The following is a 115,343-nucleotide window of genomic DNA, read 5'->3' as shown; positions in this document are numbered from 1 at the left end:
CCCTGCGCTATCGCCGCACAAACATGGACGTGCCGATATCGATCGGGGTGCTGCTGGCGACCGCCCTGTCCTTCTACGAAACGCTGACCGGGGGCGAGCACGCCTATTTCGAGAGTGCGGTCATGCTGCTGTTCTTCCTGCTTGCGGGGCGGGCGCTCGATGCGACCATGCGCAACCGCACGCGCGCCGGGATCGGGGCGTTGCTGAGCCGCATGGGCAAGAGCGCGCAGGTTCTGAAGGCCGATGGCACGACCGAGCGCCGCGCGGCCAGCGAACTTGAGCCGGGCATGGTCATGCTGGTCGCCGCAGGCGAAGCGCTGGCCGCCGATGGCGAGGTGATCGAGGGCACCGGCGCGCTCGACAACGCCATGCTGACGGGTGAGAGCACGCCAGTCGCCGTGGGTGTGGGCGACACGGTGCACGCCGGAGCGATCAATCTCACATCGCCGCTGCAGGTCAGCGTGACCGCAGTCGAAGGCGACACGGCGCTCGCGGAAATCGCGCGTCTGATGGACGAGGCGGGCCAATCGCGCAGCAGCTATGTCCGTATCGCCGACCGTGTCTCGCGCGCCTACGCACCGGCAGTTCACAGCCTTGCCGCACTTGCGTTTGCAGGCTGGATGATCGCAGGCGCGGGCTGGCACCAATCGCTCGTCATCGCGATCGCGGTGCTGATCATCACCTGCCCCTGCGCCATCGGGCTAGCCGTGCCCGCCGCCCAGGTCGTCGCTTCGGGTGCGCTCATCCGCCGGGGCCTGCTGGTCAAGGATGGCAGCGCGCTGGAACGCCTTGCCGAAGTCGACACCGCATTGTTCGACAAGACCGGCACGCTGACGCTGGGCGAACCGCGCGCCGAAATCGACGGGCTTCCCGAAGATGCCCGCCCTGTCGCGCTCGCCCTCGCCCAGTCGAGCCGCCATCCCTTGAGCCGCGGCCTGGCCGCAAGCCTCGCAGGAGCCGGTGTTACTCCGGCGCAGGTCGATTCCATCCGCGAAACCAGCGGCGAGGGCCTGCGCGGCCTGTGGTACGGTGACACCGTAGCGCTGGAGCGCGCAGCCACCGCAACGGACACGCTCGCCACACAGCTGCGCATCGGCTCGCAAACCTGGATCATCGGATTTTCGGACCCCCTGCGCCGTGACGCTGCCGAGACGCTTCGCGCGCTCGAAGGCCAGGGCGTAGCGGCGCGCGTGCTTTCGGGCGACCGTGCACCGGCGGTCGAGGCGGCCTGCCGCACCCTCGCCATCCCCGGCGAAGGCGATGCAAGCCCGGCGACAAAACTGGCCCGGCTCGAAGCACTGAAGGCCGCCGGTCACAAGCCGCTCATGGTCGGCGACGGTCTGAACGACGGGCCCGCACTCGCCGCTGCCCACGCATCGATTGCCCCCGGCACGGCCAGCGACGCGAGCCAGCAGGCGGCCGATGCCGTCTTCGTGGGCGAGGCGCTTGCCCCCGTATCGCTTGCCATTCGCATTGCCCGCAAGACCATGGCGATTGTTCGGCAAAACTTCGGTTTCGCGGTCATCTACAACGTCTGCGCCGTGCCGCTCGCGCTGGCCGGCATGGTCACGCCGCTGATCGCTGCCGTCGCCATGTCTCTGAGCTCGCTGGTGGTGGTCGCCAATTCGCTGCGCCTTGCCCGGGCTGCGCGATGAGCGGGCTCGCCTTCCTCATCCCCATCGCGCTCGGCATGGGCGCTTTCGGGCTGGCGGTGTTCTTCTGGGCGATGCGCAGCGGACAGTTCGAGGATCTCGACGGGGCCGCCCAGCGCATCCTGATCGACGATGACGAGGACGAGCCGGCATGAGCGCCGCACACATTGCCCTTGCCGCGCTCCTGCCGATGATCGTGGGGCCTCTGCCGACAGCGGGGACGAGCGTCACGGCCCTGCTGTGCGGGCCGGATGGCGTGACCCGCACGATCACCATCGATCTGCCCCGGAAGGACGACGCGCCTGCCGAGCCTTGCCGCACGAAAGGCTGCCACGCCGGCAATTGCCGCAAACGCTTTGATCCAGCGCAAGGACGCCCCTCGCCCGCCGATGCATGACGCTGGCCATGTGGCCCTATCATCCCGACCTGCTCGCAACCCCGGTCCCGCGGTACACGAGCTTTCCGACCGCCGCCGAGTTCGGCGACCTGACCCCCGCGCGCTATTTCGAGGCGATGGATTCGGTGGAGGGCGACGTATCGCTCTACCTCCACATTCCGTTCTGCGAGAAGATCTGCTTCTACTGCGGCTGCAACACGGGACGCGCCAACCGGCGCCAGCGGCTCGATTCCTACCTTGCCGCCCTGCACCGCGAGATCGAACTGGTCGGCGGCCTCTTGCCAGCAGGCGCGCGCATTCGCCGCATTGCCTTTGGCGGCGGGAGCCCCAACGCGATTTCGCCAGTCGACTTCGTCCGGCTGGTCGATGCGCTGACAGTCCATTTCGACCTCGTCGACCCGGAATTCTCCATCGAGCTCGATCCGCGCACGATGGACGAGGATTGGGCCCAGGCCATCGCGGCCGTCGGCATCACCCGCGCCAGCCTCGGCGTCCAGACCTTTGCCGAACACTGTCAAAAGGCGATCGGGCGTGAGCAGGGGGAGGACCTGATCGTCCGGACGGTCGATTGGCTGCGCGGTTCGGGCGTCACCTCGCTCAACTTCGACCTGATGTACGGTCTTCCCGGTCAAACGCGAGCCGACCTGCGCGACACGCTGCAGCGCACACGGGTGCTGGGCGCGGACCGGATCGCGCTGTTCGGCTACGCGCATGTCCCGCATATCGTGCCGCGCCAGCGCGCGATCGACGACAGCGCCTTGCCCGGACAGGACGAGCGCTTCGCCATGGCATCCTTCGGCTACAGCTATCTTGTCACCCATGGCTATGCGCCCGTGGGTTTCGACCATTTTGCCAAGCCCGGGGGCGACCCGCTGGCCAAGGCCGCGCTCGCCGGCACGCTAAGACGCAATTTCCAGGGATTCACCGACGACCAGAGCCCGGTCCTGCTGGGCCTTGGGGCATCGGCCATCAGCAGCTTTCCCGGCCTCCTTGCACAAAACGAGAAGAACTCGGGCCGCTACCGCATGCTGGCATCGCAAGGCCTGTCCCCCGTGAATCGCGGGATCGCGCGCACACCGGACGATCGCTACCGCGGCGCGGTGATCGAGCGGCTGCTGTGCGATGGACGCGCACGGGTTGGCGGGAAACTGCTTGCGAGCGTGAAGCCGCGCCTTGCGCCGTTCCTCGAACGGGGGCTGGCCTCGCTCGATGAGGAATGGCTCACGGTCCTGCCAGAAGGCCTGCCCTATGCGCGCACCATTGCCGCGCTGTTCGATCCCTACCGCACGCAATCGGCGCGCCGGTTCAGTTCGGCGGTCTGAATTAAAGAAGACAGGCTGGAGCGGGTGAAGGGAATCGAACCCTCGTCGTCAGCTTGGGAAGCTGCTGCTCTACCATTGAGCTACACCCGCCTGCACATCGATCGCGCGCCATTGTCCGGCGCGGCGATCTTCGCTGTCCCTTACGCGGTCCGGCTGCGCGGTCAACCGGGAGAATGGGGCCTATGGGCCTGCGACCAATGTCGGGCAGCCAATACGCCGCTTCGCTGCTAGGTTCGCCGTATGGCGAATGAACTCAGCCAGATCCGCGCCTTTCTCGCCGCCTCCGCGCCCTTCGACCGGCTCGGCGAGGACGAGGTGGCGCGCGCTGCGCGGCAGGTGACGGTGCGCTATGCGCGCGCAGGCGAGACCATACTCGAGGCCGGCACACGCAACGAGCAGCTGTTCGTGCTGCGCAGCGGCGCAGTCGAGCTCCGGCTGGCGGGCGAGGAACTGACCATGCGCCTCGGCCAGGGGGGCTGCTTTGCCTATCCCTCGCTGCTGCGCGGCGGCGAAGTGCGCAACACGACGCGCGCGCTCGAGGACACACTGCTGTACTGCCTACCCGCTGAAGAATTCCATCGCTTGCGCGAAGCCTGCCCGGCGGTCGCGGACTATTTCAACGAGAGCGAGAACGAACGCATTCGCAGCGCCGTACGCGACCTGCGGGCGAACCGGTCGAGCGCGCTGCAGCACGCCACCATCGATGCCCTGCTTACGCACAAGCAACCGGTGTCCTGCGGCCCCGACCTCAGCGTCGCGGAAGCGGCAGCGCTTATGAGCGCGCGCGACGTGAGCACGCTGGCGGTGTGCGACGAGGGCCGGCTCGTGGGCATCTTCACCGATAAGGACCTGCGCACGCGAGTGGTGGCCGCGCAGCGTCCCTTCGACACGCCAATCGCCGAGGTCATGACGAGCGACCCGCGCACCCTTCCCACGCAGGCCACCGCGGCAGAGGCGATGGCGCTGATGGCTGCAGGCGGGTTCCGGCATATCCCTGTCCGCGGAGGCGCCGGCGAGCTGGTGGCCATCCTCAGCGCGACCGATATCCTCGCCCACCTTGGCGACAGCGCTATCGATACCGGCATGCTTGTCGCCAAGGCCGCGACGCCCGAAGCGCTGATTGCCGCAGCACAGCAGATTCCGGAGGGGCTTGCACGAATGGAAGCCGGGGGCTTTCATGCCGAACATGTCATGCGGTTCACCTCGGCACTGGGCGAAGCGGTTCACCGCAGGGCGGCCGAACTCGCCGAGACGGAATTTGGCCCGCCGCCCGTCCCCTACACGCTGGTCGCCTTCGGCTCGCTCGCGCGCGGCGAACAGCTGGTCGGCTCCGATCAGGATAACGGGCTCGTCATCGACGACAGCGTCGATGACGAAGGACGGGCCTATTTCGAGCGGCTCGGCACCCGCATCTCGGACCTGCTCGACCAGTGCGGCTTCGTCTATTGCAAGGGCGGGATCATGGCCAAGAACCCCGAGCAGCGCCTGACGCTTGGCGAATGGCGCGATCGTTATGCGCGCTGGATCGCCAATCCGGACGAGGACCGCGTCCTTCGCGCGACGATCTATTTCGACATGCGCCCGCTCCATGGCGACGCCGCGCTGGTCGGCACGCTCCACAAGGAGGTGGTCGAACGCACGCAGGCCTCGGGCCTGTTCGTGAGCTTCCTTGCCCGCGATGCGCAGCGCAGCAAGGTCCCGCTGGGTTTCTTTCGCAACCTCGTGCTCGAAAAATCGGAGAGCGGCCGCAAGGTGTTCGACGCCAAGGCACAGGCCATCCTGCCGGTCATCGACATCGCTCGTACCTTCGCGCTGTCCGAAGGGCTCGGCGCGATCGGAACCACCGAGCGGCTGGAGGCGCTGGCGGAAGCAGGCCGCATGGCGCGCGGCGACGCCGAGAGTCTCAAGGACGCCTTCCTGCTCGTCAACGAACTGCGCATCGCACATCATGCGGCGCAGGTGCGCCGGGGTGAAGAGCCCGATAATGCCCTTGCCCCCTCCGCCCTTTCCCCATTGGAACGGGACTATCTGAAGGACGCCTTCCAGGTGATTGCCGCCGGTCTCGACTCGCTCAAACGCAATCTGGCGGGCGGCCTTGCGTGAGCGCATCCGCAGCTGGCGGTTCGGGCGGCGGATCGCTGCACTTGCAGCGAGCGATAACCCGTTGCTGCGCGACTATGCAGCGTGTCGCTGGCCATCGCCCCGCACCCCCCTTCATGAAGCGAAGCTGCTGGCGCTCGACTTCGAGCTCGATGGTCTCGGGCGCACGGCGCATCTGTTGCAGGCAGGATGGGTGCCCTTCGACCGCTCGGGCATCGCGCTAGGTAGGGCAGAAGCTGCCGACATCCGCAGCGCGCGCCGCCTCAAGGATGAAGCGGTGGTCGTCCACGGCATTGGCGAAGAACGCGCGCGCGGCGGCGAGCCCCTGGAGAGCGTTCTTGCCAAACTGGTGCCTACGCTCGGCGGAAGGATCCTCGTGGCCCACGGCGCCCAGATCGAGCGCGAGGCGATCGAGCGGACGACGCAGGCGCTCTACGGGGAAGCCCTGCCCGTTCGCGCGATCTGCACACTGGCGCTCGAACGGCGACTGAACCCGAACCTCGTCGGCAGCGATGCCTACCGGCTTGCTTCTTGCCGCAAGCGTTACAACCTGCCCCCTTACGAGCAGCACGATGCCTTCTCCGACGCGCTGGCCGCCGCCGAGCTCCTGCTCGCCCAGCTCACCCGCATGCCCGGCGACGTCCGCCTCGGCGCGCTGGAGTGTTGAAGACACCCATTAGACTTATGTCGCTCTCGCGGCCTCGGCGTTAACCCCATAGCCTTCCAGGGATGCTCCCGGAATTGCCGGGATCGCCGTGAAAAAACCAAAGAGGGGGAGGCCATGACCGAAGACACCGATACGCACGAAACGAGCGAGGCGGAGGGCGCTTACTGGCGCGACAACATCCGCTTGCTGGTGACCTTGATGGCGATCTGGTTCGCCTGCTCCTTCGGGGCTGGGATCCTGTTCCGCGAGTGGCTCGACCAGTTCATGCTCGGCGGATACCCGCTCGGTTTCTGGTTCGCCCAGCAAGGCTCGATCTACATCTTCATCGCACTCATCGTCTTCTACGTCGTCCGTATGAAGACGCTCGAGCGCAAGTACGATCTCGACGACTGAGGAGGCGATCATGGACACTCAGACTCTGATCTACATTTTCGTCGGCCTCAGCTTCGCGCTGTATATCGGCATCGCGATCTGGTCGCGGGCCGGTTCGACGAAGGAGTTCTACGTTGCCGGCGGCGGGGTTAACCCGGTCGTGAACGGCATGGCGACCGCGGCCGACTGGATGAGCGCGGCAAGCTTCATCTCGATGGCGGGCCTCATCGCCTTCCTCGGCTATGACGCGTCCGTCTATCTGATGGGCTGGACCGGCGGCTACGTGCTGCTGGCACTGCTTCTGGCGCCCTATCTGCGCAAGTTCGGACAGTTCACCGTGCCCGATTTCATCGGCACGCGGTACTATTCGAAAGCCGCGCGCGTGGTGGCGGTGATCTGCCTGATCTTCATCAGCTTCACCTATATCGCCGGCCAGATGCGCGGCGTGGGGATCGTGTTCTCGCGCTTCCTCGACGTGCCGATCTTCTGGGGCGTCATCATCGGCATGGGCATCGTCTTCATCTACGCCGTGCTCGGCGGGATGAAGGGCATCACCTACACGCAGGTCGCGCAATACTGCGTGCTGATCTTCGCCTACATGGTGCCGGCCTTCTTCCTGAGCTTCATGATCACCGGCAACCCGATCCCGCAGATCGGCCTGGGCAGCCAGGTCAACGACGGATCCGGACTCTACGTGCTGCAGAAGCTGAACCTGGTGCTGAGCGACTTGGGGTTCGGGCAATATACCGACGGGTCGAAAAGCATGATCGACGTGTTCTGCATCACGCTTGCGCTGATGGTGGGCACGGCGGGTCTGCCGCATGTGATCGTGCGCTTCTTCACCGTTCCCAAGGCGTCGGACGCACGCAAGTCGGCCGGCTGGGCGCTGGTGTTCATCGCCCTGCTCTACACCACGGCTCCGGCAGTCGGCGCCTTCGCCCGGATCAACTTCATCGATACGGTGAACGAGACGAGCTACGTCGAGGCCCCGGGCTGGTTCAAGAACTGGGAGCGCAATGACCTCATCGCCTTCCAGGACAAGAACGGCGACGGCGTCATGCAATACCGCAGCGGGAACGCCTTCGAAGGCGCGCCCGAGTTTGCCGAAGGGACCGGTGCATCTGGCGAGCGTGTCGTGACCAACACGCCGGTCGCCGACAGCGAGAACGAGGTCTATGTCGACCGCGACATCATGGTCCTCGCCAATCCGGAGATCGGCAACCTGCCGGGCTGGGTGATCGCGCTGGTGGCTGCCGGTGGCCTGGCAGCTGCACTGTCCACGGCGGCGGGCCTGTTGCTGGTGATCTCCAGCTCGGTCAGCCACGATCTGCTCAAGTCCACCTTCAAGCCGGACATTTCGGAGAAGGGCGAGCTGATGGCAGCGCGTGTCGCGGCCACGGCGGCGATCGTGGTGGCCGGTTACCTCGGCATCTATCCTCCCGGGTGGGTGGCGCAGGTGGTCGCCTTCGCCTTCGGCCTTGCCGCGGCCAGCCTGTTCCCCGCCATCTTCATGGGTATCTTCTCGAAGCGCATGAACAAGGAAGGGGCGATCGCAGGGATGGTCTCAGGCCTAGCCTTCACCTTCGGCTACATCTTCTACTTCAAGCTGGCGAACCCGGCGGCGAACGTAGCGGAGAACTGGCTGTTCGGTGTTTCGCCCGAAGGCATCGGCGTGGTCGGCATGGTGCTGAACTTCGCGGTCGCCATCGCGGTCTCGAAGGTTACGGCAAGCCCGCCGGTCGAGATCAAGAAGCTGGTGGATTCGATCCGCGTCCCGCGCGGAGCCGGAGACGCCCATGCCCACTGAGCTCGCATAGGGTTCACCCCAGGAAGGGCGGCGCATTCGTGCGCCGCCCTTTTTCTTGCGCGCGGCGAAACGCGCGATAGGCTGACAGGCGGAGGGAGTTGGCCATGCTGTTCGGCGCAGCCGTAGTCACAGCGACGCTGTACCTGGCGCTGCTGTTCTGGATTGCCACGCGGCAAGATCGCCTCGTGGGCGCAGGGCACCGCGAGTCGAAGCAGCGCCGCGATTGGGTCTATGGGCTCAGCCTTGCGGTCTATTGCACCAGCTGGACGTTTTTTGGCGGGGTCGGATCGGCAGCGAGCGCCGGCTGGCATTACCTGCCGATCTACCTTGGCCCCGTTCTCGTTTTCACGATCGGCTTTGGCCTGGTGCGGCGGATCCTCGCGCAGGCAAAAGCGCAGCACTCCACCTCCATCGCCGACTTCCTTTCTGCGCGGTACGGAAAGAGCGCCTCGGTCGCAGCCCTCGTTACCCTTATCGCAACGATCGGATCGCTGCCCTACATGGCGCTGCAGCTTCAATCGGTCGGCAGTTCGCTGCTCGCGCTCGACCCGGACCTGCGCGCAAGCGTGTCGGCAGACGAGCTCGTCTTGCTGGTCGCCGCGAGCATGGCGCTGTTTGCGATCCTGTTCGGGTCCCGCCGCGGCGACCGGGCGGGCGAGAACGCCGGGCTCGTGCTTACAATCGCGGTCGAATCGGTCGTTAAGCTGCTGGCCCTGCTGGCTGTCGCGGCATTTGCACTCGTGCTGCTGGCTGGACTGCCCTCCTCCGGGACCGCTGCAGTCTCGCCCTTCTCGCCAGCTCAATTCGATGCCCGCTTTGCCGTGCTCACTCTGATAGCGGCCTGTGCCGCGCTGTGTCTGCCGCGCCAGTTCCACATGAGCTTTGTCGAAGCGCAGACCGACCGCGCCAGTGCGACCATGCAGTGGGTCTTTCCCGGCTATCTGATCCTTACCTCGCTCGTCATCGTGCCGATCGTGCTCGCCGGCCTCGCCGTCCTGCCGGAAGGCACGCCCGGCGATACGATCGTGATGGCGTTGCCTATCGCCCAGGGCAACGCGGGGCTGGCGCTGTTCGTCTTCATCGGCGGATTTGCCGCTTCGACCGGCATGATCGTTGTCGCCAGTGTCGCATTGTCGACCATGATCACCAACGACCTTGTCTCACCACTGGTCTTCCGCCGCGAGCTCACCGGCGAGGCGGACCGGACCCGGCTCGGGTTGCGGCTGCTGATGATCCGGCGGCTGGTCATCGCCGCCCTCCTGTTCGCCGCTTACCTCTTCTACCTGGGCTTCGGAGCCACTGCGAACCTTGCTGGCCTGGGCACACTTGCCTTTGCCGCCATGGCGCAATTCGCACCCGGGCTGGTCCTCGGCATGATCACGCGACACGGTAACCGCATCGGCATGATCTGCGGGCTGGTGGCCGGTTTTGCCTGCTGGCTCGCCCTCCTCATCGTGCCGCCGCTGACTGGCCTGCCGCCGATTTTCGCGATCCACCCCGACCCGCTCGTCTCTGGTGTCCTGCTGAGCCTCGGCGCGAACGTCTTTGCCTATTGGGGCGGTTCCTCGCTCGGGCGCGAAACGCTGGTTGATGCAGCGCAGGCGGCGGCTTTCGTCGGCACGCCAGCTCCCGGCGCGCGGCCGGCCTTCGCCACTGCCAAACGGATCGCCGACGTCCGCCTGCTGCTCGCCCAGTTCATCGGCAAGCGCCGTGCGGCAGAAGCCATCGGGCCGGAACACCGTGACGGCGAGACTGCCGATCCACAGGTACTTTCCAAAGCCGAGAGGCTGATTGCGGGCGTCGTTGGAACCTCTTCGGCGCGCATGCTGGTGTCGAGCTGGTCGCAAGGCGATCCGGTGCCGCTGGAAGAAGTCGTCGCCATGTTCGACGAGACGAACCGGCGCCTCACTTTCAGCGGCGATCTCCTCCAGCTGGCCATCGAGAACATCGACCAGGGAGTTGCACTGGTCGATGCCGACATGAAGCTGGTTGCGTGGAACACGCCCTACCAGCAGATGTTCGCCCTGCCCGACACGCTGGCCAATGTCGGCACCCCGATCGCCGACCTGATCCGCTACAATCTGGAACAGGGCGGCGTAGCCGAGGCCGAGATCGAGGAGCAGGTCGAGCGGCGACTGGAGCACATGCGCGCTGGCCGCACGCATCGGATGGAGCGCGAACAGCATGATGGGCGGATCATGCGCATCATCGGCAATCCGGCGCCCGGCGGCGGCTATGTGACGAGTTACAGCGACATCACCGCCGACAGGCGCGCGGAGCAGGCGCTCGAGATGAAGGTTGCCGAGCGCACGCAGCAGTTGAGCGAGGCGAACGCGAAGCTGGAGGCGGCGACCCGCTCCAAGACCCGCTTCCTCGCGGCGGCCAGCCACGACCTGATCCAGCCGCTCAACGCCGCGCGCCTGTTTGCCTCCGCGCTCGGCGAGGAAGTGAGCGGTCGGGAGCCGCTCGAGCGCCTGGTGCACGATCTCGACGGCTCGATCACTTCGGCGGACCGGCTGATCCGCGCCTTGCTCGACATCTCGAAGCTTGACGGAGGTGGAATCGAACCGCGGCCCGAACCAGTCGCCCTCGACGAGATATTCGACGAGATCATGCGCGAATTTGCGGTGCAGGCCGAACAGAAGGGACTGGCGCTGCGGCGCGTGCACACCAGCGTGTGGATCCGCACCGACCGCGCCATGCTCGCCAGTGTCGTGCGCAATCTCGTCAGCAACGCCATCCGCTACACGGAAAGCGGCGGCGTGTTGCTCGGTGTGCGCCGCGCGGGCGCCGAGATCGAGCTGTGCGTGTTCGACACCGGACCGGGCATCGCCGAGGACGAGATCGAGCGGCTGTTCGGCGAGTTCCAGCGCGGCCAGACCAGTGACCGCGAGGGCCTGGGTCTGGGTCTTGCGATCGTGCGGCGTATCACCGCGCTTTTGGGGGTGGAGGTCGTCACGCGATCGATCCTGGGCCGTGGCAGCCGCTTTTCCGTTCACCTCCCCGTGCTTCGCTGGGGCGCGCGGGCGCAGCCGGTCCCCACTCGGCAACGCCGCGCTTCGAGCATCGAGAACGCGCGCATCCTGGTGGTCGACAACGACCCGGCCGCGCTCACCGCGACGCGGGTGCTGCTCGAAAAATGGGGCCTCGACGTGACCTGCGCGGCGAGCCTTGCCGAAGCGCTGGCGCGCACCGGCACACCGCCCGATGTTGCAATCATGGATTTCCGGCTCGACGGGGAGGAGCGCGGCGACGGCGTTTACGAAGCGTTGTGCGAGGCCTGGGGCACCCGTCCTCCGGCGCTGCTCCTGACGGCCGAAGCAGGAGAGGAAACCGAGAAGGCGGCAGCGCGCATGGGCGCGAACCGCTTGCTCAAACCCTCGTCCCCGGCAGCGCTGCGCGCACTCATTTCCGATTGCGTGGCGCGCAGCGCTGCAGCGGATCAGCCCGCTGCGGGGTCCGCCACGTCCTGAGCGACGTCGAGCTTTCCGGCCAGCAACACCGCCTGCGTGCGGTTCACTACGCCAAGTTTGCGGAAGATCGCCGTGATATGCGCCTTCACGGTCGCCTCGCTGATGTCGAGCTCGTAGGCGACCTGCTTGTTGAGCAGGCCTTCGCTCAACTGACCCAGAATGCGGCGCTGGGCAGGCGTCAGGCTTGCGATCCGCGCGAGATCGTCATCGGTGGTGCCGTCGCTCTCGGGAAACCAGCCGTCTCCTTCGCGCACGCAGGCGAGCGCCTCGCGCATAAGCTCGAGGCTGGCAGACTTCGGTATGAAGGCCGCCGCGCCTAGCTGGCTGGCCGCATCGTAGACACGCGGCTCCTCGCTTGCCGACACGATGGCGACCGGCAACGCCGGGAAATCCTGGCGGAAGTCCATTAGCGCGCTGAGACCGTGCGAATCCTCCATATGCAGATCGAGCAGCAGCGCCTCGGCGCCGCGTTTGACTTCGGCCCTCGCCTCGGCGGCGCTGGATGCTTCGACAATCTCGGCATCCGGCCACACCTTGCCGACCGCGTGGCTCAGCGCCGTGCGGAAGAGCGGGTGGTCGTCGGCGATGATAATGCGCTCGGCCATATCGTCAACGGTTCTGCCGTCCTTCGATCAACCGATCAACCAGGCTTGGATCGGCAAGCGTCGAAGTATCGCCCAATGAGCCATAGTCGTTCTCCGCGATCTTGCGCAGGATGCGGCGCATGATCTTGCCCGAACGGGTCTTGGGCAGGCCGTCGGTGAACTGGATATGGTCGGGCGAGGCGATCGGCCCGATCTCCTGGCGGACATGGTTTCGCAGAGCCGTGTACAGCTCGTCCGATCCCTCTTCTCCGGCGTTCAGCGTCACATAGCAGTAGATGCCCTGGCCCTTGATATCGTGCGGATAGCCGACCACGGCCGCCTCCGCGACAATCGCATGGCTGACCAGCGCGCTTTCGACCTCGGCCGTTCCCATCCGGTGGCCGGAGACGTTGATGACATCGTCAACCCGGCCCGTAATCCAGTAGTAGCCGTCCTCGTCGCGGCGGCAGCCATCTCCGGTGAAGTACTTGCCCTGGTAGGTGCTGAAATAGGTCTGCTCGAAGCGCTCGTGGTCGCCGTAAACCGTGCGCGCCTGGCCGGGCCAGCTATGCGTGATGCACAGGTTCCCCTCGGTCGCTCCGTCGAGAACCGCGCCCTCGTTATCGACCAATTGAGGGCGGATCCCGAAGAAGGGCATGCCGGCACTGCCGGGCTTCATGTCGTGGGCGGAAGGAAGCGTGGTGATCATCACCCCGCCCGTCTCGGTCTGCCACCAGGTGTCGACGATCGGGCACCGCTTTTCGCCCACGACTTCGAAATACCAGCGCCAGGCTTCCGGGTTGATCGGCTCGCCGACCGTGCCGAGCAGGCGCAGCGACGAGCGATCGTGCCCGGTGACGAAATCATCGCCCTCGCGCATCAGCGCGCGGATGGCCGTGGGCGCGGTGTAGAGGATGTTGACCTTGTGCTTGGCGACAACATCCCAGAAGCGGCCATGGTCGGGATAATTGGGAACGCCCTCGAAGATGACCTGCGTCGCTCCGTTCAAAAGCGGACCGTAAGCGATGTAGCTGTGCCCGGTAATCCATCCGATGTCGGCGGTGCACCAAAACACCTCGCCTTCGCGATAATCGAAGACATAGGAGAACGTGGTCGCCGTCCACACGCCATAGCCGCCGGTCGTGTGCACGACGCCCTTCGGCTTGCCGGTCGATCCGCTGGTGTAAAGGATGAACAGCGGATCTTCCGCCTGCATCGTCTCGCACGGGCAATCCGCATCGCTGGCGACCTCGTGGTACCAGTGATCGCGTCCCTCGGTCATTGCGACGTCGGTACCGGTGTGACGTACCACCAGCATCCCCTTGATCGGCGTCTCGTGGTCGGGCTCGGCGAGCGCGGCGTCGACATTGGCCTTGAGCGGCACCCGCTTGCTCCCGCGAAGCCCCTCGTCGGCGGTGACCACGAAGCGGCTCGCACACCCTTCGATACGCCCCGCAAGCGCCTCGGGTGAGAAGCCGCCGAAGACGACAGAATGGATCGCGCCAAGTCGCGCGCAGGCCAGCATTGCGAGCACGCCTTCGACGATCATCGGCATGTAGATCGTTACCCGGTCGCCCTTGCGGACACCGATGGCCTTCAAGGCGTTCGCCATCTGGACGACCTCGGTCTGGAGCTCGGCGTAGGTCAGGCTGCGCCCCGCGCTGGCCGGATCGTCGGGCTCGAAGATCAGCGCGGTCGCATCCCCGCGTCCGGCCTCGACATGGCGGTCCACCGCGTTGTGGCACAGGTTGAGTGTACCATCGGCAAACCAGGCGATATCGACCGGATCATAGGACCACTCGCCACCTTTGCTCGGCGCGGATACCCAGTCGAGCCGCCCCGCCTGGTCGAGCCAAAAGCCGTCGGGATCCTCGACCGAACGCTGGTAGAGCTTCGCGTAGATTTCCGGCGTGCAATGGGTCTCGCGGGCCGTGTCGATGCGCTGGACGGTGCTGATCATGGGTCGTCTCCCTTTCGCGACTCCAGATAGCAGGGCGACCCCCGTCCGCGCTTTCAGACCAAGGTCTTACGACCATCCGCCCATACCCAAGGCCGGCGCTTGCCACGCATACTCCCGGGAAAAGGACGACGAGGGAGGTTGGAATGGCACAACGAGCAGCAAAGCGGACGGCGAAGGTCCTGCTTCTGGCAGGCACCTGCCTTGCCGCAGCACCGGCATCGGCGCAGGACGGGACGGTCGAGGAGCGGCTCGACCGGCTCGAAGCGCTGGTCATGCAGCTGGTCGACCGGATGGACGCGCAGCAAGGGCAAATGGACTCGCAGCAGGCCGAAACGCTCGCCGCGACGCAGCAGGCGCTGGCCGAAACCCGCGCGCTGCAAACGCGTCAGGCCGAATTGGCCGCACAGATCGACGAGCCCAAGAAGCAGGAAGACAAGGGCTTCCGGGTCGGCAACACCACGATCTCCTACGCCGGCTACGTCAAGTTTGACGCAATCTCGCAGCGGACCAGTGGTGGGCAGGTCGCAGGCGGCAGCATCGTGCGCGACTTCCTCATTCCCGGCGCCATTCCTGTCGGCGGACAGGCCTCGGCCTGGGACACCGATTTCAACGCGCGCCAGTCGCGCCTGATCTTCAAGACCGCAACCGATGTCGGCGCCGAGCATACGCTTAATTCGCAGATCGAGCTTGACTTCATGGTCACGCCGAACGGCGACGAGCGGATTTCCAACAGCTACCAGCCGCGCCTGAGGCAGGCCTTCATCACCTATGACAACTGGCTGTTCGGGCAGGCCTGGTCGACCTTCCAGAACGTCGGCGCGCTGCCCGACAGCCTGGACTTCATCGGCACGACGCCCGGCACGGTTTTCGTGCGCCAGCCGATGATCCGCTATACCAAGGACGGGCTGATGCTGGCCGCCGAGCAGCCCGAAACCACTGTAACCACGCCGACCGGGGCGCGCGTCCTCGGCGGCGACGATACGGTCCCCGACTTCGTGGCCCGCTACAACTGGTCGGGTGACTGGGGCAGCGTGACCGCCGCCGGCATCTTCCGGACGCTGCGCATCACCGACAATGATTTCGGCACCGGCAACGACAGCGCCTTCGGCTATGGCCTCAGCCTGTCCGGCAAGATTGCCGTATCCGAGCGTGACGACTTCCGTTTCATGGGCACGGTGGGCGACGGGCTCGGGCGCTACATCGGGCTCAACATTGTCAACGATGCCGCGCTCGATGCGAGCGGTAATCTCGATCCGATATTCACCTATTCGGGCTTTGCCGCATTCCGTCACATCTGGTCGGACCAGTTCCGCTCGACGCTGGCCGGCTCCTATTTCAAGGCCGACAACCCGGTCGCGCTCACGACCGGCGGCGTGACGGATGAAAGCTGGAACGTGTTTGCAAACCTGATCTACTCGCCGGTGCGTCCGGTCGATATCGGGATCGAGTACATGTACGCCAAGCGCATCCTGGAGAACGGCCTTTCGGGCAATCTCCAGAAGGTACAGGTCTCGGCGAAGTACTCGTTCTAGCCGCCGGTTGCCGCGTCAGCCCTGGCCGACGCGGCGCAGGTGGTAGGAATGATCGCCGAACTGCGCGTCGCAGGCGAGCAGGCGCTTGTGGTAGTGGCTGACGCTCAGCTCGTCGGTCATGCCAACCCCTCCGTGCGTCTGGATGGCGGCTTCGCCCACCGCCTTGCCAAGCTTGCCGGTCTGGCCCTTCAGGATCGCCAGGTCGCGCGGGCCTGCCTGCCCCGATTCCGCCAGCGCGGTTGTATAGATCAGCGTGGCGCGCGCCTTCGTGTAGGCGATCTTCATGTCCGCCAGGCGGTGCGCGACGGCCTGGAAGGTGGCGATCGGCACGCCGAACTGCTTGCGCGTCATCGCGTAGTCGGCCGTGATCGAAACCAGCGCGCCCATGGCGCCAACCGCTTCGGCGCACTGCACGATAACGGCCTTCGCAAGTATCGCGTCCATCGCATCGGCTGCGCCGACAAGCTCTTCGGCAGGCGTGCCATCGAACCGGATATTGGCAGCGCTGCGTCCGTCGACCGTGGTGTATTGGCGCGTATCGCACCCTTTGGTGCCCGCTTCGACGAGGAAGAAACCGAGCGGCCCGCCCTCGCCCTTGCGCGCGACCACGACGATGGCCGCGGCTTCGGCGCCGGCGTGCACCAGGCGCTTTTCGCCGCTTAGCGTGAAGCCGTCGCCCGATGGCGTTGCAACCATGCTGATAAGATCCCGCGCAGCGGTGCCGCGACCCTCTTCATAAGCGAAAGCGACCACGGCCTCGCCCGACATGGCTTTTTCGAGCCAGGCTGCGGCCGCGTCGCCATCGGCCTCGGCCAGGGCGGCTCCGGCCAGAAGGATCGCGCTGGCGTAGGGTTCGACCACGAGGTGCTTGCCGAAGAGTTCGGCAAAGGCGACGCAATCGGTCACCGATCCGCCCAGCCCGCCGCGTTCTTCGCTGAAGGGGAGCGCCAGAAGGCCGAATTCGGCGAACTGTTCCCAGGCGCTGGCCGACCATGGATCGTCCGACCGCACTAGCTTCTGGCGGGTATCGAAATCGTAGCTCTTCTCAAGGAACTTGCCCACGCCGTCGCGGAGCATCTCCTGCTCGTCGGTAAACCGGAAATCCATGCGCCTTAGCTCCCCACCGTCCGCGCGATCAGGTCGCGTTGCACTTCGTTCGAACCGGCGTAGATCGTCGTCGCGCGGCTGTTGAGGTAGAGCGGCATCGAGATGAGGTCGAACTCGCTGCCGAGCGGTTCGACATTCGAACCGACCCTGAGCGCTTCGAGCTGGCGCGCCATGCCGTCGACACCCGAAAGCTCCGCCATCATGGTCGAGGCGCGCTGGACGAGCTCGGAATTCATCGTCTTGTTCATCGACGGGAACGCCGGATCGTTGGCGATCTCGTGCCCGCTGATCGCAAGCTTTTCGAAATGGGCGAGCGAAGCGATATCGGCTTCCAGTTCGCCCATGTCGCGCTGGAACACGGGATCGTCCGCCAGCGTGCCGCCGAAGGGCGAGAGCGTTTCCGCTGCCGCCTGCCGCGCGCGTTCGCAATAGCGCATTAGCGTGGGGCTGGCCGCGTTGCCGCCGCCGCGCTCGTGCTTGAGCAGGTGCTTGGCAACGCTCCAGCCATCGTTTTCCGCGCCGACGCGGCCCGATTGCGGCACGCGGCAATCCTCGAAGAAGACCTCGCACTGCTCGGGGCAGCCATCGAGGCCGATAATCGGGCGAATCTCCATGCCCGGGTAATCGACCCGGTCGAGCAGCAGGAAGGTGATGCCCTGCTGCTTCTTGCCCTCGGTGCTTGTACGGACGAGCAAGAACATGCGGTTCGCGTGATGCGCGTAGGTGGTCCAGATCTTGGACCCGTTGATGATGTAATCATCGCCATCGGGCACGGCGCGGCAGCTGAGCGAGGCGAGGTCGGAACCGGAGTTGGGTTCGGAATAGCCCTGCGCCCAGAAATCGTCGCCGTTGAGGATGCCGGGCAGGTAGCGTTCCTTCTGTTCCTGCGTCCCGATATCGATCAGCAGCGGACCCACCATGCCAAGGCTCTGCGGCAGCAGCGGCGGGAGGTCCGCCTTGCGGTATTCCTCGGCGAAGATGAAGCGCTGCTCCACGCTCCAACCGGTGCCGCCGTATTCTTCCGGCCAGTGGGGCGCGACCCAGCCTTTCTCAAACAGGATCCGGTGCCATTCCTGGCATTCCTTGAACGGGGCAAAGACGCTGGTCGTCTTGCGGCCGGCTTCGCGGATGGCGGGCGTCGGAGCCGTGGCGAAGAATTCGGCCACCTCGGCGCGGAACGCCTCCAGCTCAGGTGCGAAATCGATGTTCATGGTGCGTCGTCTCTCCCTTGGAGGGCGACTATAGAAACGGCCGCTTGCGGGTCAAACGGATTGCGAAACGCAACTTGCCTCGGTGCCCGATCAATGTCTCTAGTGTTGGGTAACAAGAAGCGGGCGGCACAAAGCTGCACCGTTTGCCAATCGACATAGCCCCGGGAGAGGCGAGCACATGATGGAATTCCTGCGCAAGGCGCGGCGCGAGATCAGCTTCGTGAAGGACATTCGCCTTGTCCTGAAGACACTGAAGGAACTCACGCCGGAATCCACCGTGACGATTGCCGACGAAATCGAGGCCAGCGTCGATCGGGAGGGCGCCAAGCCCGCCTTCGTGTTCGAAGGGCAGGACCTCAGCTACGCCGATTTCGACAAGCGGGCGAACCGGATCGCGCACTGGGCGCTCTCGCAAGGGCTTCAGCCGGGCGACACGGTTGCGCTCATGCTGGAAAACTGCCCTGATTACCTTGCGACTTGGTTCGGCCTTTCGAAGGTCGGCGTGGTCAGCGCACTAATCAACACAAACCTTCAGGGCGAAGGGCTCGCACACTGCCTTTCGATCGTCGAAAGCAAGGCCATCATTGCCGGCGGGACGCAGGCCGAGCGGGTTGAAGAGGTCCTGACCGGCCTCACGGGTGACATTGCTCTGTGGGACTTCGACGGCAAGACCGGCCACGCGCTCGAAGAGGCGCTGGCCGCCCAATCGGACACACGCCCGCCGGCAGACGTGCGCGCGGGTCTGGACGGGCGGGCTACGGCGCTGTTCGTCTACACCTCGGGCACGACCGGCCTGCCCAAGGCGGCCCGGATCACCCAGATGCGCCTTCGCGGCATGGCCCGCTTTGCGCTGTTCCTGGGCAAGGTCTCGGCCAGGGACCGGGTGTACAACGCCCTGCCCCTCTACCACTCGACCGGCGGCCTTCTGGGCGCGGGCGGCGCGCTGATCTTCGGCGCAACTACCATCCTGCGCCGCAAGTTCTCCGCCTCGGGCTTCTGGGACGATGTAACGGACAACCGGGCCAACAAGTTCGTCTATATCGGCGAGCTGTGCCGTTACCTGCTCAACGCAAAGCCCCACCCCAAGGAGCGTGCGCACGAGCTGGAAGCGGGCTTTGGCAACGGCATGCGCGGCGAGGTGTGGGTTCCCTTTGTCGAACGCTTCGGCGTGCCGGCCATTCACGAGTTTTACGGCTCGACCGAAGGCAATGTCTCCTTCCTCAATTTCGACGGAACGATCGGCGCGATCGGGCGCATGCCCAAATGGCTGGAGAAGCGCATTCCCATCGCCTTCGTGAAGTTCGACGTCGACAAGGAGGAACCGATCCGCGGTGCGGACGGCTTCTGCATCCGCACCGACGATGACGAGGTGGGTGAAGCGCTGGGCAAGATCGAGGATGGCGGCGCATCGGAGTTTGCCGGCTATCACGACAAGAAGGCGACCGAGGCGAAAATCCTCACCGACGTGTTCGAAAAGGGCGACCGCTGGTTCCGCACTGGCGACCTGCTGCGGCGCGATTCCGATGGCTATGTCTATTTCGTCGACCGGATCGGCGACACCTTCCGCTGGAAGGGCGAGAACGTCGCCACCAATGAAGTCAGCGATGCGGTATCCAAATACGCAGGCGTGGGTCTAGCCAATGTCTACGGTGTCGAAGTCCCGGGCACCGACGGGCGCGCCGGCATGGTGGCGCTGACCGTGGACGACAGCTTCAAGGTGGATGGCCTTGCGACTCACCTGCACGATCATCTGCCGCCTTACGCTGTGCCGCTATTCCTGCGCGTCCAGTCCGAAGCCGATACGACCGGGACAATGAAGTTTCGCAAGGTCGATCTGGTCAAGGAAGGCTTCAATACTTCCCAGATCAGCGATCCGGTGTGGTTCCTCGATCCCGAGGCCGGGACCTACGTCCCGCTCGAGAAGAACCAGCTGGAGCGCCTCAACGCGGGCAGCTACCGCCTGTAGCGCCCGCTCAGGCGACGAGGTCGGCCAGCCCGCTCTCCTCCAGGAGCTCGCGTACTTCTGCCTTCGCATCGTCGGACAAGTCGGCGAACCGCTGGCGCAGGGCCTGCAGGCATTTCACTTGGTAGCCGAAGGTACCCTGTTCATAGGGCAGCCCGTCCACCTCCATGCGGAAGGTCTTCTCCCCAGCCTCGGCAGCGCGCGCGTTGGCAAGCAGGAACGGCGCATAGACCCGCCCCGCTTCTGCCAGCAGCGCGCGGACTACGGGCGGGTAGCCCGATTCCCATTCGCCCTCCACACCCGAACAATCGTCCACATGGGAAAGCCAGCGGTAGGTGTAGGGGAAATCCGCACGCATCATCGCCTGTGCGGTCGGATCGACGCCGAGCTGCGAGAGCTGGCCAAAAATGCCGAACTCGGCAAGCGAGGGCCGCGTGCCGAACAGCCAGTAGCGCGTGGTCACATGCTGTTCGAGCGCTACGAGGGCGCGCCGCGTGGAGGCTTCGATCAGGGCGAAGTTTTCGCGCGTGCAGCCGACCAGCGCCATGCGCCCGACCTGCCGTTCGCGAAAGGTGGAGGCAAAGCGGTCGATGGCGTCCAGCCCCCCACCCTGGAACAGGTCGAAGGCGAGCCAGCGGCTCATCTGCTCCTGGTCGATATCCTCCAGCCAGCGATAGCCGAACATGGCCTTCGTCAGCCATTCGTCGGCGAAATCTTCCAGCAGGTGCGCGATGAAGGCCTGCGCGGGGTCGGCGGGCACGATTGATCGGTCGCCATGCCGTTCCTCCAGGTCGTAGATCAGCGGCGTGGAATCGTTGGCGAAGGCCCCGTCAGGGTATTCGAGAACCGGGATCACCGGCGCCTTCACATGCTCAAGTGCCGCGCGCGAGCTGGCGCCGACCGACCAGACATGCGGGATCCGGCGATACCGCAGGATAGCCCGCATCTTCATCGAATAGGGAGAGGCCAGCGCCCCGTGGAGAGTGTACACCATGCGTCTCCTACATCATCCGCGAGCGTTCGATTGCGGTGCCACCGGGAGGGAGCGTGAACACCATACCGTCCTCGCCAACCACGATCGGTCCATTGTAGCGGCTTTCCGCATCACCGAGAAAGGCCGGGTAGAGGTATCGCATCGGCAGCGGCGGGACGAGATGCGAGAGGACGAGCATCCGCGCCTCCGCAGCGCTGGCGCTCTCGGCCGCCTCTTCGGGCGAGGCGTGATAATCCTGGATATCGTGGAAAATCTTGGCGGCGTTGGTCTGGCCCCGTGCCTCCATGGCCGCGCGCATCTCCTCGACCATGGCCGGCTGGAGCGCGTCGTGGACGAGGATGTCGACGTCCTTGCAGGCCGCTTCCAGATTGGCCGACCTCGCCGCATCCCCGCTGATGCAAAGCGAGCGGCCCTTGTAGTCGAAGCGGTAGCCGACTGCCGGCCGCACCGGGTCGTGGTCAACAGCGAACGCGGTGACGCTCAGCCCGTCCTTCTCGAACACCGTTGCGCTCGCCCCCTCGAACGTGAAGGGCTGCGCTTCTCCGCCGCCACCGCTGGCCGGGACCACGCCCTCTCCGTGATGCGCGATGCGATAGGTGTCGTCGGTCGCATAGGCCGCGTTGAAGCCTTCGACGATGGCCTCGACACCGGTCGGACCATAGACCGGCAATGGCGCGGTGGCGGTGCCGCGCGTCCAGTGGAACAGCATCAGCGGGCCGAGCCCGTCGATATGGTCGGAATGGAAGTGGGTGAGGAACAGCCCGTCGAGATCTCCCGAGCTGATCCCCATCGTGTTGATTACCTCGTTTCCGCCCTCGCCAATGTCGACGGCGAAGACCTGGTCGCCCGCGATGACGATGTTGCAGGGCCCGGCGCGCTCGAGGTTCGGCATGGGCGAGCCCGTTCCGCATAGCCCGAGGTGCAGGCCATCGCCGAAATCGCCCAATCGATCCACGCCGACAGCTTGCGCGACCGCGCGTTCGAACAGCGCGTTTCCGATTGGCTTCTGGAAGGCGAACAGCGCAAGCGCGCCGAGGCCCAGAACGATCAGAACACCCAGACCGACTCGCTTCATGATACTCCTCCCCTTATGCAGGGTGTCATGGTGCGCGGCGCTTGGGAACCGCGAGCGACCGGATCGGGCAAAGCCGCTCCTCCTTGCGGCCAACCGCGCAGGCAGGCGGTTTCACCTGAAACCGGTTGATTTAGGACCTTGCGCGGCTATGGCCCGTTGCCAAGGAAACGAGAGGATACTCCATGCGTCAGGTTGACCATTTCATCGTTGGCGGAGCCGCTGGCTCGGCCGCGCGCACCCACAAGATCTGGAACCCGTCCACGGGCGAAGTGCAGGCCGAAGTCGGCCTTGGCGATGCCGCCCTGCTCGAACAGGCGGTTGCCGCAGCCAAGAAGGTGCAGCCCGAATGGGCCGCGACCAACCCGCAGAAGCGCGCCCGCGTGATGTTCGAGTTCAAGCGCCTCGTCGAAGCGAACAAGCAGGAGCTGGCCGAGCTGCTCGCCAGCGAGCACGGCAAGGTCGTCGACGACGCGCATGGCGATGTGCAGCGCGGGCTCGAGGTTATCGAGTTCGCCTGCGGCATCCCGCAGGCGCTGAAGGGCGAGTACACGCAGGGCGCAGGCCCCGGCATCGACGTCTATTCGATGCGCCAGCCGCTCGGCATCGGTGCGGGGATTACGCCCTTCAACTTCCCGGCCATGATCCCGATGTGGATGTTCGGCATGGCAATCGCGGCCGGCAACGCCTTCATCCTCAAGCCGTCGGAACGCGATCCCAGCGTGCCGGTGCGTCTTGCCGAACTGTTCCTCGAAGCGGGCGCGCCCGAAGGGCTGCTGCAGGTCGTCCACGGCGACAAGGAAATGGTCGATGCGATCCTCGACCATGAGGACATCGCCGCTGTCAGCTTCGTCGGCTCCTCCGACATCGCGCATTACGTCTACAAGCGCGGCGTTGCCGCCGGTAAGCGCGTCCAGGCCATGGGCGGCGCGAAGAACCACGGCATAGTCATGCCCGATGCCGACCTCGACCAGGTCGTGAACGATCTTGCCGGCGCCGCTTTCGGCTCGGCCGGCGAGCGCTGCATGGCGCTTCCCGTGGTTGTGCCTGTCGGCGAAAAGACCGCCGACGACCTGCGCGAAAAGCTGATCCCCGCGATCAATGCGCTGCGCGTGGGCGTCTCCACCGACAAGGACGCGCATTACGGCCCCGTCGTCACGCCCGAGCACAAGGCGCGTGTCGAAGGCTGGATCGACACGGCGGAAAAGGAAGGCGCCGAAGTCGTTATCGACGGGCGCGGCTTCAGCCTGCAGGGCCATGAGAAAGGCTTCTTTGTCGGCCCGACACTGCTCGACCGCGTGACCACCGACATGGAAAGCTACAAGGAAGAAATTTTCGGCCCGGTCCTCCAGATCGTGCGCGCCGCAGACTTCGAGGAGGCCGTGCGCCTGCCGAGCGAGCACCAGTATGGCAACGGCGTCGCCATCTTCACACGTAACGGCCACGCCGCCCGCGAATTCGCGCACCGCGTGAACGTCGGCATGGTCGGCATCAACGTGCCGATCCCCGTGCCGGTGAGCTACCACAGCTTCGGCGGCTGGAAGCGCTCCGGCTTCGGCGACATCGACCAGTACGGCATGGAAGGCTTGCGCTTCTGGACCAAGGCGAAGAAGGTAACCCAGCGCTGGCCCGATGGCGGCGGCGACGGTTCCAACGCCTTCGTCATCCCGACGATGGGGTAAGGCGCAGCGGAAGGGGAGAGAATGCGATGCTGAAGAGAACCCATTTCCTCCCCCTCGCGCTGCTGGCCGGCCTTGGGCTGTCCGCCTGCTCGCCGAGTGGCGGGGAGGCTGAAGAGCCGACAAGCGAACCTACGATGATGCCGGTCGAACCGGATGGCGGGATTGGCGATGGCGCCGGCCCGCCCCCGTTTGCGACCGCCGATACGATCCCCGAAGCCTTCCTTGGCGTGTGGGACTATGTCGAAGGCACCTGCGCGCCCGAATCCGACCTTCGCGTGGAAATCACGCCCAAGGCGATGCAATTCTACGAAAGCTATGGCGAGGTTACCTCCATCGAAGTCGAGGGACCCGACCGGATCACCGTGACGCTCGCGATGGCAGGCGAAGGCGAGACTTGGGAGATGGAGCGTGTGTTCACCCTGTCGGACAATGGAGAGACGCTGACGCCCACGTTCCCGGACGACGACCGGTTCGAACCGATGCCGCTCAAGAAGTGCGAATAGGGAGAGAGAATATGCGCATCCTGATACTTGCCGCCAGCGTACTGCCGCTTGCCGCCTGCGCGGGCTATTCCGAACCGGGGGATACCGCCGCAAACGCATCGCCCGACGCTGCGCTCGCCCAGTGCGACCCGGCACCCGTGCAATACCATATCGGCCACGACGCGACCGAGGGGATGGGCGCGGCGATCCTCAAGGAAAGCGGCGCCGAGGTCCTGCGCTGGGGTCCGCCCAATTCGGCCTGGACGATGGACTACCGCGTCAACCGCGTGAACGTGCGCTATGACGAGGCAATGAAGATCGTCGAGATCACCTGCGGGTGAGCACCCGCCGCCACGCCTTCACCGGCTCTCCGTACGAAAAGCAGTTCGGCTTTGCCCGCGCGGTGCGCGAGGGTAACCGTATCGTCGTCGCCGGGACCGGTCCGGTCGAGGACGATGGCTCGTCAACCAAGGGCGATGCCGCCGCGCAGGCCGAACGCTGCTTCGTTCTGATCCTGCGCGCCATAGAGGAGCTTGGCGGCAGCGCGAAGGACGTGGTGCGCACCCGAATGCTGCTGACAGACTTCGAGGACCAGGACGCGGTTGGCGCGGTGCATGCGCGCTTTTTCGGCGAGGCCAGCCCTGCCGCAACAATGGCAGGCGTGGCCTGGCTCTGCCGCAAGGAATGGAAGGTCGAGATCGAGGCGGAAGCAATCGTTAGCAGCTGACCCTCGCTGCCCCTTCCCTAGCGTCACCAGCACGGCTAGAGCGCGCGACATGACTACGAATGCAGGACAATTCCAGCTCACTGAAGAACAGCTCGCGATCCAGGAGATGGCGCAGCGCTTCACCGCCGACAATATCACCCCCTTTGCGGGCGAATGGGACGAAAAATCGCACTTCCCCATCGACGTGATCAAGCAGAGCGCCGAGCTCGGCTTCGGCGCGATCTACGTGTCCGAAGAATCGGGCGGCATCGGCCTCGGACGCCTCGAGGCTGCGCTGATCATGGAAGCCATGGCCTATGGCTGCGCGGCCACCAGCTCGTTCATTTCGATCCACAACATGGCCGCATGGATGATCGACCGCTTCGCCGGCGAGCAGCTGAAGGCGAAATACCTTCCCGATCTCGTGACGATGGAAAAGGTCGCCAGCTATGCGCTGACCGAGCCCGGCAGCGGTTCGGACGCGGCGGGCCTCAAGACCACTGCCAAGCTAGATGGCGACCATTATGTTCTGAACGGCACCAAGCAGTTCATTTCCGGAAGTGGCTTCAACGACGTCTACGTCACCATGGTCCGCACCGGCGAGCACAAGACCAAGGGCATCACCTGCCTCGTCATCGACAAGGACACCCCCGGCGTCTCCTTCGGCAAGCCGGAAAAGAAGCTCGGCTGGAACGCCAGCCCGACCGCGCAGCTGATCTTCGAAGACGCGCGCGTGCCGGTATCGAACCGCGTCGGCCCCGAAGGCGACGGCTTCCGCTACGCCATGATGGGCCTCGACGGCGGGCGCCTGAACATCGGCGCCTGTTCGCTGGGCGGCGCGCAGCGCTGCCTCGACGAGGCGGTGAAGTACACCAAGGAGCGCCAGCAGTTCGGCCAGCCGATCGCCGATTTCCAGAACACCCAGTTCATGCTCGCCGACATGGCGACCGAGCTGGAGGCGGCGCGCGCGCTGCTTTACCTCGCAGCGGCCAAGGTCACCGACAACGCGCCCGACAAGAGCAAGTTCTCTGCCATGGCCAAACGGTTGGCGACCGACAGCGGCAGCAATGTGGTCAACAACGCGCTGCAGCTCTTCGGCGGCTACGGCTATCTGAAGGAATACCCGATCGAGCGCTTCTGGCGCGACCTTCGCGTCCACTCGATCCTCGAAGGGACCAACCAGGTGATGCGCATGATCGTGGGCCGGGAGATGCTCCGCCAATGACCGACGACATCCTGATCCACCGCCATGGCCGCGTCGGCCATATCTCGCTCAATCGTCCCAAGGCGCTGCATGCGCTGACGCTCGACATGTGCCACGCGATGAGTGCGGCGCTCACCGAATGGGCCGAGGACGAGGAAATCGAGGCCGTCATCCTCGACCATGCCGAAGGACGCGGTTTCTGTGCCGGGGGCGACATCAATCTGCTGCGCCATTCGGCCCTGAACGATGGGGGGACTAGCGGGCGCAAGTTCTTCCACGACGAGTACCAGCTCAACCACCAGATGATGACCTACGAAAAGCCGATCGTGGCTTTCATGGACGGCATCACCATGGGCGGCGGCGTGGGCATAGCGCTCCCATGTAAGTACCGCGTCGCGACCGAGAACACGCGTTTTGCCATGCCCGAAACCGGCATCGGCCTGTTCCCCGACGTGGGCGGCGGCTGGCATCTCTCGCGCCTCGGCGGGCGGCTCGGCCAGTTTCTCGCGCTCACCGGCGCGCGGCTCGACGGGGCGGAATGCTTGTGGGCCGGGATCGCCACACACTACCTGCCGTGCGAGATGATTGCCGACGCCAAGGCGCGCATCATCGAAAAGCCCACCCGCATCCCCGGCGTGCTGTCCGAAATGGTCGGCACCCCGCCCAAGGCGCGGATCGAGGGCAATGCGGACAAGATCCGCAAGCACTTCGCCTCCGATAGCTACGAGGACATCCTCGCCAGCCTCGAACAGGCGGCCGAGGACGGCGACGAATGGGCGATCAAGGAGCGTGACACGCTCGGCACCAAGAGCCCCCAGACTTGCAAGGTCGCGCTGCGCCAGCTGGCGACCAGCGAGGGCCTCGACAGCTTTGCCGACAACATGGTCATGGAATACCGCATCGCCAGCCGCGTGCTGACCCGCCCCGATTTTGCCGAGGGCGTGCGCGCGGTGATCGTGGACAAGACGAACGATCCCAAATGGGATCCGGCCACCCCCGAGGGCGTGAGCGAGGACCTGCTCGACCAGATCTTTGCCCCGCTGCCCGCCGATGAGGAATGGAAACCCCTATGAGCTTCGAAACGATAACCGTCGAACAGCGCGATGCCGTCACGCTGATCACCCTCAATCGCCCCAAGGCGCTGAACGCGCTCAACAGCAAGGTGCTGGAGGAGCTGATCGAGGCCTTTGCCGCCTACCAGGCCGACAGCAGCCAGCTGTGCGCCGTCCTCACCGGTTCGGGCGACAAGGCCTTTGCAGCCGGTGCCGACATCAAGGAAATGAGCGAGAAGGCGGCGGCCGACTTCTACCTCGATGATTTCTTCAGCCCGTGGACGAGCGAGATCGTCAAAAAGACCCGCAAGCCGTGGATCGCCGCGGTGAATGGCTTCGCACTGGGCGGCGGGTGCGAGCTTGCGATGATGGCAGACTTCATCATCGCCTCGGAGAACGCCAAGTTCGGCCAGCCCGAAATCAACCTCGGCGTCGCGCCCGGCATGGGCGGCAGCCAGCGCCTCACGAAGGCTATCGGCAAGTCGAAGGCCATGGAAATGTGCCTGACCGGCCGCATGATGGGCGCCGAGGAAGCCGAGCGCGCCAACCTCGTCGCACGCGTCGTGCCGCATGACACGCTGGTCGATGAAGCCATGAAGACCGCTGCGACCATCGCGAGCAAGCCTCCGATGGCCGCCATCGCGAACAAGGAAATGGTCAATGCTGCTTTCGAAACCAGCCTCGACCAGGGCCTGATCATCGAACGCCGCATCTTCCAGATCCTCACTGCGAGCGAGGACAAGAAGGAAGGCATGGCCGCCTTCGTCGAAAAGCGCGAAGGGACCTGGAAGGGGCGCTGATCACGTGGAGCTGCCCCCTCTCTTCCTCGAGAGCGTTGCGGGCGCCTTTGCTGTGTTTGGCATCCTGATGGGCTTCGCAACGCGGCTAGGAGTGATCTTGACCGCCAGCGTCGTCACAGTCTTCGTGTTCGTAGGAGTCCTCGTCCTGTCGTTCCTTTACGGACAGCCGGACGGGGTCCTCGTGATCCTCGCTGCCATGCTCAGCGCCTATTGCGGCCTTACTTATCTCGTCGGAGCCGCAGCTGCTCGCTTCCTGAAGAATCGGAGTAAGACATGAAAATCGCCTTCATCGGTCTCGGCAACATGGGCGGCGGGATGGCCGCGAACCTCGTCAAGGCGGGGCACGAGGTGAACGCCTTCGACCTCTCGCCCGACGCGCGCGGCTCGGCCGAAAGCGGCGGCTGCGACGCCTATGACGACGCCAAGCGCGCCTGCGAGGGCGTCGACGCGGTCGTCACCATGCTGCCCAACGGCGCCATCGTGAAATCGGTCTACGAAGGCGATGTGTTTGGCCACGCGCCCGAAGGGGCAATCCTGCTCGACTGTTCGACAATCGACGTCGCCACGGCCAAGGAACTGGCCCAAAGCGCAAACGCGAAGGGATACGACATGGTCGATGCGCCGGTTTCCGGCGGCATTGCGGCGGCGACGGGCGGTACGCTCACCTTCATGGTCGGCGGGACCGAGAAGGCCTTCGCCCGCGCCGAAGAAGTGCTGCAGGCGATGGGCAAGGCGGTGATCCACGCAGGTGACGCGGGCGCAGGCCAGACGGCCAAGATCTGCAACAACATGCTGCTCGCGATCAGCATGATCGGCACGGCGGAAGCGATGAACATGGCCGAAAAACTCGGCCTCGACCCGCAGAAGTTCTACGAGATTTCCAGCCAGTCCTCGGGCTATTGCTGGTCCTTGAACGCCTATACGCCCATGCCCGGTGTCGGCGTGCAGAGCCCGGCGGACAACGACTACAAGGGCGGTTTCGCGACCGCGCTGATGCTAAAGGACCTTCGCCTCGCGATGGAAGCGGCGGAAACCGCCGGCACCAAGACCCCGCTCGGCGCCCACGCGCGCGAGCTCTACGAAGCCTTCGCCGAGGAGAACGGCGGGCTCGATTTCTCGGCGATTATCAAGAGTCTGTAGGAAAAGGGTGGTACCGCAACCCTACCGAATTGGGCGACTGGCCGAAAGGCTCGAGGCAGTGCCGCGGTACCGGGTTCTAGGTAACCCGCAAATCCTTACCCGTCGCCTGACCAAATCTGGATAATTCGGGGATTATTGCCCGATCTCGTCGAGAATCCTGTCGAGCCAGGCACGCGGCGCCTGCCGCCTCCCGATGTCGGCGACGAATTCCTGCCCGCGCGCCACGCTGCGCAACCGGCTACCACGCAGCCAACGGTCAGCGCGGTCGTGATAGGTGAGGCCGCCGGGTTTCAGCCAGTCGGGCCTCTTCCAGAGCGATGGCGGTCCTTCCGGGACGGTCAGGCGCAGCGCATCGCTCGCCCGCGCCGCCTGCCGTCCTTCGCCTGCGTAAACAGCATCGTTGCTTGCATGCAGAGCCAACGCATGCGGGTGATCCGCGTCGAGCAGCACCTGAGGGATATTATCGGCCAGATGCGCGATCGTCTCGACCTTCAGATAGCCGAAGATGCGGTGGTGCGGCGCCTCGCCTTCTTCGCGGAACAACCCGAAGAACAGGAAGACATCACCGATCCCCACGCCCTGGTTCTCAAGATGCGTCTGCGCGGCGCCGCACTGGCCGAAGAGGCACGTGCCGTCCGCCCGGAACATGGGGTCGTGGTGGCACAGGTCGTTGGCGCCAAGCTTGCCGCGGCTCGCTCGGCCGGCGTGGTCGCCAAGGCCGAGATCGCCATAGGTCGTGCGCGAGGCAGCACCGGCCGGGATCGGCAGGCTCAACGGGCGTCCATCGACAATCGGCGACGGGCCGCCACCGGCTGCGCTGTCGAACCCCTTGCGAGAGAAGATAATCCGCATGACCGCCCGCCTGCACGAGACGCCAAACCGTGACAAGCGCCCCAATCGCGCCTATCTGCGCGGCCATGAGCAGCGAAAACAATGGCAAGGTGACGGCCCTCATCATGGCGGGCAAGCGGTCGGGCATCCACGATCCGCTCGCAGAGCGCGCCGGCGTGGCGCAGAAATGCGTCGTTCCCGTGGGCGGCATGCCCATGATCGAGCGTGTCGTGATGAATGTCGCGAAGAGCCCGCGTATCGGCGAAATCCGCGTCGTCGCGCACGAGCCGGAGGAGATCGCGGCGATTCCCTCGATTGCGAAACTGGTCGAGGAAGGCCGCCTTGTCTTCAAGCCGGGCGCCTTCAACCTGGTCGACAGCGTGTTCGCAGGGGCCGAGGGTTCGAGCTATCCCATCATGATCACCACGGCCGACAACTGCCTGTGGCTGCCGGAAGATTTCACCGAGTTTGCCGACAACGCCATCGCCAGCAAGGCGGGCGCTGCCGCGGCCCTTGCCCGAAAGGAAGACGTGATCGCCGCCGACCCGCAGGGCCAGGCCAAGTTCTACGAGTTTTCCGACGGCGGCTATTCCAACTGCAACGCCTACTGGATCGGCGATGCCAAGGCGCTTTCGGCGGCTGAAATCATGCGCGGTGGCGGCCAGTTCGTGAAGTTCCCGAGCCGTATCGCCAAGGCCTTCGGCGTGATGAACCTCATCCGCTTCTATCTCGGCTGGGGCACGAAGGAGAAGCTGTTCGCTCAGGTCTCGCGCCGTTTCGGCTTCGAGCTGAAACCGCTGGTGATGAGCAATGGATACTGCGCGATCGACGTCGACAACGAACGCACCTTCGAGGTGACGGAAAAGTTGCTGGCCAAGCGCCTCGCCACCGCCTGACACAAGGGCGTATGCCGTGAACCGCCTGATGCGCAATATCGGCTGGCTCCTGACGGGGCGCGGCGTCAACGCGGTGCTGAGCCTCGTCTACCTGGCGCTCGCCACGCGCACGCTCGGGCTCGACAACTTCGGCTATTTCGCGATCATTCTTGCGCTTGGCCAGACGGTTACGGGCCTTGCGAACTTCCAGACATGGCAGTTCGTCGTGCGCTGGGGCGCGGGCGACGAAGGCCCTGCCGACGCCACCGGCTTTGCCATCGCGCTCGACATGCTGTCGGTCGTGCTGGGGCTGGTGCTGGCCGCGGGCCTCGTGCTGAGCGCGCCCTACTGGCTGCCGCTTCCGCCCGAGCTTCTGCCTGTCGCCTTCGGCTACTGCGTAATCACCCTCATCTCCATCCGCACGACGCCGACCGGCCTCTTGCGCCTGCGCTTTGCCTATGCCCGCGCAACGGCGGCGGAGGCGGTGCAGCCCATCGTACGCGCAGTGGGGGCCGGCATTGCGGCGGTCGCCATGCCGACAGTCACCGGCTTCGTCCTTGCATGGGCCGCCGCCGAAGTCTTTGTCGCCGCCTCGCTGTGGATTGCGGCCGGGCGGATGGAAAAGATCGACTTCTCGCGAATTAGCCTGCGCCACATTCCCAGCGCCCATCCCGGCGCCTGGCGCTTCGTGTGGTCGACGAACATGACCGGCAGCCTCAACGTCGGGGCCAAGCAGGTGCTTATCCTGCTGGTGGGCGCAATCGGCGGCGAAACCGCAGCTGGCGGTTTCCGCGTTGCCAGCCAGCTTGGCCAGGCGCTGGTCAGCCTCGCACAGACGGTATCGAAAGCCATCTATCCCGAGCTGGTCCACGCGAAGGACACAGCCCACGACATGGCGCGCCGGATGGCGAACATCGCGCTTATTGCCGGCGTGCTCGCCGTTCTCATGACCCTGTTCTTCGGGCGTCCGGCCATCGCGCTGATCGCGGGGCCCGAGTTCCGCGTCTACTGGACCATGGTCATCCTCGCGATTGCCGGCGCGATCGAGCTGGTCGGGGCAAGCCTTGAAAGCCTGCTGGTCAGCGCCGGCCGCGCCGGAACCGCCTTTGTCATCCGTGCCGTCCCCACCCTCCTTGGCCTTGCCCTGCTCGACGTTGCCATGGGCTGGAACGGGACCAAGGGTGCCGCCTTCACCGTCCTTGGATCCTCGGCCCTGTCGGTGGTGGGCTTCTGGGTCGCGATCATTTCGCTTTCGCAGATCACGATCACGGTGAAGCCCAAGCCGGAGCTGCCGCCCAAGAGCTAGCGTATGCCGAGCGCTTCGGCCTGCATCCTGAGGCGCGGGGCTGCAGCAGGGTTCGCGGCGACCGCATCGGCGAGCGCCTTGCGCGCACGATCGGGCTGGCCGAGCGTCATGCGCGATCGCATCAGCATCACCCAGCCATCGACATTGCTTGGGTCGGCCACAAGCTTGCTTTCCAGGCTCGCGACCATGCCTTCGGCCATCTGGCGCTGCTCGCCGGGCGCCATCGAGGCAGCGGCGGCGACCTGTTCGGCCGATGGTCCCGGTATGGCGTCACCTGCCCCAAATGCGCCGCCCGGAGCGGCAGGCGCCTGCACGCTGCGCGCAGCCATTGCGCGCTCCAGCCGCGATGACACATCGATACCGTTTATCGTGGCTACCTGTTCGATGGTTCGCGCAAGGTCGCTCTCCCACGGCGCGCCGGGGGGCGTGTCTTCCATAAGATCGAGCCATGCGCCAAGCGCGCCGTCATGATCCCCGTCGAGATCGCGTTTCACAGCGAGGAAATAGCGGGCCCGCGGATCGGCCGGATCGAGCTCCACGGCCTTGCGAAACGCAGCGAGGGCGTCGGGCGGTAAGGGATCGCGCTGGCTGGCCATCACGAGCGCTTCGCCCAGCGCCGACCACAAGACGGCTTCCTCCGGGTCGAGGCGCGCCGCTTCGCGATAGGCCGCCGCAGCAGCAGTGAACTCGCCGCGTTCGAAACGCGCAAAGGCCAGTTCCTGCCAGGCAGCGACATCGGCCGGCTGCTCGCCCACCCGCTCTTCGAGAACCGCGATGGGATCAGCGGTCTCCCCTGCCGTTTCCTCCACCTCGCCATCCTGGAACGCGCGGTAGCCAAGCGCTGCTAGAACGGCAGCCAGGCCGAGGCCGAACAGGATTTTTCCGCCGCCAGGTCGCTTCGCGCTCGTGTCTTCGACCATCACCTTCTCCTCCCTGACTGCATGGCTATCGGCACGGATCGGGACTGGCAATTGCCTCTCGGCGCGTTTCGCCTATGATGCCCCTAGCGATAACAAGAACAATGGGTTCGCAAGCCTCCGGGGGGGGACTGCGGTTTGGCGGAGAAAGTTCGCGTTGCTATTGTCGGATCCGGCCCAGCCGGGCTGAGCGCTGCTGCCCATGCGGCAGCAAAGGGCATGAGCCATGTCCTCCTCGAGAAGACCGACCACCTTTCCGATACAATCTACAAGTACCAGAAGGGCAAGCATGTCATGGCGACGCCCTCCAACCTGGTGCTGCGCAGCGATCTCGATTTCGACGCCGGCAAGCGCGAGGCGATTCTCGAGACCTGGGACCGCCAGGTCGCCGAGGGCAAGGTCACCGTAAAGACCAACGCCGAAGTCACCGGTATTTCGGGGCAGGCCGGGTCTTTCACGCTGACCTTGAAGGATGGCTCCACAGTCGAGGCCGAATCGGTGGTTATGGCCATCGGCACGCAGGGCAATCCCAACCTCCTGAAACTGCCCGGCGCGGAGCTGCCCCACGTCCAGTACCAGCTCGACGATCCTACCGAATATGTGGACGAGCACATCACCGTCATCGGTTCGGGCGATGCGGGAATCGAGAACGCCCTCGGGCTCGCGGCCGATGAGGCGCAGGGCAACCGTGTCACCATCCTCAACCGCCGCGCCGATTTCGCGCGCGCTAAGGGGGCAAACGTCAAGCTTCTCGAAGAGGCCGAAGCGGACGGGCGGATTTCGGTGCGGCGCGAGACCAGTCCGGTCGAGATTCGCGACGGGGAGATTGTGCTGGAAACCCGCGACGGGCAGGAGACAATCCGCTGCGACCGGATCATCGCGCGCACCGGATCGCAGCCACCGCGCGCATTTGTCGAGGAATGCGGTGTCGAGTTCTCCAGCGAAGACCGCGCGGCCTTTCCCAAGCTCAGTCCGAGCTTCGAAACGACCCAGGCGGGAATCCATGTGATCGGTGCCCTGGCCGGTTATCCGCTGATCAAGCACTGCATGAACCAGGGCTATGACGTCATCGAATTCCTGGACGGCAATACCGAGCTCAAGCCCGCCGATGAGCCGATCCTGGCGGAAAAATTCGCAGGGTTGCCAGGCAACCGGTCGGTGGACGAATGGCTCCACACCTTCGCGAGCGAAGTCACGATCCTGCGCGAGTTGAGCCCGCTGCAGCTTCGCGAGCTGATGCTCGACAGCACGGTGCACGCCTTCGACCGCGGCGAGGAGATTTTTGCGCGCAACGAGCCCGGCTCCTCGATGTTCGCCATTGCCGAGGGATCGGTTCTGGTCGAGGTCGACGAACACGACAGCTCGGTGACCGTGCCGATCGAAACCGGTTCGATCTTCGGCGAAGTGGGCCTGATCTCCGGCCGCAAGCGCGGCTCGACCGTGCGCGCCGCTGAAAAAACGGTGGCGGTCGAATTCTCCCGGCTCGCGGCGCTCAAGCTCCTGGCGACGGCGCCATCGGCCAACCGGGCAGTGAACCGGATCTCGATCGAACGGCAGATCCTCCAGATTTTCGGTTCGGGGCTGGTCCCCCAGGACGTCGCGGAGCTGGTTGAATCCTCCGAAGTGGTCTCGGTACCGGCGGGCGAGGTCGTCATCGAGGAGGGGGCCGACGACAAGGACATCTTCATCGTGCGGGTCGGTTCGATGGTGGTGGAGAAGAACCTCGGCGGAAAGCCGGTGTTCCTGTCCTACCTACCCGCAGGCTCCTATTTCGGCGAGATGGCCGTCATCGACGGGTCGAAACGGACCGCGAGCGTGCGCGCCGCCATCAAGAGCGAAGTCATCCGGATACCCGGCGACGCGTTCAATCAGCTGCTCGATTCAAAGCCAGAGATCCGGGAAGACGCGCTGAAGGCCATGGCGGCCCGGCGCGAAATCAACGATTTCGTCGAAAGCCGCAAATCGAGCTTTGGCGGCGCGGTCGACATGTATTCCCAGACCGCCCAGTTCCTGGTTGACAACGGCCTTGGCGAGGCCACCGATGTCCTTCTGATCGACGAAAAGCTCTGCGTAGGCTGCGACAATTGCGAGAAGGCCTGCGCCGACAGCCACGATGGTCTGAGCCGCCTCGACCGCGAAGCGGGCAAGACCTACGCGCATCTCCACGTGCCCACCTCTTGCCGCCACTGCGAGCATCCACATTGCATGGCCGATTGCCCGCCGAATGCGATCAAGCGCGGCCCAGACGGCGAGGTCGTGATCGACGAGACCTGCATCGGCTGCGGCAACTGCCAGAGAAATTGCCCCTATGGCGTCATCCGGATGGACGCCAAGCCGCCGGAAAAGCCGGGCCTCTTCAGCTGGCTCCTGTTCGGCCGCGGACCGGGGCCGGGCGAAGCGAGCTATGCCTGGCGCAAGAGCAAGGCGGCAGAAGCAGGCGAAACGGCAAAGCTCGCCATCAAGTGTGACATGTGCAGCGGTATCGACGGCGGACCGGCCTGCGTGCGGGCGTGCCCTACGGGCGCCGCCATCCGCGTCAGTCCCGAGCGCTTCCTTACCGTTGCCCGTCTCGAAGAGGAGGTCGACTGATGGCCTCGCTCTTCTCGCACGATCAGGACGATGACTTCGCCGAGATCGAGGCCCGGCGCTCGGCCGACCATGAAGGCTTCCTTGCGCATCGCAGCTATTACTGGGCCAAGGCGGCCGCCGTCATCGGCCTGTTCGTGGTGGTGACCTACCTGCTCGTCGATGTCGAACCGCGGCATAATGGCGGGAGCTGGTATGGCTACACGCTGGGCACCATCGGCGCGGGTCTGATCGTCTGGCTGGCTTGGCTCGGCATTCGCAAACGCCGCGCCACTCCAGGCAGCTGGAGCCTGAAGGCCTGGACCAGCGCGCATGTCTATCTCGGTCTTTCGCTGACTGTCATCGGCACCATGCACACCGGCTTCCAGCTCGGCTGGAACGTCCATACGCTGGCCTGGGTGCTGATGATGCTGGTCATCATCTCGGGCGCCTATGGCATTACGGTCTATGCCACCCTGCCGCAGACCCTGTCCGAAAACCGTCGCGAGATGACCCGAGAGCAGATGCTCGAAAGCCTTGCGGCGATCGACAAGCAGCTTGAAACCGCCGCGCAGCCGCTGTCACGCGAGGACACCGATGTGGTGGTTGCCGCGCTGGAGCAGGACGTTTTCAAAACGGGGCTGATTGCACGTTTTCGCGGTCCCGGCGCGGGCGATGCCACGCGCCGCGCGCTCGCCCACATTTCGGCCAGCCGCGCCTATGACGCAGTCGGCGAGGACGCCGCCCAGCAGAAGGTGCGCTCGCTGCTCGGAAAACGAGCGGCCCAGATCGACCAAATCCGCCGCCAGATGCAGACCAAGGCCATGCTCGAAATCTGGCTCTACATCCACGTCCCCTTGACGATCGCCCTCTTGGCAGCGCTCTCCGCGCACATCGTCAGCGTGTTCTATTACTGGTGAGGAGCAAGACTTGACCTTCCTCATCCGCACGATCGATCACACCGCCACCGGGCGCGAAATCCTGCGCGAACGGTCCGTGGACGGCGACACGCTGACCATCGGCCGGGCCACCAGCAACGATATCGTCGTGCCCGATCTCGCGGTCGAACAGCACCATGTCAAAGTCGAGGAAACCGACCGCGGACGTCTCGAAATGAGCGCTGCGTCAAACCGCGATTTCACGTTCGATGGGTCGAAGCGCACGTCGGTCACCTTCGATCCGGCGAAGGGAGGCGCGCTGCTGCTCGGCGTCTACACCCTCGCCTTCTCACGCGAGAGCGACGGACAGGTCCTCGTAAGCGTCACGCGCGAAGAGAAGGAATTCGGAAACCGCGATGCCGTGCGCGGCTTCGACCTCGCCTCCGCCATGCCGAGCAAGCGGGTCGCGGCGTGGATCGGGGTGCTCGTCATACTCGGCGCGTTCCTCGTGGTCCCGATCTGGACCAACCTGACCCGCGAGGAGAAGCAGCCCGGTGCCTACGACGCAGACCAGGTCATGTGGGACGCGAGCTGGAGCACGGGCAAGCTCAGCAAGGCCCATCACGCTCTCGAACAGAATTGCGAGGCATGCCACGTCGAGCCCTTCGTGTCGGTTCGCGACGAGACCTGCCTGACGTGCCACAAGGATATCGGCGACCACGCCGGGCGTGATCGCCTCGCCATCTCGCGCGGCCCCTTCCCCACCGGCGATGCGCTGCTGTGGCAAGTCGCGGACGCCTTTGGCAAGGAAGGCCCGGAGGCTTGCACCACCTGCCACACCGAGCACGAAGGCGCTGGGCGCATGGAGCCAGCCGCGCAGCAATTCTGCTCCAGCTGCCATCTCGACATGGACACTCGCCTCACCGACACCGCGCTCGGCAACGCGCACGACTTTGGCACCCACCATCCCGAACTGCAGGCGCTGGTGCATCACACGCTTGGCGAAGGCGAGACGAAGAGAGTAACCCTCGACGGCAAGGCGCGCGAAGAGCACGGCCTGCGCTTCCCCCATGACATGCACCTGTCCAAGACCAACGGAGTCGCCCGGATGGCGGGTAACCTTCCCGATTACGGCGAAGCGCTGGTCTGTTCCGACTGCCACCGCCCGACCGACGACCGCAACGGCTTCCTGCCCGTTGAGATGGAGAGCGATTGCGAAAGCTGCCACAGCCTTGTCTACGACAAGGTCGGGTCGACCTTCCGCAGCCTGCGCCATGGCGACGTTGCCGCCATGCGGGCCGATCTGATCGCCATGGACCGCGCGCCGCGCTCGCCTATCACCAGCGGGCTAAGACGACCGGGCGAATTCAAGCGCGGCGGGCGCTATTTCCTCGAGTTCGGCAGGCCGACCCAGAACTACATCGGCATTACCCGCGCACTGTCGGAAGGCGGTGTTTGCGGCGAATGCCATGTGCCCACGACCGTTGGCGGGGAGGCCACGGTCATGCCGGTCTTCCAGCGCAGCAGCTATTTCCTCAACGGGCGCTTCGACCACGAGGCGCATGAGCAGGAAGACTGCACCAGCTGCCACGCCGCCGACACATCGAGCAGCGCGCGCGACGTCATCTTGCCGACGCTCGCCACCTGCCGCGAATGCCATCAGGGCGCCGAAGCGATCGAGGCCGACGTCCCCTCGACATGCGCGATGTGCCACAGCTACCATCCCCCGACCTTCCAGCGGCGTGAGGACGCCCCGGTCGAAGAACAGGCCGAGCGCGTCGTCCGCCTGTCGTCCCGGCGAAAGGGGACCGAATGACCGGCCGACAGGAGCCCAGAGGAGAGCCGCCTTGCTGATCGCCCAGATCACCGACATCCACATCGGCTTTGATCCCGATGCGCGTCCGGAAGAGCTCAACCGGATCCGTTTCCGGCAGGTTCTCGACCGTTTCGAGAAGGCGCCGCACACGCTCGATTTCCTGCTGCTATCGGGTGACCTTACCGATCACGGCGACCAGGATAGCTTCGAGAAGATCGCCGCCATCCTCTCCGATTTTCCCTGCCCTGTGCTTCCGCTGGTCGGGAATCACGACACCCGCGAAGAGCTGCGCAAGGCCTTTCCCGGCACGCCGGACGATGGGACGGGGTTCCTCCACTACGTTATCGAGCGCGATGGCCTGCGCATCATCTGCCTCGATACCTTCGAAGAAGGACGCCACGGCGGCGCCTTCTGCGAGCAGCGGCGCGACTGGCTGCGTGCGCAGCTTGAAGACGGTCAGGGGCGGCCCTGCGTTATCTTCATGCACCACCCACCCATTGTCAGCGGGATAGACTGGATGGATCCGGCCGCGGACGAACAGTGGATCACCCACTTTGCCGAAGCGGTAGAGGGTCACGAGAATGCGATCCGGGGCATCCACTGCGGGCACTTGCACCGGCGGGTAAGCGCATGCTTTCGCGGCATCCCGCTGGGCATCACGCCCTCGGTCGCACCGCTGGTGGCGCTCGACCTGCGCCCCGTCGATGAGAACCGGGCCGACAACCGTGCGCTTATCACGACCGAACCGCCCAGTTACGCGCTGCATTACTGGAACGGGCAGGACCTGATCACGCATTACGAGAGCTGCGGCGATTGGGACGTGCTGGCCTATTACGGGGAGCACCTGAAGCCCATGATCCGGGAAATGAAGCAAGAGCGCCGCTAGGGCCTAGTCACCGCCCATCGCCGCCCGGCTGCGGTCCAGCCAGGGGCCGCTACCCCCGACCCACGCGCTCATGTCCGGCTCGTCCGAGACCTTCCAGGGCACACCTGCGCGCGTGAGGAACAGCCTTTCCATTTCGGCGCGGTTGAAGGGCCGCGAACCGAGCCGGCCGAACACAGCCATCTGCCCGCCGGTCTCGTCCACCCCGCGATCCCGGTCGAGCCCCTTGCTGAGCGACAGGGCAGCGCCCTTGGTCTTGGCCCAGGCGATGAGTTCGGGCTTGGGCGCAGGGCTGAAGCCGTAGAAATTGGGCTGGCTGTCCGGCGTCGTCAGTTGCAGCACCTTGAGCCCGTTTCGTCCATCGGCGACATAGGCGAAGAGCGTCGCGTTGGTTGAGCCGACGATCACGTCCTCGGCATCGTTCAGAGCGCCATCGAGCGTCACGCGCTGGTAGACCTTTGGAGACAGCGGGCGGGTCACATCGAGGATCACCAGCCCGTCCTGCTTGGCCGCCACATAGGCATAGGTGCGCGCGACATAGACCCGCCGCGCATCGGCCAACGGCACGGTCGCCTGAGGCACGGCAACGGGCTCTCGCATATCGGTGACATCGAACAGCTTCACGCCGTCCGCGTCGGTGACCCAGAGGTAGCGGAACTGGATTGTCGAAGCGCGAGCATCGGCCAGCAGGCGCACCGACGTCAGCTGCGGATCCAGCGGATTGGCAAGGTCGATGGTGACGAGACCGGCCGTGGCCGTGACATAGGCGATGTCGCCGGCAAGCGTTATGTGCCGCGCGCCATCGAGCACGCCGTCGGGGTTCCACGCCTTGCTGCCATCGGCAAAGCGCGAGCGCTTCAGCTTGTTGTTGCGAAACTCGCCGTCGGCCATCGTCTCGACATTGACCAGCACGAGGCCTTCGACTGCATCGGTGATCACCGCGTAATCGTAGATCGGCTTCATCGGCTGTTCCTGGTTGACCTGCAGCAGGGTCATCGCCGTGCCGTCTTCGTTGAAGACCGGGTTCCCCTCGGCATCGTTCACCGGAGTCGCGGCCATGGCCTTGTTGCGGTCTGGCCGCACCGGCTGGTTGGTGGCGAGCGCCATGCAAGTGGCGTTCTTCGTCTTCACCCGCGTGTCGTGCCCCATGGCGCTGAAGGGAGCGGTGAGGATGCGTTCGGAGACGCCCTTGTTGGCAATCGATGCCACATCGTAGACGCGGAAGCCGCCTTTCCCTTCGGCGACGAACATGTATTCGCCGCGCAGCTGCAGGCAGCCGACGCCGTCGCGCGTGCCCTCGTGCACATTGGCGAACTGTTCGAAGGCCTTGGTCTCGCCGCTGACGTCCCCATCGAAGGTCTTGCCACGCACCCAGTCCTTGAGCTCACGGTCGTTGTCCTCGACGTGCATGCGCCAGTAGTCGGGGTAGGCGTAGCGGTGGAGGTAGCTGCCCAGCACCGCCTGCGGCTCGTCCCATTCGGTCACGCGCACCGCCTCGAAGCCAGTGTCGAGGCCGACCCAGGCGTTGAGGCCGACGAAGTTCACGAAATTGGTGCCGAGCAGCAGCAGCTGGCTCATGATCGCATTGTTGTCTTCCGCGGCCGAGAGATGGCAGTCGCTGCAAGTCTTGGTCTCGGTCAAGCGGACGGTGTGCGGGAAGTGCGGCGCGAAGGCCTGGCTCGAATAGCCGCTCGCCGCGACCGGCGGCTGCTGCACATAGATGCGTTCGCGGTTGATGTTGGTCGAAGACAGCACCAGCGCGCTGGTTGAACGGATCGGGGCGACCTGGTTGCCCTTGGTCGTCTGGTGGCGGCCGAGCTGGAACATCTGGTCGCGCGCGACCTGCGGATTGTAGGTGGCGAAATTGCGCGTTTCCTCGCTGCCGTAGTGGTGCGACTTGGTCTTCCAGTTGGCCTCGATCGGCAGGTGGCACCCGCCGCAGCTGGTGGTCCAGGAAAGGTGGCAGGTGAAGCAGGCCATTTCTTCCGTGCCATGCGCGCGGTCTTCGGGCGCGACCCCGGTGCCGAATTCGAACCGGCCGGTTTCGGCGCCCGTCCGGCTCATCAGCTTGGCGCGCGCCGACTTGGCGTTGAAATCGCGCGCTGTGGGATCGACGCTTTCGCGAGTCAGGCTGACTTCCCATTCGAGGTCGGGATCGACAATGGAACGCTGGATGAGCACTTGCCGGCCATCCTCGCCATAGGCCCACTCGAACCGGCGCTTGCCATCGGGATTGCGCAGCAGCGCCAGGTTGGTGCCCTTGGGCGGCGCAGCCGGGCCGCTGGTCCGCAGGGTGGGATAGGCATCCGCCGTGCCATGGCAGTCCTTGCAGCCGATCTCCACCGCGTTGGCGACCTCGGTGTAGATGAGGCCGTTGCCGTGGCTGTCCTGGCCGAAGTGGCAGTCGGCGCACTGGAGGCCCTTTTCGGCGTGGATGTCCATCATGTGGACCGTCTTGCCCGGGTTCACCCCGACCTCGACGAACTTGCCCTCACCCTCGCGCCGCCACTTCTCCGGATCGTCGTGCGGGACGATGTTGTTGTCCTTGTCGAGCAGGTTCCCCTCACGGTCGCGCTTCAGGATCGCACGGAAGTTCCAGCCGTGCCCGTGGTAATCGGCAAACTGCGTGTCGCTGAGATCGGGATTGAGATCGTAGACGTTGCGCAGGAAATCGAGGTCGGCCCACTTGCCCTTCGGCGCGGCCCCTTCCGGATTACGATCGAGGACGGCGCGGACCTCCTTTGCCGTGGGATACTTCTGCTCCTTGGGCCACATGTGCGGCGCATCGCTTTCGTAATCCCACATGGTGTAGCCGAGGTAGGAATTGAGGAAGATGTTGGGCTGGTGCATGTGGCAGTTCATGCACTGCGCGGTCGGGATCGACCGGGTGAAGCTGTGCCGGATCGGGTGGCCTTTTTCCTTCACTGGCTCGTCGTCCGAATGCCCGGGCTTCTTCACCGCCCCGTGACCGCTGCCATATCCCTCGCCGTCGCCGTGGCCGCCCTCGAGCAGCGAAGCGATGGTCGGGTCCACGGTCGCGCTTTGCCCGTCGCGTCCGTATTGTGCGTAGGTCAGCGAATGGCGCGGCTCGCGGTCGTTGGCGTAGACCACATGGCAGCCTGCGCAGCCCGAATGGCGATAATCGCCGGGCTGGTCGTTCGTGCCCATGAACCACATGAACGGGTCGTTGAGCCGGGTCTTGTGGATGTTGAGCACGGGGATCGCGACGCGGAGCCCCGTGCCCGGGCCCCTGTTCGATTGCTTGAGATCGGGCCGGCCCGGTTCTTCCAGCCGCTGGATGAGGCCGGTCGGGTTAGGGATGCCGACTTCGGGGAATTGCGATGCCACGTTGCGGCCGCCGCGTTCGAACACGCGGAAGACATCGGCCGGCGGGATCACATGCCAGGTCGGCATGGGGTAGAGCGCCTCGATCGCTCCGCGCGCCTTCTGGTTTTCGGTCAGCGTAGCGGGCGGTGCGCCGGGGCTCTCGATCTTCGCCGGTTTGCCGTCGCGGGTATAGGCTTCGCCTAGGATATACCTTTTGAAAGGCAGTATCCCGTTATTGTAGGCCGCCCCGCCCCACAGCATCGCCCCTGAAGCCATGATCGAACGCTCGGCCGCCTCGATCGTCTCGATATGGCATGCGCCGCAGGCCTCGCGCACCACGCGGTAATCGCTGGGGTTCACGAAGCGGATGAAGACCGGGTCTTCCTTGTTGAGCAGCGCATAGGACCGCTTGGGATTGGCCGAGGACGGCCAGTGCCAGCTCTTGGGATAGGTCGGCAGGACATGGGCCGCATCGCGCGCCGCGATGTAGGCCACATCGTCATGCGACAATTCGCTGTCGCCGAAGACATTGGGATTGCCTCCATGGCAGTCGACACAGCCAAGCCGGACGGCGGGCGTCTCGTGCATCGTCGGCTCGTCGGTGCGCACATGGCAGGAGAAACACCCAGCCGACTTCGCCGCCATCTGCTCTTCGGTCTGGATGCGCGGCGCGGGAGCGGCGGTAACGAGGCTGTAGTCGCGCTTGACCGGCTTTTCCTTTTCCGCCGCACGCAGGCCCATGGCCCCTGCCAGGAGCATCAGGCCGATCGCGAGGAAGAGGCGGGAGAGCGCGCGCATCAGTAGGTCAGGATCGCGTTGGCGAGCACCGAATAATAGGCGCCCGGATTGCCGAGGGAGGTGAACAGGTCGTCGAAGCCGTCACCCGATATGAGCGCGGCGGCGGACAGGCGGAACACGATGTTCTGCGTCGCCTTGGGCCGCCAGATCGCCGCGGCCGAAAGGTCCCAGCCGATCTCCTTGGGGATCGAGCCCTCGTTGCGCAGCGCCTGAAGCGTGGCGGTATTCTCGAACCATAAATGGTTCGCGTTGGCCGAAAGGCGGAATTCCGGGGTGATGTCGAAATCGGCACCCACCCCAAGCAGCATCAGGCCCGGATTGTTGAAATTCGACTGCCCCTGTTCCTTGGAGCTGCGCAGCGAATTGAGGATGCCGTTGCGTCCGTTGACGCTGATCGCGCGGCCGCCACCGGCAAAGGGAATGGTCTGGCGTATCCAGTAGCTGGTGTCCGCGCCGGCAAAGACCGGGTTCTCGAAAATCGCGTCGTAGCCGGTTTCCTTGTCGTCATACGGATCGCCGTCGCCGCTGGCGTAGGCGCCCGATATCCGGAAGCGGATCCAGTCCCGGTCATAGCTCGCCTCGAGCGCGGCGAAGAAGGCGCTGATGTCGGCGGGCCGGTCGGTAAAGAAGGAATTGCGGTCCTCGCCAAAGGCGTAATAGGCGCTGCCCGTCAGGTTGATCCGCCCGATCCGGCCATCAGCGTTGTAGCCGATGTAAAACGCATCGTACTCGCGCCCGCGCAGCGAGCCGAGCAAGGCCGGACGAACCGGGAAGCCGTTGTCGTCGATCTGGACGTCGTCGCTCTCGCGGTTGGCGTTCCACACGAAGGTCAGCTGGCTGGTCAGCGCTGGGATCAGGAAGTCCTGGCGGTAGGCGTTGACGTAGAACACGTAATCGTCGCGCGGGGTCTGAAGGATCGCGTTGAGCCCGCTGTTGGTGTCCTTCTCCAGCCGCCAGAAGCCGCCGAAATTGTACTGGAAGCGGTTGTTGTCGCGCGTACCGAAGAACCGCACCCCAAGCTGGTTGTCGTTGAACAGGAAGCCGCGGAAATCGGCCTGGAACGGCTGGATCCCGATGCGCACGCTGTCGAAATCGTAGCGGTCGGACACGTTGCGGAAGTGGTAGTCGAAGAAGGCTTCCTGCACGCCGACAAAGTGGTCGAAGCGGTGCGAGGGCTTGCTCGGTTCGACGAACAGAACGCGCCGCTCGGGCACGTCGACATAGTTGAGGTTCGCCGCCAGCGTGACACGGTATTCGACATCGGGCGGCTTGTAAGCGGTGCTCCCCTTGAGCAGCGCCGCGCCGACAATGAAGGTCTGCGACAGGACATAGCTCGCATCCTTGCCGAAAACGTCGAGGCTGTCGGGGCGCTCGGTGGTCTGCACGCCGACGGGGATCGGGAAGGTGCGCGGTTCGAACACCGTGTCGCTCACCGCATTGGCAATGAAGAACCAGTCGTCGCCGGTGATCGGCAGCCAGGGGACCTTGTCCGGATTGATCGGCCGGTCGCCTTTGTAGGTGTTCTGGTTGTAGGGGTCCCACCAGCGTTCCTTGACCACGCCAAGGCTTTCGATCAGCCGCCAGCGGTCCGGGATCGGGATCTGATCGACGGGAAAGGCTTCGGGCGGCGGGGCGCGCACCGCGCCCTCGTTTGTCTGCGAGACCTCGTCCGGCAAAGGTTCGGTGTAATCGGGGCGACGGCGGCCATCGATCACTTCGTTGTCGACGGCAGGCGGCTCGCCCGGTTCGGGATTGACGGTCGGCAACTCGCTGGCCGGTTCTTCCTGCGGCGGCAGTTCCTGCTGCGCTGCGACCACCAGCGCCAGCGGCATGAAAGCGCCCGCCAGCATCACAGCCCCTCGCAGACGTTCTGCGCCGGATCGTCGAGGAACGGCGCGAAGGGGCAATTCACGTAGCGCAGGCGCACATCGCGCCCGTTCACGTTGACCACGATCCGGTCTGCGCGGATTTCGACGCGCGCGTTGCCGATCCCGCCAACGCGCTGGCCCGCGTTGTGAAGACCGAGGAAGCTGACCATGTCGTCCTGGTCGATCCCGTCGCCCGACACCCCGATCCCGCCGACAAGCTCATTGCCGCGGTAGATCGGGACAGAGCCCGGGAAAATCTGGATGCCGTTGCCCACACGCTTCCCGCCGCCGGGTGCATCGGGCAGTTGCGTGCAGCCGCGCGGCGTGTCGGCGCTGCCCCCGCCCGAGATCACGAAGCCGAGGTGCTGGAAGAGGTTCGGGATGATGAGGTCGGTCTGCAGCCCGGTCATGAAGGGGCTGAACTGGCCCGGCCGTTCCACCGACAAGGGTCCCGCGATGGTGCCGACCTCGCCATCAGGGAAATAGGGCCGCGACAGGTTGCCACCCGACCGGTCGGCGAAGGCGAAGGTACCGGTCAGGGCGCTCCCATCGCCGAGGAAATCGCGCACCCGGGTTACGTAGCGGGCGATGGTGGGCCCCGCAGCCTGCATGTCCCCGGCCGCCACCGAATTGGAGAAGAACGCGGCTGTGCGCGCCTTCTGGAGCGAGACGTCCGTCCCGAAGATCGGGCCATCGGGCGACCGCACGATGCCGAGCACCGCGCCGTGCGTATCGACGAGGCTGATCGTCGCCTGCATCCGGCTGTCCAGGGGGCGGCGGATCTGGGCCCGCGCGCGGCTGAGTACGGTGAAGGCCTCTTCCAGCACGGCGCGCACTTCCGCGGCGCTCAGCGGAGCGCTGATGCTGGCGCCATCCGTGCCCCCGCGGATCGGGAAGCGCGGTGCCCCTGCCCCGTTGACCAGCACATAGGCATCCGGATTTGCGAACTCGCTCGATGTGCTGCGCCGGATACCCGAGGCATTCGTTCCGTAAGCCACGCCCGCGCGGATGGCCCCGTTGGTGTAGCCGAACACCGAAACGAGACCGCCGGCGGGGCCGTTCACGGCTCCGAAACTGGTCTGAAGAGGCCCGAGCTCGCTGGCGGCGGCGTCGCGATACCGCAGGCTGGTGCCGTCCACCGGTATCCGGTCGGCTTCGATCCAGCGCGGCGGGGTGAAATTCTGCGTACCCGCAAGGGCGGCGTATTCCTCGTCGTCCCGGTCGCGGTTGATCGTGTCCGGGTGGAAACCGTAGACGCCGTCGCCTGCAACACCGATGCCGCCGACGACCACCCCGTCCTTGTAGAGCGGGAAGCCTCCGGGATCGGCCGAAAGGCCAAGCGGCGAGCGTTGCGGTCCGATCATCCCGTCGCTCATCCGCGCCGACAGGTCCGAGCAGGGCAGCTGGCTGAACTGGACACCGAACAGCGGGCCGCTTTCCAGGCCCACGGTCGAGGCGGCTGGCGGGAAGTGTTCCTGAACGATCTGGCTGGCGGTTCGCGTGGAGAAAGCGTTGCCGCTGCTCGACAGATAGGCCCCGGTGATGGCCTTGGCGATCGCCGCCGCAACGGTGGGCACCTCGACACCTTGCAGGCCAACCTCGCTGCCCGATGGCGCAATTCCGTCGATGGTCCGGCGGCTAATCCGCGTCGTCGCAGGTGAGCCGGTCATTACGAAGACGCCGAGCACATTGCCCACCCGGTCCACGACCGCGATCGTGCCCGACAGGCCGCGCCCCTGCGCCTCCCCCACGGCCTGCGCGATGATCTGCTGGACATCGCCGACCGAGAGCGAGCGCTGGGCCGGATCGGCGAACAGGCGGCCGCCGGTGCTGGGCGGGGGCGTGCCGCCGCCCGAGCTTCCGCCTCCGCTGCTGCCCGTACCGCCGCCGGAACCGCCGCTAGAGGATCCCCCTCCGCCACCGCACGACACCAGCGCCAGCGCCAGCGCGCCGGCAAGGCAGGCCGAGGCGCGGCGGCGAGTCAGCGCAGCGCCCCGATGGCGGAAGTTGCCGTGCCGAGCGCGCTGCGGAAGGCAGCCGGCCGGTAGGTTTCGGGCGCAGCAACGGCGGCATAGGCGCGGTTGATATCACTGCGGATCCCGGCCGCCGCCCCTACCGTTACGCGGCCATCGCGAACCAGCGCGTTCAGCAGCGTGTCGACCGCCATCACGGCCTGGACCGATCCGGCGTAGTCGGTGAAGCGCGGGGCCGTGGCCTTGGAAGCGATCGTTGCAATCACCGCATAAGCATCCGCGCTCCCGAAGCTGCGCGCGGCCAGCGCGGATGACAGCGCCCGGGCCCGCGCGCGCAGGGCTTGTGCCGCTTGCTGGGCGCTGGCCCGATCGCGGCCCATTGCGCGGTGGAAGGCGACGCTTGCCGCGTTGAAGTCCTCTCCTGCGCCCGGGGCCAGCGCTCGGCTGACAGCCGAGAGCATGATGATATTCTCGTCGTTGAAGGGCGGGTTGCCGAAGGGAATGGGCCGCCCCGGATTGGTCTCGAAGGTCAGCCTGCGGTTAGGGCCGTCAGTGATCGCGCGGTGGCAGCTGTGGCAGTCGTAGAAATAGAATTCGGGGAACATCCCCTGCATGCCGAAGCGAGGCCGGGCAAAAAGATCGGTCGCGCGGGCCACGGCTTCGGCCTGGCCGACGGCCCACAGGCGCACGCTGTCGGTGCGGCGCTTGCGGCGGGCGTAGTCGGCGTCTTCGTCGTGATGCTGCTGGAGCGAGGAGAAGAGGTCGAGCTCAAAGGAAATGCGCGGATGGCCCGCCGCCATCATCGAATGCGTCACGAACTGTCCGGTCTTCGTGCTGCCGTAATGGCAGTCGAGGCAGATGTTGGCGCGTACTTGCGGGTTCTCCAGCGGGGTCAGCCCGGCGCGCAGGTTGGACGCGTGGCTGGCCGATTTTTCGTAATGGACCTGCAGCCAGCCTTCGGCGGCGCCATGACAGCTTTCGCAGCCAACGCCGTCGCTGGTGTGGAACCGCGCCCCGCGCCGTGATTGGGGCACGTAGGTCGCATGGCATCCGAGGCAAGCCGGCGCCGAGGTGGCCGCGCCGAGCCCCAGCGAGCGCGCAATCTGCTGGCCGCGCCGGCTGGAAAGGACCGAGTAGGCGCGGCTGTGCGCGCCGCTTGCCGAAGAGGGTTCCTGCCAGGTGGCGATTTCGTCCTGGCGCACGACCGCCCCATTGCCTTCCGAGCGCCCGTGGCAGGTCGAACCGGCGCAGGTCGCAACTCCTTCGAAGCGCGCGCCCGCGCCTTGAGCCTTGGCTGATGAGCTGCCGGTTTCGCTCATGGCAGACGCGCCGATCACGAAGGCGACCGCAAGGGCAAGCAGGCGGGTTAACCCGCCCTTGCGTGCGTGCCAGTCACGCTGGCTGCTTCCCATATGTCCTCCCCCAATCGGCCACGTCTCAGGCTATTTCCCGGATCATGACCCCAATGCCCCGTTACCGCGGGGCCACCGGTATTCTGTCAGCTCGCGAGCTTTTCGCTCATCAGGTCCAGCTGTCCCCCGCATCCCTGTTCCGCCAGCGCAACGGCCAGATCCTCGGCGTTGTTCGGCACGGGCGACAAGGTCACGAACTCGACCCGGCGCTTGCCGCCGCCGTCAGGGCCGGACAGATCGTAGGCGCTGCTTGGCGTAAGCGGCAGCTCGTCGGCGCCAAGCGATGCGGTCGCATCGCCTTCGTCGAAGGTCACATGGACATGGAAATCGGACGTGGCCGAGCCGAGCACCCAGGTTTCCTCGCCCTCGGTGTCCGCCCGCCAGAAGGTCACCGTCTCGCCGCCCGGCAGGCACATCTTGCTGTCTTGCGCGGTGACATCGACGTTCCACAGGTTCGGATTGCTCGCCGCAGTCGGTCCTGCACCGCGGACCGCCCCGGTGCGCACCCGTGCGCCCGATCCTTGGCGTGTCAGCATCGCAAAGGCGGTCCGTTTGCTGGCGCCGCGCGCTCCGACCCGGTGGGTCCCCGCCCCGCGGATCACCCGCGTCCCGCTGTCCGTAAGGACGGTTACGCTGTCCCCTTCCCTGAGCGTGATGCTCGAGGCATCGTTGAGCTTCTTGCCGACAGGGAAATCAGCCGCGGAAGGTCCGCTGGACTTGACCACCACGCCCGCAAGGACGGGCGCGCTCCCCATGAATCCGAATGCCGCGATCGCCATCGCCGCGCCCTTAACAACCGTCTTAACCGAGGACATAGGCCCCTCCATCACCCGAATTCTGAATCCGATATAGCAGATTTTCCAGCGCCTTGTCAGCCGGATGGCGGCTGATCACGTCGCGCACGATGTCCACAGCGGTAGCATTGCCAACCGCCGCAAGCTTGTATGCTCGCGCCAGCAGATCCCGATCCTCCTTGGGGAAATCGGGTGCCGGCTCCATCAGCTCGACTGGTTTTGCCCGTCCGCGCAGTATGACGCAGCCCATCGGCCGCCACCAGTCTAGCCCCGAACGATCGGCAAACTCGCGGCTCGCCATCACACTGGAATCGAGCGCCTTGTTTGCCGCCTCAAGCCGGGCTGCGGTGTTCATGCTGTCTCCAAGCGCGGTGTACTGGATGCGGTTGTCGCCGCCGAAATTGCCGACCACCGCTTCACCGAAATGCAGCCCGACGCGCGTTTTGCCGATCTTGGGCAGGTTCGGATCCATCGCCGCGACCTCTTCGCGGAACGCTTCGCCTGCCTGCCACAAGGCGTACCCGCAACTGGCAGCGCGTTCGCCATCATCCGGCCGCGCGATCGGAGCGCCCCAGAAAGCCACCACGGCATCGCCGACGAATTTGTCGATCACGCCGCCATGCTCGAGCACGACGTCGGAAAGCATGTCGAGATACCGGTTGAGCAGCTTGGCGACCATCTCCGGCGGGATCGCGTGGCTCATCTTGGTGAAACCCTCGAGATCGGAGAAAAGGACGTAGAGTTCCTTCTTCTCACCGTGGAGCGAGAGCAGCTGCGGGTGCTCGAGAATTTCCTCGGCCATTTCCCGGGGCAGGTATTTGCCCAGCGCGCCTTGCGCGAAATTGCGCTGCACCGCGCCGCTGGCCCTGGCCGCGGAAACGACAGCGGAAAAGGCGATAATCCACCCCAACAGCCATCCGGCAGCCGGCACGCCGAGCGTATCCACGCCTTGCCATTCCATCACGAAGGGCACGCCGATGAAGGTGGCGAATTGCGCGACGAGCAGGACGTAGATGCGCCAGCTGCCCCATTCCAGCAGACCCGTAAGGACTGCCGTCACGACCACGAGCATTGCCATGACCCACAGGGTCGGGTCAGCTACCCGGCCCCGCCGGTCTTCGTCGAGCATCTGCGCGATCATGTCGGCATGGACGCGCAGCCCCGGCGGGTTCTCGCCGATCACCGATGAGAAGGTCGTCTGGACGCGGTCGTAGTCGATGATGTCGCCACCGATGAGGACATAGCGCCCTTCGATCTGCTCTTGCAGCATGGCGCGCACCTCGGGGATCGCCATCAGGTCCGCGTCGAGGAAATTGTCGATCTGAAGGGTGACGTACATCGGCTCGCCTTCGAAGGCGGGGTGCCGATAGCGCAGCGTGCCCTCATAGCCGGGAAAGGTCTTTTCCTCTTCGCCTGCGTCGGCCAGCATCGCTCGGCCGAGAACCGGCGGCAGGCCGGGCTCGATGCTCGGCCAGCGCCGCGTCACGCCGTGCGTGTTATCGAGCCGGATACTGGCAGGCCGCGCGTTGCTGCCTTCGAGCTGGGCGAGGAACTCTTCGAGATAGACCTGTTGGTCGTAGACGATGTCGTTCTCGTTCGTCGCGAAATTGGCGTAGCCAACCGAAACAGGCGTCTCCATCGCGCGCAGTGTCTCGATCAGCTCGGCATCCTCGTCCTGCGGCTGGTCGAACAGGATATCGATCCCGATAGCCTTGGGCTCCATCTGGTCGATCACGCGCAGGGCCTCGGCAAGCATGCCCCGGTCGAGCGGGGAGCGCTTGCGTGCGGCGATCAGCGTCTGGTCATCATAGACGACCATGGTGATGCGATCGTCCTGCTCGATCCGCTCGGCCAGCAGCGAGCTGCGCAGATCGTAGAGCGCCCGCTCGGCATCGCCCGTGCCCGGCGTTTTCAAATCGACGTGTTCGGCGCCCTCGGTCCGGATGTCTTCCGGCACGAATTCGGCGGGGATATCCCAACTGAAGCGCGCGATGAGGACCGCGATCACGATGAGGACTGCAGTGAGCGCAAGACGACGCGGCCCGGCCTCGCGCACATTGCGCCAGCCGCGAATCAGCAGAGTGTCGTCCTTGCCTTCGCCCAATCCCGCCCCCTCCGCGGTGTATCGAGCGACCCGATTTTCGTCGTCTTATGCGTCGGTTCTAGAGCAGCGGCGCTTGGCCGCAACCCCGTTTACCTCGTCTCCCGCCTTAGCGGCCGCCCTGTTCGCTCATGGTCGGCTGGCCGGGAGGGACATCCTCTTCCTTCCACGCCAGCACCGGCTTCCTCGCCGCAAGCGTCTCGTCGAGGCGGCGGCGCGGAGCGTAATGCGGGGCGGTCTTGAGGCTTTCATCGCCCGCCTTGGCCCGTCCCGCCACGCTGCGCAGAGCGGTGATGAACTGGTCGAGCGCGGCCTTGCTCTCGGTCTCGGTCGGTTCGACCAGCATTGCGCCGTGCACCACCAGCGGGAAGTACATGGTCATCGGGTGGTAGCCTTCGTCGATCAGCCCCTTGGCAAGGTCGAGCGTCGAAAGCCCTTCTGCAAAACCCTTATCGCTGAACAGGGCTTCATGCATGCACGGGCCGCTGTGGCCGAAGGGCGCATCGAGCACGTCCTCGAGGCTACGCAGGACGTAGTTGGCGTTTAGCACGGCGTCTTCCGCGACCTGCTTGAGGCCGTCCGCGCCGTGGCTGAGGATATAGGCGAGCGCGCGGGTGAACATGCCCATCTGGCCGTGGAACGCCGTCATGCGCCCGAAGTGCTGGAGCGGTCCGCCGAAGTGTTCCTCGGCGAAGCTGACCGCGTCTTCTTCCTCGACAAGGTGGACCACCCCGTCCTCGGTCCGCGCCGTGTAGGGCAGCGGCCCGAAAGGCGCGAGCGCTTCGGACAGGACCACGGGGCCGGAACCCGGACCGCCGCCACCGTGCGGGGTGGAGAAGGTCTTGTGGAGGTTGATGTGCATCGCATCGACACCGAGGTCGCCGGGGCGGACCTTGCCGACGATGGCGTTAAAGTTCGCGCCGTCGCAATAGACGAAGCCGCCGGCCTCGTGGACCGCGTCGGATATCGCCTTCAGGTCGCGCTCGAACAGGCCGAGCGTCGAGGGGTTGGTGATCATCACGCCAGCAACATCGGGGCCGAGGCGGGCCTTCAGCGCGTCGAGATCGACGCGGCCATCCGAATTGGCGGGAATGTCCTCGATCTCGTAGCCGGCGAAGGCCGCGGTAGCCGGATTGGTGCCATGCGCGCTTTCGGGGACGAGGATGACCTTGCGCGCATCGCCGCGCGCCTCGAGCGCGGCGCGGATGCACAGGATGCCGCACAACTCGCCATGCGCGCCCGCCTTGGGGCTCATCGCGACGCTGTGCATGCCGGTCAGCTTGACCAGCCAGAAGGCGAGTTCGTTCACGACTTCCAGCGCGCCGCGCACCGTGTCGACCGGCTGCAGCGGGTGCACATCGGCAAAGCCGGGCATGCGCGCGACCTTCTCGTTGAGGCGCGGGTTGTGCTTCATGGTGCACGAGCCGAGCGGGAAGAGGCCGAGGTCGATCGCATAATTCTGACGGCTGAGGCGCGTGTAATGGCGCACCGTTTCCGGTTCGGTAAGGCCCGGAAGGCCGATCTCGTCCGTGCGTGAGAAGGCGCCGAGGCGGCTCGTAGTCTCGCTCATCGGCGTCGGCGGCGTGGGCTGTTCGACGCCCGCAAGGTCCAGCTTGCCTGCGAATTCGAAGTCCACGCCGGTCGTGTCGGTGGAACCGATCTCGAAGATCAGCGGCTCTTCGAGCATGAGCGCGCGGTTGCCGGTCGCCGTATCGGGACCGTGCATGGCGTTGTGGCCTTCGACGGGCGTGCCGGGCTTCCAGCCGGATGCGTTGGGCGCGTTCATGCCAGCACCTCCTCAAGCGCGGAGGCAAGGGTTTCGATGTCCTCCTCGGTGGTCGTTTCGGTCACGGCGACGAGCAGGCCGTTCGACAGCCCCTCGTTGCCAGGGAACAGGCGGCCGAGCGAGACGCCGGCCAGCACGTTCTGCTTCGTGAGGTCGCGCACGATCTGGCGTGCATCGCCGTCGAGCAGGACGGTAAACTCGTTGAAGAAGGCCTCGTTCAGCAGCTTCACGCCCGGCACCTTTGCAAGGCGATCGGCAGCGAGGCAGGCCAGGCGGTGGTTCTCCGTCGCGAGGGCGCGCAGGCCCTTTTCCCCGAGCAGCGTCATGTGGACGCTGAAGGCAAGCGCGCAGAGGCCCGAATTGGTGCAGATGTTCGAGGTCGCCTTCTCGCGGCGGATGTGCTGCTCGCGGGTGGAAAGCGTCAGCACGAAACCGCGCTTGCCCTCCGCGTCCACGGTTTCGCCGCACAGTCGGCCTGGCATCATGCGGACGTGCTTTTCATCGCGCACGGCGAAGAGCCCCAGGTACGGCCCGCCGAAATTGAGGCCCACGCCGATCGACTGGCCTTCGCCGACGACGATATCCGCGCCCAGTTCGCCCGGCGATTTGATCGCGCCCAGCGCCACGGGTTCGGTGTTCACCGCGATCAGCAGCGCGCCCTTCTCATGCGCGGCGTCCGCGATACGGGCGAGGTCGGGCAGGCGGCCGAGGATATCGGGATACTGGACGACGACGCAACTCGTGTCCTCGTCGATCCGGGCGATGAGGCCATCGTCATCGGGCGCCGGAGTCAGGCTGGGCGGAGCGCTGGCGATCTCGTCCTCGGTGAACTTGGCCATAGTCTTCACGACCTCGGCGTAGTGCGGGTGCAGCGCGCCCGAGAGCACGACCTTGCGCTTCTTCCCGCGCGCGACGCGGCTCGCCATCGCCACCGCTTCCCAGCAGGCGGTCGAGCCATCGTACATGCTCGCATTCGCCACCGCGCAGCCATAGAGCCGCGCGACTTGCGTCTGGAATTCGAACAGCATCTGCAGCGTGCCCTGCGCGATTTCCGGCTGGTAGGGCGTGTAGGCGGTCAGGAACTCGCCGCGCTGGATGATGTGGTCGACACTGGCCGGAACATGATGCTTGTAGGCCCCTGCGCCAAGGAAGAACGCCGCGTCTGCTGCCGCAAGGTTCTTCTTCGAGAGCCGCCGCATGTGCTTTTCGACCGCCATTTCGGATGCGTGCATCGGCAGGCCCTCGATCGGGCCGGAGAGCCGCGCTTCTTCGGGCACATCGACGAAGAGCGAGTCGATATCGGCAGCGCCGATCACGTCGAGCATCGCCGAACGGTCGGTATCGGTCAGGGGTAGGTAACGCATGTCAGTCCCTTATTGCCCGCCGCGCGGGCGTCAGCGGGTCAAAGCCCGTCGCAGAAGCTCTTGTAGGCGGCCGCGTCCATCAGACCTTCGAACTGCGACTTGTCGCCAATGGTCATCTTGAAGAACCAGCCGTTCTCTTCGGGCGAGGTGTTCACGAGCGCCGGATCATCTTCCAGCGCGTCGTTGGTTTCCATGATCTCGCCGCTGATCGGCGCGTAGACGTCGCTTGCCGCCTTGACGCTTTCGACGACAGCAGCGTCCTTGCCCTTGTCGATCACGGTGCCGACGTCGGGCAGCTCGACGAAGACGATATCGCCCAGCTGTTCCTGCGCGTAATCGGTGATGCCGACAGTGGCGAGGTCACCCTCGACGTCGATCCACTCGTGCTCATCGGTGAAGTAACGGGCCATATCGATCATTTCCCTCTGTGATAACGGTGGGGGACGAAGGGCAGCGATGCGACCTTCGCCGGCAGTCTCTTGTTACGAACCTCGACTTCGAGTTCGGTTCCCTCTTTGGCGAGGCCGGTGTCGACGTAACCCATCGCAATGGGCCGCTCGAGCGTGGGAGAAAAGCCGCCCGAGGTGATGCGGCCGACCTGCTTGTCGCCCGAATAGATGAGCGCGCCTTCGCGGGCGGGCATGCGGCCTTCGATGGCAAGACCGACACGCTTTTGCGCCGGGCCGTCCTCCAGCACCTTCATGACCTTCTCATGGCCCATCCAGCCGCCTTCCTCGCGGCGACGCTTGGTCAGCGCAAAGCCCAGGTCGGCGGAGACCGGATCGGTTTCGGTGGTGATGTCGTGGCCGTAGAGCGGCAGCCCCGCTTCGAGGCGCAGGCTGTCGCGCGCGCCAAGCCCGATGGGGCGGACTTCGATTTCCGCGCACAGGCGATCGGCGAGGCTTTCGGCGAATTCGGCAGGGACCGAGATCTCGAAGCCATCTTCACCGGTGTAGCCGGAGCGCGTGATGCGGAGCGGCCATTCGCCGAAATCGTGAGTGACGCTTTCCATGAAGACCATGTCGTCGATGACGTTGCGCATCACGCGGTTCAGCGCGGTGGCCGCGTTGGGCCCCTGAAGCGCGACCAGCGCATGCTCGTCCATGTGGGTGAGCGTGACGGCGTCGTCGAGATGCTCGCGCAAATGGGCGATGTCGTCCCACTTGGTCGCACCGTTGACGACGAGGTAGTAGGCGGGTTCGCCCCAATGGCCCTCGGTACCGGCTTCTTCGTCGCCGTCGATCCAGGGCGTGGCGTTGGTGACCATGAGGTCGTCGAGGATGCCGCCCTCTTCGTCGATCAGCAGCGAATAGCGAACCTTGCCGGGCTTCAGCGAAGCAATCGCGCCGGGCAGGAGCTTTTCCAGTTCCTCGGCCGCCGTTTCGCCCGTGACCATCAGCTGGCCCATATGGCTGACATCAAACAGGCCGGCCTGCGAACGGGTCCAGCCGTGTTCGGTCACGATGCCTTCGTACTGGATGGGCATGTGGTAGCCGGCAAAGGGCACCATGCGTGCGCCCTTCTTGCGGTGCCACGCATCGAGCGGCAGCGTTTCAATTTCGACAATCTGGTCTTCGGTATCGTCGCTCAAGTCCCGTCCTTCGCAAGCATGGGCGCGCCCCTTCCGGTGCGCGGTATGAACCCATGCCCCCTCTGTCGGGAAACCTGAGAGACTGACGCGCAGATGAGCGCGCTTACCCCTTCGGTGGCCACCCGAACCCGGGGGCGCTTTCCAGAGTGTCGATGGCCCGCACGGTCCGCTTAGCCTGAGAGTTTCCGGGGCGGTTGCTCCTTCGGCGCCGGATGGACGCCGCCACCCGGTCTCTCCCGTGCGCGCCTGCTGCAGAATCGCCCCTGCAGCCGACGGGAAATGCCCTGCGCGATTGTGCGCTTGCGGTCAATTCCCCGAAGGGAGGTTATTCGGCCGGATTGCCCGGTTTTTCCATGGCACGGCGCACCAGCGCGATTTCCTCTGGCGCAAAGCCGCCCTCATCGGGTGCCGTGCGATCAGGAACGGCTGTCACGAAATAGGCAAAGCCGTTGCCGGTTTCGGTATCGACCCAAAGCCCTGACCGCAGGCCATAGGCTTCGCCGGCATGGCCGGTGTAGACCGTTCCGTCACCGCTCAACACATCCTCGCATCCGGGGATGCCGGTCTGGATGACCTGCATGCCGAGACCATAGAAGCAGAAGAACTCCTGCCCCCTGTTGCGTCCATCGTATCCGGCAACGCGGATGTAGTCGGGCAGCTTGGCGAGGAAATCACTTCGCGCACCGCCCAGGACCTGCCCGATCTTCGCAAGGTCGACCATCCCGATCCGCAGCCCGCCTTGCGGCGAGAAAATCGAGGCGTTGGTGCCCGGCGCATAGCCATCGAGCGAACAGGCGACGCCGTCTGCAACCGGGAAGGCGCAATGGGGCGGACGGTCGGCGACATCGTCGCGCGCGACTTCGCCCGTGCTGCGGTAGAGCACCACCGCACGGCCGGTCTGTTTGGGCGAGCAGCCGATCCAGTTGAAGCAGGCTTCGATACCCAGCGGCGCGAAGACCGTGCGTTCGACCAGACGGTCATAGCGCTCGCCGCTCGCCGCTTCGAGCACGGTTGCCACGAGAGGGGAGCCGAGGTTCGCGTATTCGAACGGCGCTTCGCCCGGAGGCGCATCGGTGTACCAGGCGGCCGGGTCCGCCAGCTTTGCCTCAAGGCTCTCGCCAAGCGGGATGACGTAGCCTGCATCGTCGCGAAGGGCAGCGCGGTGCATGAGGATGTGCTTCAGTGTGACCGGCGCTTGCGGGAAAGCCGGGTGACGAACCTTCCAACCAAGATAGTTCGAGACATCCGTGTCGAGCTCCAGCTTGCCCTCCTCCACGAGGCGCAGGGCAGCAAGGGCCATGACCAGCTTCGAGATACTAGCCACACGCACCGGATCGTCGGCGTTGGTGGCTCGTCCGGTTTCGCGGTCGGCGACCCCTTCCACAGCCAGCGGCGTGACGCTTTCGCGATCGAAGGCCACCACGACGGCAGCCGGGCTAACGACGGGTATGGAGGGCGGGGGCTCAGGCATGCTGGCGCATCCGGCAAGCGCAAGGGCGGCGGCGAAGGGGGCAATACGCATGGCAGTGGGATGCCCGCCGCGCAGGCACCGTGTCAATCAACCCCAATTGAGCCAGATGAGATAGCAGGCCGAGAGCACAATCCACGCCCCGCCCGCCGTCTTCAGCCGCCGCGCGCCCAGCCACAGGGCAATCGGCCGCGCGAGGAAGGCGCCCAGCATCGCGCCGGGCGCGGCCAGGAGGATCACCTCCCATTGCACCGTGCCGGCTTCAACGTGCCAGACCAGCCCCGCGATGCAGCTGACGGCAGAGATCACGCAGGCGGTGCCCACGCACAGCACCATGGGGTAGTGGCGCAGGAACAGGTAGAAGGCGACCAGCTCGCCGATCCCCACCGAAAACAGCGCGGTGATCGCCCCGCCGGGAACCGCAATCAACAGCAACACGACAAGGTCGACGCGGGCCAGATGGTCCCGCTCGGGCGCGGCGCGGTTGATAGTCCAGGTCGCCGCGATGAGCGCGAGCCCCAGAACGATCGAGAACGTCTTGTAGCCCAGCAGCACCGCCTGCGCGTCGAACACGATAAGCCGCTGCGTCGCCAGCATGGCGGGTAGCGAGACGGCAAGGACGGCAAGGGACACGAGCCAGTAATCGCCACTGCGTGTGCGCGCTTCGAGATCGGCCGGGTCGTGCTGGTGGTAAAGCCGGTCGGTCCAGCGCAGCGCGCCGAGGCTCATGCCGAAGGCCTGGATGCCCATCGAGACGGCAACCACCTGCAACGGGTCGAGCGCCATGGTATCGAGTTCGCGCAGGGCGTTGAAGACCGGCACGAAGACCACGCCGCCGCCTGTCCCGCTGGCGTTGGCAATGATCGCGCCGACCACGCCGACCCCAGGCAGGAACCACAGCCGTTCAAGCAAGGCGCCGTCATGGGGTACCAGCCACCAGAGCGCCGCATAAGCAATGAGGAGCAGCGCCCCGCCCACCAGGGCAAGGCGCGAACTATGCGCCAGCGTCGGCTGGACGCGGTTCAGTCGAGATTGGGGCGCAGCCATCGTTCGGCGGTCGCCATATCGACCCCGCGCCGCCGCGCATAGTCTTCAAGCTGGTCGCGTCCGATGCGCGCGACGCCGAAGTATTCTGCTTCCGGATGCCCGAAATAAAAGCCGCTGACCGCCGCGGTGGGATACATCGCAAAGTTCTCAGTCAGGGTGAGACCGGCGTTCGTCGGCGCATCGAGCAAGTCGAACAGGATCGGCTTGAGGCTGTGATCGGGGCATGCCGGATAGCCGGGCGCCGGTCGAATACCGCGGTACTCCTCCTTGATCAGCGCCTCGTTGGTCAGCTGCTCCTGCGGCGCATACCCCCACAGATCGGTGCGCACGTGCTGGTGCAGACGCTCGGCAAAGGCTTCCGCAAAGCGGTCGGCCAACGCCTTCAGGAGGATGTCCGAATAGTCGTCCTTGTCCTCAAGGAAGGCCTTCGAATGCTCCTCGATCCCGTGAATTCCGACCGCGAAGCCGCCGATCCAGTCACCCGCCGGATCGATGAAATCGGCAAGGCACATATTCGCCCGGTCGCGCGATTTCTTCACCTGCTGGCGAAGGAAGGGCAGGACCGTGTGGGTCTCGCCCTCGGCATCATGGATCGTGACATCGTCGCCATCGCGCGCGCAGGGCCAGAAACCCGCAACACCGCGCGCCGTAAGCCATTTTTCGCCAATGATCCGGTCGAGCATGGCGTCCGCATCGGCCTTCAACTGGCGCGCGGTTTCGCCCACCACCTCGTCGTCGAGGATGCGCGGATAGGTCCCGTGCAGTTCCCAGGCGCGGAAGAACGGCGTCCAGTCGATATAATCGCGCAGGTCCGCCAGCGACCAGTCTTCGTAGACGTGGAGGCCCGGTTTCAGCGGCGGCGCGGCCTTGTCGGAGAGGTAGGCGTCGAAGAAGTTCGCCCGCGCTTCCTCGAGGCTGAGGAGCACGCTCTGCGCCTTCCCCTCGCGCGCCTCGCGCACTTTCACATATTCGCTCGCAGTGCTCTCGACGAATTCGTCGCGCTGGGTGTCGGACAGCAGGCGGCTCGCCACGCCGACCGCACGGCTTGCGTCGAGCACGTGGATCACCGGGCCATCGTAGGCCGGATCGATACGTAGCGCGGTGTGCACCTTGCTGGTCGTCGCGCCGCCGATCAGCAGCGGCATGGTCATGCCCGCCGTTTTCATTTCCTCGGCAACGGTGACCATCTCGTCGAGCGACGGGGTGATCAGGCCCGACAGGCCGATCATGTCGGCCTCGTTCTCGTTCGCCGCCTCGAGGATCTTGGACCAGGGGACCATCACGCCGAGGTCGACCACCTCGTAGCCGTTGCACTGCAGGACCACGCCGACGATGTTCTTGCCGATATCGTGCACATCGCCCTTCACCGTGGCCATGATGATCGTGCCCTTGGCCCTGGCGCCCTCTTCCTTTTCCGCCTCGATGAAGGGGATGAGATGGGCGACCGCCTTCTTCATCACGCGGGCGGATTTCACCACCTGCGGCAGGAACATCTTGCCGCTGCCGAACAGGTCACCGACCACGTTCATGCCATCCATCAGCGGCCCTTCGATGACTTCGATGGGGCGCGAGAAGGCCTGCCGCGCCTCTTCAGTATCGGCGACGACATGGGCATCGATGCCCTTCACCAGCGCGTGCTCCAGCCGCCGCTCGACCGGCCAGCCGCGCCATTCCTCGGCCGCCTTCTCGTCGGCAGCGGACTTGCCCTTGTAGCTTTCCGCTAGGTCGATCAGCCGCTCGGTCGCATCCGCGCGGCGCATCAGGATCACGTCTTCGCAGGCTTCGCGCAGCGCCGGGTCGATCGTGTCGTAGACGTCGAGCTGGCCTGCGTTGACGATCGCCATGTCGAGCCCTGCTGGGATCGCGTGGTAGAGGAATACCGAGTGCATCGCGCGGCGCACGGTTTCGTTGCCGCGGAAGCTGAACGACAGGTTCGACAAACCGCCGCTGGTCTTGGCGTAGGGGCAGGCCTGCTTGATTTCGCGCACCGCCTCGATGAAATCGAGCCCGTAGCGGTCATGCTCCTCGATCCCCGTCGCAACTGCGAAGATGTTGGGATCGAAGATGATGTCTTCGGGCGGGAAGCCGATACCGGTCAGCAGGGTGTAGGCGCGGGTGCAGATTTCGACCTTGCGCTCTTTCGTGTCGGCCTGACCGACCTCGTCGAAGGCCATGACTACGGCCGCCGCGCCATAATCCATGCATTTGCGGGCATGGGCGAGGAATTCCTCCTCCCCTTCCTTCATGCTGATCGAATTGACGATCGGCTTGCCCGATACGCATTTGAGACCCGCCTCGATCACCTCCCACTTGGAACTGTCGATCATAACCGGGACGCGCGCGATGTCCGGCTCGGCGGCGATCAGCTTGAGGAAGGTCGTCATCGCCTTCTCGGCGTCGAGCAGGCCTTCGTCCATGTTGACGTCGATCACCTGCGCGCCGTTTTCGACCTGCTGGCGCGCGACTTCCACGGCAGTGTCGTAATCGTCCGCCATGATCAGCTTCTTGAACCGGGCCGAACCGGTCACATTGGTGCGTTCGCCAATGTTTACGAAGCGGGCGGTCGTCAGGTCGTTCATGTCAGGCGAAAGGGGTCAGGCCGCGTGCCAGGACGACATCGTCGTAAAGCGTGCCGCCCACGTCGAACTTGCGGGTGCCGATCTGCTTGAAGCCCTGCTTGGTGTAGAACGCGATGGCGCGGCTGTTGTCTTCCTTCACGCCGAGCAGCAGCCGCTTGAAGCCATAAGCGCCGTCCACTGCGGCCTGGAAAAGGTCGCGGGCGATGCCGGTGCCGTGGAATTGCGAAAGGAGGTAGATCTTCTTCAATTCGATATCGCCGGTCTGGGCGGCATCGAGATCCGGCTTGGTCAGCAGGGCGTAGCCGATCGGCGCGCCGTTCAATTCCGCCAGCCAGGCCCGCGCCCCGCTCTCGATCAGCGCGGCGAGATGGCCCGCGTCGTGCTCCTTGACGCAATGCGCGACCAGAGCATCCCCTGAGATCGTACCAGCGAAGGTTTCCAAGAAGGTAGCGTTGGCAACAAGCGAGAGGCGGGCAGCGTCAGCGGCGGTGGCAGTCCGGATCTGGGCTTGGTCGGTCATGGGTTAACTCACGCAGCGATGGAGAAGGCTTCGAGACCGGCAAGGCGCATCTCGGGGGCGGGGTCGGGAAGGATGCGCGGGGCAAGACCGGCAACCGCTTCAGACATGGCGGCGATATGCGCCGGCGTCGAGCCGCAACAGCCGCCCAGCGCGTTCACGCGGCCGTTTTCCGCCCAGACACGCGTCAGGGCGGCGGTGGTTGCAGGTTGTTCGTCGTATTCGCCAAGGTCGTTGGGAAGCCCGGCGTTGGGATAGGCCAGCAGGTAGCTGTCGGCGATGTCGGAGAGGATCTGCACATGCGGGCGCAGCTGCTCGGCTCCGAAGCTGCAGTTGAGCCCGATGGTCAGCGGCCTTGCGTGCCGGACCGTATGCCAGAACGCCTCGACCGTGTGCCCCGACAGGTTGCGACCCGAAAGGTCGGTGAGGGTCAGCGAGATCATCAGAGGGATGTCGCGCTCCAGCTCGCGTTCGAGCTGCTTGACCGCCATGATCGCGGCCTTGCAATTAAGCGTGTCGAACACGGTTTCGACCAGGATGAAATCGGCCCCTCCCTCGATCAGGGCGCGGCACTGCTCGACATAGACATCGACGATCTCGTCGAAGGTCACTTCGCGAAAACCGGGGTCTTCCACATCGGGCGACAGCGACAGCGTCTTGTTGGTCGGACCGACCGCGCCGGCGACGAAGCGGGCAACGCCGTCATCGCGCGCATCGACGGCCTCACGGATGATCCGCGCGGCGGCCACATTCATCTCGTGGACCAGCCCCTCTGCGCCGTAATCCGCCTGGCTGATACGGTTGGCGTTGAAGGTGTTGGTCGCAAGGATATGCGCGCCGGCATCGATATAGCTGTCGCAGATCGCGCGGATGACCTGCGGCTGCGTCAGATTGACGAGGTCGTTGTTGCCCTTCTGGTCCTGCGGCAGGCCGGTATCCCCGGCGTAGTCTTCCGGCGCCAGCTTGGCGCGCTGGATCTCGGTCCCGTAGGGCCCGTCCTTGATCAGGATGCGCTCGGCGGCAGCCGCCTTGAACTCGTCACGCTTGGTCATGGGGTCCCCTTCGGACGCAGGCCCAGCATGTGGCAGATGGCGTAGCTCAGCTCGGCGCGGTTCAGCGTGTAAAAATGGAACTGGCGCACACCGCCCGCATAGAGGCGGCGGCACAATTCGGCGGCGATCGTGGCGCTGACCAGCTGGCGCGCCTCGGGACGGTCGTCGAGCCCGTCGAATAGCCCCTCCATCCAGTCGGGTATTGCCGTGCCGCACAGCGTGCTCATGCGCTGGACGGCGGCGAAACTCAGCACCGGCATGATGCCGGGTACGATCTCGCCCTTGATACCCGCAGCAGCCGCCTTGTCGCGAAACTCGAAGAAGCATTGCGGATCGAAGAAGAACTGCGTGATCGCCCGCGTCGCGCCGGCATCGAACTTGGCCTTGAGGTTGGCAATGTCCGCCTGTGCGTCGGGCGAATCCGGATGCACTTCCGGATAAGCGGCAACCGAAATCTCGAAATCGGCGACCTGCTTGAGGCCGGCAATCAGCTCGACCGCGTTGGCATAGCCGCCCGGATGCGGCGTGTAATGCGAATGTCCGTCGGGCGGATCGCCGCGCAGGGCGACGATGTGGCGAATGCCCTCTTCCCAATAGTGCCGGGCGACCTCGTCCACCTCTTCGCGCGTCGCTTCTACGCAGGTCAGGTGGGCCGCGGCCGGGATCCTGGCCTCGTTCTGGATGCGCACGACCTGGCTATGGGTCCGCTCGCGCGTCGATCCGCCAGCACCATAGGTCACGCTGGCAAAGCGCGGGCCGAGCGGGGCGAGCGTTTCGACGCTGTGCCACAGCGTTTCGTTCATCTTGGCGTTCTTCGGCGGAAAGAATTCGAAGCTCACCTCGATATCGCCGGGCAGGCCGGAGAAGAGCGGCGCATCCAATGCCCGCTGGGCTTCGCGCATCTGGTCGATCGTGGGGCTCACGAAACTGCCTTCCTGTCCTGTGCGCTGCGCTGCGCGATCCAAATCTTCACCACGAGCTCGCCGTCTTCCAGCGCGACCGGGACACCGGCTTCGAAGCCGTTTTCGGCCAGCAGCTGGGCCATCTGGTGGTCTTCGAAACCAAGGCGCGCATGGGCGTGGCGGTCGCGCAATTCCTCGCGCTGGTGGGCGGCGAAATCGACGATCGCAATGCGCCCGCCTTCGCGGGTCACGCGCGCAGCCTCGGCCAGCGCGGCCGAGGGGGCCTGCGCGAAATGCAGGACCTGGTGGAACAGCACAGTGTCGAAGCTCGCCGGCGCGAAGGGCAAGGAGGTGAAATCGCCCTGCACCAGCTCGACCCGCTCGGTCGGCAAATGCTGCAGCTTGGCGCGCGCGATGCGCAGCATGGCGAGGCTCTTGTCGAGTGCCACGATCCGCTCCGCGCGCTCGGCAAAGAGTTCTGCCATGCGGCCCGTCCCCGTGCCAATGTCCAGCAGGCGTCCCAGCGCTTCATCTCCAAGCGCCCGGGCCAGCGCTTTCTCCACCGCTTCATCGGACGAGTGGAGGCGCCGCAGCTCGTCCCAGTCGTGCGCGTGCTCGGAGAAATAGGCCTGCGCCTCGCTTTCGCGGTGCTGGCGTATCTCGGCCAGCTTGCGGCGATCCTGCTCGCATTCCTGCGCGAATTGCGGATCGGCGGCCTCGGCCTCGACCAGCAGGCCGGCAATCGAGGCGCTGAGCGGCGGAGCTTCGCTCGAATTGGCGCAGGCGCGCAGGAAGACCCAGCTTCCCTCGCGGCGGCGTTCGGCAAGGCCGGCATCGCACAGGATGCCGATATGGCGCGAAACGCGCGGCTGGCTCTGCCCGAGAACCTGCGCCACTTCGCCTACCGCAAGCTCCATCGATCCCAACAGCCGCATGATCCTGAGGCGGGTGGGGTCGGCAAGGGCGCGGAAGAGGCTCTCGGTGCGCATGATGACCTGAGGATATAAAGGTATTTTTATATCTGTAAATCGAAGCTCGCCTTGACCGGCCAATAGTGCCGCTTGCGCGACCAAAATTCCGATCCAAACCCAATCTTTACCAATGGGCGGGAAACTGGCGCGGTCATGGCCCGCCTTCCATCCGATCATGCAGCCGAACGCGAGCGGTTCGTCGAGGACCTGCTCGCCATCATGACGCAGGAAGAGAAGATCGGTCAACTGGTCCTCCAGCCCTCGCCCGACGCCGGTGATAGCGGCGATGTCCGCCATATCCGGGACCAGTTGCGGCGCGGCCAGCTCTGCGGCCTCCTGGAGAACGGATCGCCGGGTGACCTCGCCAATTTGCAGCGGATAGCGATCGAGGAAACGCGCCTCGGCATTCCCTTGCTGGTCGCCGCCCCCGTGGCGCGCGGGACCGAGCTTGTCATGCCGAGCCCCTTTGCCCTCGCTTCGACCTGGGAGCCCTCGCTTGCCGACCGTTCGGCGCGCATCGTGTCGAGCGAAGCGCGCCACACGGGCCGCAACTGGCTGCTGGGACCTGACGTTGCCCTCAGCGTCTCGCCAAAGGACAAGTATCTTGCCTCGAGTTGGGGCGCGTCCGCGCGCCTTGCCCAGAGCCTGGCCTCGGCCACGGTTCGCGGGCTCGAACACCGGGACGAGGGCGGAGGCAGCGCCCTTGCCTGCCTGCGGGTCGACGATCCCTCCTGGACCGGACGCCACAGCGCCCGCCGGTTGGACGAAAAGCTGCGGCTCGTGGCCGGCGTCTTGCGCGAAGCGTCCCCGGCCAGCGTCGCGCTCGATGCCGTTACGCAGGATGCGTTCGACCTTCGCAACGTACCGGAGGACCCAAAATTCGCGGTCGGTGGCCCGGGAGGCTTCGAAGGTATCGATCTGGCAGAATGGGCCGAGATTGCCCGCCTTGCCGGCCAGGACCTGGGCGAAGCACCCTATGTGGGCCTGTCGGTCGGTGCGGTGGACGCCGCCGTAAAGGACGGGCGCATTCCGACCCTCATGCTTGACGACGCCGTTCGCAGGGTGCTCGGCGCAAAATACGACCTTGGCCTCTTCCGCAGCGAAGGTCCCGTGGAAGACGCACAGCCGGCGCCGCCCAAGCAGCGCGGCCGTACGGTTGCGCTCGACGCCGCGCGGCACGCCATCGTGCTGCTGCGCAACGATCCCGCCCTCCTCCCGCTCACCGTGGATTCGGGCGAGATACTGATCGTCGGCCTTGCGGCGGGCGACCGGCGTCTGCCGATGGGCGACAGCGAGGCTGAAGGGACCAGCCTGATCGACGGGCTCGAAGCGCTCGGGCTGGCGCACAAATACGTGCCCGGCCTTGCCCTGCGCCAGGATCGCCGCGCCGGCTCCGCCGACCGCCTCGTGAACGCCGACCGCATGGCGATCGGCATGGCCAGCGAAGCGGCGCGCCGGTCGCGTACGGTCATCGTCGCCCTCGGCGAGATCCGCGAGCTGGGCGAGGCGCAGCGAACGCTGCTGGAATCGCTCCGTGCCGCGAATGCGAACATCATTCTGGTCACCCTCGGCACCTACCCGCTCGATCCCGAAGTCAGCGGCGCGAAACTGCCGTGCGTGCTCCACGCCGGTCAGCTGGGGACCATGTCGGGCCATGCGCTTGCCGAAGTTCTCACCGGCGAATTCGCCCCGCGGGGCCGCTTGCCGATCGCGCTAGCCGACAAGGGGACCGCCGGCCTCTCGCTGGGGCATGGCCTGGGCTATTCCGATTTCGCGCTTGGCGAGACCGCGCTCGAACTCAGCCACGACCGGCTGGTTCTGAGCACTGTCTTGCACAATGTGGGCGAGCGCGAAGGCACCGAGACGGTCCAGCTCTACGTGCGTCGCCCCGAAGGACGCGGCTACGGGCCGCGCGAGCTTGCCGACTTCCAGCGGCTGTCGCTCGTTGCCGGTGAGAGCCGCCGGCTGCTGTTCGAGATCGGCGGCAACCACCTGGGCGAATTCGCGCGCGATGGCAGCTTTGCTATCCGTCCCGGCACCTACGAGCTCGGCGTCGGCCTCAGCGAGGAGCGCGCCAGCCCCCTGGAGATCGCCGTACCGCAGGCGGTTGCCGAAGCCATGGCCCGCGCCCGCTCGGGCGAACCGCTTCCGGGGCTCTTTGGGAAACTGCGCAGCGTCGGCTAGTCCGCGCCGCTTAGAACGCCTGGCGAAGCGTTTCGCCCATTTCGGCGGTCACGCGCTCGAGCGCATCGCGCGCCATCACGGTCACGACCGATCCTCCGAAACCGGCACCTGTCATCCGGGCACCGCCCTGCACTCCAATGGCTTCCTGTAGCCGCTCGACGAGAGCATCGACAGCCGGGACGGACACTTCGAACTGGTCCCTAAGCGATATGTGCCCTTCGGCCAGCAAGCTGCCAAAGCGCTCCAGGTCACCGCTGCGCAGCGCATCGGCAGCAGCCGCGGTGCGCGCGATTTCGCTGATCACGTGCGCCGCTCGCATCGCCTCAAGATGCGGGAGATTTGCAGCATCGAGCGCCTCCATGGTCGCATCGCGCAAGCTTTCGACGCCGAGCGCGCGCGCCGCGTTCTCGCACTGCGCGCGGCGTGCGTTGTATTCGCCGTCGACCAGCCCGCGGGTCACGCCGCTGTCGGCGACCGCCACGCTCCAGCCCTCGGGCACAGGGACGAGCGTGTAGGAGAGGTCCCGGCAGTCGAGCAGCATGGCGTGTCCGGGCTGGCCAGCCGCAACCGCCATCTGGTCCATGATGCCGCACGCGACCCCGGCCCAGCCATGCTCGGTCCGCTGCGCTGCCTTGGCAAGCGCGACCGGATCCGCATCGGTCCCGGCGGCTGCGGCCAAAGCGCGCCCGGTCGCGATGCAGAGCGAGGCGGAGGACGACAGGCCCGATCCGCGGGGCAGGTCGCCGGTGATCACGATCCTCAGGCCGCCTGCAGGAATACCGGCTTCGGCCACCATCCCGCGCACATAGGACGTCCAGCCGACGCTTTCCGGTCGTGCGGGTGTGGCCGCATCGAAGCGGTCCTCTTCCCCGAAATCGGCCGCGACAGCCTCGATATCGCCGCCCTCGGTGCGCGACCAGGCAATCGCCGTCCCCTCGCGCACCGGCATGGGAAGGACGAGCCCGTCGTTATAGTCGACGTGCTCGCCGATCAGATTGACCCGCCCGGGCGCGAAAACCGTGCCTTCGGCGGCCTCTCCGAACCGTTCCGCGAAAAGCGCGGCGGCTTTGTCTCTCAGGGCCTCGCTCATGCCTTCGCCTCCCGGATGCGCTGAGCGGCCGCTTCGGGCGTGAGGTCGCGCTGCGTTTCGGCCATCAGTTCGTAGCCAACCATATGCTTGCGGATTTCCGCAGAGCGCAGGAGCGGCGGGAAGAAATGCGCGTGGAGCCGCCAGTGTGCGCAGTCCGGGCCAAGCGAATGCGGCGCGCCGTGCCAACCCATCGAATAGGGAAAATCAGTGTCGAACAGCGCATCATAGGCGGGCAGCAGCTTGCCGAGGACGTCCGCCAGCGCATCGCGTGCGCCGGGTGACAGATCTTCCAGCCGCGCCACAGGGTCCCTTGCGATCAGCAGGGTCTCGAAGGGCCAGGCCGCCCAGTGCGGGACTACCGCCAGCCAATGCGCGTTGCTGGCGACAACGCGCTCGCCGCTGGCGTCTTCGGCAGCGATGACATCGGCCAGAAGATCGCCCTCATGACCGCGCTGGCAGCCCTCCTCGCGCTCGACCAGCGTGGGCACGAAATCGCTCGCCCAGACCTGCCCATGCGGATGCGGGGAAGACGCGCCCATCATCGCGCCCTTGTTCTCGAAAATCTGCACATAGCCCCACCGCTGGCCCAGCTCTGCCGACAGGTCGCACCAGGTCTCGACCACCGCGCGGCGCGCCGGTCCGTCCATGCGGGCGAGCGTCGCGGAATGGTCGGGCGCGTAGCAGATCACCCGCGCTTCGCCCGACACCGGCGCTTCCTCGAACAGACCGTCAGAAGAGGTGCCCTCTGGCTCCATCAGAAGGGCGGGAAAATCGTTGGGGAAGACCCAGGTTCCCGCGTAGTCGGGATTGGGCGCACCGCCGACGCGCTCGTTGCGCGGGCACAGGTAGCAGTCTGGATCGTGCGCAGGGCGCGCAGCCGGATCGGCCTTCTTGACCTCCCCCTGCCAGGGACGGCCCATGCGCTGGGGCGAGACCAGAACCCAGTCTCCGGTCAGCAGGTTCTTGCGCCGATGGGGAGCCGATGTGGTCATGCCATTGCCTTCAGGTGGAAGATGGCGGCCCCTTCGGCCGGGATGGCGGGAAGCGCAAGGCCCGCGTTCGCAAGCCAACTGCCCGAAACGGTTGCAGGCTCCTCGCGCATGGCTTTGAGGGCCGCGCCGTCGCCGGCGGCAAGCACATGGCGCGAGCCCGTGGTCTCCAGCAAGCGCACCGACCAGTCGCGATCCTCAGCAAAGGGCAGGCGCAGGGGCGGGGAGCGGCGCTGCGCAGGATGGCTCTTGCGAATGACCCAGAGGAGGTATTCGTCCCCCGAGCCCTGCGCCTGCCAGGCCAGCCCGTCGACACCCTCGCCCACGAGCGTCTTCCCCCCGTGGACAAGGCCGCGCCAGCGCTTGGCGAAATCCAGCCACTCAGCGAGGCGGGCACGATCCTTTTCAGCCATGGCCTCGGGGTCGAGCTCGACACCGAAATGGCCCTGCGCGGCGATCGCTGCGCGAAAGTCGAGCGTCTGGGTGCGCCCGGTCGCATGGCTCGGGCTGGCTCCGACATGGGCGCCCATCACCTCGGGCGGCATGAAGGCAAGGAAACCGCGCTGCATATCGAGGCGAGACAGCGCATCGATATTGTCACTGGTCCAGAAGCGGTGGGTATGGCGCAAGATGCCGGCATCGATCCGTCCGCCGCCGGCCGAACAGCTCTCGATCTCGACCGCCGGATGCGCGGCGCGCAGCCGCTCGAACAGCGCGTAAGCCCCGCGCACCTGCTCTGCTCCGCCCGATGGCGCGTGCGGGCGGTTGTGGTCCCATTTGAGGTAGCTGATCGGCACCTCGCGCAGCAGCGCGTCGAGGCAGTTAAAAAGGTACTCGCGCACCTCCTCGCGCCGCAGGTCGAGCACGAGCTGGTTGCGCGCGGTCGGCCTGTCACGCCCCTCAAGCGCAAGCACCCAGTCGGGATGCGCGCGGTAGAGGTCGCTGTCGGGATTGACCATTTCGGGCTCCACCCAGAGGCCGAATTCCAGCCCCAGCGCCTGCACCCTCTCCGCCAGCGGTCGTAAGCCGCGCGGGTACTTTTTCGGATCGGGCGTCCAGTCGCCCAGCCCAGCGTTGTCCCAGTTGCGGCCCCTGAACCAGCCGTCGTCGAGGATGAACCGTTCCGCGCCGAGATCCGCCGCTGCCTTTGCGAGCCGGGCGATACGCTCCTCGTCATGCGCGAAGTAGCACGCCTCCCAGCTGTTGAGATGAACGGGGCGCGGGAGCATCGCGCCTCCGGGCCACGCAATCAGGCTGCGCATCATCGCGTGTTGAAAAGCCATCGCGCCGTTGCGGCCATGGTTCGAGATAGCGACATAGGCGGGCGGCGCGGCGAAGCTCTCGCCGGGCTCCAGGCGGATTTCGCCGGGCGCGAGCAGCGCCTCGCCCATCAGCACATAGCCGCCCTCGTCATCGGGCTCGATCCCCAGCCGCGTGTCGCCCGACCAGCCGAACTGGACAGCGAGCACCTCGCCCGCGTCCCAGCCTGCGCCCTCGCCCAGCACGTAACATCCCGGCGGACCGCCGTGCCCGGTGATCCCGAGCCGGCTTTCGCGGTGCCAACCCTGGCTTGGCATGGGTTCGCGGCACTCGGCGAACTCGGCGTTGTGCCGCCCGCGCCAGGACAGGATTTCAGCCGAGGTGGAAGGAAGCGGGATCGCGAGGCTGGCCAGCCGGTCGAGAAGGATCGGAGCCTCGCCGGAATTGGATACGCGGATTTCGATCACCAGCCCGCCCGCAAGATCTGCGAACCGCACATCGAGAGCAAGCCCACACACGCTGTCGCTCAGGGTGAAGGCAAGAGCGTCATCCGCCTCCTCGACTTCGAACGCGTCGAAATGGACGGGTAGCGCCATGCCAGATGCATCGCGGCAGGCCAATGCCTCCTCTCCAAACCATCCCAGCCCCCGGGTCGGCACGAGCGATAGAGGCTGGTCGCGCTCCAGCGAGAAAGTGGTCGAGCCGCGCGTGTCCCTCAGCGGCGCCATCGCCACGGTCTCGACGCGCGCACCCAGGTGCCGCCACAGCGGCGCCCCGCCCTTGTCGATTTCGAGGACGAGGCTCCATTCCTCGCCGTGGAGCGCGGCCAGCCTCATGCCTTGGACGCCAGCTCGTCCCCGCGGAACAGCGCCAGGCCGATGAACTCAGCCTTGCAGCCCAGCACCAGCCGGTTGAACGCCAGCGCCGCCAGCACCGAGGTGACGAGCGTGATGACCATGAAGTCGATGTAGTGCATCGCGATGATGCCCATCGGCTCGAGCCAGAAGGTGAAGGTGCCGTAGAGCGCCACGCCCCAGACCACGCCCGCAATCGCCGAAATTGCCGACACGTTGCGGAAGAACAGGCCGGCGATGAAGGCCGACAGGATCGGCATGGATGAAAGGCCGTTCAGCTGCTGCAGCAGGTTGATGATGCTTTCAGCCGACTGGTACATCGGCACCAGCATGACCGCGAGTACGGTCGCCAGCGTGCTCATCACCGCGCCCAGCTTCCAGTGGTTCTTCACCTTGCCCAGGAACTGCTCGTGGAAATCGACCGAATAGAGCGCGACCGTCGAGTTCAGCACCGCGCTGAAGGTGGTGATGACCGCTGCGGCCACCATGGCGGCAAAGGCGCCCGACAGCCAGCTCGGCAGCACTTCCGCAACGAGCCGGCCATAGGCCGCATCGCCCACGTCCCCGAACAGCTTGTAGGCCACGACGCCCGGAATGACGACGATCGGCGGCACGATCAGAATACGCACGGCGGCGGCGGCAAAAACGCCCTTCTGCGCCTCCTTGACGGTGGGCGCGGCCATCGCCTTCTGGGTGATGTTCTGGTTGGTCGACCAGTAGAAGATCTGGATGAAGGCCATGCCGGTGAACAGCGTGTGGAAGGGGATCGGGCTGTCCGATGCCCCGACCATGCTGAGCCGCTCAGCAGGGACGCCGGTCACGATGTCCCAGTCGACCGCCGCCAGCGCGAGGAAGACGATCACCAGCGCCAGGAACAGGATGCCAATGCCGGAGAAGGTATCCATCACGGCCACCGCCCTCAGCCCGCCGAAGATCGTGTAGGCGGCACCGACCAGCGCAAGCCCGATCGAAAAACCGATCAGCGGGATGCCGCTGCCGAACAGCGATTGCAGGAACAGCCCGCCCGAATAGAGCGCGGCCGGAAGGTAGATGAGAATATTCCCGGCCAGGAACAGGCCCGAAATGAGCGTGCGGATCGAGCGCCCGTCGTAGCGGCGCTCAAGCAGCTCGGTCACCGTGGTGCAATTGTAGCGGTAGTAGAGCGGCACGAAGACGAAGGCCAAGGCCATCAGCCCGACAAAGCCGGCAATTTCCCACCAGGCGAGCAGCAGCATCTGGTTGCCATTCATGCCCACGAGCTGGTCGGTCGAGAGGTTCGTCAGCGTGATCGAACCGGCGACGAAGAACCACGAAAGCCCCTTGCCGCCGAGGTAGACGTCCTTGTCCGACCCGTCATGCGACGCGCCGCGAACCTTCCACCAGGTCAGCAGGCCGACGAGCGCCGTAAGGCCGACAAACACGCCGACCTGAACCAGGCTGCCAAATTGCGCTGTGTCCCCGAACAAGTATCCCTCCCCGAATTCCGCTGGCATCCATCGCAGATTCGGCTCTAGACGCAAGCGCATGGAGTTTTCCTGATGCAGCTGGGCGTTTGCTACTATCCCGAACACTGGCCCGAAGAACGCTGGGCCATCGACGCGCGCCAGATGGTCGAAACTGGCCTCGCGCGCGTGCGCATCGGCGAATTTGCCTGGAGCCGTATCGAGCCCGAACCGGGCCGGTTCGAATGGGACTGGCTCGACCGCGCGGTTGAGACGCTGCACGAAGCCGGCCTTGGCATCATCATGGGAACGCCCACTGCCACGCCGCCGAAATGGCTGGTGGACCGCATGCCGGACATGGTCGCGCTCGATCGCAGCGGCAGGCCGCGCGGGTTCGGGTCGCGGCGGCACTATTGCTTCAGCCACGAAGGCTACCGCGCCGAGGCCGAGCGGATCACCCGCGCCGTCGCCGAACGCTATGGCCAGCACCCAGGCGTGGTGAGCTGGCAGACCGACAACGAATACGGCTGCCACGACACGGTGCAGAGCTTTTCGCCTGCCGCGCGCGACGCGTTCCGGCAGTGGCTTGCGGACCGCTACGGCGCGGTGGAGGCGCTGAATGCGGCCTGGGGCAATGTGTTCTGGTCGATGGAGTACCGCTCTTTCGGCGAGGTGGAGCTGCCCAATCTGACCGTGACGGAAGCGAACCCCGCCCATTGGCTTGCCTTCCGCCGCTTCTCTTCCGACCAGGTCGTGCGGTTCAACAAGGCGCAGGTCGATATCCTGCGCGAACTCTCTCCCGGGCGCGACATTACCCATAACGCGATGGGCTTCTACACCGGCTACGATCACTACGATCTTGCGGCCGATCTCGATGTACTCGGGTGGGACAGCTACCCGCTCGGCTTCCTCGAGATGTTCCGCTTCTCCGAGGAGGAAAAGCGCGCCTACGCGCACCAGGGCCATCCCGATATCGCTGCCTTCCACCACGACCTCTATCGCGGCTGCGCAACAGGCGGGCGCTGGTCGGTGCTCGAACAGCAGCCCGGCCCGGTCAACTGGGCGCGGCACAATCCTGCACCGCTGCCGGGCATGGTGCGCCTGTGGACGCTGGAAGCCTATGCGCATGGCGCGGAGATGCTGTGCTACTTCCGCTGGCGGCAATTCCCGCAAGCGCAGGAGCAGATGCACGCCGGCCTGCTGCGGCCCGACGCGGTACCGGCACCCGCCCTCGGCGAAGCGCAGGAGGCGGCCAGCGACCTCGAATCCCTGGGTGCTGCGGGCGAGACGGTGAAACAAGCCGCGCTGGTGTTCGACTATGCCGCGGAGTGGATGACGCAGATCCAGCCGCAAGGCGAAGGCAAGTCGGCGCTCTGGGCGGCCTTCCGCAGCTATTCGGCGCTGCGCAAGCTGGGGCTCAACGTCGATATCGTCTCGCCCGGAGCCTCGCTCGATGGCTACGCGCTGGTCGTGGTGCCGTGCCAGCCGATCGTTTCGGACACGCTCGCGGCAAGCCTCGACAACTTTGACGGGCAGCTCGTCATCGGGCCGCGCAGCGGGTCGCGCGGGATGGACTTCGCCATCCCGGATACGCTTGCGCCCGGCAAGCTGGCCGAGCTGGTCGGCGGGACCGTGACGCTCAGCGAAAGCTGGCGGCCGGGCCTCTTGATTGCTGGCGAAGGATGGGAAGGAACCGGCTGGTTCGACCACCTCGAAGGCGAAGCCGAACCCGATATGACCGGCAGCGATGGCCGGGTTGCCTGCTGGAAACATGGCAAGACCCGCTACGCCGCCTGCTGGCCGGAAGGGTCCTTCATCGATGCGCTCATCGCGCGTGCCGCAGCCGATGCCGGCCTGCCAAGCGCGCCTCTGCCCGAAGGCCTCCGCCAGCGGCGCGTGGGTGACCGGCTGTTCACCTTCGACTATACCGATGCGTCTGTGCGCTGGGAGGACGCCTCGTGATCGACGGTCATGGCCGCAAGATCGATTACATCCGCTTGTCGGTGACCGACCGCTGCAACCTGCGCTGCACCTATTGCATGGCGGAGGACATGACCTTCCTGCCCCGCCGCGACCTCCTCACCTTCGAGGAAATCGAGGCCCTCGCCCGGCACCTCGTCGGGCGCGGCGTGCGGCGTATTCGCCTGACCGGCGGTGAACCGCTGGTACGCAAGGGGATCCTCGACCTTGTCGAGCGCCTGGGGCGCCTGCTCGAAAGCGGCCTCGACGAACTCACGCTCACCACCAACGGCACACGCCTGCCGGAGACGGCCCAGACACTTTACGCAAGCGGAGTGCGGCGGATCAACGTGAGCCTCGACACGCTCGACCGCGAGCGGTTTGCCGCCCTCACCCGCCGCGACGAATTCGACCGCGTGATCGAGGGGATCGGTGCAGCCCGCGCCGCAGGCCTGGCCATCCGTATCAACGCGGTCGCCATGCGCGGCGTGAACGATGACGAGCTGCCCAACCTCCTCGCCTGGTGCGGCGAGCGCGGCATGGACCTGGCGCTCATCGAGGGCATGCCGCTTGGCGAGGTTGCGATCGATCGCCATGCCGAACACCTCCCTCTGTCCGAAGTGCGCGAGCGGATGGAAGAGCGCTTCTCGCTGGTCCCCTCGCTCCACCGCACCTCTGGCCCGGCGCGCTATTACGACGTGGAAGAAACCGGCACGCGGCTCGGCCTCATCACGCCGCTCAGCCACAATTTCTGCGCCGGCTGCAACCGCATCCGCATCGCCGCGACGGGCACGGTCTACGGCTGCCTTGGTCACGACCAGAAGGTGGAACTGCGCGACATCATCCGTGCAGGCGGCGAGGCGGCGCTCGACGAAGCGCTCGACCTGTTGCTCGCCGGGAAGCCGCTGCGGCACGATTTCGATGTGGCGCGCAGCGAACCGGCCGTCGTCCGCCATATGAGCGTGACCGGCGGCTAGGGCGAACAGGGACCGAAATTGGCCGCGCAGGCCTCGAGCATGGCCCGCGCCCCATCCCGGTCGCCATCGGCCATGCCCGCAAGAAGCGGCACCATCTTCGCCTGCGGGGGAAAGGTCCCGTAGCCAGCAAACAGCGCGTGCCAGCTCATGGTCGGATAAGGGGGCGGTCCCTCGTGCTGGCCCGCGTTGACCGCGCTCACATCCTCATGCGTGAACCAGGCGGTCATCATCGCCTTGAGATTGTCCGACAGCGCGTGATTGCCCGCGTTGTCGCGCCAGTACTGCGTGTCGCTGCGCTGGTTGAGGCGATAATGCGCGACAATATAGTCGCGGATGCCCTCGTATTTCGCCGCGATCCGGCGGTTGAACGTGTCGCGGTGCACGGGGCCGAAACCGCCCTTCTCGTAAGCCTCGGCAAAATCGAGCGCGGTGACGATCCCGATATGGAGCGCGGTTGCCTCGAGCGGCTCGATGAAGCCCTGCGACAGGCCGGCGGCCAGGCAATTGCGCGTCCAGCTGTCCTCGACCCGGCCGACCTTCATCCGCAGGACACGCGCCTCGCCTTCGCCTTCCATTCCGATCGCCTGGCGCAGCTCGGCCTCGGCCTCCTCATCGGACAGGTACTTGGAAGAATAGACATAGCCGTTGCCGACCCGCGTGGTCAGCGGGATCGACCAGCGCCAGCCGGCCCGCATGGCAATGGCGTCGGTCTGCGGTTTCATCGGATAGCGGTGCGGCGTCGGCAGCGTGACCGCGCGGTCGTTGAACAGGTTCTCCTCAAACGGAAGGAAGCGCGCGCCGAGCGCCTGTTGCGCAATCACCGAGCGGAAGCCCGAGCAGTCGACAAAGATGTCGCCCTCGATCCGCTCGCCGCTCTCGCAGCGCAGCGCGGCCACATCGCCCGATCCTGAAAGCTCAACATCGGTGACCTTGAGCGGCTTATGGACCACCCCTCGCGCCGTCGCCCATTCGCGCAGGAAACCGCCCAGCTTGTGCGCGTCGAAATGGTAGCCGTAGCTTGGCGCGAAGGGGAAGTTCTCGGCCGGATGCGGTGCGCGGCGTCCCTCGGCGAGGAGCGCGGCGAGGTACCAGTCATCCGGATGCGCCGGCACATCCACCCCGCGGCGCCGCAGCGCGCAATTCTGCACGAAGCGCGGTTCGGTGTGGAGGTCGACCGGACCCGGGAAAGGGTGAAAGTAGCTTCCGTGCCCGCCCCGCTCGCTCCAGCCGGAAAAGCGGATCCCGAGCTTGTAGGTCGCATCGCACGCCGCCATCCACTCGGCTTCGTCGATACCCAGGTGGTCGAAGAAGGCCTTCAGCTGCGGGGTCGAACCCTCGCCCACCCCGATGATCCCGATCTCCGGGCTTTCGACAACCGTGACGGAGCCGCCTCGCGCGCCCCAGCGATGGTGCAGCAGGCAGGCGGTGATCCAGCCGGCGCTGCCGCCGCCGAGGATGACGACGCGGGGAGGAGTGGGTTCGCTCACCCGCCGATGGGTATCAGCCGGATCGCAAAGCCGCCACCCGGCGCCATGCGCAGGTCCAGGGTATCGCCCGATGTCACTTCGCGTTCCTCGATCACGATATCGAAGCGCGTCGGCCCTTCGAAATGCGAGGTGTCCGCATCGCGGTAGATTTCCGCGCGGTAGGCCGTGCCGGAATCGAGGAAGTCGAGCGCCAGCGACACCTCGCGCGGATCGGCATCGGTGCCGCCGCCAAGGAACCACTCATTCGAGTTGCGATCCTTGCGCGCGGTGACGACATAATCGCCCACTTCGGCCTCGAGAATGCGGCTCTCCGACCAGTCGGCAGGCACATCCTTGATGAACTGGAAGGCTTCCGGTTGCTCGGCGTAATGCTCGGGCAGGTCGGCGACCATCTGGATCGGCGAATAGATCAGCACATATTCGGCCAGCGCGCGAGCCATGGTCATCTGCAATGGCTGCCCCCGCCCTTCGAGGCTGAGGATGCCCGGCGTATAGTCCATCGGGCCCGACAGCATGCGGGTGAAGACCATGGTCGGAACATGGTCCGGCCCGTTAGGCGGCACGCCCCAGGCGCTGAATTCCATCCCGCGCGCGCCTTCACGGCTGACCCAGTTGGGATAGGTGCGGCGAAGCCCGGTGTCCTTGACCGGCTCGTGCGGGTTCATCGCTATGCGGCGCTTGGCTGCTTCGGTAACGACCTTGAGGTGGTGGCGCTGCATCACCTGGCTTTCGGTGCACTCGCGCGTTTCACGCCCGTCGGGATGGACATAGCGCAGGTTGCACGCGTCGGTGACGTAGCCCGACTTGATCGTCTTCACCCCGCGCGCCGCCATCAGGTCGAGCCCGGCAGCAAGCTGGCTTTCGTAATTGCCGACATCGCCGCTCGTTTCGTGATGGCCGACAATCGGAACGCCCTTTTCGGCGGCGTAGCGAGCCAGTTCCTCGAAATCGTAGTCAGGATAGCTTTCGGTAAAGCTGAACAGCTTGCCGTTGAAAAACCAGTTGCCGTCCCAGCCGATGTTCCAGCCTTCGACCAGCACGCCTTCGAAGCCGTGTTCGGCAGCGAAATCGATGTACCGCTTCACGTTTTCGGTCGTCGCGCCGTGCTTCGGGCCCGAGCCCCAGCTTTCCTCGTCGAGGTGCAGCGACCACCACACACCCACGTATTTGTGCGGTGTGAACCACGAAACATCTCCGAGCTTGTTCGGCTCGTTGAGGTTCAGCTCGACCAGGCTCTCGGCCAGCCCCGCGGCATCATCCGACACGCGGATCGTGCGCCAGGGCGTGGCAAAGGGCAGGCCGCGCACGGCGCGCGCGGCAGAGGTGCCGGTGGGCGCCAGCGTAGCGCGGAAATTCGTGCCCGTGGTGCGCTTCACCCACATGCCGGCGAAATCGACCAGCGCGGCCTCGTGGATCGCGACATGCGTGCCGTTTTCCATGCGGAAGGTCAGCGGCGTGTGGGCCAGCGAGACCGCGTCGATTGCGGTCTCTTCGTAGAGATACTCGTAGCGGTTCCACTCACCGCCCGGGATCCACCAGGCGGTGCCGTTCTGGGCGAGGTTGAACTCGGTGAGCTCCTCGGCAACGCGCAAGGTTTCACCCATGCTCGCATCGTCAAAGACATAGCGGAAGGCGACCGCGTCATCGAACACGCGGAAGGTGACACCGAAGCGGCGCTTCTCGTCGCTGTCTTCCTCGAAACGGACCGTCAGCTCCTCGTGGTGGTCGCGCACGAAGCGCTGTTCGCCCCAGGGCTGCTCCCATGTTTCATCGCGGGCGGCGCGCGTGGCCCCGGTTAGCGTCAGGCGCCGTTCCAGCTTGTCCTGGTCGGTGAGCAGGAAGCCGAGACGGCTTTCGGTGAAGATCGCCTCGCCGCGCTTGTCGATCCGGTAGAAGGGCCGCCCCTCGCCGTTGACGTCGACTGTCACGCTGATCGTGCCGTCGGGCGAGGTGACCACCTCTTCCGCAAGGGCGGGACCAGCGAAAACAAGCGCGAAAACTGCGAAGAGGGGCTTCAGGTTCATAGTTCGATCACCAGTGCGCCAAAGGGAGGAAGGTTTGCCGGATCGGCCGCATTGGTGGACGCGAGGACCGTTCCGTCCGTCAGATCGGTAGGCGGGGCTACGGGCGTGGTACCCAGGTTGAAGAGGCAGCGGACCCGCTGGCCTTCGCCATCCCGCTCGATCACGAAAAGCCCGTCCACGCTTTCGCAGCGGGTGACGGCGCCGTGATGGAGCGCGCGGTTGGCGCGGCGCAGGTCCAGCATGGCGCGGGTGTGATGCAGCAGCGAGGTGTCGTCCGCTTCCTGCGCCTCGACCGAGCGGGCCGCGTTCTCTTCGCCCACCGGCAACCAGGGTTCGCCCTTCGTAAAGCCGCCGTGCGCTTCGCTTGCGGCCCACGGCATCGGCGTGCGCGCGCCATCGCGGCTCAGCGTGAGCGGCCAGTTGGCGATCGCTTCGGGATCCTGGAGCTGGTCGAAGGGAATATCGACCTGGGTGAGGCCCAATTCCTCGCCATAATAAAGGATGATGTTGCCGCGCAGGCAGGCGAGCAGCGTCGTCTTCATGCGCGCCGCAGCGTCGCGGTGGCCGGCGGCAAACCAGCGGCTGACCGCGCGCGGCGCATCGTGATTCTCGAAAGCCCAGCTCGGCCAGCCGACACCCTCTTCATCGGGCCATTCGGCAAGCGCCGCGCAAATGGCGCCGGGTGTCAGCTTCTCGGCGTAGAGGAAATTGAAGCCGTAGGCGGAATTGAGGTGCGTCTCGCCTTGCGTGAACGCCTTCATCTCGGCCTCGGCTTCGTCCCCGCCGACTTCGGCGACGGTGAAAATGCCGTCATATTCCTCGGTCAGCGCGCGGATCCGCTCGATGAAGGCCGGGATGTCGGGGTGCGACATGTTGTGCTTCTTGAGCTGGAAATCGAAGGGCCGAGTGCGCGGCTTGTCGGTCGCGGGCGCAGGTGGATTGTCGCGCAGATCGGGGTCGTGCATCGCGAAGTTGAGCGCATCGATGCGGAACCCGTCCACGCCCCGATCGAGCCAGAAGCGCATTACCCCCAATACCGCGTCCTGCACCTCGCGGTTGTGCATGTTGATCTGCGGCTGCGAGCTCAGGAAGTTGTGCAGGTAATACTGGCCGCGCCGGGCGTCCCACGTCCACGCGGGACCCCCGAACACGGATTGCCAGTTCGACGGAGGCGACCCGTCGGGCTTGGCGTCGGCCCAGACATACCAATCGTTCTTCGGATTGGTTCTGTCCGAGCGACTTTCCGCAAACCAGGGATGCTCGTCCGAGGTGTGCGAATAGACCTGGTCGATGAGGACCTTGAGGCCGAGCTCGTGCGCGCGCTCGACCAGCGCGTCGAAATCGGCCAGCGTTCCGAAAATCGGATCGACGTCGCAATAATCCGAGACGTCGTAGCCGTAGTCCTTCATCGGCGACTTGAAGAAGGGCGAGATCCAGATCGCATCGACGCCGAGGCTGGCGACATGCGGCAGGCGCTGAGTGATGCCCGGCAGATCGCCGATCCCGTCGCCGTTCGAATCCTGGAAGCTGCGCGGATAGATCTGGTAGATCGCTGCGCCCTTCCACCAGGGCAGCGCCCCGGCCTTGTTGAGAACGTTCTCAAAACTGTCCGCGCGGTTCATTCTGCCGTCTCCGAAACGCGGCAGACGGCCCAGCCGAATGCGGGAAGCGAAACGGGCGCGCTGCCCGGGGCGGAGACAGCTGCGGGGCAGGTCCCGGCGAGTGTTTCGAAGCCGCGCGCATTATAGCCGACAAGGATGTTGGCCGCATTGGGCGCATCTGCCGTGTTGAAGACGGCGAGGTACTCGCCCCCGGTGTCGGGATCGAAACGGCTTACGGCAAAAATACCGGCCTCCTGTTCGTAGTGGCGGACCTCCTGGCGACCTTTCGACAGCGCCGGATGCGCCCTGCGGACCGCCGACAGTTCGGAGATCAAGGCGAAGAGCGGATGGGTCTCGTCGAAATTGCTGGTCGCGGTGGTGGCATCCGTACCGATGAGGTTGTTGTCGTTGTAGCTGGCGGTTCGCGAAGGGAACATGTCCTCGCGTGCAGCCTGGTCATTGCCGTCGCCGACAAAGCCCTGCTCGTCGCCGTAATAGACCACGGGGCTTCCGCGCAGCGTGAGCAGCATGGCGTGCGCGAGCTTCACACGGGCCAGCAGCTCGTCCTGGCCCACCTCGGGCCGATCCCATTTCACGATGGTCGAGAAACGCCCCATGTCGTGATTGCCGAGGAAGGTCGGCATGGCGAGCGCGGCTTCCTCGCCGCCTTCGTAGAGCACATCGCCGTCGAACAGTTCGTTGAGGATATAGGTCCCCTTGCCCTGGGCCACCGTCTCGCGAATGCCTTGCGCAAAGGCGAAATCGAGGACCGCCGGGAAACCGTCACGCCGTGTGTACTGCGCGATGTAGCCGTTGTTCGAGCTGTCCTTGTAAACCTCGCCGAAGATGTGGAAGTTCGGAATGCCCGCTTCTTCGGCCGTCTCAAGCATGGCGGGCACGAAGGCCTGCCAGAATTCCGGGTTCACGTGCCGCGCGGTATCGACGCGGAAACCGTCAATGCCGAAATCGCGGATCCAGCTGGCGTAGATCTCGATCATCCCTTCGACCACGCGCGGGTGCGCGGTGAAGAGATCGTCGAGCCCGACGAAATCGCCGTAACGGCTGCTCTCGCCGGTAAAGGTCGTGTCGCCGCGGTTGTGGTAGTAGATCGGATCGTTGAGCCAGGCGGGGACCTTCACCTTGGCTTCTTCGGCCGGGACCATAGGCGTATAGGCGTAGGACGGGTCGGTCAGCTTGGCGAAATTCTCCTCGCTGCGATCCGCATCGCCCATGAAGCCTTCGTTGATCGGCGCGCCGTCGATCCCGCCCTTGCGCGAATAGGGAAAGTCGCCGCGGCTGCGATAGGCGTAACCCGTCGCATCGCCCTCACGGTAGCGGATCACGTCGGCGGTGTGATTGGTGATGATGTCCATATAGACCTTCATCCCGCGCGCGTGCGCCGCCTCGACGAAGGTCTTGAACTCCTCGCGCGTTCCGAAATGGCCATCGGGACGGGTGAAGTCGGTGACCCAATAGCCGTGGTAGCCCGCGCTCTCATCGCCCTCAGGTCCCTGGACCGGCTTGTTCTGGAAGATCGGCGCAAACCAGATTGCCGTGACGCCGAGCCGTTCGAGATAGTCGAGGCGCTGCGTCAGGCCCTTGAGGTCACCGCCGTGGAAGAAGCCCTTGTGCTCAGGGTCGAAGCCCGTGGTCAGGCGGTCGCCCTCGAAATCGCCGGTGTCGTTGCCCGTGTCGCCGTTCTCGAAGCGGTCGGGGAGGACGAAATAGACTATCTCTTCGCTCGGCGCGCGGTCGCGGAAGCTCGTCGTGTCCTGCGCCGCGGCGGGGCTGGTCGAAGCCAGGCCAAGCGCGAGGAGGGGCAGGGCGAAGCGGATCATGCGGCGGTCTCCTTGGTGCCGGCACGAGCGAGAAGCCTGCCCAGCGTGTCTGCGTGATGCGGCATCGCGGCCGCCGATTTCTTGAAGGATGCCTCGGTCGAGGTCAGCAGCTCGGCCAGTTCCTTTTCGGACATGGCGTCGGCGAGCGGGTTGTAGCCTTTGGCCTCTACGCCCTGTCCGGCCAGCACCTGGAACCAGCCCACTTGCGTGAACAGCTCCTCATGCTCGCGGTGGATGTGCCCACTCTCACGCCACTGGGAGAGCTTGGACTGCAAGCTTTCGGGCAGTTCGAGCGCGCGCATGGCGTCCCAGAACGGCTCGCCCTCGCGCCCGTTGGCCCAATAGTGGAGCACGAGGAAGTCGCGAATGCGGCTCCACTCGAAATCCGCTTGGGCGTTGAAGTGGTCGATGGCCGCTGGACCCGGACGGCCGGAAGGAAGGAGCTGGATGAAACGCGACAGCGCGCTCTGGACGAGATGGATGCTGGTCGATTCCAGCGGTTCCATGAAGCCGGCGGCAAGGCCCAGTGCAAGGCAATTGCCGACCCATTGGCGGCGGCGCTTGCCGGTGGTGAATTTGAGAAGCCGCGGCTCGCCATCTGGCGCGCCGTCGAGATTCTCGAGGAGCGTGCGGGCTGCCTCGTCCTCACTCGTGAACTGCGAGCTGAAGACGTAACCGTTTCCGATGCGGTGCTGGAGCGGAATGCGCCACTGCCAGCCTGCCTCGCGCGCGATCGAGCGGGTGTAGGGGGTGAAATCGCCGCCGCTGGCGCAGGCCACCGCTACCGCCCGGTCGCAGGGCAGAAGGTGCGACCAGTTCTCGAACCCGGCGCCAAGCGCACCTTCGATCAGGAGGGCGCGGAAACCGGTGCAGTCGATGAAGAAATCGCCTTCGATCCGGCGGTCCCCATCGAGCGAAAGGGCGGCAATCTCACCGGTTTCGCCCGATAGTTCGACATCCTCTATGCGGCCTTCGGTGCGTACCACGCCGCGCGCCTCGCTGTAGCGGCGCAGGTAGGCGGCATAAAGCGTAGCGTCGAAATGGTAGGCGTAGGCAATCTCTGGCCCGCCCTCGCCCGGCATGCGCATGTTGCGCGCGGCCAGTTCGTTGAGCGAATAATGCGCCGGGTCCTTGGCGATCCCAAGCTTGCGCCCGCGCAGCCAGTGGTGGTGGAACGCGAGCAGCCCTGCCGGGCGGCCCACTTCCCCAAAGGCGTGCATGTAGCTGTGACCCGGCTGCCTCCAGCCGTCGAAGGCGATCCCGAGTTTGTAGCTGCCCTTGGTTTCGCGCAGGAATTCGGCTTCATCGATGCCGAGCGCCTGGTTGAAATGGCGGATCTGCGGGATCGTGGCCTCGCCCACACCCACAGTGCCGATGGCTTCGCTCTCCACCAGCTCCACCGCAAACCCGCGAGGGAGGAAGCGGGCGAGCAGCGCCGCGGCCATCCAGCCGGCGGTCCCGCCACCGGCGATCACGATCCTTTGGGTGCGGTTGTCGTTCACGATCGGTCGAGCTCCCTTATCGCTCCCGGCCTAACCGGTTCGATGTCGCTAGCCCACCGGACCTCCGGAGTGGAAGGGCGGTGTGAGCACGAGGCCCGCAGCCGCCCTTCCGGGAGGAGCCGTTAGAACTTGAAGGTCGCGCCGGCCAGGAAACGGCGACCGTATTCCTGGTAGTCGATCACGGCGCGCGGTTCGGGCACATTGAACTGCGACACAAAGGGCGCGTTGGTCAGGTTCTGGCCCTGGATGTAGATCGACAGGCCTTCGAGCGCGCTGCCCGGCTGGAATTCGTAGCCGATCTGCGCGTCGACGATGGTTTCGCCGCGTGCCAGTCGCCGCGTCGGCGAACCACCGAAGCCGGTGAAGTCAGCCAGGAATTCCGAACGGTAGCGAACGCTGCCACGGGCGCTGAAGCCGTTGAGGTCATAGTACAGCGTGCCGTTGGCGACCCATTCCGAATAGCCCGGGATCTGGTCGGGGTTGCCGTTGGCGTCCTCGACCTTGGTCTTGGTGTAGCCCACGCCGCCGGTCACACCGAAGCCGGTCAGGGCCGAGGTGATGACATCGAAGGGCACCGTTGCCGAAAGCTCGGCGCCGTAGAAGTCGCCTCCGCCCGTGTTCACTTCGGAGTCGAGGAAACCGATCGTGGTGGCGGGCGTCTGGCCGGCCGGGACCGGGAACGGAGCGTAGTCGAAGACGACACGCGAGCCGTCGATGTAGCTCACCAGGTCCTTGTAGAAGAGCTGGAGCGAGACCACGCCTGCACCGCCGGCGAAGTATTTCTCGATGTTGAAGTCGACCGCGTTGGCCCGGTACGGGCGCAGCAGCGGGTTGCCGCCGCCGCCGCTGATGAACGGCGCGAGGCCGGTCGGGCTGTCGGCAACATTGTTGTTGATGCCGTAGCTGATTGCGACGCGCAGGTCGTCGAGCTGCGGGCGCTGGATCTGGCGGCTAGCCGCAAGGCGGAAGACCCAGCCGCTGTCGAGACGCAGCGAGAGGTTGGCGCTCGGCAGGACGTCCCAGAAGTTGTCGCCCAGCGACAGGTCGACCCGGTCCGGCGAACCGTCGCCGTCGATGTCGGCAAAGGCCACACCAGTGGAGTTCTGCTCGGTGTGAATGGCCTGGACGCCGAAGTTACCCGTCAGCACGCCCGCACCCAGCTCCTGCTCGATGTCGAACTGGAGGTAGGCGGTCATAAGGTCTTCGGTGATGCCGTAGGCCTTGGCCGGGATGTCGTTCGAGGTGTTCGGATCAAGCACCAGCGTGCCACCGGCAATCAGCTCGCGAACGTCGTAGCTGACGATCGGGCCGAGGCCGAGGTAGCCGAGGTCGGTCGAACGCAGCAGCGCACCGCTTGGGATCGCGACTTCGGTCGCGCCATTGGCCGGCGAGACGAAGAATTCGTCGGGCGTCAGGCTCTTCGAACGGTCGGTGTAGTTGAGGCCGAAGTGGACCTTCGAGAAGAAGCCTTCGAGCTCCTTGGCGATGCCCAGGCGGTACTGGAGCAGCTCGTCCTTGATGATGCGGTTGTTGTAGTAACCGGCCTGGACGCGGCTGCCGCCCCAACCCAGCGGGTCGGTGAGGACGATCAGGCTCGGATCGCTGTAGTCGAGGGTCGGCATGAAGCTCGTGCCCTGGGTGTTCGACATGAAGCGGATCGTATCGGTCGCGCCGACGCCGGCGTTGTAGCCCGTGCCCGAATAGCTTTCGATGCTCAGCTCTTCGCGGTCGGTGCGCGAGTAGCCGAAGTCGAGGAACGCGCTCCAGCCATCGTCGCCCTCGTATTCGAGATTGATGCCGCCCGAGTAGAGATCGGCCTGGCGCTGGAACACGTCGTTGCGCACAACGCCTTCCACGTTTTCGAACGTGCCGGCTTCGGCAAAGCCGCCGAACGGACCGTCGACCACGGTCGCGGTGCTCGGATCGAAGGTGGTGCCGAAGGCGCCGAAGCCGAGCGGCAGCTCGATGCCGCGCTTGGACTGGTCATCGTCGAAGTTCGAGTAGAAACCGTCGACCGTCAGCATGAAATTGGGCGACACTTCGTACTGCAGCGTGCCGTTGATGCCGAAGCGCTTGAGCTGGGTCGAGGTGACGAAGCTCTTGTTGCCGCCGATCACGAAGGGGCTGCCTGCCTGGCCGCTGCCGGCGTAGCCCCAGGCGTTGAATTCCTGCAGCTGGTAGGGTTCGTCGGTATAGGCGGCGGCCAGCGCCAGGCCTACGGTGTCGTCGGCGAACTGGTCGACATAGGTCGCGTTCACACGGTAGCCGAATTCCTTCGAGCCGGCGTTCAGCGCGCCGAGATCGGCGTAGGAGCCCTTGGCGCCGACAGCGAGCACGCGCTCACCGGCTTCCAGCGGACGGATCGTGCGCACGTCGATCGTGCCGACAAGGCCCTGGCCCACAAGGTTGGCCGAAGGCGACTTGTAGACGTTCACCCGGTTCACGACTTCGGAGGGATACTGGTCGAATTCCACGGCGCGGTTGTCGCCGGTCGAGGTCTGCTCGCGGCCGTTCAGCAGCGTCTGCGAGAAGTCCGGGCCGAGACCGCGGATGGCGATCACGTTGGCTCGGCCGTTGAGGCGCTGCGAGGTGACACCCGGCAGGCGCGCAATCGATTCGCCGATCGAATCGTCGGGCAGCTTGCCGATGTCTTCGGCCGTGACCGATTCCAGGATGAGGTCGCTGTTGCGCTTGGTGTTGACCGAGGTCGCGAGCGACTCGCGGAAACCGGAAACGATGATGACATCGCCTTCCTCCGCTTCGGCGGGTGCTTCCGCCTCAGTCTCCTGCGCATAGGCCGGAGCCGACAGCGCTGCCAGCGACACGGCAAAGGCCGAGAGGCTGACGGTTGCACCAAAAGTCTTGCGAATTGCCATTTCAAACCACTCCCCGAGAGGGCCCGATACCTTGCTGGTTACTTGGGCCGCAGTCCTAATCCCGACAGGTGCGGCATAGATGCACGCCGCCTGTTCGCCGCGACGCATAGGTGCCGATCGGCAAGTTGGGATAGACAGCATACGTATGTGATTGCGGCGAAAGGGGGTGCGGTGCAATTTTACAATAGCCGCCCGAAATCCGCTGTTTTCGCGCCGCATCAGGCGCTTGGCGTTGCCTGCCAGCCCCCGCGTTCCTATGCTCGCATTCGAGAGAGTGTCCGGAAGGGTATTTCCGGTCAGGAGACGTGCAATGGGTCGCAAGCCGACAGGTCGGCCGACCAGCTTCGACATTGCCTATGAGGCGGGGGTTTCGCAGCCCACGGTCAGCCGTGCCCTGCGCGGCGACAAGTCGGTCAGCGCCAAGACCCGCGCGAAGATCGAAGCGATTGCCCGCGACCTCAATTACACGGTCGACAAGAACGCGTCCTCTCTTCGCAGCCAGCGCTCGAACACCATTGCCCTGCTCTTTTTCGAGGACCCGACGCCCGACGAGAGCATGATCAACCCCTTCTTCCTCGCCATGCTCGGATCGATCACGCGCGCCTGTGCGGATCGGGGGCTGGACCTGCTGATTTCGTTCCAGCGCATGGAAGACGACTGGCACGTCCAGTACCAGGACAGCCACCGCGCCGATGGCCTCATCCTGCTCGGCTACGGCGACTACACGAAGTACCGCGAGCGCATGGACCAGCTCGCTCGGCAGGGCACGCAGTTCACCCGCTGGGGATCGGTTTCGAGCGATTCGAGCGGGGTCACCATCGGGACCGACAACGTCGCGGCGGGCAAGCTCGCCGGGGCGCATCTGGTCGAGCAAGGCCGCAAGCGGATCGCGTTCCTCGGCCATGCGGACGACCACTATCCCGAGTTCGCAGGGCGGTACCGCGGACTTTGCGACGCGCTCGACGAGGCAGGGCTTGGCGTGGACCCGGCGCTGCAATTCGACGCGCTCACCACCGAGGAGGAAGGCCACGCCGCGGCCCAGGCCTTGCTCGCAAGCGGGACCGCGTTCGACGCGATCTTCGCGGCCAGCGACCTTATTGCCATCGGCGCCATGCGCGCCCTCGCCGAAGCCGGGCGCCGCGTGCCGGACGATGTGGCCGTGGTCGGCTTCGACGACATTCCCGCCGCCAGCCTGACAACCCCGCCGCTGACCACGGTGATGCAGGACATTCGCGGGGCCGGACAGGCGCTGGTCGAGGGCCTGATCGCGCAGATCGAAGACCGCGACCTGCCGCCTCGCAAACTGCCCGGAAAGCTGGTCGTGCGCGCCAGCAGCGCTGCGCCGCGCTAGGCCAGCGTATTCGTATACGCACTTGGCGCTAGGCCCGCGCCGTGCAAGCGTTCCTGCCATAGCAAAGCCAAAGCGGGCGCCAGACCCGCACGGCACAGGGACGAGGGACTTCTCATGACAGAGGCGCTGCGGGAAAAACCGCGCCAGAACTTTGCCGGACTGTGGAACATCAGCTTCGGTTTCTTCGGCATCCAGATCGGCTTTGCGCTGCAGAACGCGAATATGAGCCGCGTCTTCCAGACGCTGGGTTCGAGCATCGACGACCTGCCCGCCCTGTGGGTCGCCGCGCCGCTGACCGGCCTCCTTGTCCAGCCGATCATCGGCCATCTGTCAGACCGGACCTGGAACCGGCTCGGCCGCCGTCGTCCCTACTTCCTGACCGGTGCGATCCTTTCTGCGATTGCCCTGTTCCTCATGCCGCTGAGCCCGGCCTTCGGTGCCCCGCTGCTGTTCGCAGCAGCCATGCTGTGGCTGCTCGACGCGTCGCTCAACATCTCGATGGAGCCCTTCCGCGCCTTCGTCGGCGACATGCTGCGCTCTGACCAGCACGCGGCGGGCTATGCCGTGCAGACCGCCTTTATCGGGGCGGGAGCCGTTGTGGGCTCGATCTTCCCCTGGTTCCTCGAACAGCTCGGGGTGAGCAACGTGGCGGCCGATGGCGGCATTCCCGACACGGTGAAATGGAGCTTCTGGGGCGGCGGGCTTGCGCTGTTCACGGCGGTCATGTGGACCATCGTCACCACGCGCGAATACAGTCCTGAACAGCAGGCCGCCTTCGCCGGGCACGAGGAAGAAGCCTCCCAGCAACCGGTCCGCGCGCTCGCCAGCAAGAGCTATGTCGGCTCGGCCATCTGGATCGCAGCGGGCGTATTGGTCGTGCTGGCGGTCGATGCGCTCGGCCTGGAGAAAGAGGTCCTACTCCTAGGCGCGCTGCTCGCCGCTTACGGCGTCCTGAGCGCGGTCGGTATTGCCCTCGCTAAGCAGGGCAAGACCGCCAACATGCTCTCCAGCATCGTCGGCGATTTTTCCGGCATGCCCGAGGTCATGAAGCGCCTCGCGCTGGTGCAGTTCTTCAGCTGGTCGGCGCTGTTCATCATGTGGATCAACACCACGCCGGTCGTCACCCAGTACGTGTTCGGAAGCACCGACACGGCAAGCGCCGCCTATAACGAGGGCGCGAGCTGGGTGAACGTGCTCTTCACCGTCTACAATGGGGTTGCCGCCATCGCCGCCCTTGCCTTGCTACCGGCGCTGGCGCGCAAGGTCGGCCAGGTGCTGACCCATTCGATCTGCCTGACGCTGGGCGCAGCCGGCTTCCTGATGTTCTTTCTGGTCCGCGATGCGACCGCGTTGCTTATTGCCGAAGTCGGCATCGGGATCGCTTGGGCGAGCATCCTTGCGATGCCCTACGCCATCCTTGCCAGCAATCTGCCGCAGGCGAAGCTCGGCATCTTCATGGGGCTGTTCAACGTTTTCATCGTGGTGCCCCAGTTGCTGGTCGCGACCGTGATGGGATCGATCATGCAGGCCTTCTTCCCGGGCGAGCCAATCTGGACGATGCTATTCGCAGCCGCTTCTTGGCTGATCGCCGCGCTTGCCATGCTGCGTGTGAAGGCCGCCATCCCTCAGGAGAGCGCACATGCGTAAGGCCCTGATCGCCAGCGCGGCCCTCGCACTCCTCACTGCGAACGCGCAGGCGCAGACGCCTCAGGAAGCGACAGGCTGGGAGACCCGGCAGACCGTCACCATCGAGCATCCCGAATGGTCGCGCGATGCTGTGCTCTACCAGATCAACATGCGCCATTTCACGGAGGAAGGCACGTTTCGCGCCGCGCAGGAACAGCTCCCGCGCCTGAAGGAGCTGGGCGTCGATATCCTCTGGCTCATGCCGATCCACCCTATCGGAGCGGAGAACCGCAAGGGCACGCTGGGCAGCCCCTATTCGGTGCTCGATTATTACGGCGTGAACCCGGAATTCGGCACGGAGGACGACTTCCGCGCCTTCGTCGAGGCCGCACACGCTCAGGGCTTCAAGGTCATCCTCGACCTCGTGGCGAACCACACGGCGTGGGACCATCCGCTGCGCTCGCAGCATCCAGACTGGTACGAGAAGGACTGGCAGGGCGGCTTTCGCCCGACGCCCTGGTGGGACTGGTCCGACATCATCGACCTCGACTGGTCGAAGCCGGGCGTGCGCGAGCATGTCGGCGGGGCGATGGAATACTGGGTGCGCGAGTTCGGCGTGGATGGCTACCGCGCCGATGTCGCCGGCTACGTGCCGCTCGATTTCTGGGAAACCGCCCGCCAGCGGCTCGACGCGATCAAGCCGGTGTTCCTCTTGGGCGAAGTCCAGCAGACGGCCTTCCACCACAAGGCCTTCGACGCAACCTATGCCTGGGACTGGCACAACACCTCGAAGGACGTCGCCCATGGCAAGGGCAATGCGACCAGCTTTTACGGCTACTACGCCGAGAACGAGAGCCTGTGGCCGCGCGAGGCCATGCGGATGACCTATATCGAGAACCACGACAGCAATGCGTGGGAAGGCACCATGGTGGAAAACTACGGCCCCGCGCTGGAAGCCATGACCGCGCTCTCCTTCACCAGCGAAGGCCTGCCGCTGATCCACAACGGCATGGAAGCGTGCAACGCCAAGCGGCTGGAATTCTTCGAGCGCGATCCGATCGACTGGAGTCAGGGCGAAGGCTGCACCTATGGCGCGCTGCTCAAGGACCTCATCGCCTTCCGCAAGGCCAATCCGGCGCTGGCCAACGGCCAATGGGGCGCGCGGATGCACAAGCTGGAAACCGATCGCCCCGAACAGGTCTTTGCCTGGGCGCGCCAGAAGGATGGCAACAAAGTTGTCGGCCTGTTCAACTTCAGCGGCGAACGCGTGGTTGTGACGCCCACGAGCGCGCTGGCCGACGGCACCTACACAGAGTTCGGGAGCGGGGGGACGCGCTCAATCGCAATGGGTGAACCACTCACGCTGGAGCCATGGGGATACACGCTGCTAGCGTCGCAGGACTAGGCGTCGGGCTCGAAAGCTTCGACCGCGGCCAGGTGTCCCGTCTTTAGATAGAAACGGGCATGCCCAAGCGCGGTGACGTCCGCACCTTGCCCCGCCGGGATACGCAGCCAGCCCCATTTTCCGAAGCGCTCACCCGCTGACTGGGCCGCCCCGTCGAGAAGCAGCACCTCGGCGCCGCCTTCGCTTCCGTCGAAGACCAGCGCCTCGCCATCATCCAAAGCGACATGGCGCACCGTTTCGTCTCCGTGGCGGTGGAGCTCCTGCACGCCGGAGACGAGCGAGGTGTCGAGCGCGACTGCCTTCTGGTCGTCGTCGTCGCCAGCGAACTGGTGCAGCTTGACGAAGATCACGCAGCCAGGATCGCTGTGCGGCGTGTGGCGGGTGCCGATGGGGTTGCGCACATAGGTCCCGGCCGGAAAATCGCCCGTCTGGTCGGAGAAGGTTCCTTCGAGCACCAGGAACTCCTCCCCGCCGCTGTGCGTGTGTTCGGAGAAATGCGAGCCCGGCGCGTAACGTACCAGCGACGTCGCGCGCGCCAGCTCTTCCCCGACCCGGTCGAGCATCTTGCGCTCCACCCCGGCCATGGGCGAGGCAATCCATTCCATCGCGGCAGGATGCGCTTGCGCGGGTTTGTCGAAATCGGCGTTGATGCGCATGGCAGGCCCTTTCGTTACGGCTGCGTGCCGGGAATTCCAGCTTCGACAGCCACCAAAGCGAGCGCCTTGGCGTCGCTCGTCACCTTTGCCGGATCGTGGAGGTGCGCCAGCACGATCGCGCCTTCCTTGATCAGCAGGATTTGCCGCGCGAGGTCTTCGGGATCGCGCGCACCGGCTTCGGTCGCGAGCTTGGCGAAATAGCGCGCCAGCAGGTGCTTGTGCTCGGCCGACATGGTGTGGATCGGCTCACCCCGAGTCTGGAACTCGGACGAGGCCTTGATGAACATGCAGCTGCGAAAACCGGGTTCGGCGAACCATTCGCCAAGCGCATCGAAGATCGCCAGCAGGCGCTCGCGCGGGTCGCTGGCAAGCGCCTCGGTGCGCCGCGTCAGCCAGTTGCGAAACTGTTCGTCGCGCAGGCGCAAGGTCGCCAGGATCAGCTCATCCTTGGAACGGAAGTGCTTGTAGATCGCGGTCTTGGAGACGCCGGTCTCCTTGGCAAGCCGGTCCATTCCGATCGCGTGGAAGCCCCCGCGATAGAACGACTCGAGCGCCTTCTGGACCAGTTCTTCGCGCTTCGAGGCGCTCATATTGCACTCCTAAGGTTGACCTAACGGTAAATAGATCAGGTCCTAGGCTTTTCAAGAGGCACAATTTTTTCCCGTTATAAATCGATGGGTTAACCGCCAAACACACGCGCCACAGCGGCGGTGGATCGGTCTGGCATGAGATTTTACATTGACAGATCAGTTACCCTTCTCCATTCAAGGTGAACCGATCAGTTAATGTCACTCTCGCCAATCGGAAGGAAAGTTTGATGCCCCCCTACGCTTCCCACCGCCCCAAAGCGGCCACCAAGACCACTCTCGGCCACGCCGTTGGCCTCGCCGGCCTGCTGGCCCTCGCCATCGCTCCCGTGTTCACGGCGCAGGCCGACGCTCGCGAACCCAGCGCCGCCACGGCCAAGGCTCCGCCGGTTGACGACGGCCTGCCGATGCCGGGTTTCACGATCGAACCGGGCAAGACGGCCATCGTCATCACCGACCCGCAGAACGATTTCCTTTCGCCCGATGGCGTAACCTGGGGCGTTGTCGGCCAGAGCATCACCGAGAACGGCACGGTCGAGAACCTGGGCGCGCTTTTCGAGGTTGCCGATGAAACCGGGATGCCGGTGTTCATTTCGCCGCATTACTATTTCGAGCACGACCATCGCTGGCAGTTCGAAGGCGCGCTCGAAACGCTGATGCATTCCATCGGCATGTTCGACCGCCCCCATGCGCTGACGCTCGAAGGGTTCGAAGGCTCGGGCGCCGACTGGCTCGAGCAGTACAAGCCCCATATCAACAACGGCCGCACGGTCGTGACCAGCCCGCACAAAGTCTACGGTCCCGACAGCAACGACCTCGTCCTGCAGCTGCGCAAGGCGGGTATCTCCAAGGTCGTGCTCGGCGGCATGTCGTCGAACCTGTGCACCGAATCCCACATGCGCGCCCTGATCGAGGCGGGCTTCGAGGTGATGGTGGTGACCGATGCCACGGCCGGCGCAATCACGCCGTTCTATGACGGCTACGCCGCCTCGCTCACCAACTTCCGCATGATCGCCAGCGCAGTCGACAACACCGACAACACGGTTGCGGCCATTCGTACGGCCTACGCCCGCTGACCATGATCGGTGACCGGGGCACCTGTCCGGCCCCGGTCACGCAGCGGCGGCCGGGAGCACGTCCCCCGTCTCCCCCCAAGCTCCCGGCCCCGCTCCCTTTTCCTGTCCCGGCCGACCCAGGCCAAACCCTCAAGGAGCAGTTCAATGCGCGTTACCCCCCTCAAGCTCGCCCTCGCCGCCCTTGCCATTGGCATCGCAGCCCCCGCGATCGCGGCCGATGAATACAACGTCTCGTCCGGTTATTCGCTCGATGGCGCCGGGCTTGGTGTCCACGGCGTCGACACGGTCGCCCTCAGCACGCTGAACGCCGTTGCCGAAGGTGATGCGAAGCACGCCGTCGTCCACGACGGTGTCGCCTACTACTTCGCCTCGACCATTGCGGCGGAGCGCTTCAAGGCCGACCCGGTGAAATACCTGCCCCAGTACGGCGGCTTCTGCGCCTACGCCGTGGCGCTGGGCAAGAAGCTCGACGGCGACCCGCGTTACGCCGACATCGTCGATGGCAAGCTGTACCTGTTCGTCAACGCCGCCGTGTTCGAACGCTACCTGGCGGACAAGGAAAACACGCTGCGAAAGGCCGAAGAGCAGTGGCCGCAGATCAAGCACACACCGGTCGAAGACCTCTGATCCCGATCCGGGCCGGGTACCCGCCCGGTCCACCCAAGGCGGGGTGCGGCGATCTGTCCCCCTCCCTCCCAACGCCGCACCCCGCCACAATCCCCTCGCGAGTTATTCCCATGACCCCAGCCAAAGCCCCCATCCTCCCGCCCTTCTCCGCCGAGACGGCCGCCGCGAAAGTGCAGGCCGCCGAAGACGCCTGGAACACCCGCGATCCAGAGCGTGTGGCGCTCGCTTATTCAGAAGACAGCGAGTGGCGAAACCGCTCGACCTTCCTCAAGGGACGCGCCGAAATCCGCAACTTTCTGGAGCGCAAATGGGCAAGCGAACACGAATACCGCCTCAAGAAAACGCTTTGGGCCTTCACCGAGAACCGCATCGCCGTGCGCTTCGAGTACGAGTGGCACGACGACAGCGGGCAATGGTTTCGCAGCCACGGCAACGAGATGTGGGAGTTCGATGAGGATGGCCTGATGCGCCGCCGCTACGCCAGCATCAACGACCAGCCCATCGCCGAAACCGACCGCCGCCTGACCGCCTGACCCAAGAGGAGAAACCCCATGGCCCGTGCCTACGCCGAACTCACCTTCACGCCCAATGTCCGGGCCATACAGGAACAGCAGGGCAGCGCCGATAGCTACGCCCGCTTCCTCACTCCCGCGATGTCCGGCGGCGATCTGTTAACTGCGCGCGAAGCGGAGTTCATCGCGGCGCGCGATGGCTTCTACCAGGCCACCGTTTCGGAGACCGGCTGGCCCTATGTCCAGTTCCGGGGCGGGCCGCGAGGGTTCCTCAAGGTGCTCGACGAGCGGCGCCTTGCCTACGCGGATTTTCGCGGCAACCGCCAGTACCTAAGCGTCGGCAATTTGCAGGGCAACGACCGCATTTCGCTGTTCCTGATGGATTACCCGGGCCGCCGCCGGCTCAAGATCCTCGGAACGGTCGAACTCGTGGACATCGCCGAGGACCCCGATCTCATCGCTCGCCTTCACGACCCGGAATACAAGGCGGTGCCGGAGCGCGCTTTCGTTATCTCCTTGGCGGGCTTCGACTGGAACTGCCCGCAGCACATCCCCCAGCGTTACACGCTCGAAGAGCTCGAGCAGCTGGCCGGGATGGGTCCGGGCACCCCCGACTGACATCTTGCACGCCGCCAGCGGTGGCCAACCGACGAGTTGGGCAACTGCAATCGCCGCCCTTGCGCCCCTGTCTTGACAACGTTATCAATTGTCCGAACGATTTAGGGAGAAGGTCCATTGCGCACACTATTCATAGCCGTGTTGGGCGGCTTACTTGTCAGCGGCTGCTCCGGGGCGGAGCCAGCGGTCAAGACAGACGGCAATGAAGCGGCAGTAGCTGGTCTTGAGACGCGCGTGCTCTCCGCAGCGGAGGCGACGACCTCTGAGGAAGACTGGGGCACCGGCGTGACCTATTTCGAAGGCGAGACCGACGGAGTGCAGGACCTCCTCTCGGGCACAGCCACGATCAAGCCCGGTCTCGAGATCCATCCTCCCCACCGCCACCATGAAGAAGAGTTCCTGATGGTGCTGGAAGGCACCGGAGAATGGACTATCGGCGAGCGCAGCTTTGCCGCTTCGGCAGGGGACATGCTCTACGCTGGCAGCTGGGACCTTCACGGAATCCGGAACACAGGCGACGAACCGCTGCGCTTCGTTTTCTGGAAATGGCATTCGAAGGGCGTACCGGTTCCGCAAGACCCGGCCGGCTGAGGGCGGACGGGCCAAGTGGACGCGTTTGTCGAGACCCTGGTTGAGTGGCGCCCCCTCGCGGCGACAGTTCTGGGCGTCGTAGCCTTGCTCGCCATGATCCTGGTGCGCCAGATCAACGCTTTTTCCGCCCTGCTGGTGGCCACATTCGGAACCGGCCTGCTTGCGGGCCTCGCGCCCGATGCCGTTGTGACCTCGGTCACGCAGGGCATGGGCGGCGTGCTCGGATTCATCGCCGTCATCGTCGGGCTTGGCGCCCTGCTGGGCGGCTATCTCGAGGCATCGGGAGGCGCGGCGGCCCTCGCACAAAGCCTGGTCGGATCGCGCGAGCCGAGCCGCGCTTCTATTGCAATGGGAGTGGTGGGTAGCGCCATCGCGATCCCGGTGTTCTTCGATGTCGGCTTGGTGCTGCTGTTCCCCCTCGTGGCCTCGCTCGCGCACACATCCGGCCGTCCGGCCCTCTATTTCGGCCTGCCGCTCCTGGCAGGCCTCGCGACCGCCCACGCCTTCATTCCGCCGACCCCGGGGCCTGTGGCCGTGGCCGAAATTCTTTCGGCCGAAATCGGTCTTGTTATCCTGTGCGGCTTTGCCGCAGGCCTGCCAGCCATGCTGATCGCCGGCCCTCTTCTCACGCGAGCGCTCGCCAGCAAAGGCGCGCTGCCGGAAGGGCAGGTGAATCTCCTGGAGGTTCGCAGCGAGAAGGTCCCGGCCGATCCACGCCTTGCCAGGCGCGCGATCGCCTCTATCGGCCTCCCGATCATCCTGATCGTTACCGGCGCGCTCGCCGGGCCGCTTGGCGCACCGCCTGCGATGCGGGAAGCGGCTGAGTTCATCGGTCATCCCTTCGTTGCGCTGATCATTGCCTGCGGCGTCACGGCCGTCCTCCTCGCTCCGTGCGACCAGCAGGAGCGCGAGAGGCGGGACGATGTTCTGGCCCGTGCGCTCGAACCCACCGCCGTAATCCTGTTGGTGACCGGTGCTGGCGGGGCGTTCAAACAGGTCCTTGTCGACACAGGGGCCGGTGCCATGCTTGCCGAAAGCTTGCTGGGACTGGGTATCGCACCCCTGCTCGCAGGCTTCCTGCTGGCACTTGTCGTGCGCGTTGCGCAAGGATCGGCGACGGTGGCGATGCTGACCGCTGCGGGCCTGACGGCGCCTGTTGCTGTCGAAGCGGGCCTGCCGCCGATCGATCTCGCCTTGCTCACCATCGCGATTGCCTCGGGCGCGAGCATGGCCAGTCACGTGAACGATTCCGGGTTCTGGCTGGTCTCGCGCTATTTCGGCCTGAGCTCGGCGGAAACGCTGCGGACATGGACGCTGTCTTCGACCTTTGTGGGGCTCACCGGCTTCGCCGTCGTGCTGGTTCTTGCTCTAGTCTTCTAGCTTCCATGCGATGGCCCGCGCGATCGCCCGCGGGTCATCCGACGCATCGACCCGCAAAGCATCCTCGGGCGCTTCCAGAGCTTCGAGCTGGCTGTCGGCAAGTGAGGCAGGCATGAAGTGGTTCTCCCGCTCTTCCAGACGCCGAACCAGTTCGCCGCGCTCTGCATCCAGCAGAACGAACAGGACATTCCGCTTGCTTTCCGACCGCAAGCGATCCTGCACGTAAGTCGTTAGCGCCGAGCAGGCGAGCACGAGGCGGCTCGCGGGCCGGCGCACGCTTTCTCCTACGAGCGCATCGACCCAGGCCTTGCGATCCTCATCGGTCAGGGGTGATCCGCCCGCCATCTTCTGCCGATTGGCCGGTGGATGATAATCATCCCCCTCGATGAAGGGGATATCGGCCATCTCCGAAAGAATACGCCCCACCGTCGACTTGCCGCAACCGCTCGGTCCCATGAGGACTATCAGGCTGCGGGGTCCGAACACTCAGGATCCGCAGGTCTTCATGGCATCGATGTCCGGGGCGAGACGGATGTCAGAGAGCCCGACGGATGCGGGGCCCTTCGAGCCGATCACCAGCCCCGTGTTCACCTGCGAGAGGTCAATGCCGCGATCGGCGAAGCAGGAGAGGCTGACGCGGACTTCCTGCCATTCCTCGCTCACCACCGGCACCCGGATCGGTGCGGCGCATTGTTCCGCGCCCGTGCAGCCGAGGCCGATTTCAAGCTCGGCCGGCTCGGCGCCGAAGTTGCGGGCGAAGAAAGCCAGTTCCATTGCACCGTTGCTTTGCCGCGAGAAATCGACCGTGTCGAATGTTCCAAAGCGCACGAGCGGCCCGCCGCGGCGCCAGTCGATCCGGAGCGAATCCTCCTGGGCAGCGCGATCCGTGCCGGAGAAGGCGAGGTCGCCGCCATCCCAAGTCGTGCCGTTCATGCGCGTTTGCGCCCCGTCGATCAGCCCGTAGAGGGACCACGGCACGGCAACCCTGCCGCCGGTGAACAGCACGTCACCGCTCGCCGAGCTTGCAAGGTCGATGCCCGGATCCTCCGGCAAGGTTCCGACCGTGCTCTCGTCTCCGAAACTCAGCCCGTAGCCGTAGGGGAACAGGGGGTCGTAGTCCGCCTGCCCGACGTTGAGGACAGCCTGGCCCGCGTCGCGCGGCCAGGAGAACGACAGGCGACCGGTGAAATCATAGGCAGGGTCGGTCTGGAAGAGGACATCGGCAACGCCTGCCCCCTGACTTCCGGGCAGCCAGGCCGCGACAAATGCGTCCGAGGCGTTGATCTCCGGATTGGTCCATAGCGGACGGCCGGAAAGGAATACCGAAACCACCGGAATACCGGCCTCGCGGAAAGCGGCGAGCCGCGCCGTGTCGAACTCGCCGTCGTCGAAATCGACGTTCTGCCGATCGCCCTGGAACTCGGCGTAAGCATCCTCGCCATAGACCGCGATGACCACATCGGCGGCCGGCGCACCGGTCCCGTCACGGTCGAACACGACGGTTCCGCCGCGCGCTTCGACCGCGCTTCGGATCCCGTCGAGGATTGAAGTCCCGCCGGGGAATTCGTCATTGGTGTGCGCCCCGCCCTGCCACGAAAGCGTCCACCCGCCAGAAGCCTTGGCGATGCTGTCCGCACCATCGCCGACCACAAGGACCCGCCCGGTACCCTCTAAGGGCAGGAGCTGGCCTTCGTTCTTGAGCAGCACGAGCGATTTGCGCACCGCCTCGCGCGCCAGTGCGGCGTGGTCCGGACTGGAAAGCTGGCTCGTATCACCAGCCCCGCGACGGGCGCTCGGAGGTGCCTTTTCGAAAAGGCCGTAGTTCAGCTTCACCCGCAGGATACGGCGCACCGCATCGTCTAGCCGCGCCATCGGGACGCGCCCTGACTTCGCATGGGCCAGCGTGCTTTCGTAGAGGCCTTTCCAGCTGTCGGGCGCCATGAACATGTCGAGCCCTGCATCGAGCGCCTCGGGACAATCGGTGTTGCTGCACCCCGGGATCTGGCCGTGGGCGTTCCAGTCGCTGACGACAAAGCCGTTGAACCCCATCCGGCCCTTGAGCACATCGGTGATCAGCGGGCGGTTGGCGGTCATCTTGACGCCCTGCCAGCTGGAGAAGGAGATCATGACCGTCTGAACGCCGGCTTCGATAGCGGGCAGGTATCCCATCGCGTGGACATCGCGCAGCTCTTCTTCGGAGATGCTGGCATCGCCCTGATCGCGTCCGCCATCGGTACCGCCGTCGGCGATGAAATGCTTGGCAGAGGACAGGATGCGCCCATCGGAAAGGAAGGAGTCCGATCCGAAGGCGCCTTGCAAGCCTTCGACGATCCGATCGGAATAGGAGACGACAATTTCGGGGCTTTCCGAAAAGCCCTCATACCCCCTGCCCCAGCGATCGTCGCGCGGCACGGCCAACGTGGGCGCAAAGGTCCAGTCGTGGCCGGAGACGACCAGTTCGCGCGCAGTCGCCCGCATGATCCGTTCAACGAGGTCGGGATCGTTCGCAGCGCCAAGGCCGACGTTGTGCGGAAAAACGGTCGCCCCAAACAGATTGGCGTGACCGTGAACCGCATCGATCCCCCAGATAATCGGGATCGCAATGTCGACGCCCTCAGCATCGGTCGATGCGTTCCAGTAGGCATCGGCCAGCTCCAGCCACGCATCCGCGCTGGCATAGGGCAGCGGCCCCGGAGCGGAGTTGCCGCCGCTGAGGACCGAGCCGAGCCGGTACTGCTTCACTTCTTCGGGCGTGACCGCGCTCGAATCGGCCTGGATGATCTGACCGACTTTCTGTTCCAAGGTCATGCGGGCCATGATGCGATCGATCCGCGCTTCGATTTCCGGATCGAGCGGCAAGGGTTCGAGCGCCGGCCAGATCTCCGGATGGATCATGCCTTCGCCATCGATCGGGACGGACGAACCGGCCCGGTCCTCGGCGTCCTGCGCTGCCGCGCTTGTCGCGCAGAGGGGCATCACGCTGGTCGCCAGCAGCATTGCGCGCGTTAGTGCATTCATGATCTAAAAACCGATCCCATCCCATTGCCGATGCCTGGACGATTCCGGACATCACCCGAGTCATCGCAGCGGTTTTTGACAAGGTTGTCAACATGAGATTATAGGCGTTTCCGGGAGGATAGTGATGCAGGCAATTGTCACGCGGCGGTCCATCTTGGCCGGCGGGACCGGGGCGCTTCTGGCCGGCTGCATGGGCAGCCACGGCAACAGGCAGGCCCAGGCCCTCAACCCGATCGGGTTCGAGCGGTTCACTCCCGACTTCGACGCGCGGATCGACACCAGCCAGGCAGGGCGCCTGCTCGCTTCCGGCTATCAGTGGGCCGAGGGTCCGGCCTGGGACGCCAGGCGACAGACGCTCTACTTCACCGACGTCCCCGCAAATCGGGCCTACCGATGGAGCGAGACCGGCGGGGCAAGCGTTTTTCTCGATCCGTCGGGCGCGCAGGAGGCGGCAGAAGGTTTTCGCGAACCCGGGGCGAACGGCCTGCTTCTCTCACGCGATGGCCGCCTTACCATCTGCAACCATGGTGAGCGCGCCGTGCAGGCAATGGACCTTACCACCGGACGACGCGAAACGCTGGCGAGCCGGTTTGAAGGCAAGCGCTTCAACAGCCCCAACGATGTGATCGAGGCGGCAGACGGAACGCTCTTCTTCACCGATCCGCCCTATGGGCTCGCCGGCCTCGACGCCTCACCGCTAAAGGAGATGGCCGCAAACGGCGTGTACCGCCTCTCTCCTGACGGGACTCTCTCCCGCATTGTCGAGGACATGACCTTCCCAAACGGCGTGGCACTATCGCTGGACGAGAAAGCGCTTTTCATCAGCCAGTCGGACCCGTCCGCATCAATCGTCCGAAAGCTCGACTTGAGAGCGGGTGCAAGGCCGCACACATGGTTCGATGCCACACCCTATCGGCAGGGTCACGCCGGCCTGCCGGATGGCATGGCCATGGCGGCGAACGGCGACCTTTTTCTCGCAGGTCCGGGCGGGGTTCTCGTCATCGACAGGGAGGGCGTTTGCCATGGGCGCATTGCCACCGGCCGGGCGACCGCCAACTGCGCGTTCGGCGAGGATGGGCACACCCTCTTCATCACCGCACAGGACCGCCTGCTTGCCGTGCGCACCAAAGTTTCCGCCAGCCGAACGGCAAGCGCTTGAAAGCGCGCCTTGCATCCTCCATCCCCGCTGCACATCGTGGAAGGATAGCCTGCCCAATGTGGGCGGACCGCATGGGCCGGTGTAAGGGGGTTGGGTGAGCAAATCGGGTTCCAGCAAGACAGCCAAAATGAAAGACGTCGCCGACCTGGCGGGCGTCTCCATCAAGACCGTCTCGCGCGTCCTCAACAACGAACCGCACGTCAAAGAGAAGCTGCAGCGCAAGGTGCGCGAGGCGGTCGCGCAGCTGAATTATGTGCCCAGCCAATCGGCCCGTTCGCTGCGCGGCAACCGTTCCTACGATATTGCCCTCATCTGCCACACGACCAATTCGAGCTACATCAACGCCATCCAGTTCGGCGCGGTTATCGCTTGCCAGGAGCGCGGGTACCAGCTTTCGATCAACCTGTTCGAAGGGCTCTCGGGCAAATCTGTTAAGGAAATCCGCGAAGCGTTCGAGGGCCTGCTGCTCCACCGCAAGCCGGACGCGGTCATGCTGGTGGCTCCCTATGCCACGAGCGACAAGGTCGATTTCGTGCTGAAAGAGCTCGGCCTGCCGTCCGTGCGGATCGGACCGGTCGACATCGCCAACCGCGGTGTCCTCGTCGAGATCGACGATTACCAGGCCTCGATCGAACTCACGAACCACTTGCTGGGCCTCGGCCATCGGCGGATCGGTTTTGTCCGCGGTATCGAGGACCAGCGGTCCAGCCATATTCGCTTTGCCGGCTTCACCGTCGCCATGGAGGCCGCCGACCTCTCCGTCGATCCTGCGCTGGTACGTCCGGGTGAATTCGATTTCGAATCGGGTTTCGAAGCGGGGGAATACTTCCTCGGCCTCAAGGAACGACCGACTGCAATCTTCTGTTCGAACGACGACATGGCCGCCGGCGTGGTTGCCGCCTGCAATGTCCACCGCGTGGCCGTGCCGGAAGAAATGTCCGTCGTCGGGTTCGACGATGCCGACGTGGCCACACGGATGCGCCCCTTGTTGACCACCGTTCGCCAGCCGCTCGGCGAGCTGGGCGCAACCGCTGTGCGGGAGCTGATATCCCAGCTCAGCACGCGCGGCACGGTCGAAGCGCGCCGGATCGTGCTCGATCACGAATTCGTGCTGCGCGACACCACCGCCCCGCCGAAACCCTGACCCACACACCCCCGGGAGGATCCGCCATGAAGTATCGCAGTCTATTGATAACGTTGTCGGGCTTTGCGCTGTCGGCCTCGGCGCCCTCCATCGCTGCCGATGAACCGATCGCGCAGGCTTTCACCGCGAAACGCTGCGTCAACATGGGCAACGCGCTGGAAACGCCCAAGGGCTACGACTGGGGAGGCCGCGCCTATACCGAGGCCGATTACAACCGGATCGCCGCCGCCGGCTTCGATACGGTTCGTATCCCGGTGCGCTGGAGCGATTACACCGGCCCGGCCCCAAGCTTCCGGATCCATCCCGATTTCGCCGCCCTGGTCGACCAGCAGATTGCCTGGGCAACGGCGGCAGGGCTCAACGTCGTGCTGAACGTCCATCATTTCGAAGAGATCATGGACGAGCCCGAAACGCAGATGGAACGCTACCGCGCGATCTGGAGCGAGCTGGCGACGCGCTACGCCGATCTGCCCGACAGCGTCTGGTTCGAAACGCTCAACGAACCGCATAAGGAACTGAAAGGCGCCGCCATGCGGCAGACGCAAGCCCAGGCGCTGGCCATCATCCGTGCGCGCAACCCCAATCGCATCGTGATCCTGGGCGGCGAGGAGTGGTCGGGCATCCGCACGCTCGAAACCAATCTCGCAAGCGACGATCCCAACGTGGTCTACACCTTCCACTATTACGACCCGTTCGATTTCACCCACCAGCAGGCTTCTTGGCTTGGCGAGGACATGCCGAAAGGCACACGCGGCTGGGGATCGGCCGAGGACCGCGCGCAGCTGGCAGCAGACGTGAACACTGCGACGGCCTTCAGGGAAGCGACCGGGCGCCCCGTCTTCCTTGGAGAGTTCGGTGCCCATTCCCCGATCGACAACGCCGAGCGAACCGAATGGGCCGCTGCCGTCTCGAAGGCCATGGGGGATGCTGGCATCCCCTGGTGCCTGTGGTCCTACGGGAATACCTTCGCGCTTTACACCGAAGAGACCGGGTGGGACGAGGACATGCTCAAGGCCCTCATTCCCGAGGGCTGAGGCGGGGCGTCTAGCCCATCAGGTGCGCAAAACTCATGGCCACCGAGGCGAGCGGATCCTCGGGGTTGTCATGCTCGACATAGAAGGTCTCCAGACCCGCCTGTCCCGCTTCGGCGAGATAGGCAGCGAAGTCGATGGTGCCTTTGCCAACCGAGACCATGCTTCCATCCCTCGCGCGATCCTTGATGTGGCACGAACGGAAACGCCCGGGCGCTCTTGCAAAGAGGTCGCGCGGATCGACCCCGGCTTCCGCGGCCCAGAAGAAATCGATCTCCATGGCGACGAGCTCAGGATCCGCGCGCTCCAGCAGGATGTCGTAGCCCTTCGTGCCATCCCCCAGATCTAGAAATTCGAACTCGTGATTGTGATAGCCGAGCTGGATCCCGGCCGCCTTGGCCTCTTCCCCGCGCTGGTTGAGCAGGTCGGCCAGCGCACGGTATTTGTCGCCGCTGCGCTCTTCCTCCGGTATCCAGCCGAGATAGAGCGCCTGCTGGCCGACAATCCCGGCTGTATCGAGCTGCTCGGCGAAGCCTTCGCGAAGCTGGGGCAGGCGGATATGGCCGGACCGGCTCACCAGCCCGAGATCGTCCATCGCCGCGCGGACTTCTTTCGGGTCGTGATCGAAAAATCCTGCGGTTTCGCAATCGTTGAAACCGATCTTTGCCAGCGCCGCCAGCGTGCCTGCGAAATCCGCCTCGAACAGGTCGCGGACGGTGTAGAGCTGGACGCCCAGGCGACCGGCATAGGGCGGCGCCGCAGCCGGAGCGGTGGTTGCGGCAGGCGAACAGGCAAGGACGCCCGCTCCGAGCGCGCCTGCAAGAAAGGTCCGGCGGCTGGTCTCGAATGTCGTCATCACAAACGTCCTTCTTGCATCTGGCGTGCGGCATAGTCCGCGGCGCGCGCGGTCAACGCCATAAAGGTGAGCGAGGGGTTCTGGCACGCGATGGAGGCAAAGGCCGAACCATCGGTGGCGAAGACATTGGGCACATCGTGCATCTGGTTCCACTTGTTAAGGACCGATGTCGCCGGATCGCTGCCCATCCGCGCACCGCCCATTTCATGGATGCACCGCCCGGGAATGGCTTCGCTCTCGAACGCCTCGATTTCGCTCGCACCGGCGGCTTCGAGCATCGCTGCGGCATCGCGCTTCATGGCGGCACGCATCTTTGCCTCGTTCTCGCCCCAGCGCACGTCGACATGCACCTGCGGGATGCCGAAGGCGTCCTTCTTGGTCTCGTGGAGCGTGACGCGGTTCTCCGCGCTCGGGAGGTGTTCGCCGAAACCCTGCAAGGTGAAGTACCACGGACCCGGCTGGCGCAGCGAGGTCTTCAGACCCTCTCCGAACTCCCCGCCGCCGAGAGCGCGAGTCCAGGATGATCGGCCGCTGCCGCCCTGGAACGCGAAACCGCGCAGGAATTCCCCGTCGGTGCGGTTGTCGAGATTGGCGTAGCGCACAAGGTAGATGCCGTTGGGCCGGCGGCCTGCGAAATACTTGTCCTCGAAGCCGGGCATCAGACCGCTCGCGCCCACCCGGTGGTGGTGGTCCATCACGTAGCGGCCAAGAACCCCGCTCGAATTCCCAAGGCCGGTCGGGTGCGCTTCGGAACGCGAATTCAGCAGAACCTGCAAGGTCCCGATGGTCGAAGCGCACAGGAAGATCACCCGCGCGCCGATTTCTTGGCGTTCGCGGGTCTTGCGGTTGACGACCTTCACCCCGCTCGCACGCCCGGTCGCCGGATCATAGGTGACCTCCTCCACATGGGTATCGGTCAGCATGGTGAGGTTGCCCGTGTTCTGGGCGGCCGGGAGCGTCGCAGAGACGCTCGAGAAATAGGCGCCGAAAGAGCAGCCCCGCTCGCACTGGTTGCGGAACTGGCAGCTGCCGCGGCCAAGGGCTAACTGCTCCTGCGTCGGTTCGGTCAGATGCGCGGCCCGGCCGATGATCAGCCGCCGGTCGGGAAACGCCGCTTCGATCCCTTGCTTGGCGTGTTTCTCGACGCAGGTCATCTCCATCGGCGGCTGGAAGATGCTGTCGGGAAGCTGCGGCAGCCCCTCGCGCGATCCGCTGATGCCGACGAAGCGTTCGACATGTTCGTACCACGGTTCGACATCGGCGTAGCGGATGGGCCAGTCGGTGCCGTGGCCATCGGCCTTGTTCGCGCCGAAATCGGTATCGCTCCAGCGATAGCTCTGGCGCGCCCACATCAGCGACTTGCCGCCGACCTGGTCGCCGCGCAGCCACTGGAACGGCGCATCGTCGGGATGCGAGTAGGGGTTCTCGCGGTCGTTGATGAAGAAGTTGCGGGTGCTTTCGCGAAAGGCGTAGCACTCGTTCTGGATCGGGTAGTCGCTTTCGACGAGCTTCGGATCGACCCGGTCGCGGAACTCCATGTCCCACGGCTCCATGTTCTCGCCGACATAGTCGGCTCCGCGTTCGGTCTGCTTGCCGCGCTCGATGACGAGCACCTTCATTCCGCGCTCGCAGAACTCCTTGGCGGCCCAGCCGCCCGACATGCCAGAGCCGACGACGATGACATCGAAGGATTGGTTGATAGCCATGAATACGATCCTGTCAGACGCCGCGATCGAGCCAGGCCCGGCCGACGTCTTCGAATGGGAGGCAGCCGATATGGCGGCCCGGGATTTCCTCGTAGGCAAGCTCCTCGGTCGCCGCTTCGGAGGTGTAGAAACCGAACACGGTCATGTCGTGGAGCTGCTGCCATGTGTCCTTGCCTGGGGTGCCATCGGCTGTCCCTGCCAGCTTGCCGAGAACGTCATCCTGCGTGTCCGGCGTCGCCGCAGCGAAGTCTGAAGCACCCTCGCCTTTTGCCAGCGCGGCGATCGCGTCGAGACCGGCAGCAAAGTCGGACTGCTGTTCGGGTGTCATGTGCTGCTGGAAGACGGCGGCGATGTACTCCGGCACGCCGGCTTCGATCGCACCGGGCGTATCGGTTGCGGGGATGATCCGGCCGACCAGGGCCTTGAGCAGGGCCGTGTGCTTATCGAGTGTTGCGGGAGCGGCAGAGCAGCCACCGAGGGTCGCAATCGAGGGCAGGACGACTGCGGCCCCGGCGATGGTAACAAAGCCGCGCAAAGCCGTACGGCGGTCCATGGAATGCGAGCCGATTGTCATGATGACTTCTCCGCCGATTGTTCGAGCGGTTTTCGCGCGAGGTAGAGCACCGCGAAAATCGCGATCAGCACGGCAGGGAAGTACACCAGCTGCGACAAGGCCCCTTGCCCGGCGGCCACTTCGACCGCCGTGCCTTCCAGCCCGCTCGCCTCGGCGCTGGACCTCGCGCTGTCGATCCAGCTGCCGATGATGGGGTTCCAGATCGTCAGGGCGAACATGCCGGCTGCTCCGACTAGGCTCATGCCAAGGGCACCCGAGCGCGGCACATACTGCGCCGTCACCCCGATCATCGTGGGCCAGAAATAGCACACGCCGACGGCGAAGATGATTGCCGAGACATAGACCATGGCCCCGCTTGCCGAGGCCATCAGGAACAGGCCGAGGGTCGTCAGCACCGCGCTCATCAACAGGACGCCTAGCGGGTTGAGCGCGTGGATGAGGGGGCCTGCGAAATAGCGGCCCACGGCCATGATGCCGGTGACCATGCCGAGCACGATCATCGCCTGTCCGGGAAGGTTGCCAAGCTGTGCGCCAAGGATGCGATCCACCCATTGCTGGGTCCCAAGCTCCGAGGTCGCGGTGATGCTCATGATCGCCATCAGCACCACCAGCAGCGCCGCATCTCGTCCGCGCCCAGCGCGAAACAGCATGAGCAAGAAGGTGAGGCCCAGCACCAGCACCAGCGGGAGCACGAAGGTGCCGGGCAGTCCGCCTACCAGATCGTTCGGCGTGCCAATCAGCACCAGCAGTCCGAGGATCGCCCCCATGAGCAAGATGCCTCTCGTATCGAGCTCGACGATCCGCTCGCTCTCGGCCACATCGGGAAAGCGCGTGGTGAAGACCAAGAAGCCATAGATCGCGGTCGGGATCAGCATCACCGCGATCTGCGGCTGCCAGCCAATCCCGGCGTTCGTCATGAGGTAGGACACGACCGCGCCGATCACGATGCCGCCGGGGAACCAGACGTGGAAGCGGTTGAGCCACTTCGTCTTGTCGTCCTCGTAGAGGTCGGCGACCAGGGGGTTGCAGGCCGCCTCGACCGAACCGTTGGCGAAGCCGATGAAGAAGGTCGAAACCAGCAGGCCGAGAAACCCATCGGCAAGGATCGTCAGGACCAGCCCGAGCAGATGGCCGACAAAGGCCAGGATCATGATCAGGCGCGGGCCGAGCTTGTTGTAGAGGAACCCGAACACGACCATCGCCAGCGGAAAGCCCAGGAAGGCCATGCTGTTGACCCAGCCAAGCTGCGTATCGCTAAGCGCGAACTGGTCCGAAAGCTGGGTCAGGATCCCCGCGCGGATCGCGAAGGTCATCGCGGTCACGATCAGCGAGAGACAGGCGAGCAGGAACAGCCGGCTGCGGTTGATCTCGGTAGGCGCGATCGCCTCCATTGGTGCGGTTGCCATAATTCCCTCTCCCCGGCCCAGCGGTCAGTTCTCTATGCCGAGCGCGCGGGCGATCTTTCCCTCGTCCTCGGAGCCGCCGGCGAAATCGTCGAAGGCGTAGGGCGTCGGGCGAATGATGTGATCGGCAATGAACGGGGCGCCTTCGGCCGCGCCCTGTTCGGGATGCTTGAAGCAGCATTCCCACTCCAGCACCGCCCAGCCGTCGAATCCGTAGTGGGTGAGCTTGCTGAAGATCTGCCGGAAATCGACCTGGCCATCGCCGAGCGAGCGGAACCGGCCCGCACGTTCGGCCCAGTCGCGGTAGCCGCCGTAAACGCCGGTGCGGGCGTCGGGACGGAATTCGGCATCCTTCACATGGAAGGCCTTTATCCGCTCGTGGTACCGGTCGATGAAGCCAAGGTAATCGAGCTGCTGCAGGACGAAGTGGCTCGGATCGTAGAGAATGTTCGCGCGCGGATGGAAATCGACAGCCTCGAGGAAGGTCTCGAAGCTCGCGCCATCGTGGAGGTCCTCGCCCGGATGGATTTCGAAGGCGACGTCGATGCCGTTGTCCTCGTAAACATCGAGGATCGGGCGCCAGCGCTTGGCAAGCTCGGCAAAGCCCGCTTCGACGAGCCCCGCCGGGCGCTGCGGCCATGGATAGACCAAGTGCCACATGAGCGCGCCGGAGAAGCTCGCGCAGGCTTTCAGGCCAAGGCGACGCGAAGCGATCGCCGCCTTCTCCATCTGCTCGACCGCCCAAGCCTGGCGTTCCGCAGGCTTCCCGTGAAGCTCTGCCGGCGCGAAGGCGTCGAACAGCTCGTCATAGGCGGGATGCACCGCAACCAGCTGGCCCTGCAGATGCGTGGACAGTTCCGTGATCGCAAGACCACGCTCGGCGCAGCGGCCGGCTAGTTCGTCGCAATAGTCCTGGCTTTCGGCAGCCAGATCGAGGTCGATGCAGCGCGCGTCGTTCGAGGGCACCTGGATGCCCTTGTATCCGAGCGATGCCACCCAGTCGGCGATCGTGTCGAGCCGATCGTAGGGCGGCTCGTCACGCAGGAACTGGGCGAGGAAGATGGCGGGTCCGCGGATTTCCTTCATGACAGCAATCCTTTCCGGTCTGGCCCCGCGCTTGGTTCGGCAATGTCGGTCCAGGCTCCGCCGTTCGCCGCGCTCGCGACGCAGGCCTCGAGGAAAGCCATGCCCCGCAACGCCTCGGCAATGCCGGGCACGCCGTGGGCAGCGGGTGAAGAGCCGGCACGGATCGCCGCGGCAAAATCGCGGTAGATGTTGGCAAGCGCCTCGAAATACCCTTCCGGATGCCCCGATGGCAGGCGGCAGCGCGCCAGCGCTTCCTCGCACAGCGGCTTGTCGACGCCTGCGCGGTGGCAGAGGACGCTGCCGTCGCCGCGCTTCTCGACAAGCGTGTTCGATTCCATCTGGCGCCACTCCAGCCCGGCGTTTTCGCCAAAGACGCGAATGGTCAGATCGTTCTCGTCGCCGGCACAGACCTGACTAGCAACCAGCACGCCGGTCGCCCCGCATTCCATTTCGAAGCTCGCCTCGCCGTCATCGTCGAGCAGCCGCCCGTCGAAATGGCTGCGCAGGCGGGCCGCGACGCGGGCCACGCGCGAATCCGCGATGAATTCCGCAAGGCTGTGCGCGTGGCTACCAATGTCACCGAATGCGCCCGCCGGTCCCGAACGCGCCGGGTCGGTGCGCCATTCCGCCTGCCGGCTGCCCTGGGCTTCCACCTGGGAGGCAAGCCAACCCTGTGTGTATTCGACGAGGATACGGCGCACGGGCCCGAAACCGGGCTGGCGCACGATGTGCCGTGCCTGCCACACCATCGGATAGCCAAGATAGGTGTGAGTGAGCCCGTAAGCCGTGCCGCTGGCTTCCAGCGCCTCGGCGAGCTCTTCCACCTCGGCAAGCGAAATCCCCGCCGGTTTGTCGGACAGGACATGGAAGCCCGCCCCTGCCGCAGCGAGCGCAAGGGGAACGTGGCTGTCGTTGGGTGTCACGATAACCGCCGCTTCCATCGCACCGTGCTCAAGCGCGCTTTCGGCTGCGAAGAGTTCGCTGGCATCGGAATGGGACCGCGCCGGATCGAGATGGAGCTCAGCCCCGGTTGTGCGCGCGTTTTCGGGATTGCGGCTGAACGCACCGCATACGAGCTGTGTCGCGCCGTCGAGTCGCGCAGCAGCCCGATGGACGGCGCCAATAAACGCACCCTGCCCGCCGCCAATCATCCCAAGACGCAAGGCTCCCGCCGCTGTCAAGCACCCCTCCCTCGATTGCTTATTGTCTTACGTTGTCAATTTGGTATGCCCTTCGGCAGAGAGCGTCAAGAGAGCGTTCGCATTATTGGGCGGAAAGGCCAAGCGCCGCCGTTGACAGGGCTGCATAGCACAGTCTTGTCTGGCGCGGGAGGAGAGCGAAATCGTGAGCGCAGGCGGAGATCCGGATCCCGTTAATCACGTCGTCGTTGTCGGCGGCGGGACGGCCGGTTGGATGACGGCAGCGGGCCTGGCGAGCATGCTTGGCCCCACCGGACTGCGCATCACTCTGGTCGAATCCGAAGCCATCGGCGTGGTCGGCGTGGGCGAAGCGACCCTGCCCCACATCAAGCAGTTCAACGACACGATCGGCGTGGACGAAGCCGAGTTCATGGCCGCCACCAGCGCGACGTTCAAGCTTGGCATCGAGTTCGTCGACTGGGGCCGCAAGGGCGATTCCTACATCCACCCTTTCGGTGATTTCGGAATGCCCAACAACGGCGTCGCCTTCCACCAGTACTGGCGGAAATTCGCCGACGTGGAGGAGACGGGCCCGCTCGATTCCTATTCGCTTCCGGTTATCGCCAGCCGGATGGGCCGCTTCCAGCCGCCAAGCGATGATCCGCGCTCGGTCCTTTCCACCTACCGCTACGCCTACCAGTTCGACGCCCTCCAATACGCGCCGTTCATGCGCCGGCACGCCGAAGCGCGCGGGGTGACACGGGTGGAAGGCAAGGTCGTCTCGGTCGAGCGCGAGCCGGAGCAAGGGACGATCCGCTCGATCACGCTCGAGGACGGGCGCAGCATCGAGGGTGATTTGTTTGTCGATTGCACCGGCTTCTTCGGGCTGCTTATCGAGAAAACCCTGGAGACCGGATACGAGCGCTGGGACGAGTGGCTACCTTGCGATCGGGCCGTCGCCGTTCCGTGCGAAAGCAGTGGCCCGCTGCTTCCGTTCACGCGCGCCACAGCCGACACCGCCGGATGGCGCTGGCGCATCCCGCTCCAGCATCGCACCGGAAACGGTCATGTCTACGCAAGCGCTTTCACCAATGACGAGGAGGCCTGCGAGAGCCTGCTTACCAACCTCGATGGAGCCGCTCTGGCCGACCCCCGCGTGCTGCGGTTCACGACGGGGAAACGGCGCAAGTTGTGGAATGGCAATTGCGTCGCCATCGGACTTTCGGGCGGTTTTCTGGAGCCGCTGGAATCGACCAGCATCTACCTGATCCAGGAAGGCATCACGAAGCTTCTGGAGCTGTTCCCAAGCCATGGCGGTTACCATGTGGAGCGCGAGGAATACAACCGCCGGATGGACCTCGAGTTCGAGCGCATTCGCGATTTCCTCGTCCTTCACTACCACGCCACGGAGCGTGACGATTCCGCGTTCTGGAACCACATGCGCACCATGCAGGTGCCGGATTCGCTGGCGGAGAAGATCGAGCTCTTCACCGCGCATGGGCATGTGGCGCGCTACGACCACGGGCTGTTTCTCGTACCCAGCTGGGTCGCGGTGATGATCGGGCAGCGTATGCTTCCGCAGAGTTATGACTGGCGTGTCGACCAGCTCCCTTCGGCAGAGGTGCGCCAGCATCTTGCTGGGCTGAAGAACCACATAGCCAAGGCGGCGGCCTCCATGCCGGATCACGCGGAATACCTGCAAAGCTACACTCATCGGCGGAGCGCTGCATGAAGCCGTTCCGCATTCGCGTGACCGGCCTCGGGGCCATGCCGATGGTCGTGGGCGCAGAACTCGCCCGGCGCCTTGCCGGCGCGGGCGCCGAGGTCACCATAGCGGCCTCGCGCGTCGAAGACCCGGCGCAGGTCGTCCTGCTAAGGCCCGAATTCCACCGCTTCCACGCCGAGATCGGGCTCGACGCCGCTGCGCTCGATGCGATTGGCGCGAGGGCTGCTTTTGCGACCGAGATCGAGGGTGTGCAGCTGCCCTTCGATGGTTACGGGCCGGCGCGAGGGGGAGCCGAGTTTCACCAGCACTGGCTGCGCGCGCAAAGCCTTGGCATGCCCGACCGTATCGAAAGGTTCTCGCCGGCCCTGATGCTTGCGAGCAGAGGTAGCACCCTCTCCGTCTCGCAAGCCCAGCGCATGCCCATCGCGTCCGGTATCTGCGCTGCGCATGGCCGCTATGCCGACCTAATGAGGGAGCGAGCGCAAGCCTTGGGCGCGCGGCTCGAAGACGCTTCGCAGGCAGTCTCGCCCGACATAACCTTCGCATGCCAGGTGCAGCCCGGTCTCACACGCTGGGAGGGAGAGACCGTTAATCTCGCCTGCGGCTATCAAATTCCGGGCCTCGCCTTCCGCAGCGCGTTGCTTGGCGCGCAGCGCTGGCTTTCGCTGGCCGCCGGGCCTGACAGCTCGCCACCGGAACAGCGCGAGTTCAACCGGCTCTCGCAAGCCGAGGCCGAGCGCATTGCCGATATGGAAGCGCTCCTGTTCGATACCGACTACGCCGGGTCAGACCGGCCAGCCTTGCGGCGCAAGATTGACGTCTTCTCGGCCTGCGGACGCGTTCCGCAGGAGGATTATGAGGTTTTCGCCCTGCACGAATGGCTGGCGGCCCTGCTGGCGCGCGGGTTTATGCCCCGACGCCATGATCGCCTGGCGGATGCCGTGCCCGAAAGTGAGCTGATGACTTGGCTGGATCAGCTCAAGAGCCAGCTTTCGACTCCGGGGATCGCCGCATGAGGGCAGGAGAGATCCGCAAAGTTGTGATCGCAGGTGGTGGAACGGCGGGATGGATGACGGCCGCCGCCCTCTCGAAATTCTGCAAGCGCGCCGGCATCGGCGTAACGCTGGTCGAGTCCGAGGCCATCGGAACCGTAGGGGTCGGCGAGGCCACCATTCCTCCCATCGGGACCTTCAACGAGCGGCTTGGGATCGACGAGGACGCTTTCGTCCGCGCCACGAAGGCGACCTACAAGCTGGGTATCGAGTTCGCCGACTGGGGTGCTCCGGGAGAGCGCTATTTCCACCCGTTCGGCACTTATGGCTTCGACCTTGAGGGGATCGAATTCCACCACTTCTGGACCCGCCTGAAGGCGCTGGGCGACCCGCATGGACTTGGCGATTATTCGCTCAACGCGCTGTGCGCCTATGGCGGCAAGTTCATCCGCCCCGAACCCGACCACGGCCCGGTAGTCGGCAAGCTCGCCTACGCTTTCCATTTCGACGCCGGCCTCTACGCCGCCTATTTGCGCAACCTTGCCGAAGGCTGGGGGACGACGCGGATGGAGGGCCGGATCGAGACGGTCGAGCGCGATGGGGAAAGCGGCCTCGTGACAGGGCTCACCCTCGATGGGCAGCGGAGTGTCGAGGGCGATCTCTTCATCGATTGCACCGGCTTTCGCGCGCTGCTCGCCGAAGGCGTTTTCGAAGCCGGTTTCGAAGACTGGAGCCATTGGTTGCCCGCGAACCGTGCGGTCGCGGTGGCGTGTTCGCGCGATGGACCGCCCGAGCCTTACACCCGGTCGACCGCTCGTCCTGCCGGTTGGCAGTGGCGCATCCCGCTCCAGCACCGCACCGGCAACGGGCATGTCTATTGCGATGAGCACATGAGTCCGGACGAGGCCGAGGCCATCCTTCTCTCCAGCCTCGAAGGAGAGCAGCTGTCCCAGCCCAACCATCTGCGCTTTTCGACCGGGCACAGGCGCGCGTTCTGGTCGGGCAATTGCGTTGCCATCGGGCTTTCTGCCGGTTTCCTTGAACCGCTGGAATCGACCAGTATCCACTTGATCCAGTCCGGCATCGCCAAGCTGGTTTCGCTCTTCCCGCAAACACGCGACGCCCCGGTCGAGCGGGAGGAATACAACCGCCTGATGCGCGACGATTTCACCCATGTGCGCGATTTCCTGATCCTGCACTACAAGGCGACCCGGCGATCGGGAGAGCCCTTCTGGGACTACGTCCGCACGATGGATGTCCCGCCATCGCTCGAGCGCAAGCTGGCGCTGTTGCGGGGTTCAGGGCGGTTCTTCAAATACGATGCGGAGCTCTTCGACCTGACCAGCTGGCTTGCCGTAGCCGAAGGCCAGGGATGGGGGCCGGAAGGATACAATCCCATGGTCGAGGCGCTGAGCGAGGACAATCTTTCCAGGAGCCTTGCCAACATGCGGGGCGTCCTGGCTAAGACCGCTGCGGCGCTTCCCACGCACGAAGCCTTCCTGGCGCGCCAGGGATCGCTTGAGGAAGGTCGCAGCGCATGAGCCAGTCGCACCTTCTCGACCGGATCGTCATTCTTGGTGGCGGGACCGCAGGCTGGATGGCAGCGGCCGCGCTTGGCAACGTGCTGCAGGGCACGCGGACCAAGGTCACCCTGGTGGAATCCGAAGAGATCGGGACCGTCGGCGTGGGCGAGGCGACCATCCCGCCGATCATCAGCTTCAACGCCATGCTCGGCATCGACGAAGACACCTTCGTGCGCGAGACCAATGCGACCTTCAAGCTGGGCATCGAGTTCGTGGACTGGCTGGAGAAAGGCCACAGCTACATCCACCCCTTTGGCGATTTTGGCAGGGATTTCGATGCGATCCCGTTCTACCAATACTGGATCCACCGCGCGCTGGCCGGCAAGAAGGATGACCTGTTCTCCTACGCGCTGATGGTCGAAGCGGCGAAGGCCGGGAAGTTCATGCGCCCGCTGACCGACCGGCCGCAATCGGCGCTGTCGGGGATCAATTATGCCTTCCAGTTCGACGCGGCCCTTTACGCCCGCTTCCTTCGCCGGTTCTCCGAAGCGAAGGGCGTCGAGCGGATCGAAGG

90 protein-coding genes, 1 tRNA gene and 1 riboswitch (2 of these 92 cut by a window edge) are annotated in these 115,343 nt (G+C 65.3%); of the genes, 45 read left to right on the top strand and 46 right to left on the bottom strand.

Annotated features, from left to right (window positions below):
• The 4 genes in view from KUV82_RS03610 to hemN are tightly spaced (at most 8 nt apart) and all read left to right on the top strand, a layout consistent with a single transcriptional unit that may run on beyond the window.
• Positions 1-1,655, top strand: partial view of a heavy metal translocating P-type ATPase gene (locus KUV82_RS03610; protein WP_219955532.1) — the 3' portion only. Its footprint begins 469 nt before the window's first position; only the last 1,655 of its 2,124 coding nucleotides appear in the window; the start codon falls outside the window, past its left edge; the stop codon is at positions 1,653-1,655.
• Positions 1,652-1,807 carry a cbb3-type cytochrome oxidase assembly protein CcoS gene (ccoS, locus tag KUV82_RS03605; protein ID WP_219955531.1) on the top strand — a complete coding sequence of 52 codons (156 nt, stop codon included), beginning with the start codon at positions 1,652-1,654 and terminating at the stop codon, positions 1,805-1,807. Before KUV82_RS03610 ends, ccoS begins: the two co-directional genes overlap by 4 nt.
• Entirely contained in the window at positions 1,804-2,049 is a 246-nt protein-coding gene (locus KUV82_RS03600; protein WP_219955530.1) for a hypothetical protein, read from the top strand. The genes ccoS and KUV82_RS03600 overlap by 4 nt, the downstream gene beginning before the upstream one ends.
• Positions 2,050-2,057: 8 nt before the next feature.
• Positions 2,058-3,371, top strand: coding sequence for an oxygen-independent coproporphyrinogen III oxidase (gene hemN, locus KUV82_RS03595; RefSeq protein WP_219956199.1), 1,314 nt, complete (start codon positions 2,058-2,060; stop codon positions 3,369-3,371).
• A gap of 16 nt (positions 3,372-3,387) precedes the next feature.
• On the opposite strand, the gene KUV82_RS03590 is transcribed toward hemN, so the two are convergent.
• Positions 3,388-3,461: transfer RNA gene (locus KUV82_RS03590), tRNA-Gly, on the bottom strand.
• A gap of 150 nt (positions 3,462-3,611) precedes the next feature.
• On the opposite strand from KUV82_RS03590, the gene KUV82_RS03585 reads away from it, so the two are divergent.
• From KUV82_RS03585 to KUV82_RS03565, 5 genes are all read left to right on the top strand, one after another.
• A complete protein-coding gene (locus KUV82_RS03585; RefSeq protein ID WP_219955529.1) occupies positions 3,612-5,474 on the top strand; it encodes a DUF294 nucleotidyltransferase-like domain-containing protein in 1,863 nt (620 codons plus the stop codon).
• On the top strand, positions 5,467-6,138 hold the full coding sequence (locus tag KUV82_RS03580) for an exonuclease domain-containing protein (protein ID WP_219955528.1): 672 nt from the start codon (positions 5,467-5,469) through the stop codon (positions 6,136-6,138). The genes KUV82_RS03585 and KUV82_RS03580 overlap by 8 nt, the downstream gene beginning before the upstream one ends.
• 114 nt (positions 6,139-6,252) lie before the next feature.
• Complete coding sequence (locus tag KUV82_RS03575; RefSeq protein WP_219955527.1) at positions 6,253-6,531, top strand: DUF4212 domain-containing protein; 279 nt, start codon at positions 6,253-6,255, stop codon at positions 6,529-6,531.
• Between the two features lie 10 nt (positions 6,532-6,541).
• Positions 6,542-8,317 (top strand): sodium:solute symporter family protein, encoded by a 1,776-nt coding sequence (locus KUV82_RS03570; protein WP_219955526.1) that lies wholly within the window; start codon positions 6,542-6,544, stop codon positions 8,315-8,317.
• Positions 8,318-8,421: 104 nt separating this feature from the next.
• Complete coding sequence (locus tag KUV82_RS03565; protein ID WP_219955525.1) at positions 8,422-11,790, top strand: hybrid sensor histidine kinase/response regulator; 3,369 nt, start codon at positions 8,422-8,424, stop codon at positions 11,788-11,790.
• On the opposite strand, the gene KUV82_RS03560 is transcribed toward KUV82_RS03565, so the two are convergent.
• Complete coding sequence (locus tag KUV82_RS03560) at positions 11,760-12,395, bottom strand: response regulator transcription factor (protein WP_219955524.1); 636 nt, start codon at positions 12,393-12,395, stop codon at positions 11,760-11,762. The genes KUV82_RS03565 and KUV82_RS03560 overlap by 31 nt on opposite strands.
• A 4-nt stretch (positions 12,396-12,399) precedes the next feature.
• A complete protein-coding gene (acs, locus tag KUV82_RS03555; protein ID WP_219955523.1) occupies positions 12,400-14,334 on the bottom strand; it encodes an acetate--CoA ligase in 1,935 nt (644 codons plus the stop codon).
• Positions 14,335-14,477: 143 nt separating this feature from the next.
• Between acs and KUV82_RS03550 the strand changes: the two genes are divergently transcribed.
• Entirely contained in the window at positions 14,478-15,866 is a 1,389-nt protein-coding gene (locus KUV82_RS03550) for a DcaP family trimeric outer membrane transporter (RefSeq protein ID WP_219955522.1), read from the top strand.
• A gap of 15 nt (positions 15,867-15,881) precedes the next feature.
• Here the strand turns inward: KUV82_RS03550 and KUV82_RS03545 are convergent, their stop codons facing one another.
• On the bottom strand, positions 15,882-16,973 hold the full coding sequence (locus tag KUV82_RS03545) for an acyl-CoA dehydrogenase family protein (RefSeq protein ID WP_219955521.1): 1,092 nt from the start codon (positions 16,971-16,973) through the stop codon (positions 15,882-15,884).
• Positions 16,974-16,978: 5 nt separating this feature from the next.
• Complete coding sequence (locus KUV82_RS03540; RefSeq protein WP_219955520.1) at positions 16,979-18,184, bottom strand: acyl-CoA dehydrogenase family protein; 1,206 nt, start codon at positions 18,182-18,184, stop codon at positions 16,979-16,981.
• Positions 18,185-18,362: 178 nt separating this feature from the next.
• On the opposite strand from KUV82_RS03540, the gene KUV82_RS03535 reads away from it, so the two are divergent.
• Positions 18,363-20,150 (top strand): long-chain-acyl-CoA synthetase, encoded by a 1,788-nt coding sequence (locus tag KUV82_RS03535; RefSeq protein ID WP_219955519.1) that lies wholly within the window; start codon positions 18,363-18,365, stop codon positions 20,148-20,150.
• Between the two features lie 7 nt (positions 20,151-20,157).
• On the opposite strand, the gene KUV82_RS03530 is transcribed toward KUV82_RS03535, so the two are convergent.
• Both KUV82_RS03530 and KUV82_RS03525 read right to left on the bottom strand, forming a co-directional pair.
• Entirely contained in the window at positions 20,158-21,141 is a 984-nt protein-coding gene (locus tag KUV82_RS03530; protein WP_219955518.1) for a glutathione S-transferase family protein, read from the bottom strand.
• 7 nt (positions 21,142-21,148) lie between these two features.
• Entirely contained in the window at positions 21,149-22,216 is a 1,068-nt protein-coding gene (locus tag KUV82_RS03525) for an MBL fold metallo-hydrolase (RefSeq protein ID WP_219955517.1), read from the bottom strand.
• 182 nt (positions 22,217-22,398) lie between these two features.
• Between KUV82_RS03525 and KUV82_RS03520 the strand changes: the two genes are divergently transcribed.
• From KUV82_RS03520 to mmsB, 9 genes are read left to right on the top strand one after another with little or no spacing between them, the layout of a single operon-like run.
• Positions 22,399-23,895, top strand: coding sequence for a CoA-acylating methylmalonate-semialdehyde dehydrogenase (locus tag KUV82_RS03520; protein ID WP_219955516.1), 1,497 nt, complete (start codon positions 22,399-22,401; stop codon positions 23,893-23,895).
• A 26-nt stretch (positions 23,896-23,921) separates the two neighbouring features.
• Positions 23,922-24,398: a hypothetical protein gene (locus tag KUV82_RS03515; protein WP_219955515.1), complete on the top strand. Its 477-nt coding sequence runs from the start codon at positions 23,922-23,924 to the stop codon at positions 24,396-24,398.
• 11 nt (positions 24,399-24,409) lie between these two features.
• Positions 24,410-24,718 (top strand): I78 family peptidase inhibitor, encoded by a 309-nt coding sequence (locus tag KUV82_RS03510; protein WP_219955514.1) that lies wholly within the window; start codon positions 24,410-24,412, stop codon positions 24,716-24,718.
• Positions 24,715-25,104, top strand: coding sequence for a RidA family protein (locus tag KUV82_RS03505; RefSeq protein WP_219955513.1), 390 nt, complete (start codon positions 24,715-24,717; stop codon positions 25,102-25,104). Before KUV82_RS03510 ends, KUV82_RS03505 begins: the two co-directional genes overlap by 4 nt.
• Positions 25,105-25,153: 49 nt before the next feature.
• Positions 25,154-26,308, top strand: coding sequence for an acyl-CoA dehydrogenase family protein (locus KUV82_RS03500; RefSeq protein ID WP_219955512.1), 1,155 nt, complete (start codon positions 25,154-25,156; stop codon positions 26,306-26,308).
• Entirely contained in the window at positions 26,305-27,360 is a 1,056-nt protein-coding gene (locus KUV82_RS03495; RefSeq protein WP_219955511.1) for an enoyl-CoA hydratase/isomerase family protein, read from the top strand. Before KUV82_RS03500 ends, KUV82_RS03495 begins: the two co-directional genes overlap by 4 nt.
• Entirely contained in the window at positions 27,357-28,139 is a 783-nt protein-coding gene (locus KUV82_RS03490) for an enoyl-CoA hydratase-related protein (RefSeq protein ID WP_219955510.1), read from the top strand. Before KUV82_RS03495 ends, KUV82_RS03490 begins: the two co-directional genes overlap by 4 nt.
• Positions 28,140-28,143: 4 nt before the next feature.
• The gene (locus KUV82_RS03485; RefSeq protein WP_219955509.1) at positions 28,144-28,416 is read left to right on the top strand and encodes a hypothetical protein; all 273 of its coding nucleotides are present in this window, start codon (positions 28,144-28,146) and stop codon (positions 28,414-28,416) included.
• A complete protein-coding gene (gene mmsB / locus KUV82_RS03480) occupies positions 28,413-29,279 on the top strand; it encodes a 3-hydroxyisobutyrate dehydrogenase (RefSeq protein ID WP_219955508.1) in 867 nt (288 codons plus the stop codon). The genes KUV82_RS03485 and mmsB overlap by 4 nt, the downstream gene beginning before the upstream one ends.
• Positions 29,280-29,411: 132 nt before the next feature.
• Here the strand turns inward: mmsB and KUV82_RS03475 are convergent, their stop codons facing one another.
• The gene (locus KUV82_RS03475; protein WP_219955507.1) at positions 29,412-30,131 is read right to left on the bottom strand and encodes an Nmad3 family putative nucleotide modification protein; all 720 of its coding nucleotides are present in this window, start codon (positions 30,129-30,131) and stop codon (positions 29,412-29,414) included.
• Positions 30,132-30,196: 65 nt separating this feature from the next.
• Here KUV82_RS03475 and KUV82_RS03470 point away from each other — a divergent pair, with 65 nt between their 5' ends.
• Together KUV82_RS03470 and KUV82_RS03465 are read left to right on the top strand one after the other, a co-directional pair.
• Complete coding sequence (locus KUV82_RS03470) at positions 30,197-31,006, top strand: NTP transferase domain-containing protein (RefSeq protein WP_219955506.1); 810 nt, start codon at positions 30,197-30,199, stop codon at positions 31,004-31,006.
• Positions 31,007-31,022: 16 nt separating this feature from the next.
• Positions 31,023-32,291, top strand: coding sequence for a lipopolysaccharide biosynthesis protein (locus tag KUV82_RS03465; protein WP_219955505.1), 1,269 nt, complete (start codon positions 31,023-31,025; stop codon positions 32,289-32,291).
• On the opposite strand, the gene KUV82_RS03460 is transcribed toward KUV82_RS03465, so the two are convergent.
• Positions 32,288-33,211 carry a tetratricopeptide repeat protein gene (locus tag KUV82_RS03460; protein ID WP_219955504.1) on the bottom strand — a complete coding sequence of 308 codons (924 nt, stop codon included), beginning with the start codon at positions 33,209-33,211 and terminating at the stop codon, positions 32,288-32,290. The genes KUV82_RS03465 and KUV82_RS03460 overlap by 4 nt on opposite strands.
• A 135-nt stretch (positions 33,212-33,346) precedes the next feature.
• Here KUV82_RS03460 and KUV82_RS03455 point away from each other — a divergent pair, with 135 nt between their 5' ends.
• From KUV82_RS03455 to KUV82_RS03445, 4 genes are read left to right on the top strand one after another with little or no spacing between them, the layout of a single operon-like run.
• A complete protein-coding gene (locus tag KUV82_RS03455) occupies positions 33,347-35,797 on the top strand; it encodes an NAD(P)-binding domain-containing protein (protein ID WP_219955503.1) in 2,451 nt (816 codons plus the stop codon).
• Positions 35,797-36,693 (top strand): hypothetical protein, encoded by an 897-nt coding sequence (locus tag KUV82_RS03450; protein WP_258319834.1) that lies wholly within the window; start codon positions 35,797-35,799, stop codon positions 36,691-36,693. The genes KUV82_RS03455 and KUV82_RS03450 overlap by 1 nt, the downstream gene beginning before the upstream one ends.
• A 10-nt stretch (positions 36,694-36,703) precedes the next feature.
• Positions 36,704-38,467 (top strand): cytochrome c3 family protein, encoded by a 1,764-nt coding sequence (locus KUV82_RS14195; RefSeq protein WP_258319833.1) that lies wholly within the window; start codon positions 36,704-36,706, stop codon positions 38,465-38,467.
• A 31-nt stretch (positions 38,468-38,498) separates the two neighbouring features.
• Entirely contained in the window at positions 38,499-39,353 is an 855-nt protein-coding gene (locus KUV82_RS03445) for a phosphodiesterase (RefSeq protein ID WP_258319832.1), read from the top strand.
• Between the two features lie 3 nt (positions 39,354-39,356).
• Here the strand turns inward: KUV82_RS03445 and KUV82_RS03440 are convergent, their stop codons facing one another.
• The 17 genes from KUV82_RS03440 to KUV82_RS03360 form a co-directional block, all read right to left on the bottom strand.
• Positions 39,357-43,475, bottom strand: coding sequence for a multiheme c-type cytochrome (locus KUV82_RS03440; protein WP_219955501.1), 4,119 nt, complete (start codon positions 43,473-43,475; stop codon positions 39,357-39,359).
• Positions 43,475-45,325 carry a hypothetical protein gene (locus KUV82_RS03435; protein ID WP_219955500.1) on the bottom strand — a complete coding sequence of 617 codons (1,851 nt, stop codon included), beginning with the start codon at positions 45,323-45,325 and terminating at the stop codon, positions 43,475-43,477. Before KUV82_RS03435 ends, KUV82_RS03440 begins: the two co-directional genes overlap by 1 nt.
• Positions 45,325-47,274 (bottom strand): heme-binding protein, encoded by a 1,950-nt coding sequence (locus tag KUV82_RS03430; RefSeq protein ID WP_258319831.1) that lies wholly within the window; start codon positions 47,272-47,274, stop codon positions 45,325-45,327. Before KUV82_RS03430 ends, KUV82_RS03435 begins: the two co-directional genes overlap by 1 nt.
• A 50-nt stretch (positions 47,275-47,324) precedes the next feature.
• Complete coding sequence (locus KUV82_RS03425; RefSeq protein WP_375541235.1) at positions 47,325-48,728, bottom strand: multiheme c-type cytochrome; 1,404 nt, start codon at positions 48,726-48,728, stop codon at positions 47,325-47,327.
• Between the two features lie 86 nt (positions 48,729-48,814).
• Complete coding sequence (locus KUV82_RS03420; RefSeq protein ID WP_219955499.1) at positions 48,815-49,507, bottom strand: hypothetical protein; 693 nt, start codon at positions 49,505-49,507, stop codon at positions 48,815-48,817.
• 22 nt (positions 49,508-49,529) lie between these two features.
• A complete protein-coding gene (locus KUV82_RS03415; protein WP_219955498.1) occupies positions 49,530-51,626 on the bottom strand; it encodes an adenylate/guanylate cyclase domain-containing protein in 2,097 nt (698 codons plus the stop codon).
• Positions 51,627-51,732: 106 nt separating this feature from the next.
• The gene (gcvPB, locus tag KUV82_RS03410; RefSeq protein WP_258319877.1) at positions 51,733-53,349 is read right to left on the bottom strand and encodes an aminomethyl-transferring glycine dehydrogenase subunit GcvPB; all 1,617 of its coding nucleotides are present in this window, start codon (positions 53,347-53,349) and stop codon (positions 51,733-51,735) included.
• Between the two features lie 56 nt (positions 53,350-53,405).
• Positions 53,406-54,773: an aminomethyl-transferring glycine dehydrogenase subunit GcvPA gene (gene gcvPA, locus KUV82_RS03405; protein ID WP_219955496.1), complete on the bottom strand. Its 1,368-nt coding sequence runs from the start codon at positions 54,771-54,773 to the stop codon at positions 53,406-53,408.
• Between the two features lie 38 nt (positions 54,774-54,811).
• The gene (gene gcvH, locus KUV82_RS03400; RefSeq protein WP_219956195.1) at positions 54,812-55,183 is read right to left on the bottom strand and encodes a glycine cleavage system protein GcvH; all 372 of its coding nucleotides are present in this window, start codon (positions 55,181-55,183) and stop codon (positions 54,812-54,814) included.
• Positions 55,184-55,188: 5 nt separating this feature from the next.
• Complete coding sequence (gene gcvT, locus KUV82_RS03395; RefSeq protein WP_219955495.1) at positions 55,189-56,364, bottom strand: glycine cleavage system aminomethyltransferase GcvT; 1,176 nt, start codon at positions 56,362-56,364, stop codon at positions 55,189-55,191.
• 152 nt (positions 56,365-56,516) lie between these two features.
• Positions 56,517-56,613, bottom strand: a riboswitch (glycine riboswitch).
• Positions 56,614-56,689: 76 nt separating this feature from the next.
• Positions 56,690-57,886: a serine hydrolase domain-containing protein gene (locus KUV82_RS03390; protein WP_219955494.1), complete on the bottom strand. Its 1,197-nt coding sequence runs from the start codon at positions 57,884-57,886 to the stop codon at positions 56,690-56,692.
• A gap of 36 nt (positions 57,887-57,922) precedes the next feature.
• Entirely contained in the window at positions 57,923-58,879 is a 957-nt protein-coding gene (locus tag KUV82_RS03385; protein ID WP_219955493.1) for a sulfite exporter TauE/SafE family protein, read from the bottom strand.
• The gene (gene metH, locus KUV82_RS03380; protein WP_219955492.1) at positions 58,855-61,458 is read right to left on the bottom strand and encodes a methionine synthase; all 2,604 of its coding nucleotides are present in this window, start codon (positions 61,456-61,458) and stop codon (positions 58,855-58,857) included. The genes KUV82_RS03385 and metH overlap by 25 nt, the downstream gene beginning before the upstream one ends.
• 1 nt (position 61,459) lies before the next feature.
• Entirely contained in the window at positions 61,460-61,978 is a 519-nt protein-coding gene (locus KUV82_RS03375; protein WP_219955491.1) for a GNAT family N-acetyltransferase, read from the bottom strand.
• Positions 61,979-61,986: 8 nt separating this feature from the next.
• Complete coding sequence (locus tag KUV82_RS03370) at positions 61,987-63,027, bottom strand: homocysteine S-methyltransferase family protein (protein WP_219955490.1); 1,041 nt, start codon at positions 63,025-63,027, stop codon at positions 61,987-61,989.
• Positions 63,024-63,929: a methylenetetrahydrofolate reductase [NAD(P)H] gene (gene metF / locus KUV82_RS03365; protein ID WP_375541248.1), complete on the bottom strand. Its 906-nt coding sequence runs from the start codon at positions 63,927-63,929 to the stop codon at positions 63,024-63,026. Before metF ends, KUV82_RS03370 begins: the two co-directional genes overlap by 4 nt.
• A gap of 17 nt (positions 63,930-63,946) precedes the next feature.
• The gene (locus KUV82_RS03360; RefSeq protein WP_219955488.1) at positions 63,947-64,918 is read right to left on the bottom strand and encodes an ArsR/SmtB family transcription factor; all 972 of its coding nucleotides are present in this window, start codon (positions 64,916-64,918) and stop codon (positions 63,947-63,949) included.
• Between the two features lie 135 nt (positions 64,919-65,053).
• On the opposite strand from KUV82_RS03360, the gene KUV82_RS03355 reads away from it, so the two are divergent.
• Positions 65,054-67,084 carry a glycoside hydrolase family 3 C-terminal domain-containing protein gene (locus KUV82_RS03355; protein ID WP_219955487.1) on the top strand — a complete coding sequence of 677 codons (2,031 nt, stop codon included), beginning with the start codon at positions 65,054-65,056 and terminating at the stop codon, positions 67,082-67,084.
• A 10-nt stretch (positions 67,085-67,094) separates the two neighbouring features.
• On the opposite strand, the gene galK is transcribed toward KUV82_RS03355, so the two are convergent.
• From galK to KUV82_RS03335, 4 genes are read right to left on the bottom strand one after another with little or no spacing between them, the layout of a single operon-like run.
• Complete coding sequence (galK, locus tag KUV82_RS03350; protein WP_219955486.1) at positions 67,095-68,174, bottom strand: galactokinase; 1,080 nt, start codon at positions 68,172-68,174, stop codon at positions 67,095-67,097.
• Positions 68,171-69,166, bottom strand: coding sequence for a UDP-glucose--hexose-1-phosphate uridylyltransferase (locus KUV82_RS03345; RefSeq protein ID WP_219955485.1), 996 nt, complete (start codon positions 69,164-69,166; stop codon positions 68,171-68,173). The genes galK and KUV82_RS03345 overlap by 4 nt, the downstream gene beginning before the upstream one ends.
• Positions 69,163-71,259: an alpha-galactosidase gene (locus KUV82_RS03340; protein ID WP_219955484.1), complete on the bottom strand. Its 2,097-nt coding sequence runs from the start codon at positions 71,257-71,259 to the stop codon at positions 69,163-69,165. The genes KUV82_RS03345 and KUV82_RS03340 overlap by 4 nt, the downstream gene beginning before the upstream one ends.
• Entirely contained in the window at positions 71,256-72,743 is a 1,488-nt protein-coding gene (locus KUV82_RS03335; protein WP_258319830.1) for a sodium:solute symporter family transporter, read from the bottom strand. Before KUV82_RS03335 ends, KUV82_RS03340 begins: the two co-directional genes overlap by 4 nt.
• A gap of 72 nt (positions 72,744-72,815) precedes the next feature.
• On the opposite strand from KUV82_RS03335, the gene KUV82_RS03330 reads away from it, so the two are divergent.
• Together KUV82_RS03330 and moaA are read left to right on the top strand one after the other, a co-directional pair.
• A complete protein-coding gene (locus KUV82_RS03330) occupies positions 72,816-74,681 on the top strand; it encodes a beta-galactosidase (RefSeq protein WP_219955482.1) in 1,866 nt (621 codons plus the stop codon).
• Positions 74,678-75,655 carry a GTP 3',8-cyclase MoaA gene (gene moaA / locus KUV82_RS03325; RefSeq protein ID WP_258319829.1) on the top strand — a complete coding sequence of 326 codons (978 nt, stop codon included), beginning with the start codon at positions 74,678-74,680 and terminating at the stop codon, positions 75,653-75,655. The genes KUV82_RS03330 and moaA overlap by 4 nt, the downstream gene beginning before the upstream one ends.
• Here the strand turns inward: moaA and KUV82_RS03320 are convergent.
• The 6 genes from KUV82_RS03320 to KUV82_RS03295 all read right to left on the bottom strand — a co-directional run bounded on the left by KUV82_RS03320 (position 75,652) and on the right by KUV82_RS03295 (position 86,983).
• Complete coding sequence (locus KUV82_RS03320) at positions 75,652-77,142, bottom strand: tryptophan halogenase family protein (protein WP_219955481.1); 1,491 nt, start codon at positions 77,140-77,142, stop codon at positions 75,652-75,654. The two genes, moaA and KUV82_RS03320, sit on opposite strands and share 4 nt — an antisense overlap.
• Complete coding sequence (locus KUV82_RS03315; protein WP_219955480.1) at positions 77,139-79,166, bottom strand: glycoside hydrolase family 97 protein; 2,028 nt, start codon at positions 79,164-79,166, stop codon at positions 77,139-77,141. The genes KUV82_RS03320 and KUV82_RS03315 overlap by 4 nt, the downstream gene beginning before the upstream one ends.
• Positions 79,163-80,788, bottom strand: coding sequence for an alpha-amylase family glycosyl hydrolase (locus KUV82_RS03310; protein WP_219955479.1), 1,626 nt, complete (start codon positions 80,786-80,788; stop codon positions 79,163-79,165). Before KUV82_RS03310 ends, KUV82_RS03315 begins: the two co-directional genes overlap by 4 nt.
• A complete protein-coding gene (locus tag KUV82_RS03305; protein ID WP_219955478.1) occupies positions 80,785-82,605 on the bottom strand; it encodes an alpha-amylase family glycosyl hydrolase in 1,821 nt (606 codons plus the stop codon). Before KUV82_RS03305 ends, KUV82_RS03310 begins: the two co-directional genes overlap by 4 nt.
• Positions 82,602-84,050: a tryptophan halogenase family protein gene (locus KUV82_RS03300; RefSeq protein WP_219956193.1), complete on the bottom strand. Its 1,449-nt coding sequence runs from the start codon at positions 84,048-84,050 to the stop codon at positions 82,602-82,604. Before KUV82_RS03300 ends, KUV82_RS03305 begins: the two co-directional genes overlap by 4 nt.
• 179 nt (positions 84,051-84,229) lie before the next feature.
• Positions 84,230-86,983 (bottom strand): TonB-dependent receptor, encoded by a 2,754-nt coding sequence (locus tag KUV82_RS03295; RefSeq protein WP_219955477.1) that lies wholly within the window; start codon positions 86,981-86,983, stop codon positions 84,230-84,232.
• A gap of 310 nt (positions 86,984-87,293) precedes the next feature.
• On the opposite strand from KUV82_RS03295, the gene KUV82_RS03290 reads away from it, so the two are divergent.
• The 3 genes from KUV82_RS03290 to KUV82_RS03280 all read left to right on the top strand — a co-directional run bounded on the left by KUV82_RS03290 (position 87,294) and on the right by KUV82_RS03280 (position 91,365).
• Positions 87,294-88,334, top strand: coding sequence for a LacI family DNA-binding transcriptional regulator (locus KUV82_RS03290; RefSeq protein WP_219955476.1), 1,041 nt, complete (start codon positions 87,294-87,296; stop codon positions 88,332-88,334).
• A 114-nt stretch (positions 88,335-88,448) separates the two neighbouring features.
• Positions 88,449-89,981: an MFS transporter gene (locus tag KUV82_RS03285; RefSeq protein ID WP_219955475.1), complete on the top strand. Its 1,533-nt coding sequence runs from the start codon at positions 88,449-88,451 to the stop codon at positions 89,979-89,981.
• Positions 89,974-91,365, top strand: a complete 1,392-nt coding sequence (locus KUV82_RS03280) for an alpha-amylase family glycosyl hydrolase (RefSeq protein WP_219955474.1) — start codon at positions 89,974-89,976, stop codon at positions 91,363-91,365. The genes KUV82_RS03285 and KUV82_RS03280 overlap by 8 nt, the downstream gene beginning before the upstream one ends.
• Here KUV82_RS03280 and KUV82_RS03275 read toward each other — a convergent pair.
• Both KUV82_RS03275 and KUV82_RS03270 read right to left on the bottom strand, forming a co-directional pair.
• On the bottom strand, positions 91,362-92,021 hold the full coding sequence (locus KUV82_RS03275; RefSeq protein ID WP_219955473.1) for a cupin domain-containing protein: 660 nt from the start codon (positions 92,019-92,021) through the stop codon (positions 91,362-91,364). The genes KUV82_RS03280 and KUV82_RS03275 overlap by 4 nt on opposite strands.
• A 14-nt stretch (positions 92,022-92,035) precedes the next feature.
• On the bottom strand, positions 92,036-92,611 hold the full coding sequence (locus KUV82_RS03270) for a TetR/AcrR family transcriptional regulator (RefSeq protein WP_219955472.1): 576 nt from the start codon (positions 92,609-92,611) through the stop codon (positions 92,036-92,038).
• Positions 92,612-92,838: 227 nt separating this feature from the next.
• Here KUV82_RS03270 and KUV82_RS03265 point away from each other — a divergent pair, with 227 nt between their 5' ends.
• From KUV82_RS03265 to KUV82_RS03240, 6 genes are all read left to right on the top strand, one after another.
• The gene (locus KUV82_RS03265) at positions 92,839-93,684 is read left to right on the top strand and encodes a cysteine hydrolase (protein ID WP_258319828.1); all 846 of its coding nucleotides are present in this window, start codon (positions 92,839-92,841) and stop codon (positions 93,682-93,684) included.
• Positions 93,685-93,828: 144 nt separating this feature from the next.
• Positions 93,829-94,311 carry a YHS domain-containing (seleno)protein gene (locus KUV82_RS03260; RefSeq protein ID WP_219955471.1) on the top strand — a complete coding sequence of 161 codons (483 nt, stop codon included), beginning with the start codon at positions 93,829-93,831 and terminating at the stop codon, positions 94,309-94,311.
• 110 nt (positions 94,312-94,421) lie between these two features.
• Positions 94,422-94,844, top strand: a complete 423-nt coding sequence (locus tag KUV82_RS03255; RefSeq protein WP_219955470.1) for a nuclear transport factor 2 family protein — start codon at positions 94,422-94,424, stop codon at positions 94,842-94,844.
• Positions 94,845-94,862: 18 nt separating this feature from the next.
• Positions 94,863-95,441 carry a pyridoxamine 5'-phosphate oxidase family protein gene (locus KUV82_RS03250; RefSeq protein ID WP_258319827.1) on the top strand — a complete coding sequence of 193 codons (579 nt, stop codon included), beginning with the start codon at positions 94,863-94,865 and terminating at the stop codon, positions 95,439-95,441.
• Positions 95,442-95,675: 234 nt separating this feature from the next.
• Positions 95,676-96,032 (top strand): cupin domain-containing protein, encoded by a 357-nt coding sequence (locus KUV82_RS03245; protein WP_219955469.1) that lies wholly within the window; start codon positions 95,676-95,678, stop codon positions 96,030-96,032.
• A 15-nt stretch (positions 96,033-96,047) separates the two neighbouring features.
• Positions 96,048-97,412, top strand: coding sequence for a GntT/GntP/DsdX family permease (locus KUV82_RS03240; protein ID WP_219955468.1), 1,365 nt, complete (start codon positions 96,048-96,050; stop codon positions 97,410-97,412).
• Here the strand turns inward: KUV82_RS03240 and KUV82_RS03235 are convergent.
• The gene (locus KUV82_RS03235) at positions 97,401-97,868 is read right to left on the bottom strand and encodes a gluconokinase (protein WP_219956190.1); all 468 of its coding nucleotides are present in this window, start codon (positions 97,866-97,868) and stop codon (positions 97,401-97,403) included. The genes KUV82_RS03240 and KUV82_RS03235 overlap by 12 nt on opposite strands.
• A 30-nt stretch (positions 97,869-97,898) precedes the next feature.
• A complete protein-coding gene (locus KUV82_RS03230) occupies positions 97,899-100,430 on the bottom strand; it encodes a glycoside hydrolase family 3 protein (RefSeq protein WP_219955467.1) in 2,532 nt (843 codons plus the stop codon).
• Between the two features lie 124 nt (positions 100,431-100,554).
• Here KUV82_RS03230 and KUV82_RS03225 point away from each other — a divergent pair, with 124 nt between their 5' ends.
• From KUV82_RS03225 to KUV82_RS03215, 3 genes are all read left to right on the top strand, one after another.
• Positions 100,555-101,589, top strand: a complete 1,035-nt coding sequence (locus KUV82_RS03225) for an SMP-30/gluconolactonase/LRE family protein (RefSeq protein ID WP_219955466.1) — start codon at positions 100,555-100,557, stop codon at positions 101,587-101,589.
• 127 nt (positions 101,590-101,716) lie between these two features.
• Positions 101,717-102,733: a LacI family DNA-binding transcriptional regulator gene (locus KUV82_RS03220; RefSeq protein ID WP_219955465.1), complete on the top strand. Its 1,017-nt coding sequence runs from the start codon at positions 101,717-101,719 to the stop codon at positions 102,731-102,733.
• Between the two features lie 26 nt (positions 102,734-102,759).
• Entirely contained in the window at positions 102,760-103,767 is a 1,008-nt protein-coding gene (locus KUV82_RS03215) for a glycoside hydrolase family 5 protein (protein ID WP_219955464.1), read from the top strand.
• Positions 103,768-103,777: 10 nt separating this feature from the next.
• Here the strand turns inward: KUV82_RS03215 and KUV82_RS03210 are convergent, their stop codons facing one another.
• From KUV82_RS03210 to KUV82_RS03185, 6 genes are read right to left on the bottom strand one after another with little or no spacing between them, the layout of a single operon-like run.
• Positions 103,778-104,620: a sugar phosphate isomerase/epimerase family protein gene (locus KUV82_RS03210; protein WP_219955463.1), complete on the bottom strand. Its 843-nt coding sequence runs from the start codon at positions 104,618-104,620 to the stop codon at positions 103,778-103,780.
• Positions 104,620-106,326 carry a GMC oxidoreductase gene (locus KUV82_RS03205; protein WP_219955462.1) on the bottom strand — a complete coding sequence of 569 codons (1,707 nt, stop codon included), beginning with the start codon at positions 106,324-106,326 and terminating at the stop codon, positions 104,620-104,622. The genes KUV82_RS03210 and KUV82_RS03205 overlap by 1 nt, the downstream gene beginning before the upstream one ends.
• A 13-nt stretch (positions 106,327-106,339) precedes the next feature.
• A complete protein-coding gene (locus KUV82_RS03200; protein WP_219955461.1) occupies positions 106,340-106,900 on the bottom strand; it encodes a gluconate 2-dehydrogenase subunit 3 family protein in 561 nt (186 codons plus the stop codon).
• Positions 106,897-108,306 (bottom strand): MFS transporter, encoded by a 1,410-nt coding sequence (locus KUV82_RS03195; RefSeq protein ID WP_219955460.1) that lies wholly within the window; start codon positions 108,304-108,306, stop codon positions 106,897-106,899. The genes KUV82_RS03200 and KUV82_RS03195 overlap by 4 nt, the downstream gene beginning before the upstream one ends.
• A gap of 24 nt (positions 108,307-108,330) precedes the next feature.
• On the bottom strand, positions 108,331-109,389 hold the full coding sequence (locus tag KUV82_RS03190; RefSeq protein ID WP_219955459.1) for a sugar phosphate isomerase/epimerase family protein: 1,059 nt from the start codon (positions 109,387-109,389) through the stop codon (positions 108,331-108,333).
• The gene (locus KUV82_RS03185) at positions 109,386-110,570 is read right to left on the bottom strand and encodes a Gfo/Idh/MocA family protein (protein ID WP_258319825.1); all 1,185 of its coding nucleotides are present in this window, start codon (positions 110,568-110,570) and stop codon (positions 109,386-109,388) included. The genes KUV82_RS03190 and KUV82_RS03185 overlap by 4 nt, the downstream gene beginning before the upstream one ends.
• 163 nt (positions 110,571-110,733) lie before the next feature.
• Between KUV82_RS03185 and KUV82_RS03180 the strand changes: the two genes are divergently transcribed.
• The 4 genes in view from KUV82_RS03180 to KUV82_RS03165 are tightly spaced (at most 53 nt apart) and all read left to right on the top strand, a layout consistent with a single transcriptional unit that may run on beyond the window.
• Positions 110,734-112,260, top strand: a complete 1,527-nt coding sequence (locus KUV82_RS03180) for a tryptophan halogenase family protein (RefSeq protein ID WP_258319824.1) — start codon at positions 110,734-110,736, stop codon at positions 112,258-112,260.
• Positions 112,257-113,270 (top strand): tryptophan 7-halogenase, encoded by a 1,014-nt coding sequence (locus KUV82_RS03175; protein ID WP_219955458.1) that lies wholly within the window; start codon positions 112,257-112,259, stop codon positions 113,268-113,270. Before KUV82_RS03180 ends, KUV82_RS03175 begins: the two co-directional genes overlap by 4 nt.
• Before the next feature lie 53 nt (positions 113,271-113,323).
• Positions 113,324-114,787 (top strand): tryptophan halogenase family protein, encoded by a 1,464-nt coding sequence (locus KUV82_RS03170; RefSeq protein ID WP_258319823.1) that lies wholly within the window; start codon positions 113,324-113,326, stop codon positions 114,785-114,787.
• On the top strand, positions 114,784-115,343 hold the start of the coding sequence (locus KUV82_RS03165; RefSeq protein ID WP_219955456.1) for a tryptophan halogenase family protein. Its footprint extends 967 nt past the window's final position; the window shows 560 of its 1,527 coding nt (coding positions 1-560); it begins with the start codon at positions 114,784-114,786; the stop codon falls past the right edge of the window. Before KUV82_RS03170 ends, KUV82_RS03165 begins: the two co-directional genes overlap by 4 nt.

The sequence above is a fragment of the Qipengyuania flava genome (assembly GCF_019448255.1).
GTDB classification, from domain to species: Bacteria; Pseudomonadota; Alphaproteobacteria; order Sphingomonadales; family Sphingomonadaceae; genus Qipengyuania; species Qipengyuania flava_A.
The sequence above is the reverse complement of the archived record's forward strand: the minus strand, read 5'-3'. Positions and strand labels throughout refer to the sequence as shown.

What these genes read in the sequence shown, in the direction of transcription:
- ccoS (WP_219955531.1), top strand. Translation starts at nt 1,652, where the DNA reads ATGAGCGGGCTCGCCTTCCTCATCCCCATCGCGCTCGGCATGGGCGCT.
- KUV82_RS03600 (WP_219955530.1), top strand. Translation starts at nt 1,804, where the DNA reads ATGAGCGCCGCACACATTGCCCTTGCCGCGCTCCTGCCGATGATCGTG.
- hemN (WP_219956199.1), top strand. Translation starts at nt 2,058, where the DNA reads ATGTGGCCCTATCATCCCGACCTGCTCGCAACCCCGGTCCCGCGGTAC.
- KUV82_RS03585 (WP_219955529.1), top strand. Translation starts at nt 3,612, where the DNA reads ATGGCGAATGAACTCAGCCAGATCCGCGCCTTTCTCGCCGCCTCCGCG.
- KUV82_RS03575 (WP_219955527.1), top strand. Translation starts at nt 6,253, where the DNA reads ATGACCGAAGACACCGATACGCACGAAACGAGCGAGGCGGAGGGCGCT.
- KUV82_RS03570 (WP_219955526.1), top strand. Translation starts at nt 6,542, where the DNA reads ATGGACACTCAGACTCTGATCTACATTTTCGTCGGCCTCAGCTTCGCG.
- KUV82_RS03565 (WP_219955525.1), top strand. Translation starts at nt 8,422, where the DNA reads ATGCTGTTCGGCGCAGCCGTAGTCACAGCGACGCTGTACCTGGCGCTG.
- KUV82_RS03560 (WP_219955524.1), bottom strand. Translation starts at nt 12,395, where the DNA reads ATGGCCGAGCGCATTATCATCGCCGACGACCACCCGCTCTTCCGCACG.
- acs (WP_219955523.1), bottom strand. Translation starts at nt 14,334, where the DNA reads ATGATCAGCACCGTCCAGCGCATCGACACGGCCCGCGAGACCCATTGC.
- KUV82_RS03550 (WP_219955522.1), top strand. Translation starts at nt 14,478, where the DNA reads ATGGCACAACGAGCAGCAAAGCGGACGGCGAAGGTCCTGCTTCTGGCA.
- KUV82_RS03545 (WP_219955521.1), bottom strand. Translation starts at nt 16,973, where the DNA reads ATGGATTTCCGGTTTACCGACGAGCAGGAGATGCTCCGCGACGGCGTG.
- KUV82_RS03540 (WP_219955520.1), bottom strand. Translation starts at nt 18,184, where the DNA reads ATGAACATCGATTTCGCACCTGAGCTGGAGGCGTTCCGCGCCGAGGTG.
- KUV82_RS03535 (WP_219955519.1), top strand. Translation starts at nt 18,363, where the DNA reads ATGATGGAATTCCTGCGCAAGGCGCGGCGCGAGATCAGCTTCGTGAAG.
- KUV82_RS03530 (WP_219955518.1), bottom strand. Translation starts at nt 21,141, where the DNA reads ATGGTGTACACTCTCCACGGGGCGCTGGCCTCTCCCTATTCGATGAAG.
- KUV82_RS03525 (WP_219955517.1), bottom strand. Translation starts at nt 22,216, where the DNA reads ATGAAGCGAGTCGGTCTGGGTGTTCTGATCGTTCTGGGCCTCGGCGCG.
- KUV82_RS03520 (WP_219955516.1), top strand. Translation starts at nt 22,399, where the DNA reads ATGCGTCAGGTTGACCATTTCATCGTTGGCGGAGCCGCTGGCTCGGCC.
- KUV82_RS03515 (WP_219955515.1), top strand. Translation starts at nt 23,922, where the DNA reads ATGCTGAAGAGAACCCATTTCCTCCCCCTCGCGCTGCTGGCCGGCCTT.
- KUV82_RS03510 (WP_219955514.1), top strand. Translation starts at nt 24,410, where the DNA reads ATGCGCATCCTGATACTTGCCGCCAGCGTACTGCCGCTTGCCGCCTGC.
- KUV82_RS03500 (WP_219955512.1), top strand. Translation starts at nt 25,154, where the DNA reads ATGACTACGAATGCAGGACAATTCCAGCTCACTGAAGAACAGCTCGCG.
- KUV82_RS03495 (WP_219955511.1), top strand. Translation starts at nt 26,305, where the DNA reads ATGACCGACGACATCCTGATCCACCGCCATGGCCGCGTCGGCCATATC.
- KUV82_RS03490 (WP_219955510.1), top strand. Translation starts at nt 27,357, where the DNA reads ATGAGCTTCGAAACGATAACCGTCGAACAGCGCGATGCCGTCACGCTG.
- mmsB (WP_219955508.1), top strand. Translation starts at nt 28,413, where the DNA reads ATGAAAATCGCCTTCATCGGTCTCGGCAACATGGGCGGCGGGATGGCC.
- KUV82_RS03475 (WP_219955507.1), bottom strand. Translation starts at nt 30,131, where the DNA reads ATGCGGATTATCTTCTCTCGCAAGGGGTTCGACAGCGCAGCCGGTGGC.
- KUV82_RS03470 (WP_219955506.1), top strand. Translation starts at nt 30,197, where the DNA reads ATGAGCAGCGAAAACAATGGCAAGGTGACGGCCCTCATCATGGCGGGC.
- KUV82_RS03460 (WP_219955504.1), bottom strand. Translation starts at nt 33,211, where the DNA reads ATGGTCGAAGACACGAGCGCGAAGCGACCTGGCGGCGGAAAAATCCTG.
- KUV82_RS03450 (WP_258319834.1), top strand. Translation starts at nt 35,797, where the DNA reads ATGGCCTCGCTCTTCTCGCACGATCAGGACGATGACTTCGCCGAGATC.
- KUV82_RS03440 (WP_219955501.1), bottom strand. Translation starts at nt 43,475, where the DNA reads ATGCGCGCGCTCTCCCGCCTCTTCCTCGCGATCGGCCTGATGCTCCTG.
- KUV82_RS03435 (WP_219955500.1), bottom strand. Translation starts at nt 45,325, where the DNA reads ATGCTGGCGGGCGCTTTCATGCCGCTGGCGCTGGTGGTCGCAGCGCAG.
- KUV82_RS03425 (WP_375541235.1), bottom strand. Translation starts at nt 48,728, where the DNA reads ATGGGAAGCAGCCAGCGTGACTGGCACGCACGCAAGGGCGGGTTAACC.
- KUV82_RS03420 (WP_219955499.1), bottom strand. Translation starts at nt 49,507, where the DNA reads ATGGCGATCGCGGCATTCGGATTCATGGGGAGCGCGCCCGTCCTTGCG.
- gcvPB (WP_258319877.1), bottom strand. Translation starts at nt 53,349, where the DNA reads ATGCACGGTCCCGATACGGCGACCGGCAACCGCGCGCTCATGCTCGAA.
- gcvPA (WP_219955496.1), bottom strand. Translation starts at nt 54,773, where the DNA reads ATGCGTTACCTACCCCTGACCGATACCGACCGTTCGGCGATGCTCGAC.
- gcvH (WP_219956195.1), bottom strand. Translation starts at nt 55,183, where the DNA reads ATGGCCCGTTACTTCACCGATGAGCACGAGTGGATCGACGTCGAGGGT.
- KUV82_RS03390 (WP_219955494.1), bottom strand. Translation starts at nt 57,886, where the DNA reads ATGCGTATTGCCCCCTTCGCCGCCGCCCTTGCGCTTGCCGGATGCGCC.
- KUV82_RS03385 (WP_219955493.1), bottom strand. Translation starts at nt 58,879, where the DNA reads ATGGCTGCGCCCCAATCTCGACTGAACCGCGTCCAGCCGACGCTGGCG.
- metH (WP_219955492.1), bottom strand. Translation starts at nt 61,458, where the DNA reads ATGAACGACCTGACGACCGCCCGCTTCGTAAACATTGGCGAACGCACC.
- KUV82_RS03375 (WP_219955491.1), bottom strand. Translation starts at nt 61,978, where the DNA reads ATGACCGACCAAGCCCAGATCCGGACTGCCACCGCCGCTGACGCTGCC.
- KUV82_RS03370 (WP_219955490.1), bottom strand. Translation starts at nt 63,027, where the DNA reads ATGACCAAGCGTGACGAGTTCAAGGCGGCTGCCGCCGAGCGCATCCTG.
- metF (WP_375541248.1), bottom strand. Translation starts at nt 63,929, where the DNA reads ATGCGCGAAGCCCAGCGGGCATTGGATGCGCCGCTCTTCTCCGGCCTG.
- KUV82_RS03360 (WP_219955488.1), bottom strand. Translation starts at nt 64,918, where the DNA reads ATGCGCACCGAGAGCCTCTTCCGCGCCCTTGCCGACCCCACCCGCCTC.
- KUV82_RS03355 (WP_219955487.1), top strand. Translation starts at nt 65,054, where the DNA reads ATGGCCCGCCTTCCATCCGATCATGCAGCCGAACGCGAGCGGTTCGTC.
- galK (WP_219955486.1), bottom strand. Translation starts at nt 68,174, where the DNA reads ATGAGCGAGGCCCTGAGAGACAAAGCCGCCGCGCTTTTCGCGGAACGG.
- KUV82_RS03345 (WP_219955485.1), bottom strand. Translation starts at nt 69,166, where the DNA reads ATGACCACATCGGCTCCCCATCGGCGCAAGAACCTGCTGACCGGAGAC.
- KUV82_RS03340 (WP_219955484.1), bottom strand. Translation starts at nt 71,259, where the DNA reads ATGAGGCTGGCCGCGCTCCACGGCGAGGAATGGAGCCTCGTCCTCGAA.
- KUV82_RS03330 (WP_219955482.1), top strand. Translation starts at nt 72,816, where the DNA reads ATGCAGCTGGGCGTTTGCTACTATCCCGAACACTGGCCCGAAGAACGC.
- KUV82_RS03315 (WP_219955480.1), bottom strand. Translation starts at nt 79,166, where the DNA reads ATGAACCTGAAGCCCCTCTTCGCAGTTTTCGCGCTTGTTTTCGCTGGT.
- KUV82_RS03310 (WP_219955479.1), bottom strand. Translation starts at nt 80,788, where the DNA reads ATGAACCGCGCGGACAGTTTTGAGAACGTTCTCAACAAGGCCGGGGCG.
- KUV82_RS03305 (WP_219955478.1), bottom strand. Translation starts at nt 82,605, where the DNA reads ATGATCCGCTTCGCCCTGCCCCTCCTCGCGCTTGGCCTGGCTTCGACC.
- KUV82_RS03300 (WP_219956193.1), bottom strand. Translation starts at nt 84,050, where the DNA reads ATGGCCGCGGCGCTGCTCGCCCGCTTCCTCCCTCGCGGGTTTGCGGTG.
- KUV82_RS03295 (WP_219955477.1), bottom strand. Translation starts at nt 86,983, where the DNA reads ATGGCAATTCGCAAGACTTTTGGTGCAACCGTCAGCCTCTCGGCCTTT.
- KUV82_RS03290 (WP_219955476.1), top strand. Translation starts at nt 87,294, where the DNA reads ATGGGTCGCAAGCCGACAGGTCGGCCGACCAGCTTCGACATTGCCTAT.
- KUV82_RS03285 (WP_219955475.1), top strand. Translation starts at nt 88,449, where the DNA reads ATGACAGAGGCGCTGCGGGAAAAACCGCGCCAGAACTTTGCCGGACTG.
- KUV82_RS03280 (WP_219955474.1), top strand. Translation starts at nt 89,974, where the DNA reads ATGCGTAAGGCCCTGATCGCCAGCGCGGCCCTCGCACTCCTCACTGCG.
- KUV82_RS03275 (WP_219955473.1), bottom strand. Translation starts at nt 92,021, where the DNA reads ATGCGCATCAACGCCGATTTCGACAAACCCGCGCAAGCGCATCCTGCC.
- KUV82_RS03270 (WP_219955472.1), bottom strand. Translation starts at nt 92,611, where the DNA reads ATGAGCGCCTCGAAGCGCGAAGAACTGGTCCAGAAGGCGCTCGAGTCG.
- KUV82_RS03265 (WP_258319828.1), top strand. Translation starts at nt 92,839, where the DNA reads ATGCCCCCCTACGCTTCCCACCGCCCCAAAGCGGCCACCAAGACCACT.
- KUV82_RS03260 (WP_219955471.1), top strand. Translation starts at nt 93,829, where the DNA reads ATGCGCGTTACCCCCCTCAAGCTCGCCCTCGCCGCCCTTGCCATTGGC.
- KUV82_RS03255 (WP_219955470.1), top strand. Translation starts at nt 94,422, where the DNA reads ATGACCCCAGCCAAAGCCCCCATCCTCCCGCCCTTCTCCGCCGAGACG.
- KUV82_RS03250 (WP_258319827.1), top strand. Translation starts at nt 94,863, where the DNA reads ATGGCCCGTGCCTACGCCGAACTCACCTTCACGCCCAATGTCCGGGCC.
- KUV82_RS03235 (WP_219956190.1), bottom strand. Translation starts at nt 97,868, where the DNA reads ATGGGACCGAGCGGTTGCGGCAAGTCGACGGTGGGGCGTATTCTTTCG.
- KUV82_RS03230 (WP_219955467.1), bottom strand. Translation starts at nt 100,430, where the DNA reads ATGAATGCACTAACGCGCGCAATGCTGCTGGCGACCAGCGTGATGCCC.
- KUV82_RS03225 (WP_219955466.1), top strand. Translation starts at nt 100,555, where the DNA reads ATGCAGGCAATTGTCACGCGGCGGTCCATCTTGGCCGGCGGGACCGGG.
- KUV82_RS03220 (WP_219955465.1), top strand. Translation starts at nt 101,717, where the DNA reads ATGAAAGACGTCGCCGACCTGGCGGGCGTCTCCATCAAGACCGTCTCG.
- KUV82_RS03215 (WP_219955464.1), top strand. Translation starts at nt 102,760, where the DNA reads ATGAAGTATCGCAGTCTATTGATAACGTTGTCGGGCTTTGCGCTGTCG.
- KUV82_RS03210 (WP_219955463.1), bottom strand. Translation starts at nt 104,620, where the DNA reads ATGACGACATTCGAGACCAGCCGCCGGACCTTTCTTGCAGGCGCGCTC.
- KUV82_RS03205 (WP_219955462.1), bottom strand. Translation starts at nt 106,326, where the DNA reads ATGGCTATCAACCAATCCTTCGATGTCATCGTCGTCGGCTCTGGCATG.
- KUV82_RS03200 (WP_219955461.1), bottom strand. Translation starts at nt 106,900, where the DNA reads ATGACAATCGGCTCGCATTCCATGGACCGCCGTACGGCTTTGCGCGGC.
- KUV82_RS03195 (WP_219955460.1), bottom strand. Translation starts at nt 108,306, where the DNA reads ATGGCAACCGCACCAATGGAGGCGATCGCGCCTACCGAGATCAACCGC.
- KUV82_RS03190 (WP_219955459.1), bottom strand. Translation starts at nt 109,389, where the DNA reads ATGAAGGAAATCCGCGGACCCGCCATCTTCCTCGCCCAGTTCCTGCGT.
- KUV82_RS03175 (WP_219955458.1), top strand. Translation starts at nt 112,257, where the DNA reads ATGAAGCCGTTCCGCATTCGCGTGACCGGCCTCGGGGCCATGCCGATG.
- KUV82_RS03170 (WP_258319823.1), top strand. Translation starts at nt 113,324, where the DNA reads ATGACGGCCGCCGCCCTCTCGAAATTCTGCAAGCGCGCCGGCATCGGC.